The sequence below is a fragment of the Paenibacillus naphthalenovorans genome, from assembly GCF_900099895.1.
Classification (GTDB): Bacteria; Bacillota; Bacilli; order Paenibacillales; family NBRC-103111; genus Paenibacillus_G; species Paenibacillus_G naphthalenovorans.
The window spans coordinates 1-114,757 of the sequence record NZ_FNDY01000001.1 but is presented as its reverse complement, the minus strand read 5'-3'; the positions used below and the strand labels follow the sequence as shown (position 1 = coordinate 114,757).

Here is a 114,757-nt window from a genome sequence, read left to right as displayed (position 1 = left end):
ATAATATATTTTAGAATACCCGTGTCACGCGGCTCTACACGAAAAACGACCGCGTTCTCTTCCGGGGTTCTACCTGTAATGACTCCGGTTGTATCTACATGTCCTTGGACGATATGCCCGCCAAAGCGTCCGTTGGCCGGCATCGCGCGTTCCAGGTTGACCGGAGCGCCGGTTGACAGCCGGGACAGGTTGGTCCGACGGTACGTTTCGGGCATCACATCCACGGTAAAGGCAGACTCGTCGAACGAAACGACGGTAAGACATACCCCGTTCACCGAAATGCTGTCTCCGAGCTTAACGTCGTCGAGAATCCGTTTGGCCCCGATTGTCAGTACCATGGCCTGCCCCTGCTTGGCCATGTGACGCAGCGTACCGATTTCTTCTATGATGCCTGTAAACATCCGTTACCCCCCGCTTTCATTTTCGGTATCACTCTCTGCTTCATACCGGGGATACCCGGAGATGCAGATGTCGTTATCGAAGCGTTCAACCTCCAGACGCTCCAATGCTATAGCTTCCCGCATCCTCCCGAATCCGGGAAAATCGAAATTGCCCGGGGCTGCCGCTCCCCCGCCGATGATCTTTGGTGCGTAGAAGAGCACCAATTTGTCCACAAGGCGTGCTTCCAGCAGCGCGCCGCTCAGCTTGCCGCCGCCTTCGACAAGCAGCGAGCCGATCTCGCGCTCGCCCAGCCGCTCCATGGCGGCGCGTAGATCGACTGCCGGCCCCGGGCCGCAGTCGATGACCTCGACGCCGAGCGTTTCGAGCTCGCGGCGGCGCGCTTGGGGCGCCCGTTCGGTCGTCAGCACGACCGTGGGCGCCTCGCCGTCCCGCACGAGCCGTGCGTCGCGCGGGATGCGCAGCGTCGAGTCGACGACGACGCGGATGGGATTCAGACCCGGCACCGGGAGCCGGGTCGTCAAGGCCGGGTCATCGGCCAGCACCGTGCCGATGCCGACCATAATCGCCTGATGACGATGGCGCAGCGTGTGAACGTATGAGCGGGAACCGTCGCCCGTAATCCACTTGCTGTCGCCTGTTCTGGCGGCGATTTTGCCGTCCAGCGTGCTGGCGCTCTTGACGGTGACGAACGGCCGGCGGGTGACGATGAACTTGTTGAACGCTTCATTCAGCTTCACAGCCTCCCGCTCCAGCACGCCCGTCGTCACCTCAATGCCGCTCGCGCGAAGCTTCGCGATGCCGCTCCCCGCCACCAGCGGGTTCGGGTCCGTCGCCGCGATCACGACCCGTTTTACGCCTTCACGGATGAGCCGGTCACTGCACGGCGGCGTCTTGCCGTGATGACTGCAGGGCTCGAGCGTGACATAAACCGTGCTGCCCTGCGCTTGCCTTCCGGCCATCTGCAGCGCATGAATTTCGGCATGCGCCTCACCGCGTTTCAAATGCGCGCCCATACCGACCACTCGGCCTTCCTTGACAAGCACGCAGCCGACGACGGGATTAATGCCCGTTTGTCCCGAGGCGGAAGCGGCCAGCTGCAGGGCAAGCCGCATATAAAATTCATCGTTAATACCGCCCGCAGGCATCGTCATGATCCGCCCCCCATTCTCTTGATGATGCAGCTGGCCGAAACTTTGCGGCCAACGCAAAAAAGCCGCCTTTCGCAATACAAAAGGGGCATGGGATTGTTAACGTATGGGAATGCCGTGGAATTGCACAGGAACAGGACGCCGATACCGCCGTTTACCTCCGGTAAACCATTTCAGCTTGTCAGACATCGACAAGCCGGCGGACGCGGCAGCTTCCTTGTGAAATTACGCACATATGCAAATGACAAGATTTGCTCTTGCTTGGCCTTCCCCTTCTCCCATCCAGACTATACTGTCGGTCTCGGAATTTCACCGAGTCCACCGGCAACGGATGCCTGCCTAATACAAGGCGCATGGCCGCCGCACGGGTCACGGACTGAGTCAAGCAGCTAACGCCGCTTGTCATCACCGCCGGTTGGGAATTTCACCCTGCCCCGAAGGTTCCAGCTATGTTATTTTTAAAACCCAGTATAACGCTTGGAGTAAACTTTGTCTATACCGATTCCAATAATTTATACTTCAGTGACCTGAACGGACTCCATTTTGTCGCGGCCTTTGAAGGCATCGACGTGCTCCATGCCTTTTACGACTTTGCCAAACACCGTGTGCTGGCCGTCCAGATGAGGCTGCGGCTGGTAGCAAATATAGAATTGGCTTCCGCCGGTGTTGCGGCCTGCATGCGCCATAGCCAGCGTACCGCGCTCGTGCTTGTTCGGGTTGATTTCGCAGTTGATCGTGTATCCGGGGCCGCCGGTTCCCGATCCATGAGGGCATCCTCCTTGAGCTACAAATCCAGGAATGACGCGGTGGAATACAAGGCCGTTATAGAAACCGGAGTTTGCCAGCTTTTCGAAATTAGCTACGGTATTCGGAGCATCCTTGTCGAACAGTTCCAGTACAATTTCGTTTCCGTCAGCCATTTTGATGGTTGCTTGCTTTGCCATAGGTATATACATCTCCTTATTTTCGTCATATATGTAACCGGAAATGATGCTTCAGCAAATATCCCAGGTTGTCCTCAACTATTTTACTATGAAAATCAGCTCCGCACAAATGGTAGATCCGTGTGCCGTTTCAATATGACAACAAAACGCCCAGCCGTCAGCTGAGCGTCTCTTCCATTATGTTGTTTTCGTTACCTGCTTCATCCGCTCAGGCACGACGTCATTCCCCACAAGATACTCAAACGTCTCGCGTTTAACGACCACGTCGGCTTGCCCGTCTTTCACAAAAACGACCGCCGGACGGCGAATGCGGTTATAATTGCTGGCCATCGCGTAATTGTATGCGCCGGTGCAGGCTACGGCAAGCAAATCACCTGTCCGTACCTTCGGCAGATTCACATCCCAGATCAGCATATCTCCGCTTTCGCAGCATTTGCCTGCAATGGAGACGACTTCCTCATTCGGGTCATGCGCGCGGTTGGCAAGCATGGCTTCATACTGCGCTTCGTACAAAGCAGGACGCGGATTATCCGTCATGCCGCCGTCCACCGCTACATATTTGCGGACGCCCGGGATGTCCTTATACGTGCCGACGGTATACAAAGTCGTTCCCGCATCGCCTACAATGCTGCGCCCCGGCTCGATCCAAATTTCCGGAAGCGGATATGCGTGGTTCCCGAAATTGCCGCGGACCGCATCCGTGATCGCTTTGACATATTCCGCCACAGGCAAGGGCGTATCCCCCTCGACATAGCGAATGCCAAAACCGCCGCCCAGATTGATGACGCTAAACGTCACATCAAGCTCCTGACGCACCTTCAAGGCAAAGTCCGTCACTTTGTCCACCGCCAAACGGAATCCGCCCACCTCGAAAATTTGCGAACCGATATGGGAATGCACGCCGAGCAGAATCAAATGAGACAGGTCCGATGCTTCTTTGACCGCTTGCATAGCGGAGCCGTTCTCCAAATCGAATCCGAATTTGGAATCCGTTTGACCCGTTGAGATATATTCATGCGTATGCGCATCGACTCCCGGAGTAATGCGAAGCAGGATGTTCACCTTTTGTTTCTTCTCGGCTGCAATCGCATTAAGCATATGCAGCTCCACGAAGTTGTCGACGACAAAGCAGCCGATCTTCGCATCGACGGCCATCTCCAATTCGTATGGCGTCTTATTGTTGCCGTGGAAATGAATCCGCTCCGCCGGAAATCCTGCCTGCAGCGCAGTGTACAGCTCGCCGTCGGACACGACGTCCAGCGACATGCCTTCTTCCTCCACGATGCGGCACATCGCCATGACGCTGAACGCTTTGCTGGCGTAAGCTACCTGGAAGCGGAGGCCCGAATGGCGAAAAGCCTCTACAAATTCGCGGCACCGCCGGCGAATCAGCGCTTCATCCATGACATAAAGCGGGGTGCCGAATTTCTTTGCCAATTCTACTGTATCGCAGCCACCGATTTCAAGGTGCCCATTGTCATTGATTTTACTTGTGCCGTGTAAATACATCGTGTGTTATTCCCTCTTCCCTAACTAGACATTTCTTCTAAAGTAACACAGATGGACTCGGACTGACAATAAGCAAAACCTTTCCTTAAGCGCAAAGCCGTAAGGTTTGTTAAAGGCAGGTCTGTCAGCGCTGCGGCTGCCTCGTCCTGTCGGTCGGCTTGGTGATGCTTAACCGGGTTTTCATCGACATAAACGGGCGTCTGATGATAATGTCGGCCATCGCTTTGGCGTTAAACGGTATAAACGGCCATAAGTACGGCGTGTTATAAGATCTTTGGAGCGCCAGCATAAGGACAAGCAAGGTAGAGCCAATCACAAGACCGGGCACCTTGAAGACGGCTGTCGCCAACAGCAGACCCAACCGGGCCAACCGGTTCGCGAGGCTGAGCTCATAGCTCGGCGTGGCAAAGGTACCGACAGCCGCCACGGCAAGATACAAAATCACCTCATTGACGAATAATCCGCTTTTCACCGCCACGTCTCCGATCAAAATCGCCGCGACCAAGCCCATCGCCGTCGCCAGCGGAGTAGGCGTATGAATCGCTGCCATCCGCATTAAATCCAGTCCGAACTCGGCAATCAGGAACTGGCCGAGCAGCGGAATTTTCCCCGCCTTCTGCGGTCCGATGAAATCCAGTCCCGCTGGCTTGAGTTCCGGCGCGATCACCATCAGCATCCAGAGCGGCAGCAGGAAAAGTGAAGCGGCAATGCCGAAAAAACGGACCCAGCGCAGGTAGGTTCCGGTCAGCGGGGTTTGCCGGTACTCTTCCGCATGCTGGACATGATGAAAAAATGTCGTCGGCAGGATCATGACGGAAGGCGACGTATCAACGAACACAATCAAATGTCCCTCCAGCAAATGCGCCGAGACGACATCCGGACGCTCGGAGAACCGTACCATAGGATAAGGATTCCACCCTTTGCCAATGATGGCCTCTTCCAGCTGCTTCTCTGCCAACGGCATCCCGTCCACATCGACCTGTTGAATTTTGTCGCGAACCGCTTCCACCAAATTTTTATCGCAAATATCCTGAATATACCCAATGCAGATATCGGTCTGCGTCCGTTTACCGGCTTGGGTGATTTCCAGCTTCAAACGGGGGTCGCGAATTCTGCGGCGCACCAGGGTTACGTTCGTCAGCAGCGTTTCCACAAAACCGTCCCGCGACCCGCGCACTACCCGCTCCAGATCCGGTTCCTCCGTGGAGCGGACAGGGAAGCTTTTGGCATCCACCAGCACCGCTTCCTCGTAGCCTTCGAAGAAAAAAGCCGTTCCGCCTATCGCCGCATGATCAATGGCTTCTTTCAGCTTCTTTGTCTTCGTCACTTGAATATGGGGAATCAGCGCTTGCTCGAAAAGCGCGATCACATCCGACTGTTCCTTGCCCCGATCGCCTTGGCCTGCTGTGTGCCCGTCGTCCTGATGCCTTTGATCCGCATAGGATAGACGCACCAGAATATCGGTCAGCACCGTATCCTTAGCAAATCCGTTGTAATAAAATATGCCGGTATTTTGACCTCCAAACACCATTTCCCGGAACACCACATCGAAGCTTTTATTCAACCCCACCTGCTCTTCCAGCTGCCTTTTTAAACGCCCGAAATCCTTTGAAATGGATGTATCCTTCATCAGCTCGCGTTCTTCTTCAGTCAATGTCCATTCTTGATGAAAAGAGCCGGATTCTCCCTTAGGACTGCCGCCGGATGAAGCTTCTGATTCGATGTGAGGCTGCGGCATCTCCGATTCGGTTTCGGAGTTGTCAATAATGTTTCCCTCGCTGTCTATAGCCAGCTTCTCCTCCGATTTTCCGTTTTGCCTATCTTCCTTCTCAGGGTCCGAACCCGTTCGGACCCTCAAAAGCTTCGCTCTTTTGTACGGCTTCATCCCTTTATCCTCCTTGATACGAATAAGAATCACTTCAGCACACCCAGCCAATCGATTAGCGACCCGATGACTTTACCGAAAATCATCGCCATCAGCAGCCAAATCATAAATGGCTCCATACGGATCCGCTTGGCCAAAATCGGCAGCACATTAATCACTTCTGTCAGCGCGGCCGCGAGCATTCCGACAAAGATACCGGCAAACAGACCGAACCCTGCCGCAGCCATCGGAAAAAGAAAATACGTCCATTCAAAAAAATCGGTCAGCGTAAAAAACAGCGAGCCGAAAATAACGGCTATTTCATAAGACCGGATGTTTTTATATGATCTGGTAATTTGAGCCAATCGGGGGATGACATCCAGCACGACCAGAAACGCTACCATACCGCTGCCAACCACCAGTCCGCCGCCGATCCCGATAAACATCTGAAGCAGGACATCAAGAATCCCGATGAGAAGTCGCCTCCTCCCGAGAATGCTTTGCTTGCATTTTTCCATATTCATCTGTAATGATGTAATGATTCAGGTTTTCCTGATACATGAACATTTCCACTTCAAGCGGGCTCGGTTCTTCATTGAATTTTTTCTTGAACAAATGGTTGAAGAACGTCATCATCCCGATGCCGATCCCGATCGAATAAGGAATTTGCAGCAGCAGCGGATGCTCTGTCTCCTTGCCGGTAAGAAGTTTATAAATATGCCGGTGCACTTCGGCCATGCTGACATCCGCGTGAAAGTTCATGATGGCTAACCCCGATCCTACAAACAGCAGCAGCCATACGAGCACGATCAACACCAGGCTGGGGGGCTTCGAGCGCCCTTGGATTTCAATCAGCGCATGAGGTTCCCCAAAAAGCTCGATTTGCATGGAAGGATACAGCTCCTTCACCTTGCGGACAATCAGCATCATATCGATCAGCACCAGGCTTCCGTCCTGTTCGTCGGGACGGTACAGCTCCAGCATCTGCAGCTTTTGCTCATACTCCGGCTCCGCCAGCAATTGTGCAATTTGTCCCAGATATACCGGTTCACCGCGGCGCACTTGCATTTTTTTGCGCAAACGTATATACAGGGATGGAACAGAAGCAGACGGCATGTTGCAGTTCCTCCCTTTTGACGCAGTTTGTCTTGTTTGCCTTAGTATGAATAAAAATCCACTGTCATAAACACGCCTTTTTTTGGCATAATTTAACTTGCCGCGGGCAGCATAATGAGAGATTTTTTAACAAAAACTAAGCTTATTAACAATGAACTCACTCTCAACACAAGAAAGGTGTCATAGGACATGACAAAAACAGCTTTAACGCTCGTGGTTATCGGGGCACTGAACTGGCTGCTTGTGGGATTATTTGAATGGGATTTGGTTACGGCGCTGCTGGGAGGAGATGTTCACCGCGAATCTTCCGGCTTAAGCCGTATTGTCTATACCCTGGTCGGACTTGCCGGCCTTTACTGCATCGGGCTGTTGTTTCGCGACGACGTAAAAGCCGGATAACTTTTCCCGGATAAACAAAAAGAGGATGAGCTACGGCTCGTCCTCTTTAAACCTCACTGTGCAATTTGGTTTTTTATGGATTGCAGTATTTTTTTCTCCAGCCGGGATACCTGCACTTGAGAAATCCCAAGACGGGTTGCGACCTCCGACTGCGTCTGATCCCGAAAATACCGCAGATACACGATCAAACGCTCCCGCTCGCTTAATGATCCGATCGCCTCGTTCAACGCAAGCTTATCAAACCACTTGTCCTGCGCTTCGTCGGCAATCTGATCCATCAGCGTAATCGGGTCGCCATCGTTCTCAAAGACGGTTTCGTGAATGGAGGAAAGCGGCTTGTTCGCCTCCTGGGCAAAGACCACGTCTTCAGGAGAAATCTGGAGTTCTTCGGCTACTTCCTTCACCGTGGGAAGGCGGCCGTTTCGTTTGGAAAGCTCATCCTTGGTTTTGCGGATTTTGTTGGCCAGCTCCTTAAGTGAACGGCTGACTTTAAGTGTTCCGTCATCCCTGAGGAAACGCTGAATCTCCCCAATAATCATCGGTACGGCGTAAGTTGAAAACTTTACATCATACGACAGGTCAAACTTGTCAACCGACTTCAACAGGCCGATGCAGCCGATCTGAAACAAATCCTCGGCTTCATAACCGCGGTTTAAAAACCGCTGTACCACCGACCAAACGAGACGGATATTGCAGTTCACCAGCGTCTCCCTGGCAAGCGCATCCCCTGATTGGCTTAACGCGATCAAGCGCTTGACTTCGGCATCGTCCAAATAACTGTGAGAGGCGTTCTTCAAATCCACATCCATAAGATCAGACCCCTAATTGAATAAAGCTTTTTTCGATTCGATTCGCTTCTTCATCCTGACTGTGGTGCCTGTGCCAAGTGCGGTAGTGACTTCGATTTCATCCATGAAATTTTCCATGATCGTAAAGCCCATGCCTGAACGCTCCAATTCCGGTTTGGAAGTATACAGAGGCTGCTTAGCCAGATCCAGATCCTCGATCCCCGCTCCCTGATCTTCCACTGTGATAAAAACGGTATCCCCTTCGATTTGTGCGGTAATCGTCACTACGCCATCCGGACGATTATCGTAACCGTGGATAATGGAGTTGGTCACAGCCTCTGAAACCACGGTTTTGATATCCGTCAATTCATTCAAGGTCGGGTCGAGTTGAGATACAAAAGCGGCAACGGCCACACGTGCAAATGATTCGTTCTCAGAGCGGCTTGCAAACTGAAGCGTCATAAAGTTGCGTTCACTCATGATACGACCTCCAAACTTTGGATCGCTTTTCTTTCGTTATCCTGGATCGATAAAATTTTGAACAGGCCCGACATTTCAAGAAGACGGTACACGGACGGATTCACGTCGCAAACAACCATTTTCCCGCCTCTGGCCGTAATCAGTTTATAGCGTCCAAGTATGACTCCCAGGCCGGAGCTATCCATGAAGGTCAGATCCTTTAAGCTCAAAATGATATGGCTGCTGTTGCCCCTCAGAATCGCTTCTTCCATCTTCGTCTTTACGGTATCCGCCGTATGATGGTCAAGCTCGCCTTTAAGCCTTACAATCAGCATTTTACGATAATGTTCAAGTTCAATTTGCAAACTCAAACTGCTCACTCCTTCCCGTCTATGCCCACTCTTTTCTACACAGAGGAAACCATCTCCTGCACCTCCGACAAAACTAGAAGAAAAGCGCCAGAACTAGAAAAATTGCGACACCTTGCGCAAAGCGGATAAAACCAAATCCCCGCTAGCGGCGTTCATCTGCTGCGGGGACTCATGATGTCGATTCGTGTGAGCAGCGTATCTCTAACTTCAATCCAGGAAAAGCAGGCGTTTAGCCGTCCGTTTCGTCAGCGTCCACCAACCGGCTTTTTTTACATCTACCGGCGATTCCAGCGCAAACTCGGTGAGTACCTGATCATCTTTGTATACGACAAGCTTGCCAATCGGCTGTCCCGCAGCGATCGGCGCCTTCAAATTAGGCAGCAACTGCAGTTCATGGCGAATGCCGTTTACGCCATCGCCCTTCTTGAGCAGGACGCTGTAGGGATGCTTGGCCGTCAAAGGAACGATAGGGGTTTCACCCTTGCCTACCCTCATTTCACCCATTGTATCTCCGGTTTTGTAAATCGGAAGGCTCGTAAACTGGGAGAAGGCATAATCAAACAGCTTCGTTACCTCTGCATTGCGGGTCTTGGTGTCGGGTTCACCCATGACGACGGAAATCACACGGAGATTGTCCCTTTTGGCCGTGGCCGACAGACAAAATTTCGCTTCACTGGTATAACCGGTTTTTAGTCCGTCCGCACCGGTATAGAAACGAACCAATTTGTTCGTATTCACCAGCCAGAAAGGTCTGGGCGATTCTTTCCTCAAGTAGTCCTGATACAGGCCTGTGTATTTAGTAATTTCTTCGTGCTTCAGCAGTTCTTTGGACATCAGCGCAATATCGTAAGCCGAAGAATAGTGATTCTCCGCAGGAAGCCCGTTCGGGTTAACGAAACGGGTATTTTTCATGCCAAGCTGCTCGGCCCGCTCATTCATCATACGCACGAACGCTTCCTCCGAACCTGCTATTTTCTCAGCTACCGCCACAGAAGCATCATTACCCGAAGCCAATGCTATGCCCTTGAGCATATCTTCAACGGTCATTTCCTCTCCTGGCTCCAGGAAAATTTGCGATCCGCCCATCGAGGCTGCGTATTCGCTGGTACGCACCTTTTCGTCCATCTTGATTTTCCCTTGATCCAGTGCTTCCATAACCAGCAGCATCGTCATGATCTTCGTGATACTGGCCGGAGGCAGCTTGGCATCTTTATTTTTTTCAAAAATAATGGTTCCTGTATCTGCATCCATGACAACGGCAGACGTTGAATTCGGCGCCAGGTCAATCGGCTGGGCCGCCTTGCCTTCCTCTGCCATAGCGGTTGGAAGCATAAGAAGAAGCAAAAGCTGAACGGATAACCCTAGTTTCAATACTTTGCTGATCATAGCCTGTTCTACCCCTCCTGACTGAAGCTCAAGTTTAAATTGCTGGTAATCAGTGTTGACCATTACCCAACAAAATATTCCAATGGTGAAAAGAAATGGAGCAGGCTGCAAGCGCCTCGCTTAATATCCAGGGAGGACACCCCTGCAGCCGTACAAAAGCCAGAGCGATCCGACGGGCGGATTCTCTGGCTTCACTAGAAAAGCACCCTGATGGGTTTGCTGATTACCTTGCGTTCGGGAACACTCTTTGTACGATCTCGGAAAATTCCTGCACGAAGCCCGATATCGGTCTGCCTGCCTGCACATCGTCAACATATCGGTTTACCCGGCTCACAAAATCAGGGTTGACCGAAACGTAAACGTTCCGGATATTTGCGTCGGTGGCACGAACCTTCTCCGCAATCTGAGACTCGACGTCCTGGGACACTTGAGTTTGACCGCCCTTGAGTACAGCGGCGACATAAGCGTTGCGGCGGGTCACCAGAACGTTTGCCGATTGGACGCCCGGCACCTCGGAAACGATTTTTTCAGCGGCTTTATCGGCAACCTCAACTCTTTCTTCCGTTTCACTCAAGGGACGCGTTTCCTGGCTTGGCGCAGCTTGCTGCTGAACCTGCTGCCGGTCGTTTTGCGCCTGCGGCCGGTTCGCGCAGCCGGCGGCTAACATCGCCAGGCAGCAAAGAGCGATTCCGGATGTGCTTAACAGCCTATTACGAATTTTCATTCACATAACCCCTCCTTGTATTTGATTCGCTATGTAGTATGCTTTATCCAGCACAAAGAAATGCATAAAAAAGGCGATTCCATCATGAGCAATTTTGGCATGAAAAAACTCGAGCTTCGTTTCGCTCGAGTCATTGTTTTTTATAGATACCGCACTCCGTTTCGGGTCACAACGGCATAAATCAGCTTCGATCTTGGCGCCGGAGCCTCCGTAATCGTAAACGCGGCAGCAGTCCGCTCGCACATCCGGGCCGTATCAGCCGGTTCATTCCGGTTCATGTACAGCTCGGCCAGAGGCTCCCCTGCCTTTACGGCATCCCCGACGCGTTTGAACAGCTTGATACCGACGGCCAAATCGATAGGGTCCTCCTTCGTGGCGCGGCCTGCGCCGAGCAGCATGGCAGTAACTCCTAACGCCTCCGCATCGATCGCGGCAATACAGCCGTCGGCAGGGGAGGGCACAGGCACCCGGTATGCGGCCTCGGGCAGCCGATCGGGTTCATCGGCTACACGCGCATCTCCCCCTTGGGCCTTGATCAACTGCTTCAGCTTTTCCAGCGCCTCTCCGCTCTTTAGCAGCTGGGCGACCAGTTGCTTCGCTTCCGTTTCATCCTGCGCTTTGCCGCCCAGAAGGACCATATGCTTAGCAAGCTCCCGGCAAAGCTCCGTCAGTTCAGCCGGTCCTTGCCCCTTCAGCGTCTCTATGGCTTCGCGCACCTCCAGAGCGTTGCCGATGGACGGTCCGAGCGGTTCATCCATATTCGTAATCACCGCAACCGTCTCACGGCCAATCTCCGTGCCAATCTCCACCATCGCCTTCGCCAACCGGACGGAATCCTCCAGAGATTTCATGAACGCTCCCCGGCCGGTTTTGACGTCCAGCACGATGGCATCCGCGCCGGATGCAATTTTCTTGCTCATAATGGAGCTTGCAATCAGAGGTATGGATTCGACGGTTGCCGTTACATCGCGCAGCGCATACAGCTTTTTGTCCGCCGGAGTCAAATTGCCGGATTGGCCCACGACGGCCAGACCGATTTCCTTCACTTGATTCAGAAACTGCTCTTTGGTGCGTTCCACCTCAAAGCCTGGAATCGCCTCCAGCTTATCAATGGTTCCTCCCGTGTGTCCGAGCCCTCTTCCCGACATTTTGGCTACCGGGATTCCTGCAGCCGCCACCAATGGAGCCAGAATTAAGGTCGTCGTATCGCCGACGCCGCCGGTACTGTGCTTGTCGACTTTGACGCCGGGAATGGAGCTCAAATCCACTTGCTCGCCCGAACGGACCATCGCCATCGTAAGCTCAGCCGTTTCCCGTGCCGTCATTCCATTGAAAAACACCGCCATGGCCCACGCAGACAATTGGTAATCCGGAATGTCTCCGCGAGTGTAGCCTTCAATCAAGAAATCCAGTTCTTCCTTTGTCAGCTCGCCGCCATCCCTTTTCTTATGTATGATATCGACCGTCCTCACGTAATCCGCACCTCGCATTTTACCATATTACAAGTATTATATGCGCCGCAGGACCAAAAGAAAAGGAAGCCGAGGCCAAAACCCTCAAGCTTCCTTGTGCAGTCGTTATTGAATTATTGAACGATCAGCTTCGTTTTCATATCCGCATGGCCTGGACCGCATGGCAGCGAGCAATGCACTTCATACTCGCCCGGTTTGTCGAAAGTCACTTCCATGGACTTGGTATTGTTGTCAAGCTTTACGTTCGTGCCTACGATTTCAATCGCATGCAGACCTTCCTTGTTTTGCAAAGAAACGGTCACTTTTTCGCCGGCTTTCACGGTGTACTCCGCTTGATCGAACTTATAGTTCGTAGCAACGAACTTCAATGTCGGACCCGCAGCTTCTTCCTGCGCCATCTCCGCTTGACGCGCCGAGATATTCTGGAACAGCACTCCCGTACCGAGGAGACAAGCGATGATGAATAGTGAAAACATAGCCCATTTTTGCATAGGTAATTCCCCCCTTACTGTTAGCCGTTAAGACGTATAGTCTTATTGTACAAAATACGCATCAATTTACACATGCCCTTTGAGGTCGAACAGGTGAAAAATTTGTGACAAATTTAGCTAATCAGCATCTTCAGCTATTATGCCCCAAGCTATTTTAGCATAAAACTATTACGCAACAAAACATCGATACTAAAACTCCGCCGCATGGACAGAGTGCTCGGTTCGAATATTAAGAAGCGCTTCACGGATCTGGAATCCGCTGCCCCGTTCAAGACGCCTGGCCTCCTGTTCCTTTATCACTGGAGGCGTACTTGCGAATCGCATAAACGTGATCAGGAAAGCCATAATATGAAAGCTGAAGAATGCTTCTTGCAGGGGAGGTGTCCCGGATGTGCGCTAAACAACAAGGACATGCCAATCAAAATACAACGACAAGAACAAGCGATAAGGGCGCAAAAAAATCGAAGTAACCTTAAAAAAGGCGTCCCCATTGGCAGCTCTCGGAGAGCGCCTTTACTTGATTTTAGGCAAAATAACCTGGCCGGTGGCCAGGTTATTGCTTTACAGCAGTCTTCGATGGGAATGCATGCCTCCGCAGCGGCTCCCCAATTACACACTGACCTCCCGCACAAACCGGCAGACCAGTTCGATGAATACCGGCTTCGTCCGGTTCGCTACGGCGACCACCTGCTCGTGCGTAAGCGGCTCGAGCTCCTCTCCAATCGCCATGTCGGTGATGCAGGAGATGCCGAGCACCTTCAGGCCGGCATGACTGGCCGCGATGACCTCGCCGACGGTAGACATGCCAATGGCGTCTCCTCCGAGCCGGGCCAGCATTGTCAGCTCGGCGGGATGCAAATAATTCGGGCCGCTGATTCCGGCATAGACGCCTTCCTGCAACCGTACAGGTTCATTGCGCTCATGCCCTATTTGTTCTGAAATTTGTTTAGCCAATGCACGGTATTCCCTGTTGTAAGCTTCAGACATATCCGGAAACCGAGGCCCCAGTTCAGGATGATTGATGCCGATAAGCGGATTGTCACCGGTCATATTCAGATGATCGGTGATCAGCATTAAATCACCAGCTTGGAATGTTCGATTCATTCCCCCGGCCGCATTGGTGATAACCAAAGATCGGACCCCCAGCTGCTTCATGACATAGATCGGAAATACAACCTTTTTCATTGAATAACCTTCATAATAGTGAAAGCGCCCTTGCATGACGATGACGGATTTGCCCTCGAGCCTGCCGATGACGAACTGGCCTGCATGTCCTTCTACCGTAGAAACCGGAAAATGCGGTATGCGTTCATAAGGAATCGTGACAGCATCCTCTACCTGGGCGGCCATGTCGCCAAGACCGGAGCCGAGAACAAGACCGATATCGAGCGAACGGCGGTCAATCCGATCGCTGATCCATTGAGCAGACTCCTGGATGTGTTCTGCATAATAAGGTTCCATTGCTTTCACCTCTCCTTTCAATGTCAGACGCAGACCGGAACGCTAAATGCGCGGAATAATACCTACAATAAGCTTCAAGAACGTTTGCTTCACCCGCTCCGTCGTCTCCATCACTTCCTGGTGGGACAGCGGCTGATCCAGGATGCCTGCAGCCATATTGCTAATGCAGGAGAAACCCAGTACCTCAATGCCTGCATGGCGGGCGACCAGCACTTCAGCTACCGTCGACATGCCCACGGCGTCTGCGCCGAGCGTACGCATCATCCGGATTTCAGCCGGTGTTTCATACGATGGCCCCAACAGACCGATATAGACGCCTTCTTGAAGCTTCTGCCCTTGCTCGGAGGCTACCGTCTTGGCTATATCGCGCAACCGGCGGCTGTATGCCTCGGACATATCCGGAAAACGGACACCAAGCTCGCTGTGATTGGGGCCGATCAGCGGGTTGCGGAACGTAAAGTTGATATGGTCCTTAATCAGCATCAAATCGCCCACATTATAAGAAGTATTAATGCCCCCGGCCGCATTGGTGACAAGCAGTATTTTAACGCCTAGCGCCTTCATGACCCGGATGGGGAAGGAAACCGTCTCGACACTGTAACCTTCATACATGTGAAAGCGCCCTTTCATCAACAAGACATGGCGCCCGCTAACCGTGCCCAGCAGCAGCTCGCCTGCATGTCCTTCCACGGTAGACACCGGAAAATGAGGAATATCCTCATAAGGAATCACCACGCCATCTTGCACCATATCCGCGATCACGCCCAGTCCGGAGCCGAGCACCAGACCGATTTCAGGTTCAATCGGATATTTGCTGCGGATATATTCAGCGGCCTCTTTAATATTTTGCAGCAACGCGTTTTGTTCCATGAACAAACACGCTCCCTTCATCTTCGTCGTTTATTGTAAATCGTTTAAAAAGCTTGTTCCATTCTTCACGGCGGTCAGGTTAAAATTATCGGCAATCGTAGCTGCAATATCGGCGAACGTATGACGAACGCCCAGCGATCCCGCTGATTGAAAAGCCGGGTTGTATACCAGCAGCGGAACATATTCCCGGGTATGATCGGTTCCGTGATGAACCGGATCGTTCCCGTGGTCCGCGGTCAAAATCAGCAAATCCTCTTCGCCAATCCGCTCCATCAGCTTCGGCAGCCAATCGTCGAATTCGTTCAAGGCCTTCGCATATCCTTCGGGATCTCTCCGATGCCCGTACAAGGAATCGAAATCGACCAGGTTCGTAAACAGCAGCCCTTCGAAAGCCTGCGAAAGCTTGTCTATCGTCTTGTGGATACCGTCCAGATTGCTCTTGGTGGGATTCGATTCCGTGACCCCTTCCCCGGAAAAAATATCGTTAATTTTACCTACGGAGATCACGTCGTATCCCGCATCCTTGAGCAGATTCATAACGTTAGGCGCAGGAGGCTTAACGGCATAATCATGCCTGTTCGGCGTCCGCGTGAAAGCTCCGGGCTTTCCTATGTACGGACGAGCGATAACGCGGCCGACGGCATAGGGTTCATCCAGCGTCAAGCGCCGGGCAATTTCACAGCCGCGGTACAGTTCTTCCAGCGGTATAATTTCTTCATGGGCCGCCAGCTGCAGTACGCTATCGGCGGAAGTATAGAGGATCCATGCCCCCGTCTCCATCTGTTCGGCACCGAGTTCATTCAGAATCTCCGTGCCGGAAGCCGCTTTGTTGCCGATGACCTTGCGGCCGGTTTCTTTCTCAAAACGCTCGATCAGCTCTGCCGGAAATCCGTCAGGAAATACGTTGAAGGGGGTCTCTACCTTCAGCCCCATGATTTCCCAATGCCCGGTCATTGTATCTTTGCCGACCGATACCTCAGCCATTTTTCCGTAGTATCCCTGCGGCTTCTCTGCCGGTGGAATTCCTTGCAAGGGAGCAATATTCCCCAGCCCGAGCCGCTGCATGTGGGGCAATCTCAGCGAGGACACCCGCTCCGCAATATGCCCCAGGGTATGAGCTCCGGTATCTCCAAAACGCGCTGCATCAGGAAGCTCGCCGATGCCTACGCTGTCCAATACAATCACTGCCATGCGTTTATATTTCAAACCTGCCCCACCTCTCTTTTTAGATGACTAACTCATGAGCTTATTATCGCAAACCATAGTGGCTTTTGCAAAAGCCGCCGAATGGAAACAACCCGTCTTCCGTTCACACGAAAGGCGGGCGAATCAGCCGTTATTTAATTCCGGCTCTAGGGTGGGTGCGGTTGTAAACGTCTTTCATTTTGCCCCGTCCCACCTGGGTATAAATTTGCGTGGTGGAAATATCGGCATGGCCGAGCATTTCTTGAACAGAACGCAAGTCAGCCCCGTTCTCCAGCAGATGAGCGGCGAACGAATGACGAAGGGTATGCGGCGTGATTTCCATCTGGATATCCGATTCCACAGCATATCGTTTAATGATTTTCCAAAACCCCTGTCTTGTCATGCGCGTTCCCAAATGATTGATAAACAGCGCTTCCTCGTCCTTGGATTTTTTCAGCAATTTCGGACGCATCTTTTCGATATATTCCGCTACATATTGGGAAGCGATGCTTCCCAGCGGAACGATTCTTTCCTTGGCTTTACCTACGCAGCGAATAAACCCGACCGTCAGGTCCACGCTGTCCACATCAAGCGAGACCAGTTCCGATACCCGGATCCCGGTGGCGTAAAGCACCTCCAGCATCGCTTTATCTCGCATCCCGTTGGGCGTTGACGTCGGCGGCGATTCGAGCAGCCTCTCCATCTCGGAAACGGAAAGCACTTTGGGTACCCGCTTCTCCAGCTTCGGAGTCTCCATATGCATGGAAGGATCATTTTCCAGCATCCGTTCTTTCACCATGTACTGATAAAACGAACGGATGGATACCATATTACGGGAAAGCGTTGCCGTAGCCCGCCCCATCTGTTTTAACTTAAGCAGGTAAGACGAAATGCTCACCTTCCCGCTGTCCTTCAGCGAATGAACGCCTGATTGCTCCAAAAAATGGATGTATTGCTGCAAGTCGCGTTCATAAGAGTCCAGCGTATTTTGGGCTAAGCCTCGTTCTTCAGATAAAAATCGGATAAACGATTTCAAATCGTTTTTCATGAGAGCCTGATCCCCTTCTGTGTTGTCAAGCTGCAGTATTACATAAAAATTCAACAAAAAGGGGGGATTTCCTGCCTCGTCACAGCATTTTTATTCACCGATCCAATAAAAAAGTTTCAGCCGCTCTCCCATACTGACAGACGGGAATATTGCAGCATGCTCATTATGAAACACCTTCACCGCTCCGCCAGCCGGCGCTTTGTATTTGGGCATGGGCTCAATAAAACGGGTGACCATTAGCAGTATATGATACATCGCAAAGGTGAACGCCAGAAACAACAGCATGAATCGCATACGGCCCATCCACTTACGGATACGAATATGAAAGATCATAGCCTGTACTCTCCCCTTTCCTCTAAAAGACTATGATCTTTCGGACGCGATTATGTGCGGGTCGCCGCTTTCTTCAGCTAATAGGCAAAAGCGTATCAAGACCTGTGTACGGCAAGCCTGCGGCCTCCGCTACGGCGCTGTGAGTCACATGACCGCGATACGTGTTCACGCCGTGCTTTAATGGCCCGTTACCGTATAACGCCCGGGTGACTCCCTTACCGGCAAGCTCCAAAGCGTAAGCGATCGTCACATTGGTTAAAGCAAGGGTAGACGTCCGCGGCACGGCCCCGGGCATATTCGCAACGGCATAATGGATCACGCCGTGCTTCACATATGTCGGCTGGCTGTGCGTAGTCACCCGGTCCACGGTGGCAATCGAGCCTCCCTGATCGACGGCCACATCGACAATGACAGCCCCCGGCTTCATCTGTTTTACCATTTCTTCTGTGACCAGCTTCGGCGCTTTCGCACCGGGGATAAGAACGGCGCCGATCAAAAGATCCGCCTTCTGCACCGCATTGGCAATATTGTACGGATTGGACATGAGTGTTCGAATCCGTCCGTGAAACACGTCGTCCAGATAGCGAATCCGGTCGGCGTTTTTCTCAATCACAACGACATTGGCTCCAAGACCCAGCGCCATTTTGGCGGCGTTGGTGCCAACGATCCCGCCGCCCAGAATAATCACGTCCGCAGGAGGCACACCCGGTACGCCGCCAAGAAGGATGCCCCGTCCTCCGTAAAATTGCTCCAGGAATTGAGCCCCCACCTGAACCGACATCCGGCCGGCCACTTCGCTCATAGGCGTCAAAAGAGGTAGGCTGCCGTTGGGCATTTGAATCGTTTCGTAGGCGATGGCCGTCATCTTGGTGCGGACCAGGGCCTCGGTCAGCAGCTGTTCGTTCGCCAAGTGCAAGTAGGCAAAGAGTGTCAAATCTTCACGAAAATAGATGAATTCCTGAGGCAGCGGCTCCTTCACCTTCATGATCATTTCCGACTTCGCCCATACCTCGGCCGCCTCCGGGATCAGCACGGCGCCTTCTTTGGCATAATCCTCGTCAGAAAAGCCGCTGCCGGCACCCGCTCCCGTTTCAATGAGAACGATATGACCTGCCGCCTTCAGCATCGCTGCCCCTCCGGGTGTCAAGGCCACCCGATTCTCATTACTCTTGATTTCCTTCGGTATTCCTATGATCATGAGTCAATCTCCTCCCTCATCGACAAAACGTACTATATAGGATTTGTCATAATGGTGTGAATATGTAAAGTATGCAAAAAACCTTCAGCCTGAATCGATACTCAAGCCGAAGGTTTCGGGTTCATGTTTTGTTCTTATCCCGGCAGCGGTGACAAATGCCCTGGAAATCCAGCCGGTGATCGAGTACTTGAAACCGGAACTCCCGCTCCAGCCGTTCCTCGAGCATGCCAAGCCAATCTTCCATAATTTCGTCCACGGCTCCGCACTGCACACATATCAGATGGTGATGATGATGATGAGTACTGTCGTTTCGCAAATCGTACCGTGCCACGCCGTCGCCAAAATTCATCTTCTCGAGCACATGCAGCTCGCTTAGCAGTTCCAGTGTCCGGTATACGGTAGCAAGGCCAATCTCCGGCGCTTTATCCTTTACGAGCATGAAGACATCTTCCGCACTCAGATGGTCTTCCTCGTTCTCAAGCAGCACCCGGACGGTCGCTTCACGCTGCGGTGTCAGCTTATAGCCTTGAGACTGAAGCTGCTGCTTTATTTTTTCGATGCGAGATTCCATGCTTTTCCCCCTACGGGTTTTGTGAAAGCAAAACCTTACTCGTAAGCCCACGCTTCGGGTTTCGCACAGCAAAGCCTTACTTGTAAGCCGTGATTTTGGGTTTTGCACAACAAAACCTTACTCGTAAGCAATGCTTTCGGTTTTGCGCAGCAAAACCTTTCATAAGCATTAACTACAGGATTCTTATGCTTACATTATAGGAGGTGAAACGCAAGAAAGTCAAACCTTTTAGCCCTATCCTCAAGAGGGCGGCATTGTGATTAGCATCGGTGCAACCCATTTCATCATGACAGGTGAAACATGGGCTTCAAATACAGCGACTCCGATCAGCATGAAACCGGAAGCGAGAATGGTCCCGGAAAGCCGCATAAAAGGCTCGTAAAGAGTGCCTTTTCGGCTGATAAACCGGTTTTTCACCAGAAGAATGGAAAACGAAATCGCGGACACACTGCAAATAATCAGCAGCGGAATGACAATCAAATTTTGCGGAACGACCGAAACCAGCGCGAACAAAAGCCCTTTCCAGGAAAGCGTGCCCACCATATAACCGACCGAAAATCCAATCAGCACGCCTTTCAGAAAGTCAAGAATAAGAATAAGCGGCAGTCCGATAACGGATAGTCCGAGCAGCCAGATGATCAGGACCCATTTGATGTGCATGGTGAAAGACTCCTTGATGGAGGAAGCCGTCCCGCTTTCCAGACCGCCTTGAGTTACAATGGAAAAAAAATTGCCGAGATACCTTGTAATCTCCTGCTTTTGCTCCAGCGAGAGGGCGTTTACCATGACGGCGCCAAAGACGACTCCTGTTACGAAAATTACACCGACAAAAATATACAGCGACAAATGCTCCTTCATATATTGCTCTAGCGTTCGGTTGCGCAACATGCTGCCATGCCCCCCTTGTCCGATTACTAGAGCATATGAAAAAGCGCCTCCCATTATGACTTCAGGCTTCCACCTTCCCGTATTTGCCGCCTCCGCCCGTTGCGAGCCGCAGTTTTCCGGAGCGTGCATCCGTCAAATAGCGGGCGATGGTCTCGCCTGCGGCTTCCGCAAGCTCCTCATACGCAGCCCGGTGCAGCATATTCATTTCGGTGCCGAAACGGGCGAGCAGCCGATGAAGCGTCTTGGGACCGAGGCCGGGGATATACTCAAGCGGAACCTGGTAATGATATGGCGGACGGTCAGCGGGAATGACGGGTTCGTCCCGATCGGCGATATCCAGAATCCGGTCCATGACCCCGTTGACGAGCTTCGTACTGCCGCAGTATAGACAGCGCTCCGTCGCGATGGCATGCTGTTCGTCCAATATATGATTGCAGCTGCTGCAGTAAGTCCGATGGTATTTGCCCAGCCGCGGGTTCAAACCGTAGTTCGCCAGCACCCGACGTCCCTCTTCCCTATTCAGCGCTTTGCGCAGTTCATCGAAGGTCGGGCGCTCCAGCGCAAGCTTGTTATATTCACGCCCGATCTTGGGCAGAGAGTGCGCATCGGAGTTGGTCAGGAACGTATATCGGTCCAACTCGCTGATATACCCCGCCATCACCGAATCCGCGCTCAGGCCCAGCTCTACCGCCGTGATACCGTCCAGATCAAGCAGGTGCTCCATCCGGGTGGAGCAGCTGCCGTACACACTCTTGTGCGGTGTAAAAATGTGGGCGGGCACCATCAGCCCTCCACGATCGATGACCTCCCGCTGCAGTTCACGGGCTGTAGTATAGATGCGCTGAGAACTCAGATTCACGTTCTTCATATAGTTACCGAGCCAATCCGTAAACTGCAGCATGTCGGAAAGCTTGGGCAAATATGCGATCAGGTGAGCCGTGCCCAACCCCGGATCCCGCACCTCGATTTCACAGCCTAAGATGATGGTTGTATGGTGATACCGGATGCCTCCGCCATCGAGCTCCTCCATATCGCCCCGTTCCAAATAATGCACCATCTCCCGCTGCACTCCGGGCGAATGACAATCAATGATGCCAACGATATCGATACCTTTGCGCTCCGAGGCTTCCTGAGCAATGTTATAAAACGTCAGATTTTTCGCCGCGCTGATTTTGACCGCTTCTCCTTCTTCCGTCCGTCCGATATGGATATGAAGGTCGGCATAATAATCTTGCAGTGACATATCAGAACTTCCCTGTCAGTTTATACATTTGCCAGGCATATATCGCCATGATCGTCTTCGCGTCGCTGATCCGCCCTTCAGCCATATACTGCTGCGCTTGCTCGAGCGTAATGGCTTCGATCTCAAGGAACTCGTCCTCATCCGGTTGGGCCTCCCCTTTGGTCAGGCCCTGGGCTACATACAGATGAATGATCTCATCGGCAAAGCCGGGAGATGTATAGAATGAACTTAGAAGCTGAAGCGAAGCGCTGGTGTAGCCGGTTTCTTCCTCCAGTTCCCGACGGGCGCAGTTTTCCGGCTTCTCGCCAGGTTCTAATTTACCTGCGGGGATTTCAATCTGGCTTTTTTCGAGCGGCTTGCGGTACTGCTCTACGACAAGCATCCGATCATCGGGGGTGATGGCGAGTACGGCCACGGCTCCCGGATGCTTCACAATTTCGCGGGTCGCCTCCGACCCGTTCGGCAGCTTGACGGTATCCACCTGGAGAGAAATGATCCTTCCCTGGAATACAGATCGGGTAGAGATAGTGACCTCTTCAAATTTTTTATGGGAAATTGAAGTCATGACCGGATTCCTTTCTTACCATTTGGTTATTTTATTATAAGACATCGATTTATTATACCATGAATTCAAGTCATACTCGCTTTTTCTCTCGCATAAGGTGAACTATATCAACCTATCAAAGCTTGGGGGAAAACACTATGAAAACCTATGTTGGCAACGGTCAGCTGCGTCTTGTAGGCAAGGCATGGGAAGTAAGACAATATTTGAAAATGATGCTGGGAACCTTGTCGGCCGATCAGCCTTTAACCGCATTTTTGAACGCAAGAAGCGCCGCTGAGCTGAAGAACCGGCTTATTCGTCCTGTCTGTCCTGTCCATACAAGCATTGCCGATAGGCAACGGAAGCGGCACCGCAAACTCCTGCAAAAAACGAAGGGTCTTCACGTAATCCCCTTCCCATCGAAGTGACCGGCCTGCCGTAAAGCTCCAGCGCAGCATCCAATTCATCCACGGAGGGAGCTTCCGTCCAGCGAACGCGGTGCAGCCGGTCGAGCTCATACTGCTGCATCTGCCGTTTCAGCAGCATGATTTTCCCGGGATCCCGGAGCAGCGGCAGCGGCAGGCTGCATGGTGCCAGGGCAGCGACGGCTAGTGCCGTCAGCGTATGCCGGCTGATCCCCCGGTGCTGCTCCCTGGGATCGGCAAAGCTGATCCGCGGAATGGCGACGGGCGTTCCTCCGAGGGCATGGACAGCGTTGATCAGCTCTCCGACCTCCATCCCGCTGTACCCGTAAACGGTATCTGTCCCAACGATCCCCGGACCCATAATAACTATGGCGATATCGGCCTGCAGAATATGTCTTGCTGCAAGCAGCGCCGTATATTTATTGACGGCTTCGAGATCCCCGCCATAGGCGTGACCGTAGGTAATCGTACCGGCAAGCCAGCCCAGGCCGCATAATCTGGCGGCATGCAGGCTGATAGAAAGCGGCAAAGCACCGCCGTCCGTCATGATGTACGCAATCCTGAGTTCTTTGGTCCCGGGCTGCGCTTGATTGGCCAGATGACGCAGCCAGCATACCGCCACAGGCAGCATACTGTGCAGTTCCCCCAGAAGCACCGGCATCCCCTCCAGCGTCCTGCGGCCGGCCAGCGTCTCATGATGCGGACTATCAGGCTCTTCTGCCGCAAGCACCGCGCGCTGCAGCGACGTGTAGCGCAATTTCATAATATGGCCCGGTCCCGGTTCCGCTGCTTCCATAGATGGCTCAAGTACCGCATGAATAAAATGGTAGCCGCCCGTGCCTAATTGAAGCTCTTCTGCCGTCGTATTCATCAGCACGGTATCCCCTACGGCCAGCCTGGGAAAGACGGACAAATCGTGAATAGCCCGGGCCGTCACCCCATCGGGCTGCCTTACTTCAACGATTTGAATTTTAGCGTCCGGCAATGCCTCATGACCATCCGCATCCGTAACAACCCCCTTCTTCATCATCAAACCCATTGGAACACCTCCTACAATACAACTTACGTCGGAGAATCCATAAAAAAACCACCCGGCACGTTTCTTCATGCGAGTGGTTCTTCCCAAGACGGCTTTATGGTCCCTTAGCAACTTCCTGAATAATGTTTACTACCACTTCGGAAGTTTTTACCAGGTCTTTTATTGCGATGCGTTCTTTCGTGGTGTGAATGTCCAGATACCCGATCGCCAGATTAACGGTCGGAACTCCCATGCCGTTAAACATGTTGGCATCGCTGCCGCCGCCGGAATGGAAGGTGCGCGGAGTGCAGCCGGAGTTGGTGAGTGCCTTCATTGCCAGCTTGACGACCGGAGCCGATTCGTCATACATGTAGGCGGGGTAAATCACCTCGCTTTGGAAGTTGAGCTTCGCCCCCATCTCCGCAGCCGCATCTTCGCACGCTTTGCGCATTCTTTCCACCTGTGCAAGCATTTTCTCCTGTGTAATGCTGCGAGCTTCGGCTTCCAGTCGAACCCTCTCGACTACGATGTTGGTTGCTCCCTCCACACCGCCTTCAAAGCGGCCGATGTTGGCCGTTGTTTCTTTATCGATTCGGCCAAGCGGCATGCGGGAGATCGCTTTGCTGGCCACCGTAATCGCACTGACCCCGTCCTCCGGATTCACCCCCGCGTGTGCGGAACGTCCCCAGAAGGTGATGTTCACCTTGGCCTGGGTCGGAGCGGCAACGGCAATGGCCCCGATCTCACCGTTGGAGTCCAGCGCATAGCCGAAGTCCGCATCCACCCATTTGGCGTCCATGGCGCGGGAGCCAAGCAAGCCTGATTCTTCTCCGGCCGTAATGATAAATTGGATTTGACCGTGTTCGATCTGGTTATCCTTCAGCACACGGATCGCTTCCAGCATTGCAGCCAATCCCGCTTTATCATCGCTTCCGAGAATGGTCGTCCCGTCGCTGCGTATGTACCCGTCCTCGCCGATCTGGGGCTTAATGCCTTTGCCCGGAGTGACCGTATCCATATGCGAGGTGAAGAAAAGCTTGGCCGCCGCGGACTTGCCCGGCGATGCCGGCAGTGTACAAATCAGGTTGCCCGATCCGTGACCCGTTTGGGCCGCCGTATCGTCCTCTTCCACCTTAAGGCCGAGCGCTGCGAACTTCTCTTTCAGCACCCGGCTGATTTCCTGTTCATGACGCGTTTCGCTATCTACCTGGACAAGCTCGATAAATTCAGCCACTAATCGCTCTTGATTAATCATTCGCTTTCCTCCAATCTACGCATGAGTTACAATATCATTATAGTATTCCCATGAACAGGAGTTGAATCTTATGCAAAACAAACTTATTTTCAAGATTATCGTATATGTGATGATCATATCCATGCTGTTGTCCACGCTGCTCTTCACCGTGGGGATGCTGCTATAGAATGTTGTTGCCAAGCAAGTTCTAGTATAGCTTCGTATCCTGGTTATAAGCTTCCAGATTTTCCTTGACACGCTGCAGGAACCGGCCGCAGATCACCCCATCCAGAATACGGTGGTCAAGGGACAGGCATAGATTGACCATGGAACGAACGGCGATCATGTCCTGAATAACGACCGGCTTCTTTACGATCGACTCGAAGGTTAGAATCGCAGCTTGCGGATAGTTGATAATCGGATAGGAAAGAATCGATCCGAACGAACCGGTGTTGTTGACCGTGAACGTGCCGCCTTCCAAATCGTTAAGCGTCAGCTTGCCGGTTCTTCCCTTCCGGGTCAGCTCGTCGATTTCCCGGGCAAGGCCGGCAATATTTTTTTGATCAGCCTTCTTGATGACAGGCGTAACCACGAAATCCTCAGTGCCTACGGCAAGGGAAATATTGATATCCCGTTTGACGATGATTTTATCGACGGCCCAAACCGAGTTTATGATCGGATAATCCTTAATGGCGCTCACAACCGCTTTAAGCAGGAACGCGAGATAAGTCAAGTTGATGCCTTCCTGCTTCATAAATTCATCCTTGACCTTGTTGCGCAGCAGCACCAGGTTCGTGACATCCGCTTCGATCATCGTCCATGCATGAGGAATTTCCGTCACGCTTTGACGCATTCGGCTCGCGATGGTGTTGCGGATCGGCGTCACGTCGATCAAATATTCTCCGCGGCCTTCCAGAGAATGTCCTTCCACCTCGATCTTCGGTAATGGCGGATTCTCCGACAAATGAATGCCAGTCGAGCGGACAGGCACCTTCGGAGGCTCGGGAATAAATACCCCCTCGACTGCGGCTGCGGCAGCTGCGGCCTTATTCGCTTCGGCTGCCGGCATGACAGATCCCGGGACGGCTGCACGCCCGGAAGCAATGAATGCTTCAACGTCCTTGCGGGTAATACGGCCGCCCAACCCCGTTCCCTGCACATCGCCAAGAGAGATACCGTGCTCGACCGCCAGCTTCAGCACCGCCGGAGAGAAACGGCCGCCCAACCCCGGATTTTGGGCTTCCGCCGCCGGACGTGATAAAGTGCCCGGCTGTTCCGTTTGTGCCGCGCCGTTTGCTGCGGCGCCGTCCGCCGCCTGCTGTGGCTCCTCAATGATACAGATCGCTTCTCCCACCGCCGCCGTGGCCCCGTCTTCCACCAAAAGCCGAACGAGCCTGCCTTCAATGGGCGAAGGCATCTCTACCGTTACCTTGTCCGTAATCAGCTCGCAAAGCACATCATATTGCGCTATGTAATCCCCGGGCTGCCTAAGCCATTTGCCGATCGTCGCCGACACCAGACTCTCTGCCAAATGGGGAACGGTAACTTCAGTCCCCTTCATGTTCTCCTTCATGCTGCATAACCTCCTATGAAAACGCCGGCCTGGAGGACGGCTAAATACGTCAGCTTCAAAGGGCTCGCTGCCTGCCTTAGAACAATGCCAGCTTCCGCATGGCTTCCATGATTTTATCCGTATTCAAGAGGAAAAATTTCTCCATCGGAGGATTCATCCCTACAGCCGGCACATCGGGCGCGCACAGCCGCATGATCGGCGCATCGAGCTCGAACAGAAGCTCTTCCGCGATGATCGCGGAAACCTCCGCGCCGACTCCGCCGGTTTTGTTGTCTTCATGAATAATTAATACCTTGCCGGTTTTGCTTGCTGCTTTCAGAATCGCTTCTTTATCAAGCGGTTGAAGGGTGCGCAAATCCAGAATATGCGCACTGATGCCTTCCTTGTCCAGCTCTTCCGCCGCTCTCATCGCATATTGCACGGTCAGTCCGTAGGAAATCACCGTAATATCGGTGCCTTCCCGTTTCACGTCGGCCTTGCCGATCGGTACGATATAATCGTCTTCCGGCACCTCGCCCGTGATTCCCAGGTAGCATTTTTTATGCTCGAAATAGAGAACCGGATCAGTATCACGAATCGCCGCTTTGAGCAATCCTTTGGCATCATAAGGGGTAGACGGGGCAACGATCTTCAATCCGGGAATGCCGAAAAATACGGACTCCGGACACTGCGAATGGTAAAGGGCCCCACCCCCTGTCGCTCCGTAAGGCGCGCGTATGACGATCGGACAGTTCCAATCGTTGTTGGAGCGGTAGCGGATCAAAGCCGCCTCGCTGATGATCTGGTTCGTAGCAGGAAAAATAAAGTCCGCATACTGCATCTCGGCTACAGGCTTCATGCCGTACATCGCCGCGCCAATCGCCACTCCTGCAATGGCCGATTCCGCCAGCGGCGTGTCCATTACGCGTTCTTCCCCGAACTGGTCGCGCAGCCCTTTGGTCGCATTCATGACGCCGCCCTTGCCGACATCCTCGCCGAGAACGAACACATCTTCATCCCGTTCCATTTCTTCTTTCATTGCCGTACGAATGGCTTCCAAATAGGTTATGACGGCCACGATGATTATACCTCCCCTGAATCGGCATACACATGCCGCAGCGTATCTTCCGGTTTCGGAAACGGCGCTTGCTCGGCGTAATTCGTCGCCTCGGTCAGTTCCGCTTTGATTTGCTCCATCAGTTCGGCATCCCGTTCTTCGCTCCATACACCGCATTCGATCATATACCGCCTGAATCCAATGAGACCGTCTTTGGCACGATTCTCCTCGACTTCTTCCTTGGTCCGGTAAAGCAGATCGTTATCGGAAGTAGAATGCGGCGGGATGCGGTACATGACCGCTTCAATCAATGTCGGCCCTTCACCGCGAATGGCCCGCTCGCGTGCTTCCCTGACCACGCGGTACACCTCCAGCGGATCCCGGCCGTCTACCTTGATACCTGGAAATCCGTAGCCGACAGCCCGTTCCGCAATGCTTCCGGCCGTCTGTTTGTGAAGCGGGGTCGAAATCGCATATTGATTGTTTTCGCACATGAAAATAACCGGCAGCTTATGTACGCCTGCAAAATTGCAGCCTTCATGAAAATCGCCCTGGTTGCTGGAACCGTCTCCGAATGTCACGAACGATACGAAGTTTTGACGCTTCATCTTTGAAGCCAGCGCAAAGCCTACGGCATGCGGCACCTGCGTCGTTACCGGACTTGACCCCGTGACGATGTTCAGCTTCTTATGGCTGAAATGCCCCGGCATTTGCCGGCCGCCGCTGTTCGGATCTTCAGCCTTGGCGAAGACCGAAAGCATAAGCTCCCTGAGCGTCATTCCGATGGTTAGAACGAATCCGTAATCGCGATAGTAAGGGAGGAAATAATCTTTTCCCTTTTGCAGCGCGAATGCGGCAGCCACCTGCGCCGTTTCCTGTCCGATGCCGGATACGTGAAACGCAATTTTCCCGGAACGCTGCAAAACAAACCCTCTCTCGTCGAACATTCGGGCCTTCAGCATATATGTGTACATCTCAATGATTTGATCGTCGCTCAAACCAAGCTGCCGATGTTTGGTTATTTGTCCGATGGACATGGGGCAGACGCCTCCTTATCATCATCACCTAATATTATTACCAGGTGCTAGTACTTGACACTATATATATTATAAACCGTTTGGTTTATGAACACAATTTCAATATTTCAAGTACGATTAAACGACAATAGCCTTCCCGTCAACGGCCAGCATGGCGTCGCCCAATATTTCGGACAAGGTCGGATGCGGATGAATCGTTTGTCCGACTTCCCAAGGCGTCGCCTCAAGCAGTTGCGCCAGCGCCGCTTCCGAAATCAGATCGGTTACATGAGGACCGATCATGTGCACACCCAGTATATCATTTGTTGCAGAGTCGGCAATCACCTTCACAAAACCGTCGCTTTCTCCGTAAACGAGCGCCTTGCCAAGGGCCTTAAAGTGCACCTTGGAGGTCTTGATTTGATGACCGCGTTCTATCGCCTGCCGCTCGGTAAGTCCGACGCTCGCCGTTTCCGGACGCGAGTACACGCAGCGTGCAATCTGGTGGGAAGCGTAATGATGGACTGTATGCCCGCATATATGCTCAGCCGCGGCGATGCCTTCGTGGCCCGCCGCATGAGCCAGCTGCAAGCCGCCGACGCAGTCCCCCACCGCATAAATGTGCAGCTCCGCCGTCTGCATCACGTCGTTGACACGAATATAGCCGCCTTCAACTTTGACGTCGGTATTCTCCAGGCCGATCCCTTCGACGTTGGCCTGACGTCCCACGCACACGAGTGCGATCTCCGCTTCCAGCATATGCCGCGCTTCCTTGTGCTCAACGGCGAGCTGTACTCCGGAATCGCTCTTCTGCAGCGTATCGGCCAGTACCTTGGCGCCGGTCCTTACGGTTACTCCCCGTTTCTTAAGCAGACGTTCAAGCTCGCGCGATACCTCCTCGTCTTCTCCCGGAAGGAGCCTCGGCGCATATTCCACAACCGTAACCTGAACGCCGAAATCGCTGAGCATGGATGCCCATTCCACTCCGATCACGCCTCCGCCGATAATCACAGCCGACGCCGGAAGCTTCTCCAGACGAAGGGCATCGTCACTGTTCAGCACGCGAACCCCGTCCGTATCCAAACCCGGAAGACTCCGCGGGCGCGAACCTGTGGCAATAATCAGCTTCTCCGGCACCAGCGTCAGGATTTCCCCGTCCTCCTGCTCCACCGATACACTGCCGCTGCGCGGCGAGAAAATAGAAGGGCCGATGATTCTGCCTATTCCTGAATATACGGTAATTTTATTTTTTTTCATTAAATATTGAAGTCCGTTATGCAGCTGTTCAACGATCCCGTTTTTGCGGGAGATCACTTTTCCGAAATCGACCCGGACTCCGTCGGCCTCAATCCCGAATCGCTCACTTTCCTTCATCGCTGCATACACTTCCGCGCTCCTTAAAAGCGCCTTGCTCGGAATACAGCCGCGGTGAAGACAGGTTCCGCCCAGCTTGTCCCGTTCGACGATGGCCACATTCTTTCCAAGCTGAGCAGCGCGAATCGCTGCCGAATAACCACCGATGCCTCCGCCAAGGACTACGATATCAAAAGCATGCGTCGTCATTATATTCCCTCCGAAACTATGATTCTTCTATTTTAACCATATTCGTCTCAAGAAATATAGTCCAATTTGTGAAAAGGCATGAAATGTTCTTGAAGTTATGGTAACGTTAATGACATAGAACGTTTTATCGGAAAAAGAAGGAGCCGCACATGAAAGTCACCTTATACCGATTTATCGCCATGCTGCTGTTGGTCATTCCGGGCCTGATGGCGACCTACGGATTTCTGGCCATGAAGGATGCCTGGTTCGCCCAATTCGATCAAACGGCTGCCGATCCGGGAATTCTCTGGGGCAAGATGATTCTCGGGTTGATTTTATTCGGAGTGGGGGTCGCCTTTATCGGAGGATGGATTTTTTTTCGCGACCGCAAGCACAATTATGTCGCCCCCAGATTTCGGGAAAAACGTAAAAAGGGATAGCCGTACAAGGCTGTCCCTTCATTCGTTATACCCGTTCCCGTCCGGCGCCGTCCAGCCAGCGCAAAAACCGGTTTGTCTCAATCAAGCTGCTTAAAGAGCGGCGCCACGTTAACATATGCAAGGCGACGAACACAGCAAGGGCAGCCCCTTGAAAGAGCTCCGGCGTCAGTCTTACGATGCCGATGCCAAGCGCAAAGCCGAGCAGATTGGCGCCGGTATCGCCAAGCATGATCCGCCCCTTCAAGTCAAGCGGAGCAAGCAGCAGCGCGCCGACAAGGACCGGCGCCAGATTATGCCACAGCTGCGCCCCTCCCGGGGCTGCATCTGTTGCCATAAGAAAGCTGCTCCAGCCGATCATCCCCATGAAAAAGAAAAACATTTTCAACGCCCTGCCGGGACGGACATCAAACAAGTTAACGCCGTTCGTTGCGAGGAGCACGAGCAGGAGCTGGCGCGGCAGGTCCCACAAGCTGTCTTGGTCCGGCAGCAGAACAAGAAGACCGGCCAGGCCGGCCGCCGCGGCTTTCAGGATTCCGGTCGTGATGCTGCGTTCTCTCTTCCACGCCAGCCAGTGGCCGCGTATGCCTTTGGTTCGCTTATCGCCCTTCACATCGTCTAAAAAACCCGCAAAGCAAATGATGCTCAGGGAGAGCACCCATACCGCATCCGGATTCCAAATGCCGGTGAAATTGTCTATGACAAAACTGGCCAGAAGAAGAAGCCAGATGAGCAGCCCCCCGGCTGTAGGAATGGAGTCCCCGGTATAGTTGCGTTCGGTAATCCCGTGCTCCTGCAAAAACCGCAAGCTGCCGGGCATAAGCAGACGGCCGATAGCTAACAGTGCCGTTACGGGCAAAATCCACTCCAGGACAAAACCAGTCAACATACCGGTTTCCTCCAGCATTCCCATAACGCGAGACCGACGGCAACGAACTGTTTGCCGCGGTGCACAAAGCCGCCCCAATCCCTTCCTGTTTCCCTATGGCCAAAAGGCACAGCGAGCTCCATCACACGATAACCGAGCTTGACGGTATCGATCAGCATGCCTACTTCTACCCCAAATCCGGTGTAAACACGTCCACAGCGCTTCCATACTTCCGCCCTTACCGCGCGCTGACCCGATAACGGGGCTAACGATGAATAACCGCTTAAAGCTTTCACTCCGCGCGATGCGAGACCTTTTACCAGTCCGAAGCCTGCAGGCTTGTTGACCTGCGGAAGACGTGCAACCGTCAAGTCGGCCTGATTTTGGACTAACGGTTCCAACAATACGGGAAAGCAGGCTGCGGTTTCTCCCAAATCCGCATCCAGAAATACAAAAATTTCTCCCCCGGCAGCCCGGCAGCCCGCTGACATCGCAGCCGCCTTCCCTCTGTTAACCGGAAAACCGATAACCAGATCCGCCCACGGATAAGCAGCCGCTCTAGTGTCATCATCACTTCCGTCATCGACGACAATAAGCTGAAACTTAAGCGCGCGGGGCTTCGCCCCTTCTATTGTTGATATGACCCGGTCCACCGCCTTCAGCGTTGCGGGAAGACGTTCCGCTCCATTCCAAACGGGAATAATGACGGATACAAGTGTCGTCACATTCGCCCCTCCTTGTAAATCTAGAACCAGGATCGAACAAAAGATTGCCAAGCCCTGCCGATTCTGAGCGGTTTCATTGTCTCGCCGTTCGGGTACAGCCGGCTGATTCCCCTGGCGTCAATCAGCTTGCTGCCTACCTTCATGCGTACAAGCCAAGTGCTTCCCATGCCTTTACGGCCTTTCTCAAGAAAATCCTGCATATGGCTGTGCAGGCCGACGGCAACGATTTGTTCGCATCCCCCGTCATAAGCCAGCAACAGCGCAGCGTCCTCACTGGTCCCGCCGCTTGGCAAAAGCACTCCCGACAAATGCAGCCTGTGCAGCCGTTCCAAGCCTGGAGCTGTTCCGTCGATGTAGCTATGTACGATAAGCTCGGCACCGGAGCATAAAGCCCGATCCGTCACGCTATCCATATCCCCGATAATCAGCCGCGGAGCGTACCCGAGCTCAAGCAGCGCGTCAGCTCCGCCATCGACACCGATGAGCACCGGATCCTCTCGCTGTATGTAAGCATGTAAAGCCGCCAGGTCTTCCTTATATCCGTTTCCCCTAACGACGATAAGGGCGTGCTTCCCTTTCAGCTTCGTTCGGAGAGACAGGCAGGTGAGCGGGTCAATCAGCCAATCTTTCTCTTGATTGGCATACCGAAGCGTGTTGTCGATAAATTCCCGGAGCCGAACGGGCTCCGCTTTTCGTGCGGCACGATAAGCCTCCAGCCACATTTGTCTGGTGAATCTTTTGCAGGGAAGGAAGGCATGGCCCAGATCGATGCCGTTCTCGGTTATGACGAGTTCGGGGGTTCCGCTTAAAAGCTCGAAGAATTCCGGAGCCGTTTCCAGCAGCGGCAGCCCTGCATCAAGAAGCAATAAGCCCGCCCGGCTTGCGAAGGTGCCGGTAGTGGTTTTGCCTGTATTAATCACCGCCTTAACCTTGGCAGCGATTAATCCCCGTACCGCCAACTCGTCCAAATCGTCGTGCGCGATAACGGCTATGCTGCCTGGACGAATTCTCTGCAACAGCTGCTTCGTGCTGCGGTCCGCTTCCACTTTTCCTTTCATGGGCCAACGTTCCGGTGTGCCATTCCATTTCATGATCACAATCACCCGTTTTCCGACGAAATAAATTGACGGGTAGGCTTCCCCATAGTCGGCAGATTCTTCGCATGTGACCAGCACCTGTCTTCTAAGCATCCGCCTTGCCGAGGATGTCTGTTTGCTGCATAAGGGTGAAGCCTCCTTCAATATTTCTTTTAACGTTCCCCATGCATCTTTCAAGTATGCAGCAAAAAAACGGCATCCTCTTTCGATACCGTTAGATTTCCATAAACCAATCACCCGACAAATCATTTCGATTTATCGGGTGATGGATTGGATGTGAAGAATATAAACTTTTTAAATGGCAGTAACCAACTATTCCAGTTAATCCTTACCCTTTCAAGAAACCTTATGCTCGATCCGCAGCTTATCCGCCACCATTGCGATGAATTCGCTGTTGGTCGGCTTTGCTTTGGAGATATTGATCGTGTAGCCAAACAAATGGCTAATGCTCTCGATATTGCCGCGCGTCCATGCGACCTCAATCGCGTGGCGAATCGCGCGTTCGACGCGGCTCGGCGTGGTTTTGTATTTCTCGGCAATCGCAGGATACAGCGTTTTGGTGATGGCCCCGAGAATTTCAATATTGTTGTACACCATTGTAATGGCTTCACGCAAATATTGGTATCCTTTGATGTGGGCAGGAACACCGATTTCGTGAATAATCGAGGTAATGTTGGCATCCAGATTTTTCGCTTTTGGCAAATGAACGATATTGGCTTTCGCTTGCATTGAAGATGACATCATCGACATCGTTTGGTTAGGGCCCACCAATTGACGAATGCGGTTCGTCAGAATCTCCATGTCGAAAGGCTTCAAAATGTAATAAGAGGCGCCAAGCTGAACCGCTTTCTGCGTAATATTCTCTTGGCCAAAAGCAGTGAGCATAATAATTTTAGGCTGTGGATTTAAATCCCTTTCACGGAGTTTCTCAAGCACACCCAGACCATCCAAATGCGGCATGATAATATCCAGAATCAGCACATCCGGAACTTTGGGGCTTTGCTCGATTAAACGAATAACATCGTTTCCGTTATAGGCTACACCCGTTACCCTCATATCCTCCTGATCATCGATAAATTCAGATAATAAATTGGTGAATTCACGGTTATCATCCGCTAAAAGAACTTCAATAGTTTGCAACAGAAAGCTCTCCCTTCATTTGCGACAATTACGTTAGCATTATTTACCTAATAATATGATTTCGACACACACTTTAAAATTCCTTCTGTCGAATATTATTTTTGTGGATTTTTTATCAGTTTTATTTTATAATAAATAATTTAATTCATTATTATACATTTTTCGACAAACACTTTATTTTCTATATCTGAATTCGCACCAACTATCCTTTCTTCGTTCAGGTAAAAAAAATGAAGGCGATTTAGCTCGCCTTCATTGCTTTTGTTCCTTCCTGATTTCCCGTTGACCGGAGCATAATGCCTGCATCCTGCAGCATCCATTCGATAAAACAACCATAGCCGCTTGTCGGATCATTAACAAATACATGGGTGACCGCACCAATGACCTTGCCGTTTTGAACGATCGGACTGCCGCTCATGCCTTGAACAATTCCCCCCGTTTTTTCCAGAAGACGGCTGTCGGTAATTTTGATGACCATTCCTTTGGTTGCAGGGTACTCTTGTTTGGCCACATGGATGACTTCAATATCGAATTTCTCGACTTTTTGGCCTCCGATCACGGTATAAATTTGTGCAGGACCTTCTTTGACTTCCTCCGCAAAGGCTACCGGAAGCACCTTATCGCTCAGACTGTGGGAAGGAGCTTCGTACATCTTGCCGAAAATGCCGAATTGCGTGTTTTTCTCAATATTGCCAATTGCCTTGCTTTCTCTGGAAAACTGGGCTCTTTTTTCACCGGGTTCGCCATTTTGGCTTTTGGAGATGGAGGTCACATTGGAATGAACGATCTCTCCATTACCTACCACAATCGGCGTTTGTGTATCCATGTCAGTAATGATATGCCCCAGGGCACCATACACGCCTTGATCCGGGGCATAGAATGTCAGCGTACCGACCCCCGCTGCGGAATCACGAATATACAGTCCCAGCCGGTATGCATTATCCAGCAGATCATAGGCAGGAGTAATTGGAATTTCCAACGTCTGATCACCGCGTAAAATCGTTAAAGAAATGGGTTTTTTACTTTCACCCGCCGCCTTGACAAGCTCAGCTACCTTGCTCACATCGTTTACGGGTTTACCGTCCATTTTGACGATCAAATCTCCAAGCTGGACTTTCGCTTCTTCGCCCGGCGACGTCTTTTTATCCTCCGCAACGGCTACGAGGTGATGACCCACCACCATAATGCCCGCCGACTTCAGTTTTACGCCGATGGTTTGCCCGCCTGGTATGACTTTGAGATCGGGTACGACATTGACCTTTACCGTTTTGAGCGGGATTTTGCCAAACAATTTCAGCTTCATTTCCGCTTGTCCGGCTTTGTAGGATTGTAAAGAAATAGGATGATGAAGATCCACTTGAAATGAGTGCTCGGCGGTTCCGTTCACTTTTAATATTTCCGGATGATTAATGGTCAACTGTGCATTCACCGGCATGGATAGCTGTAAATGGGCTTGTTGTCCGGTAAAAAGTCGAAGCTCCTCGGGGAATGAGGCAAAGCTGCGGAATGGGGTGGTTAAGCTCCCCCAACAAACGAAGAGGACGAGCAGTAATCCAATCAATCTTTTTCTCTGGTTGGAACTCAATTCGCTCACGCTCCCTTGCTTCCTCTGCATAGCGGCATCTTATCCTGTACACCAACATGATTCAAATACCGCTGATGTGTACCTTTAAGGTAACCCCCGCCCATTTCTTTTATAACACCAAAATGGTGCCACCCCCGTTAGACCATCCTTGCCTTTTTATCATTTGCCAAGGCAAGCATTTCCTGTGCGTGCTGGAGCGTCTTCTCCGTGACCTCTACTCCGCCCAGCATCCGCGCCAGTTCATGAATCCTCTCGTCAGTACCCAGGTCGTCTACATTCGTATATGTCCGGTCGCCATCCGTTGTTTTGTGTATACGGTAATGCGCGTCCGCCATACAGGCCACCTGCGGCAAATGGGTGATCGAGAACACTTGACAGCTCTGCGACAGCTTGGACATTTTCTCAGCAATCGCCTGAGCCGCTCGTCCGCTTACCCCGGTATCCACCTCATCAAAGACGAGAACCGGTATCCGGTCCACCCGGGCAAATATCGATTTCAACGCCAGCATGACCCTCGATATTTCACCGCCGGAAGCGATTTTGCTTAAAGAGCGAAGCGGCTCTCCGGGATTCGCCGAAATCAGAAATTCGACTTGATCGGCACCGTCTCTTGTCAGCTTCCTCCCTTCCACCGGTGCGAAATGCACTTGAAACTGCGTCCTCTCCATATGAAGCTCACGCAGCTCCGCTACAATCTCCGCCGAAAGGCGATCAGCTACGCTTTTTCTTAGGCCGGTCAAATCGTCCGCCAACCGCTGAAGGGCCGCAAATGCCGCTTGTTCCTGCTTTTCCAGCTGCATTAGCTTCTCATCTTTATTCTCGATGAGATCCAGCTCATGCGCAATTTTATCCCCATAAGCCAAAATGTCGGATACGGTATCTCCATATTTTCTCCTAAGAGACGATATTGTATCCAGTCTTTGTTCGATAAAATCAAGACGAGACGGGTTGAATTCCACCTCGTCCCGGTAATCCCTGATTTGATAGGCCGCATCCTCAAGCTGATAATAGGAACTCTGTACCTGTTCGGCAATAGACTGAAGCTTAGCCGGGTCCAGCCCGGCAATATCCTGAAGCTTCTGCATGGCGCGGCGCACCGAGTCAAGCCCTTTGCCTCCGCCATAGAGAAGATCATAAGCGTCGGCCGCGTTCGAATACAGTTTCTCCGCGTTTCCCAGCTTTTGTTTTTCCTCTGCCAATGCCTCATCCTCACCCGGTTTTAATTGGGCGGCTCGGATTTCCTCAACCTGAAAACGGTACAAGTCCATCATCTGCAAATTTTGCTTGCTCGTATCCTGCAGCTCTCTCACTTGCTTGCGTATGGTTTGATAAGCATCATAAGCTTCTTGATAGGCCCGTCTGGCAGGGGCAATCTCCGCTTCTCCGAACAGATCGAGCCAGCGGAGATGCTCCTCCACCTTAAACAAGGACTGATGCTCATGCTGCCCGTGAATGTTCACGAGCCATTCGCCGACTTCCTTCAGCATGGCCAGATTGACGAGCTGTCCGTTAATGCGGCTTGTGCTTTTGCCTTGCGCCGTAATTTCTCTGCGTATGATAAGATGCTCTTCCGGGTCCGCTTCTATTCCCAACCGCTCCAGAACGGCCCACACCGGATGGCCGGGCTCTATTCCGAACATCGCCTCAATAGTAGCTTTGTCGCTCCCGTAGCGCACCAGATCGGAAGAGCTTCTGCCGCCTGCAATCAGGCTCAGCGCATCGATAATAATCGACTTCCCCGCTCCCGTCTCCCCTGTCAAAACATGAAAACCGTTTTTGCAGTGCAATTCAACATGTTCTATCACCGCCAGATGGCGGATGGACATTTCCAGCAGCATGGTTCACACCTCTTTTGGCTTCATCCGAGCATTCCAAGAATTTGATTTACCACATGCGCGCTTTGGTCTTTCGTACGGCATATAATCAGAATGGTATCGTCGCCGCAGATCGTTCCCATAATCTCGTTCCATTCCAGGCTGTCAATGAGAGCTCCAATGGCATTGGCTGTGCCCGGCAAGCTCTTTAGCACCACCAGATTTTCGGTATGATCGATATGTACAAAATGATCGTTGAGCGCCCTGCGAAGCCGCTGCATCGGATTATAACGCTGATCGGCAGGCACCGAATACTTGTATCTCCCGTCATCGAGAGGAACTTTCATTAAATGCAATTCCTTAATGTCCCGGGAAATCGTTGCTTGCGTTACGTGAAACCCGGCGGTTCGAAGCTGCTCCACCAGCTCATCCTGGGTTTCAATCTCGTTATTTGTAACGATTTCACGGATCTTGATATGTCGTTGGGCTTTCATGGTATCCTCCCTGCTGCGTATATTATTCATCGTACAGCTGCACAGCGAACACAAAGCAATGAACCTTCCGCTGTGGCAAGTCCACATATAATACACCGGCCGTGTTCGGATACACAAGCTGGTACACCAGCAGCCGTTCGCGTATCGAGCTTCCCGTCCACTCCACCGGCTTCCGGTCCTTAGCCAGCTTGACCGTATAGTACAGGCCATTCTTCGAAGCCATATAATCTATAAACAATCGGCTGTGCAGCATTTCCCCGTCGTTTACTGAGATTTCAATGGGAATGCGCTTTTTGCCGCTTATGACTTCATAACCGTTCTCTTCCAGCAAACGCGTCGCATCGTCATCAGGCAATTCCTCATCAATCAGAAAATCGAAAGGCGAAGCATTATCCACAGTCTCCCGCATTTTGCCCCGTATATAATAGAAAGCCCATATGGCGAGCACTGCTATGATCAGCACAACGACCGTTCCGTCACCCTTTTGCATGGAATCACCTCGAAATTACTATTCGAGAATCCGCCTTCATAATCCTCTAAAAAGGCAAAAAACTCATCCATTAAGATGAGCTCTGCATGCTTTGCGACTCTTCAACAACCTCGCGGATGCGCTGTTCCAATTCGGAACCGGACCATCCGGGCTCGTCCGTATGGGTTTGGGTCAAATACGCTAAAAACTCGATATTTCCTTCTCCTCCCTTAATCGGGGAGAAAGTAATACCCTTCACAGCAAATCCAATTTCCTGTGCAAACTGAAGAACCGTTTGCAGCACTTCCCGGTGTGTTTCCGGCTCCCTTACCACTCCGGATTTGCCTACCTTCTCTCTGCCTGCCTCAAACTGCGGCTTCACCAATGCAACCACTTGACCCGAAGGGGCAAGCAGTTTTTTTAGCGGTGGCAAAATAAGCTTTAGGGAAATGAACGACACATCGATGCTGGCAAAGGCGGGCACCGGTCCCTTTAAATCCTCCGGCTGTATGTAACGGAAATTCGTCCGTTCCATTACGCTGACGCGCGGGTCTTTGCGAAGCGACCAATCCAATTGATTGTAGCCCACATCGACGGCATATACGTGAGCTGCGCCATGCTGAAGCGCACAGTCCGTAAAGCCGCCGGTAGACGCGCCAATATCCAGCACAGTGATACCCTGAAGATTAATATTGAAAGTCTGAAGCGCTTTTTCCAGCTTCAATCCGCCGCGGCTTACGTAAGGATGCACCGCCCCTTTGACGACAATTCTGGATGAGCGCGGGATTTTCGTGCCGGCTTTATCCACCGGCTCATCCTCCACAAGCACCAGGCCGGCCATAATCGCCGCTTTCGCTTTTTCTCTTGTTTCAAACAAACCGCGCTCGACCAGCAGGAGGTCGAGCCGTTCTTTATCCGCTTTGTCTGCTGCCATGAATAGCTCCTTACATCTTACGCCCGCTGTTTTTTGCGCGGGACGAGCGATTGCAGCTCGGTTATCAGCCGTTCTGCCGTCAATCCCACTTCTTGACGCTGTTCCTTCACAGAGCCATGCTCCACGAAATAATCGGGAACGCCGATCAGCTTTATCCGCATGCCGTATATATTATTCAGAGAATAATACTCAAGCACGCCGCTTCCGAAACCGCCCATTTGGGCGCCTTCCTCGAGCGTGACGACCGGGATATCTTCCTTCGCGAGCTGCATCAGCACAGCTTCGTCCATCGGCTTGATAAACCGGGCATTGACGACCCGAACCTGAATACCTTCCTTGGCAAGCTGCTCTGCCGCTTCAAGCGCAAGCGGAATCATCGGTCCGACGGCCAAAATCGCTGCATCCTTTCCCTGCCGCAAAACTTCCCACGTGCCGATCGGAATCGGACTCACAGGCTCATCCGTGGATACGCCCAAGCCGTTAACCCGCGGGTAGCGTACGGCAATCGGCCCGTCATCATAATCAATCGCCGTTTTCATCATGTGCCGCAGCTCGTTCTCGTCCTTCGGCATCATCAGGACCATATTCGGAATGCTGCGCAGGTAGGCGATATCATAAACCCCCTGATGGGTTTCTCCATCCGGCCCAACGAAACCCGCGCGGTCAATCGCAAAGACGACATTCAGGTTTGCCCGGCAAATGTCGTGCACAACCTGGTCATAGGCCCGCTGCAGGAAGGTGGAGTAAACCGCAAATACCGGCTTCAAGCCAAGGCTGGCCAAGCCTGCCGAGAAGGTGGCTGCATGCTGCTCCGCAATGCCGACATCGTACATGCGGTCCGGAAATAATTTGGCAAACTCAAGCAGACCCGAGCCTCCCGGCATGGCCGGCGTAATCGCTACGATTCGCTTGTCTTGACTCGCAAGCTCGATCAAGGTTTTGCCGAACACTTCTGTATACATAGGCGGCCCGACGGATTTGAGCACTTGACCGGATTCAATCTTGTACGGAGTAATCCCGTGCCATTTGTGCGAATCCGCTTCGGCAGGAGAGTATCCCTTCCCCTTGAGCGTAATGACGTGAACGAGTACGGGGCCGTTTACTTTGTCCGCTTGCTTCAAGGCTTCCAAGAGCAGCGGCAGATTATGGCCGTCCACCGGTCCAAGGTACGTAAAGCCGAGCTCCTCAAACCATACCCCCGGAACGACTAAATATTTGAAGGAATCCTTTAAACGTTCCGCCGTTTTGGCCAGAGTCCCGCCAATCGCCGGAATTTTTTTGATCAAATGCTCGAATTCTTCCTTGGCTTTAACATAATGACGGTCTGAACGGATGCGCCCCAAATAGTTATGCAGCGCGCCGACATTCGGGGCGATGGACATTTCATTATCGTTCAGAATGACCATCAGCTTTCTTTTCTCGTGCCCGATATGGTTCAGCGCTTCTAACGCCATCCCTCCGGTAAGAGCGCCGTCGCCGATGATCGTAATGACGCGATTCGATTCCCCGTTAAGATCGCGGGCTACCGCCATCCCCATCGCAGCGGATAAGGACGTACTGCTGTGACCGGCTTCCCATACGTCATGCTCACTCTCGGAACGCTTCACAAAACCGCAAAGGCCCTTGTATTTACGCAGCGTATCGAATTTATCCTTGCGTCCAGTCAATATTTTGTGAACGTAGGATTGATGCCCCACATCGAAAATGAATTTATCTTTCGGACTATCAAACAAATAGTGCAGAGCAATCGTTAACTCGACAACACCAAGGTTGGGCGCGAGGTGACCGCCGGTAGCCGAAAGCTTTTCGATCAGAAACTTTCTTGTTTCCGCTGCCACTTGCTCCAGCTGTTCTACTGTAAGACCCTTCAGGTCCTCAGGCTGATGAATTTGATTGAGCAGCACGCTTGTTCCCCGCTTTCCATGGTAAAATAGTCAATCCAATGCCGAGACGTTGCCTTGATATCATGAAGTATAGCACAGGAGAAGTCCCGTGCTCAAATCAATCATGTTCAATTAATGATCCCGCTTCATCAAGAAATCGGCAAGCTGCAAAAGCCTCTCAGGCTTTGGAAACCCCGCTTGTACAATCGATTGCTTGGCTTTTCGGGTCAGTTCCTCCACCTTGGCTTCGGAGGCTTCGATCCCGATAAAATAAGGGTAGGTTACTTTCTGCTGTTTCACATCGCTCTGTACCGGTTTACCCAGCTTCTGTTCGTCCCCGATCAAATCCAGAATATCGTCCTGAATTTGAAAAGCGAGGCCGATGCAGGTGCCGAAATGCTCGAGCGCAGCCAGCTGTTTATCGCTTGCGCCGGCGATTCGACCGCCTGCTTTTAAGGAAAATACGATCAAATCGCTTGTTTTATGCAAATGGATATATTCCAGCTCTTCCAGCCGGGTGACCCCCTGCTCTCCCAGCATGTCCGCAGCTTGACCGCCCACCATGCCCGGAGCGCCAGCCAGACGTGAAAGATCTTCTACGATATCCGCAATCGTTTCTCCCGAAATTCCATGCTTTCTTGCCGATTGAACAATCATGTAAAAGGCATGGGTCAGCAGGGCGTCACCGGCAAGAATGGCCATCGCTTCGCCAAACACTTTATGATTCGTCAGTTTGCCGCGGCGGTAATCGTCATCATCCATTGCCGGCAAATCGTCGTGAATCAGAGAATACGTGTGAATCATCTCAACGGCCAAAGCCGCCGGCATGGCGGCAGTCGAATCGGCGTCAAGCGCTTCCGCTGCCGCGAGCACAAGAATTGGACGAAGCCGCTTGCCCCCGGCCATCAAGGAATACATCATCGCTTCGCGCAAAGGAGCAGGGATGCTCCACTGGGGAGGAATCGATGTCTTCAGCTCTTGCTCGATAAGCAGTACTTTTTCTTTAATATACGTGTCTATCCCGTTTAGCGGTTCAATCATCGGGTATCCCCTTTATCGCCTTCGTCCGCTTGAAACGGCTTTTTGACCATGCCGCCATCTTGCTCAAGCAGGACCTCGATTTTCCTTTCCACCTGTTCCAGCTTGCTGCTGCACAATTGCGACAGCTTCATCCCTTCCTGGAACAGCTCGATCGCTTGCTCCAGCGGAACGTCTCCGCTCTCCAGCTGTGCCACAATGCGCTCAAGCTGATCCATGGCTTGCTCAAAGCTAGGCATCGCTTCCTGATTTGTCATCGACTTTCTCCTCCATTGACCAAACATGACAATCGATACGGCCGTCCTTCAGCCTAAGCTTCAAAATATCACCGATTTGGACCTGGTCTATCGATTTAATCAAATGCTTTTCCTTCTCATCATACACTAAACTGTAGCCGCGCTGCATGATTTTCAAAGGGCTGAGCGCGTCGAGCTGACGAATGCCGGCCATCAGTTCCTGCTGCTTTCCCTTCAGCACACCCTGCATGGCCTGCCGCAGCTGCCGGGTTGAGGAATCCAGGCGCTTGCGCGTATAAACGATTTGCTCCTTCGGATTGAAAGATGCCAGCCGGCGTTCGGAACGCATCAGACGTTCCCCCGATTTCGTCACCCGGCTGCGGATCTTGTAGCCGAGCTGCTCCCGAACCCGGTCGAGCCTCTCTGCCGGCTGCTGCAGCAGCTGCCGTCTGGGGTTCGTCAAATAGGGCGAACGCTGCAGTCGCTTAAGCTTTTCTTTGCTGCGTTCGAGCTGTTTGGCCAGCCCCCCGTAAAGCTGCTGCTTATAAAAGCCGATCTGCTGCATGAGTTCCAAATGATGCGGCACGGCAAGCTCGGCAGCGGCCGTGGGTGTCGCCGCCCGCAGGTCGGCTGCAAAGTCGGCGATCGTGAAGTCGGTCTCATGCCCTACGGCAGAGATGACCGGCAGCACCGAGGCATGGATGGCCCGCGCAACGATTTCCTCATTAAATGCCCATAGCTCCTCCAGGGACCCCCCACCGCGGCCGACAATCAAAACATCCACTTCGTTCATTTCATTCATGTCCCGGATGGCTTTCACGATCGATGGGGCCGCCTGCTTTCCCTGGACCAATACAGGATATAAGAGAACAGGCACGGACGGATGGCGGCGCTGCAGCGTGGTGATAATGTCGCGAACCGCTGCTCCGGTTGGAGACGTGATGACACCGATCGCCTTCGGAAATCGGGGGATAGGCTTCTTTGCGGCCGGAGCGAACAACCCTTCGGCTTCCAGCTTTTTCTTCAGCTGCTCGAAAGCCATAAACAGGCTGCCGATCCCGTCCGGCTGCATTTGCGTAACGTAAAACTGATACTGCCCGTCCCGTTCGTAAACCGAGATGTTTCCGCAGGCAAGCACTTTGGCGCCTTCCCTCGGAATAAAAGCAAGCTTCTGATTATACGAAGCGAACATAATACATTTTAACCGGCTGTCTGCATCCTTTAGCGAAAAATACATATGCCCGCTGGTATGATGCGTAAAGTTGGAGATTTCTCCCCTGACCCATACGTTCTGCAGACGGTCATTCCCCTCAAGCAACATTTTGACAAGCCGGTTCAAATCCTTGATGGAATAAACTTGTTTATCCTTCATAACGGATCACAAAGCGGCATGCGCGCCTGCCGCCCGCTGTGCCGCTTCAAGCGTATTGCGAAGAAGAATGGTAATCGTCATCGGCCCGACGCATCCCGGAACAGGCGTCACGTAGCTTGCCGTATCCAGCACATCGTCAAAATCAACGTCTCCCGCCAGCTTTCCGTTGTCGAGCCGGTTAATGCCCACGTCGATCACGACAGCGCCCGGTTTGATATGGCTGCGGTTGATCATTTTGGCTTTGCCGACCGCCGCCACAAGGATATCCGCCTGACGTGTAATCTCCTCCAAATTCTTTGTGCGCGAATGGCAAAGGGTGACGGTTGCGTTCTCCCTGAGCAGAAGGATCGCCATCGGCTTGCCGACGATATTGCTCCGGCCTACAACGACAGCATGCTTGCCGGCGATATCTACGCCGATCTTCTTCAAAATCTCGATGACGCCTGCAGGCGTACAAGGAGCCGGTCCTTCTTTACCGATCATCAGGTTGCCGACATTGACCGGATGAAAGCAGTCGACGTCCTTCTCCACTGCGATCGCTTCCACTACACGTTCTTCCGAAATGTGCTTCGGCAAAGGCGATTGTACAAGGATACCGTGAATAGCGGAATCCTCGTTCAGTCTGGCAATCAAAGCGAGCACTTCCGCCTCAGGCGTTTGTTCGGCAAGCTTGTACATCTCGGAGTGCATTCCCGCTTCTTCGCAGGCTTTCGCTTTATTGCGGACGTACACGTGCGATGCCGGATCGTCTCCAACGATGACCACGGCCAGCCCCGGGCGAACGCCCTGCTGTACAAGCCGTTCAACCTGCTCTTTGATTTGCGCGCGATAAGCGCTCACGATCTCTTTACCATTAATTACTTGTGCGGACATGTAAGCCGTTCCCCTTTCCATTTTTCAGACCTTCGGCGTCTGTTCCCGAAGCTTCTCCAAATCCTTGATCATCTTACCGAGCACGCCATTGACGAATTTCCCCGATTCCTCCGTCCCGAAATTCTTGGCCATCTCGATTGCCTCGTTCACGACTACCTTCGGCGGCACGTCTTCCTTGTAAATCATTTCGTACGCGGCGAGCCTCAATATTTCACGATCAACCCTGGACAGCCTGTCCATTTGCCAGCCTTTTAAATAATCCGACAGCAAGCTGTCGATTTGCTGCTTATGCTGTGTGGTGCCTTCCACAAGCTCCTGCACTTCCGCCGGCGATATTTGATCGCGCTCCCGTGTCAGCTGCGCTTCATCTTCTCCTCTTGCCTCTTCAACGACATGAGCGATGGCGTCACCGGATGTGACTTCGTTCATCTCGATTTGATACAGACTTTGCAGCGCAAGCTCCCTTGCCAATCTTCGTCTCATTAACCAATAAAACCTCCTGTTGGTCACTTAAAGGATCATTAAAAAAATCCTCAGGCTATCCCAAGGATTTTAGCGGAACAATCTCCATTTGTCCATTAGCCAGCGCCAAGTGTCTTCTATGGGAAATACCGGCTCGTTCCGGTCCAGCTTTTTCCCTATATAATAACCAGTATATACGATCAAGACAAAGATTAACATACGCCACAAGCCAAAGAACAAATATATCATCCCCAAGACGCCTCCGGCAAGGACGCCAAAGGTTTTGCCCCTGTGCTTTTCCCGCAGCTGTTCCCATATTTGCATCCACATCCGGGAAGCTCACCTCTATTCCACTCGACTTTTGAAGGTGGGGGACGATTGCTGGATATTCGCTACAAACACAGTCACATGTGCAACCGGAATACCCGTAATGTCTTCAATGTGATTCTTGACATTGCCCTGAATCTCTTCCGTCAGCGCCGGAATGGAGCTTTCGCCGTCAACAATGACGCGGATCACAAACTCAAGCCCCGCTTGATTGACTTTGACACGCGAACGCAAATCCTTCACGCCCCGGGTGCGGCCCGCCGCTTTAAGCGCCAGATTCTCCACCGTATCGAGCGATATGCGGATATCCCCGAAATCGGTTCTCTGATCTATCGAAGGCACATCCGACTTCCCCCGCCGAACCGCCAGATAAAGAAAACGGATACTGATCAGAAAAACCGCTATGGTAACCGGGATGAATATGACCGCCGTGTCCATATCATAATATATGTCGTGGACAAAATTTTCCGCAGCGGTTAAAGGAATGAGTCCGAAGGCTAAGAACAATAGGACGACGGAGGCAATAAATATAATGCCGCTGAAAAGCAGCAGCAGCAGTCTGTCGAGCACTTTTACCACGTATTCCGACTCCTTCCGAAAATATGGCGGAAACCCCCAGACGATAGGTTTGGGGGTTCAACCGGGCTTCATGTTTATTTCACGCGTTGCGGAGATGTTTCGACCTCTTCGGCTTTGTCTGCGCCCTTGAAGATAACGTCATGAATATGAACGTTGACCTGCACTACGCTAAGTCCTGTCATCGACTCGATTGCCTGCTTCACATTCGCCTGCACGCCGCTTGCCACCTCGGGAATTTTCGATCCGAATTCGATGACAATGGACACGTCAATGGCCGCTTCACGCTGTCCCACTTCGACCTTTACGCCTTTGGATACGTTCTTCCGTCCGAGAAGCTCGGCGATCCCGCCGGCGAATCCCCCGCTCATTCCCGCAACACCGGGAACTTCTACAGCAGCCATACCGGCAATGATTTCAATCACCTCGGGAGCGATTTGAATCGTGCCCATCTCGGTCTTCTCATAATCCGCAGCCAGTGTACTCATTGGATAGGTCCTCCTCCAAGTTTTTGCTAAGCAAAAACGGCTTCAAAAAACATTCATGTTCATTCTGTTTTCCGGTAAAGCGACTATCTTATAGCCGCTCTAACCTTGTCTTATTGTATACTATACCATCCCGGCAAAAATATGACAATGAATTGTAAATCAGGAATTCGGGTCATTTACATCATGTTCTTCCAAAAATTTAATATCGAAGTCGCCGGCCAGAAACTTCTTATGCTCCAGCAGCTTCAAATGGAAAGGTATCGTCGAGTGGATTCCTTCGATCGCAAATTCCGATAACGCCCGTTTCATTCGCTGCACAGCCTCGTTCCGATCCGCTCCCCAGACGATCAGCTTGGCGATCATGGAATCGTAATGCGGGGAGATCGTATACCCCGGATAAGCGGCGCTGTCCACCCGAACCCCAAAGCCGCCCGGAGGCAAATAAAATTGAATTTGGCCTGCCGAAGGCATGAAATTCCGCTCGGGATCCTCCGCATTAATCCGGCATTCGATGGCCCAGCCGTTGATCTTCACGTCTTCCTGGGTGAAGGACAGCGGCACCCCTTCCGCTACACGGATCATTTCTTTAATAATATCGATGCCGGTAATCAGCTCCGTGACCGGATGCTCTACCTGAATGCGCGTATTCATTTCCATAAAATAAAACTGTCCGTCGGCGCCCAGCAAAAATTCAAGCGTACCTGCACCGGAGTAGTTCACGGCCTTGGCCGCGCGTACGGCCGCTTCTCCCATCCGTTCGCGGATTTCCGGCGTAAGAATCGGGCATGGCGCTTCCTCGACCAGCTTCTGGCGGCGGCGCTGCACGGAGCAGTCCCGCTCGCCCAGATGCACAACATTGCCGTGCTTGTCCGCCAGTATCTGTATCTCGACATGCTTCATGCCTGTCAAGTATTTCTCCAGATAGACGCCGGCATTGCCAAAAGCATTCTGAGCTTCCTGCTGTGCGGTGGTAATCTGTTGAATCAGCATTTCCTCGTTCTCTGCCAGACGAATCCCCTTGCCTCCGCCGCCTGCCGTTGCTTTAATGATGACAGGATAGCCGATTTCCCGGCAGATCCGGATTGCCTCGTCCATATCTTCCACAAGCCCGTCGGAGCCGGGAATAACCGGAACGCCCGCATCCTTCATCGTCTGCTTCGCCACAGACTTGTCGCCCATTCTGCTAATCGCATCGGGAGACGGTCCGATAAACGTGATGTTGCAGCTTTCGCAGATTTCCGCGAAGTCCGCATTCTCTGCCAAGAAGCCGTAGCCCGGGTGAATGGCATCCGTTTCCGTAAGCGTAGCCACGCTCATCAGATTCGTATAGTTCAGATAACTGTCTTTGGAAAGCGTCGGTCCGATGCAATAGGCTTCATCCGCCAAACGGACATGAAGCGATTCCCGGTCGGCTTCGGAATATACCGCGACCGTGGAAATGCCGAGCTCACGGCAGGCGCGAATAATCCGAACGGCGATTTCCCCACGGTTGGCAATCAAGATTTTTTGAAACTTCAATGGTGTTCTCCTCCTACTTACTCCGGTTTCACCAGGAATAAAGGCTGACCGTATTCGACCAACTGGCCGTTTTCTACCAGCACTTCGACAATTTCACCTTTAACCTCGGCTTCAATCTCGTTCATCAGCTTCATCGCTTCGAGGATGCAGACAACCGTCTTCTCCTTCACTTTGCTGCCTTTCGAAACAAACGGCGCCGCTCCCGGAGAAGGAGCTTCATAGAATGTGCCTACCATCGGGGAAACGATTGTATGTAAGCCGGCATCGGCTGCGGCAGGCTTCTCGGCTGCCGGTGCAGCGGGCGCAGGAGCGGTCTGCTGAACGGCTGCTGGCGCATAAGCTTGCACAGCAGGCGCGGCAGCAACGACGACCTGCTCGGTTTTATTCGGTTTCCGAATCAAAAGGCGGGAGCCTTCGTTTTCAATTTCCAGCTCTTGTAAAGAGGTTTGATCCACTAGCTTAATCAGTTCTTTGATTTCGCTTAACTTAAACAAATAGGTTCACTCCTTTGGCGTCTTGTTCCAACCGGCGTCAATATACTGCGGCAGCGGTCGGAACGAAAGGTGAAACAAACGACGTTGTTATTATATCACAATCTTCCGGCAAGGAAAGAGTTTCTTGGGACTTGCCCATGAAGCTGGGAACAACGCCGCCTGATTCACTTGTACCGCATGGATAACACGGTCGGGAAGAGCAGCCGGGCTTCGAAGGGTATAGATGAAACAAGAGTCCCTTCGCGGGGACTCTTGTTTCATCTGCTTGGCACATTTGGATTAAGGCTTGTATTGTATGGCGATGTGATCCGGGATGATGCCAAGCTCCTTCATTACCTGATCGGCAATACTGACGGCTTGGCTTCTTTCCAGCTTGTTCGCTTGCACCGTTACCTTCCATCTCTCGCCTTCCTGGGTAATCACCGCTTGCGGATACTCCTTCATAAGGTTCTCTTCCAAGGATGTGATCTTCGTTTCAATGTCCTGGAGCTTTTGCAGTTCCGTCTGCGCTTTTGCGGCGGCTTCCTGCGTCTGCTTGGTGTCAGCCAGAATGGTCATCAGCGACTCCACCTGTTTGGACAGCGCTTCGTCGCGCTTCATTTGCAGATTCACAAAATAATCGGAACCCGAGGTCGCTTGAGCCTGGATTTGTTCCAGCACTCTGGCGTTTTGGTCGCCGGCTGCCGCTTCATTCTTGGATACGGGCTGAGCAGTCGTCGGGTCAGCGCCGGATTCCGGCTTTTCTGTGGATGGCGTTTCGGTGCTCGTGCTGCTCGATTTCGGATCGGTCTCGGTCTTCGTCCCTTCTTCGGCTTCGGGCTGCTGATCGCTCTGCTTCGGCGCCGTTTGTCCATTGGCTGCGCCCTGCGGCAGGCCATCCAATTGGCCCGCGTTGATAATCACTTCTTTGGATTGCGTTGAGCTGGCCGTATTCAACTCCAGTTGGCTAACGTCTTCCGTGAACAAATAGTAGGCTGACAGGACTACCATCAAGCTGAGCATGGATACGAGCCAAATCGTTTGTCTTTTAGAGTTCATCAGTATTCCTCCTTAAGTGAGTTTATCGTTTTATCACTGCTTCCTGCGAACGCGAATTATTGTTTCCGCGGAAGAATGGATATCCGGTGCGGAGGGACGCCAAGGCCGCGTTCCACAGCCTCGGATATCATCTTTTTCACTGTTAAATTTTCCGCCCCTTTGGCCACGACCAGCACGCCGCGGATTTTAGGTTTGATCGTTTTGGTTACGAGGGGCTTTTTGCCGCCCGACACCTCGTAAAGAACGACTTCCCCTTTGCGTGAAATATCGGTAATATGCCTTTTGGCTCCCTGTTGATCCTGTTCATTGGTGATCTGCTGCGTTTCCTGGGTATTGCGTTCAACCGTGACCTCCTCGGTCGATTCAATCGTGACAAGAACCTCCACCTCGCCTACCCCGACGATTTTGGTTAAAATCTCCCTGAGCTGGGACTGATAGGCTTCCTCAAATTCGCGGAAGGGACTGGACTCCTTGCCGCTTGATCCGAAGACAGGCTGCGTTTGATCCGCTGGAGAAGCGCGACCCTCACCGATGGGATCCACCTCTTTTACCGTAATGAATGAGTTCAGTATCATGAAGGCGGCTCCGACCAGCCCCATCAGCAGCAGCCAGCGGAGGGTCTGGATTCGTTTGGGTCCGCCCGGTCCGCCGCTAAAAAGGCTGAACGGCCATCTGGGTTTCCCGTCGTTGTCTCCCATCGATTCACCTCCTTGAGGATAGTCCCATCCGGATCTGGATTTGCTCTCCGGACAGCTGCCAGTCCTGCTCCAGCATCAGCAAAATTTGCGTTTGTTTCTGCAGCGCCTCCGGCGGGAGACGATCCTCTTGCACTTCATCCGAGGCCCACGCCGGATTTGAATCCTTCCTGTCTTCCCCGATTTCAATCGGGGCGATGTCAACCGGTTCCACCGGCCTGACAGGCCCGCTGCTGCCGACCGCCTGGTATCGGCTTTGCTGTGATGTGTTCTCGGTTGAAGGTACAAAGTCCAGGGACAACGCCACGCTCCGAATGACCGCTTGACCATTCTCATCCTGCCTGGTATCGACCTGCACGCTTTGTACCTGTACTCCCGCCGTTTGTTCAATTTTGCGCTTGATCAAATCGGCAACCTGGTTTTGCACAATCCGTTGGGATTGCTCCTCCCGCCTTAACCGCAGCGTCTCCGCTCTCTGCTGTATGGCGGGGAGCGACTCCATACGGTCCGTACCGTTACCGCTCTGCCACTTCCAGGCGGCATCCTGTTTGAACAGGGCCGATCCAAGCTTTTGATCTATCTGGCTGCTGTTATCTATTAAGGATAAAATGGGATGAAGCAGCGTCATCAGAAGAAACAGGGAAATCACCGTTTTGACATACCTCTGCATCGATTGATTCGGCAGCAGCAAGTCGACGAAAGTCGCGAGCAGAATCACGAGTATGACCGATTTAAGCCAATCGCTCAGGAAGTCCATAGCGGGATCCCCCTTCCCGTTCGGAGGATTATCGCATCATCACGGATACGTTCCCCGCCGCAATCAGGATTGTAATCGCCAAGAAAAACATGAGCCCTACCGCTGCCAGAGCAGCAAATACGTAAATCAAACTTTTCCCGATGGTTGCCAGACATGCGGTCATCGGATGATCGCCTAACGGCTGCATGACCGCCGCGGAAAGATTATATATGAAGGCAAGCGCAATAATTTTCAGTGCAGGAAACGCACAAAGTACCAGAATAATCACGACCCCCGACAAGCCTACCGCATTTTTGACCAGGAGCGACGCGCCGATAACCGTTTCCGAAGCATCGGAGAACAGCCTGCCTACTACCGGCACAAAATTGCCCGCAATATATTTGGCCGTACGGATCGTCACTCCATCCACAATCGCTCCCGCGCCCCCTTGAACCGATACCACCCCGAGAAAAACGGTTACGAATATCCCCAAACAGCCCAAACTGATATTTCGTAATAAATTCGCAAGCTGCGTTACTTTATATTTGTCCGACAGCGCGCTTACGATATGAAGCACTGCCGAAAAAAACAACAGGGGAAAAACGAAAAAATAAATCACCGTCCCTATGGCATAAACCATGAATACAATCAGCGGATGCAGCACGGATACCGATACGACATTCCCCATGGAGGCCAGCAGCGTCAGAAGCAGCGGAACTACGGCAATCATAAAGTGGGTCATTTCCGAAATGGCGGATTTGGCGTAACCAATCGCCAGGTTAAAGCTGTTCACCGCCATAATCATCAAAACCAGAAATGATATGGCGTACGCGATTTTGCTTACGTTGTTTTTCTCAAAGGAGCTCTGGAGCGTTTCCAACAGCATGCTGAAAACCGATAGGATCACGATGGATGCAAGCAGTTTGCCGCCATAAATCAGCTCGTGAAAAAAGTACCGCAAAAGCCCGGAGAAAATCGAACCGGGGCTGATCTCTTTGGCCCCGAGCAGCAAATCCATAAACGAAGGCGCTGCGGCATCGGGAAAATACCCGCCGTACTGCCGCATCAAGCGGCCCCAGAACTGCTCCACCTGATCGAGCGGCAGCCGCTCCGCTTGCTCGCGAATCAACTCCTCTACCGGCGTCGCTGCGTATGCGGTCATTCCGCAGCCCCCCGGCTTCCAGCAGCTTAAAGCATTCCCTCCGTCAAGCAGCAGCGCCGTGATCACAGCGATCCAGAGGAGCAGGAGCTCCGGGCGCCGATCCCTGCTTTTTCCACCGCCGGGATAGCGGCCTGTCTCAAGCGACATACGTTTTTTTAGATGCAGCATAGCTTCATCTCCTGGTTCGCTTCGCCTCTCCAGTGTGCCGCAATGGTTTAAGCGGGAAGCAGCTTGACCACGGTTTCGATGATGACCGACACGATCGGGATGGCCATCACCATAATGAGGATTTTGCCGGAGAGTTCAATCTTGGAGGCAATCGCCTCCTGCCCCGCGTCTCTGACGACCTGCGCCCCGAACTCCGCGATATAGGCGATGCCGATGATTTTCAGAATGGTCTTGAGGAATATCAGGTTGATTTCGGCTTTGTTCGCCAGTTCCTCCAGCACCCCGATGACTGTCGATATTTTACCGATTAAAAATAAGAAGATCGTAATCCCCGTGAAGGCGGTGAGCAAAAAGGCAAACATTGGCTTCTGCTCTTTGATGACCAGCACAAGAACCGTCGTGATCAACCCGAGTCCCACCACTTGTATGATCTCCACAGGCATCCCCCCCTCTTATTGAAAGAGGAAAATTGTCTTGATTTCATTAAACAGGCTGTCTAACAACCGGACGACCATAAACAGCACCACGACAAAGCCGATGACGGTTACCCAATGGGCCATATCTTCTTTGCCCATTTGCTTGAGCACGGTATGAATCATGGCGATAATGATGCCGATGCCGGCAATCTGGAATATCGCGTTTACATCTACGTTCATTGGCGGCACCTCACCTAATACATCAAGATGACGACGAGCAGCCCCATCAGCAGTCCCAGGCTTTTCCACATCCGTTCATACCGCTGCTGTTCCTCGCGGGCGCAGTCCGCTTCACCTTGAAGTTGATTGACGGCCAATTTGAGATGCTTAACCTGGTCTTCTCTGTCGGTCAGCCCCAGGGTAGAGCCGAGCTGCAGCAGCACTTCCTTCTCATTTGGCTTCATGGAGGTATTTCTCCAGCCGGCAGTCAACGTCTGTTCCCAAATGGTTTGGACGGAACGCCCGTCCGGTTTCACCAGCTCAGCCGCCGTGTCCAGAAACAAGGATCCCACCGGATGGGTCCCCGCTCGCCCGGTTTGTCTGAGCGCTTCCGGCAGCGGAGTGAAGCCGTACACGATTTCCGTCTCCAGCCGCTGCAAAAGCCGAATCAGCTCGGAGATTTGCTTAGGCCTGCGCGATAATTGGGATGCCTGATAAAAACCCAGGAGAGTGCCTGCCAGCAGAATCAACATGGCGCCCAAGAGCTTCAGCATCCTGGACTCCTTCTTTCGCTCGCGCTCATAAGGTCATCCCCCCTCTCAAGGCAAGCCTGTCATCCATCCGTTTACCAATTTGATCAAACACCGCCGTATTCGGTCCCGGAGGAGCGGCAGCCCCCGTCCTGCGGTGCAAAACGACGAACCGGTCAAAGACTTCGGCTTCAAGCAGCTCCCGCAGGATCGGACGTCGCTTCGCATCTTCGATATCCCGTCCATGCGCAGTCGCTACAATGCTGATTCCCGCATGAAGCGCTTCATGAATGGCGGCTGCATCTTCAGCCCGTCCGATTTCATCGGCGATCAGCACTTCCGGAGACATGGAACGGATCATCATCATCATGCCCTCGGCCTTCGGACAGCCGTCGAGTACATCGGTTCGGGGACCGACGTCGAAGGTCGGCACGCCTTTCACGCAGGCTGCGATCTCGGAGCGTTCGTCCACGATGCCGACCTTGAAGCTCCTGTAAGACCTTCCCGATTCGTTGACCTTGCCGCCTGAGCTGAGAAGCCGGGCCAAATCGCGGATGAATGTGGTCTTTCCTTGCTGCGGCGGAGAAATGACCAGTGTTCGATAAACACTCCCGTCTCTTGGCTCCAGCAGGAACGGCAACGCCCCTGCCGCCGCCTTTTTCCATTCCCGGGCAAGCCGAATGTTAAACCCGCTGATGTCTTTTATATATTTCACTTTGCCCTGCTCGACCACCGTCCGGCCGGAGAGACCTATCCGATGCCCGCCGGCTACGGTAATGAATCCCCGCTTCAGCTCTTCCTCAAACGTATACATAGAATGCTGGGTCAAGAGCTCCAGCAGCGTTGCACAATCTTTGTGGGTCGCCCGGTATGCTTGCTCGGGATTCGGGCTCAAGCCGCCTTTTTCGGCAACAAAACCATGTCCCGTGCTCCATATGACTTCAAGCGGACGCGACTCGCGAATGCGGATTTCTTGCAATTCGGCTTGAATTCGCGTTGGTAGAGTTAATAGAATCTGCCGCACAGGGGCAGAAAAAAACGGTAGAACCGATCCGATCAAAGTACATTCCTCCCACATTCGACGGTTACGGCGGCGCTCTATTGCCCGTCATCAGCATTGCGACGGTTACCGCGCTTCTACCGGCGTCAGTCTGTCCAACTTCTACAATCATGTGTATGCCTTACCTAGTGAAATATGACAGATTACTTTTTTAAGATTCCGATAAAAATGCAGCTGACCCCCGCCATCACCCATAACATTTTGCCTGCCGAAAGCTTATCCGCCAGCCCGACCAGCCCAATCGTCGTTGTTGTCAGAAGTACGAATGGCCCTACGAGCGCCAGCCCCGAGTTCACGAGCAGCGCTTTCTCAATCTGGTTAAATCGAAGCATGAGCAGGGCCGCAGCAATTTCGATACCTCCTGAAACGATTCGGATCATGGCCATACTGAACACAATCTTGTTCAACATCGACGTTTCACCTCATCCCTTGGTCTCTATACCCATCCTATGCAGGCTCGTCTTATTTTAGGAATACTGGGCACACCCCCAACTGAAAATGCATATGATGACACAGTAATCCAAGACTAACCTACAGCGAGGCGATAACTAGATGGAGGTATCAATACCGCTGCAGTGGAATGCACTGCTCAGTGATCCGACCGGACGCCGGACGCCTAAACCGCGGCAATCGGGAAAAACCATGGTGATCGACAAAGGACTGGGGCTTTATGCCTTAGAAGATCTGTTGCAAACGGCAGGCGACTATATCGACATGCTGAAAATCGGCTTCGGCACCTCGCCGCTTTATATGGCGGATTTTCTCAAGAAAAAAATAGAGATGGCCAAAGCATATGACATTACCGTATATCCAGGCGGTACGTTCCTGGAAGTTGCGATACGACAGGACGAGACAGACCATTTTTTTCAGATGGCAAAATATTTGGGGTTTAACGGGTTGGAAATATCGGACGGAACGATCGAAATGTCGCGCAGCCTGCGCAGCGAACTGATTTGCCGCGGCCTGAACGAGGGCTTTATGGTCATTACCGAATACGGCAAAAAAGGCTGGGGTTCATCTATTGAGATCGAAGAGCTGATCCAAACGGTAACGATCGATTCGCAGCTGGGCGCCAGTCTGATTACGATTGAAGGAAGAGAATCGGGCAAAGGCGTAGGCATTTATGACGCAAACGGAGCATGTATAGATGAAGAAATAGAGCGGGTGTTAAACCGGGTTCCCAGCACCGACCTGCTGCTATGGGAAGCACCGCAAAAGGAGCAGCAGGTACATCTGCTGCAAATGCTGGGCACGGATATCCACCTCGGCAACATTGTTCCCGGAGATATCATTTCGTTAGAGGCTCTGCGGCGGGGGCTTAGGTCGGATACGCTGCTTTTGGCTGATGTTTCCAGACAGGAGTCCTATCAAAGCTTCAATTGGCAAATCTAGAGGGGAGGCTGGGCAAAGGAATGAATGTGCAGGTCATCGCCAGCGTGGGCGAAGCGCGAACGGATGAGCTTCAGAACAAAACAGTGATCGTCATCGATGTACTGCGGGCCACGTCCACGATGCTGACGGCGCTCACGAACGGCAGCAGGTCCGTCGTACCCACCGAAACGGTAGCGCAGGCCAAAAGCCTGCAGCGTCCGGGGGACTTGCTGGGAGGCGAACGCAGCTGCAAGAAAATACCCGGCTTTGACTTCGGCAATTCTCCGTTCGAATATGCTCCCGAAGCCGTCAAAGGGAAGAACATCATCATGACGACGACAAACGGAACCAGGGCAGTGCAAAAATCACATAAAGCGGCGCATATTTTGGCAGGCTCCTTACTGAATGCGTCCAGCTGCGCGGTCAAGGCGCTGCAGCTGCAGAAGGAGATTGCCCTGCTGTGCGCGGGGACTCACGACGTATTCAGTCTGGAGGACGGACTGTGCGCAGGATTGCTGGCCGACGAACTGGTCCGGCTCACCGGCGGCGGCTGCGAGGTGAACGACCTGGGTCTGGCCATGATGCATGCGTACCGCCAAACGCACGACCGGCTCCCGGAGACGATACTGTCATGCTCGAACGGCAAACGTCTGATCCGGCTCGGATATAAAGAAGATGTTCTTTACTGCAGTCAGGTCAACCGGATTCAAGCCGTCCCGCAATTCCATGACGGAGCTATGGTGATTTGAAAGCTGCAGGAGAGTTCTGCGCAATGGCAGTGAGAAAATGGGGAGAAGCAGTGAGCAATCATGTCCTAAGCGGCAGCGGGAAGCCGCCGTTCTGCATATCGGCGGCCTCACCGTATGGAATCCCGCGACCGGTTTTGTATGGTTAATAAACAGAAAAATGCTTCGTTCTAATTCGGTTGACCCCTCATACATATAAAGTGATACCAAATGGACAAGGGGCTTAACCATGAACGGAGAGATACTGCTTGTTGCACTGATTATCATCGGGCTGATTGGCCGTTCCCATATTATTACGACAGCCGCCTGTGTGCTCTTGATCGTGAAGCTGATCAGCCTTGAGCGGTATTTGCCCACCATCGAACGAAGAGGGCTCGAACTGGGGCTGCTCTTTTTGACGATGGGAGTTCTGGTCCCTTTTGCCAGTGAGAAAATTTCCATCAAGGACGTCTCTTCCATGTTTACCACTTGGCCCGGAATACTGGCCTTACTGGGTGGAGCCATCGCCACGTATATGAACGGCAAGGGGCTTGAGCTATTAAAATTAGACCCACAAATGATTGTGGGTCTGGTCATTGGTTCGATATTTGGAATTATTTTCCTCAGGGGCATACCCGTCGGTCCATTGATGGCCGCCGGCATTACTGCTTTTTTGCTTAGAGCGTTTACTTTCTTATTTGATAAAATCCGCTAGCTTATCTTCTTTCCGACGGTCCGCCGACAAATACGGTTTGATCCGTATCCAGGCCATATGCCGTGTGCAGAGCTTGAACCACTTCGTTCAAACGGCCATTCTCGATAACGCAGGAAGTCTTGATTTCGGACGTGCTGACCAGCAGGATGCTGATACCGAGCTCCGAGATTACTTCGAACATCTTGGCGGCGACGCCCGGCGTACTGACCATGCCTGCCCCCACGATGGACACTTTCACCAAATTCGTCTCGGAGGTCACTTCACGGAAGCCCACGGAAGAGCGAATGCCTGCAATAACCTGCAGCGCTTTTTCCAAGTCGGACGAGGATACGGTAAAGGAGAAATCCGCGAGTCCGTTAATCACACCGCTTTGCACGATAATGTCCACATCGATCTGTTCCTTGGCCAAAGCCGTGAACACCTGGGCCAACTGTCCTGGTTTTTCTTCCACACCCAGAATGCTGATTCTCGCTACATTTTTATCGTATGCAATGCCGCGTACCACGATGCCTTGTTCCATCGCCGCTTCCTCCTTCACTTGCGTACCTTCGTTATGGTTGAAGCTGGATCTGACAACCAGCTTTACATTATAGTTCTTTGCGTATTCAACCGCTCTGGGATGCAGTACCGCCGCTCCGAGATTGGCGAGCTCCAGCATCTCATCGTACGAAATTTCGTTTAACTTGCGCGCACATTTGACGATGCGCGGGTCCGTCGAATAAACGCCGTCCACGTCGGTGAAAATTTCACACACATCCGCCTGAATCGCTGCGGCAAGCGCAACGGCCGTCGTATCCGACCCGCCTCGCCCAAGCGTCGTGATCTCCCCTTCTGCGCTCATACCCTGAAAGCCCGCAACAATGACGATCTTGCCTTCTTCCAGCGCTTTAAGCACACGCTGCGGCTGAATATCGGTAATCCGGGCTTTGCCGTGGAGCGCATCCGTGTACATCCCCGCCTGCCATCCGGTGAAGGAAACAGCCGATGCTCCCAGACTATGTATCGCCATGGACAATAAAGCAATCGAAACCTGCTCCCCGGTCGTCAGCAGCATATCCATCTCACGCGCAGGAGGGGTTCCTGTGTAAATTTGTTTGGACAAGTCAATTAAATCATCGGTGGTATCTCCCATCGCCGAAACGACAACCACGCACTGATGGCCCTCGCGCTGTCTCTCTACTACGCGGTTGGCCACACGTTTCATTCTTTCCGCATCGCCAACGGAGCTGCCGCCGAACTTCATAACTATCAGAGACAAAACTGCTCACTCCCTACACAAACATTTGCATAACTAATGAGACATTATATCACAAGCCCTGTGTCTCTTGAAACAGAAAAATGAGGAAGCTTCAGACGGACCATCGTCTATTGTCTGTTTCTTCGCTGCTTCCAGTGGTGGAGTGCCGGCTTGATGAGAAAAGCATAGAGCAGTACACAACCGATAAAGGTAATCATATAAGCCCACCCCGGAACCTTCACGGCTGTACCGAACGATACGGTCCGATGATGCACCTCTACGGATTCATAGGTACTGATGATATCGGGAACATAGAGCATCGTCATCACATAACCGGAAATGATCTGAACGGTAAATAACAAAAAATGAACCGCCGCGGCAAATATCAATCCGTTTCTTATCGTTTTTACCATCTCGCTCCTCCATTCTACAGGCGACTCATCGCCTCCCGTCTACCGGCTTCTTCCCACCGGTTTCTCCAGGGAGTACAGCTCGTCTTCCAGCGCCGACATCCTCTCCAGCAACGTTCGTCTGGCATCCCCAATGGCATGGTTGTATACCGGGGGTCCTACCAGTCCGATCATAAAATCAATCAACTGCTCGGCCTCCAGATTTCCGATCGATTCGGTTCTTTCTTTTTCAAAATATTGCTGAACGCGCCACACCATTTGTTCTTTTTGCTCTTTGGAAATCTTTAGAGGGATCATTCGGCCCGCCCCTTTCCTTTGGCATCTCCCGGCAAAATGACTCAAAAAAAAAGAATGCCAGAATGCGGTCGCAGCTCTTTTTCTTCTCTTTTCCGAGTTCCAAACCAGCTTGCCTCCGAAATAAATGACCGGATTTCACTTGTTATATATATACATTTTTAGAAAAGACCCAATCCCCCGATCAATGTAATTCATAAGATGACAATATGTTATAGCGAAAGGAGGCTGTCATCAATGAGCTTCGCAAGAGGTTTTACTTCTATTGGCGTGATTCTCGTCCTTTTCATTCTTCTCGTTATCGTTTCGACTGCATGGTTCATCTAATATGATCCATCGACCTGCGCTCGGGCTTACAGCTCGGGCGTTTGGTTTGCGAATGATCAGGCCTGATCATTCGCAGAACGGGTATCCCCTAACGGAAGACCGCGCTGCATTAACAACGCATGGGACAGCAGTGCCGTTGCACATCCTAAAGCGCCGATCATAATAAAACCCTGCCGCAAGGTCAATAAATCTCCGGCTACCCCCATGACCAGCGGACCTGCAAACATCCCCAAGCCATAGATGGCCTGATAAAACCCCATCGCTGTAGCCCTTCTTCCCGCATCCATATGCTTTATGCTGAGAGCCATCAATACGGGCGCTGTGAGTCCACGGCCAATCCCCGCAAGACATTGGGTAACCATCAGCATCCACAAGGTTGAAGAAAACGGTATAAGAATTGTAAAGATTCCGGAAAAGATGAAGCCGATGATGATGATATGGTTTTCACCCAGTTTCCGGGCTACATATCTGCCCCCTACCAGGGACGCTATCGCCATAGGAAACGTGGAAAAGAACGTCAGCAGTCCCATATCGAGCTTCGTCGCTCCGATCGACTGGGCATATACGGGAGTAAATCCAAAAACCGTAGCGAATGTCAGCAATTGAAAAAGGACAGCCAGAAAAGAGACGGTCAACAGCCTCTTGTCGCTGCCTACCTCCAGCATGCCTTTGAAGGTCATGGGCTGTGTGCTTTTCTTAGGGGTTTCTACAAGAAAGAAAGCACCCGCAAGCCCCAGAGCGCCTGCGGCGGCACCGATAAGAAAAGAAGATTCCCAGCCATACCTATCCGCGAACCACCCGCCGCAGAGAATGCCGAACATTTGACCGAGCGAGTTGTAAAATGAAATCGTTCCGATCGCTTGCGTCGTCTCTTCCTGACGGTAGTAGCTGGCAAACAAAACCGTAAAGTCTACCCACGTCGCCGCAGCCGCGCCTGCCGCGGCCCTGAGCAGGAGAATCCACGTCAGTTCCTGCGTAACCAGAATCCCGACACCGGATAAAACCGAAAAAAACAAGCCAAATACAATAAACCATTTGTGCTTGTGATAACGGTCCGAGACCACGCCCACCGGTATCCGCAGAAGCATTTGACTCAATCCGTACATGCCGACAATCAGTCCGGCCATTTTATAAGAGGCGCCCAGATATTCAACGTATGCGGTCAAGATCGGCACACAAGTATACATCGAAAACCAGAACATCAACGTGACCGTACAAAACAGCGGTATCCTATAGTTTCGCACTTCAGGCGTATCATTCATCCCCGGTCTCTCCCCGTTTTCACTTCATTCATCCACCCCGCTTTAATGCACACGTTCACTGTTTATCATAACCGATTTCAGGAAGATTCTGAAGCACTAAATTCTGCAATGCTCCGCACCGGAATCATCATTCCAACAGGGTGCCGTGATATAAAAACAGGTTGATTTTTCAAGATCTTATGGTTATTATTGGTATGACAGTTGAATAACAACGGGAGCTTGGGAGTTGCCAGGCTGAGAGGACAGCCGATTGCTGTCGACCGTAAAACCTGATCTGGGTAATGCCAGCGGAGGAAAAGTCCTAGCCTTTGTGTATTCAAAGACCGCTTCTTTCCCGTTGCGGTCTTTTTGGTTTGCATCGAAGGGTTTCTCCGCTTGATCACATTCATTCTGAGGAGGAATTGAAATGGCAAGCGAAATCAAAGAAAAAGAAGCAGCCCCTCATCTTTCGTCTTTTCCGGGGAGCAAGAAGGTGTATGTGCAGGGTTCGCGGGAGGATATTAAAGTACCTATGCGGGAAATTAGCCTAACCCCGACAACCATCGGCGGCAATGTACAAGAGAACCCGCCTGTCAGGGTATATGATTGCAGCGGTCCATACACAGACGGCAGCATCCAAACCGATATTCGCTCGGGACTTCCGCTTAACCGCCGGAATTGGATATTGGAGCGCGGCGATGTTGAAGAATATGCGGGAAGAGCGGTCAAGCCGGAGGACAACGGATATTCAAAAGAAGAATCCGTCAAGCGGGAAGAACGATTTCCGGGATTGCAGCGCAAACCGTTACGAGCCAAAAGCGGAGCGAATGTAACGCAGATGCATTATGCCAGAAAAGGAATCATTACGCCCGAAATGGAATATATCGCCATACGCGAGAACGTCTCCCCGGAATTTGTCCGCAGCGAAGTCGCACGAGGCCGGGCGATAATTCCGTGCAACATCAATCACCCGGAAAGCGAGCCGATGATTATCGGCAGTAAATTTTTAGTCAAAATCAATGCCAATATCGGCAATTCGGCTGTCGCTTCGTCGATTGAAGAAGAAGTCGAAAAAATGAGATGGGCGACCCGCTGGGGCGCAGATACCATCATGGACCTGTCCACAGGCAAACATATTCATACCACCCGTGAATGGATCATTCGCAACTCCCCCGTGCCCATCGGTACCGTCCCTCTTTATCAGGCCTTGGAAAAAGTCGGCGGTAAAGCGGAGGATCTGACTTGGGAAATTTATCGGGATACCCTGATCGAACAAGCCGAACAAGGCGTCGACTACTTTACCATTCATGCCGGTGTGCTGTTACGCTATGTTCCTTTGACGGCGAAGCGGGTTACGGGAATCGTATCCCGCGGCGGTTCCATCATGGCGGCGTGGTGTTTGGCGCATCATCAGGAAAATTTCCTTTATACTCATTTTGAAGAAATTTGTGAAATCATGAAAACCTATGACGTCGCTTTCTCCCTTGGTGATGGATTGCGCCCGGGATGCATTGCGGATGCCAATGATGAAGCTCAATTTGCCGAATTGGAGACGCTTGGCGAGCTGACCCGAATCGCATGGAAGCATGATGTTCAGGTCATGATTGAAGGACCCGGCCATGTTCCTATGCACATGATTAAAGAAAATGTGGATCGTCAGGTTGAAGTATGCCAGGAAGCCCCGTTCTATACCTTAGGCCCTCTTACGACAGACATAGCCCCGGGGTACGACCATATCACTTCAGCTATCGGCGCAGCCATGATCGGCTGGTTCGGTACCGCCATGCTTTGTTATGTAACTCCGAAAGAGCATCTGGGTCTTCCGAACAAGAATGATGTTCGCGAAGGCGTCATCGCGTACAAAATCGCAGCCCACGCGGCGGATTTGGCCAAAGGCCATCCCGGAGCCCAGGAAAGGGATAACGCCTTATCCAAGGCGCGTTTTGAGTTCCGTTGGAGAGATCAATTTCATTTGTCGCTGGACCCCGAAAGAGCTATGGAATACCATGACGAGACGCTTCCAGCGGAAGGCGCCAAGACGGCTCATTTCTGCTCGATGTGCGGCCCCAAGTTCTGCAGCATGAGAATTACACAGGACATTCGCGAGTATGCCAAACAGCAGGGGCTCGAGGAACAGCGGGCCATCGAAAAAGGCATGGAGGAAAAATCCAGAGAGTTTAAAGAAGCCGGCAGCGTCATTTATAAATAATAAAGCCATGGGGAACGGCAGCTTTACAGCTCCTTCTTTTTCCAATGAAAAGACCAACGAAATCAACGTTGGTCTTTTCATCATGATTTACATTTGCTTTGCAGGCTGTGCCGCTCTCAGCTCTTCGATCGTTCTGGCTGCCGACACTTGCTGCGGATCGATGCGAACCTCGATCAGCGCAGGCTTTGAAGAAGCCAGCGCCCGCTGCAGCGCAGGTACAAAATCTTCATTCTTTTCTACAAGCTCTCCGTGTCCGCCCATATTCGTCATGATTTGCGCAAAGTTCGGATTCGATAATTCCGTTGCAATCACACGCTTTGGAAAATGCTTCTCTTGATGCATACGGATCGTACCGTACATGTTATTATTAGCGACGATCGCCAGGACAGGGATTTTGCAGCGTACAGCCGTCTCCAGCTCCTGCACCGTCATCATAAACCCGCCATCTCCGGCATAAGCCACAACGGTTTTCTCCGGTTGGGCCACCTTGGCTCCAATGGCTGCCGGAAGGGCATACCCCATCGCACCGGAAGTCGGCCCCACAAAAGTCCCTTCCTCCTGAAACCGGTAATGTTTGGCCATCCATCCGTAGAAATTACCTGCATCCGAAGTGAATATGGTGTCGGAAGGAAGGTGATTCATCAGATCGCCCATGATCCCTTCCAAATTCACATAATGCTGACCAGAAGTGACGCGAACCTCGGAATATTGTTCATATTTCTTCCGCTGTTCCTGTATATAAGCCTTACGCTCTTTGCTTTGCCCTGATTCGCCCAGCTCCGCAAGCAAGTCAAGCATAAAATTTTTCGTGTCAGCTACAATCCCGAGTGCCGGCCGGTATACTTTGTTCAATTCATCCGGTGAAATATCGACATGTATCAGCTTGGTCCCGGAGGTCAACAGCGTATAGTTCTGTGTCGTTATTTGGGAGAAACGGGTCCCCAGGGCAAGAACGACATCCGCTTCCCTTATGCACTCCACCAGATACGGCGCGGCACCCACTCCCAATTGCCCGATGTAGTACGGATGCTGATTTGGAAACGCGTCAAAGCGGCGAAATGCCGTTGCCACCGGAACTTGCAATTTTTCGGCCAGTTCCACTAATTCTTTCGCAGATTTGGTGCTCGTTACTCCGCCCCCGGCGATAATCACCGGACGCTTGGCATGCCGCAGGATTTCTTTGGCTTTGGCCACGGCTTGGCGATCCGGACGCGGATGGGATAACATCTCGGATTCTTGAAAAACCATTTCAGCCGTTTCATCCAGGACGTCCTGAGGCAAGGAGATCAGAACCGGGCCCGGTCTGCCGGATCTGGCCATATGAAAAGCCCTGTGGACCAATTCCGGGACCCGGCGGGCATCGTTGAGCTCCACTGTCCATTTGACCAAATGCCTGAAATAATCCGCCAGATCGATCTCCTGGAATCCTTCCCGTCCTCTAAACGAGCTTTCCACCTGTCCGATGAACGCGACCATGGGCGTGGAGTCTTGATGAGCGGTGTGCAAGCCGATGGATAAATTAGTTGCACCCGGCCCGCGTGTAGCGAAGCATACCCCTACCTTGCCGCTGGCCTTCGCATAGCCCTCAGCCATGAATGAAACCCCGCCTTCATGACGGCCGGAAATCAATTCAATCCGAGGTGTTTCGTACAAAACGTTTAATACGCTCAAATAGCTCTCGCCGGGTACGCAAAACGCCTTCTCGACGCCCTCCCTCAATAGAACCTCTACGATAGCTTTGGCAGCGGTCATGTGTGTCATAACTTTACTCCTCTCTGGTTTGATGTTGCTTGATCAAGTACTCAATGGCATTTTTTCTGGATGAAACAATATGTTCTTTCATTCTCATTTCGACCTTATCCGGATCTCTTTCCAGAAAAGCCTCAATAATGGCTACATGCTCAGGGATCGAGACATTATGCTTCTCATTAACGGATGAGGTGATAGCAAATATTCTATGATTATGGTCGTAAATGTTGCCCATGATATTATGGATAAAGGTGTTAGGGTACGAATAGATGATTTGATTGTGCAGCTCTTTATCCAAATCAATATAATAGGCTTTGCGTTCTTCGGGTGTCATCCCTTCGGGCGGTTCAACCAAGCGTTGCTTCATGTTTAACAGCCAATCCTCCGGAAGCTTGCGGCACACGCTTTTAGCTACGAAGGGTTCGATCAATTCCCGCATTTCATATACTTCATTGAGTAATTCTACGGTAACGCCGGAAACGATGATCCCTTTGCGGGGATAAATATATACCAGCTTCTCTTGCTCCAATTTTTGCAGCGCTTCTCTGATCGGAGTGCGGCTGATGTTAAGCTCTTCCTGCAGCCGATCCTCGGAAATGTCGGATAGCGCTTTCAATTCGCCGCTTAAAATTTTGCCCTTGATGATCCGGTAGGCCAAATCGGTTTTTCCTTGTTTCATTCCATCACCCTTTTTATACTCTATAGATGTATTTATAATATTTAATTGATATATCAGAATTATATTTATCATAATCCCAATAACTTACAGTGTCAATAGGAAATCAGACAAAAAAAAACACGCATACACGTGGGCCGATTTATGATTCATCGTTAACACTGAAACTGCCTTTATCTATTAAAAATGAACATGCTCACTATGACTACTATTAATATGATTGCCAGCACAATAAAAAATGATTTAAAAAATCCCGCTATAAATTCCATGATTTCAGAGCCCGATTTCCATTCCAGTTTAACCCATAGCGCAATTAATGTAATGAACATGACCGTGACAGCAAAACGCAGTACTGTGAAAATATACTCTCTTAAAGGGATAACCCGATACTCAAAAAATCCCTTGCCATTATTTATCGTTTCCGTATCAGGGTAGATCAGTATGCCTAGTAACAGGCCTATAATCAGACTATATACTGCTCCTTTGACCAGTGTTCTCTCCATCGTTATCCTCCATTTGCGGTTTGCGGCAGCGGACCGGCTAGCTTGGGCCGCGGTTCTATTGAAATATCGATCTGAAATAACGCTCCTAAGATGACCTGATAAAGCTCAGGATTTCGATGATGTTGTTCACCTGGCCTATGGGCTTTACTCCCCTTTTGATCATCTCTTCCATCGTTGTGCCGTAGCTGATGAAAGCAATCCCCGCATCATTCGACGCTTTACCGTCAATCCATGAATCTCCAACCGCAACCCATTCATCGGACAAGATATGCTCAAATTGTTTTTTGGCATAATGAAATCCGGATGGGGAAGGCTTAAGCGAAGTCATGTGCTCTCTTCCTATGATCAGATCAAAATACGCTATGATTTGGGTGATTTCCAGAGCCTTTCGAGCCGCTGTTACTGAATTATTCGTTACGATGACTAGAACATAGTTCTTGCACAAAGCTTCCAGCAATTCCCTGACCCCTGGTTCAAGCCCTGCGCCTTCCATCCCTTTTAATTCATGTTTTTCCGTTATCTTGATTATGGTTTCATACATCTCATCGGTCATGCCTGTATTTTTGGCGTGTTCGATCAAGGTGGATGTCGTGTGCTCCTGTACGGGAAATTCGGCAGGAATCACTTTATGGCGGACCAGAAAACGATACACATCGTGCTTCATGGCCGGGAAATCAATGTTGGATTGCAATAATGTGTTGTCCATATCGAATAGAATTCCCTTGATTGTACCGGTTCGCAGCATAAACTCCCTCCGAAGCTTTCCGTTTAAGACCGCAATGTCGCTGCTTTCTTATAACGTTCCAGCGTTTCACTGTGTCACAACCTCTTTATTTTACATGGAATTCACGAACAAATATAGCTGTTCCGGAAAAATGTTTCGCGGGTAACCGGCTCCGCTTGCCGCGCTGTTCCGGACCGGTGGTCAAAATCTCGAATTCACTGTCATTTTCTATCGCAGGACAGTCCTGCCGTCGCAATCCTCTTGCAGGCTTCGAATCCTTTTAAATAGCGGGCTTAGGGACCAAACCATCCAAGGAGTATAGTCATGAAAAAAATATGTACAACCCGATTCGACTGGAATAAAATTACAGAAAAATTGGACGATTTTTGGGAAGAAAAGAGTTTCACATGGAAAAAATGCTTAAATCCAATAACGAACAGAATCGGCTTCGGTATTTACTTTTATAAAAATATAACCATAAACCTGAATCGGATCAATAAAGAGATACTCCGATTCGCCGAGGACAGTGTCGCACTTTCCCAATTTAACAAAACGGCGTTTCCCCGTTTTATATCGGTTGCCGATGGAATTCATGCCAAGATGTTCACCCAATTGCCTAACCATGTCATTGAACAGATCACTTCTTTGATTCAAGCGCTCCCGGGTTATCAACTGCTGCAATCCGCCACGCGTCCATACGGGTATCAATGCGAGCTTTATTACAATCAAGGAAAAGTATTTTTCGGCTCACTGCAGATTCATTTCAAAAAAATCAACCATCAAGAATAGCCTGAACATACGCTCACTGACGATCAAGGGATCGGTGAGCGATTTTTTTACTTCGATTTCATCCTATTCCCACAAAATATATATTGACTTTTTATTATTTTTGTGGTATAATAAATATTTTTATTATTTACTATCTCGATATGATTTGATACGATAGGCTATACAAGCAAGAGATCGCATATCCATTGGGGAGGGATCATCATGTTCATTACCAACGGTGTATAAGGATTGGAAGTTTCATCCAATATCATGGGGCGAATGGATACTATTTATCCTACCCTGCTCTGGGACACAGACCATACGATTTTGGTGGATACCGGATATCCCGGCCAATGGCCGCTCATTCGCCAAGAAGCAGAGAAGTCCGGGATCGCATGGGATACGCTGAATAAAGTCATTATAACACACCAAGACCTGGACCATATCGGCAGTTTACCGACAATTCTCAATGTATTGCCTCAACCTATCGAGGTATTGGCCAATGACGTTGAAAAACCATATATTCAAGGAGAAAAAAGACTGCTTAAAATAAATCCGGAGTCCGTAGCCCAAGCTATGGACTCTTTGCCGGAAAATGTGCCGGAGGAGTGGCGCAAAGCCTTCAGACAAGTGCTTGAAAACCCGCCCAAATCAAAAGTGGATAAAACCGTAGCCGACGGAGAAGAATTGCCCTATTGCGGAGGGATCGTAGTGATTCATACGCCGGGACATACTCCCGGGCATATCAGCCTGTATCATATACAAAGCAAAACACTTATCGCCGGGGACTCTATGATCGTGGCAAACGGAGAGCTGCTTGGGCCCGATCCGCAGTACTGTATCGATGCGGACTTGGCCGTAAACTCTCTGAAAAAATTTGTACAGTACGACATTGAAACTGTCATCTGCTATCATGGCGGCCTGTATAAGGATAACGTCAACCGGCGCATAGCGGAATTAGCAAACGGACAGTGACCGGAAACAACAAATCGAGCTCTTCTATCTTGTCTGAAGAGCTCTTGGATTAATTACGATGTTATAGGCGGGGATTCCAATTGCCGGCCATGTTCGTACTCTTGTCTTCGCAGTGCCTCTTTGCGCTGTTTCTCCAAGGCCGCATAACCAATCTCTTCGGCGTCTTCCGGGTTCACGGCGAACAGGCCGTCATCATCGCCTACAATTAAATCGCCGGGACGTATGCTTACCCCGCCTATGCTTATGGTGGTGTTCACCTCGCCCTGAAGTTTAAGGGAACGTGTGGTCAGCGCGCTGATTCCTTTCGAATAGACGGGAAAACCAAGTCCGGTTATCGCGCGAACATCGGTGACGCACCCGGATACAATGACGCCGGAAACTTTTTTGTCCAGCGCAGCGTAAGTCCTGAATTCTCCCCAGCATGCTCTTTGGCCATCGCCGGACATATCCACGACAAGAACATCGCCAGGCTGAACAAGCTCCATGGCATGGGAAATGGCGGCAGAGTCAAGATGCGGAATGCGAACCGTAACCGCGTTTCCTATCAGTTGGATCGGCCGAAAAAGGGGCTGCAGCCCGTTAAGAAAACCAAAATCCGTAAGATGGCCAATGGTGGAAGTACTGATACTCCGGTACAGCTCCAAAAGCTCTGGCGTAACCCCCTGTACTCTGGCCTGAATGCGAAACACGCGTCCCTCTCTCCTTTCCTGAATTCGTTAACCTGCCCTGCCTCATACCGAAGTTTCTATCGCCCCGGCACATACTTTAAAGGGATTCGGCGCTTCTCCGAGCCCAAAGGGCATGCTTCCCGGGACCCTGGAATTGGGCTTCAGAAGCGGCCGGATGATTTGCTTCCAGGGCCATCGTTCCCTGGCGAATAAACATTCCTCGAGTACGCACCTCACCTCATCCGGTACATTAGCCTCAATCATTGCCAGATTCAAACATTCCTGCAGTTCGATCCATAACCGTTCTTCTTTAATGCCGTAATACCGTGACAGGCTGTCAAGGATTGCGTAACTGTTGACCTGGATGCCAAGCATTTGGAAAAAGGAGAACAGCTGATGCGGCGTGTCATGATACAGAGAGTTCGGATGACCCGGCCGCAATCGATACTCGGGATCTTCCAGCCCGTTGGCATTTAACCAGGGCACATGCAAACGCAGCGCATCATGATCGCGAAGCAGCAGACCTTCTATTTTCCCCCGGTTCAAGATTAGAATGGAGTTTTGTCCATGAACTTCAGGCATCATCCCCAGTCGGAACAAACGGAAACATATTTCAAAATAAGGCAGCAAAGCCTCTTTGAATAAACGCAAAACGGAGGATTCATTGACTTCCAGTCCTGTCATGCGCAGCCATTCGTCAAACAAATGCCCCTTCCTGTCCCTATCGAAAACTGTCAGAGACGACATGGGCACTAAACGTACATGTTCATGATCTGTGATTTCCGGAGGGTATTGTCTTATCATGGCGGATAAATGTCTGGGAGGATCGGCAAACAAGTCTCTGTTATCAGGCAGATAAGCCCACCAAACGGTTTCATCGCATAGAAGCAGCCGTTTTTTCAAGACGGGGTCCCGTTCCAGCGCTTGTCTCATCAGTCGTTCCGCGCGCTGTCCATTCATAAGCTTAATGGCCGAAAGATAGCGAAGTCCGCCCAGGGAATGCATGCCCAGCGGAAGCTTGACGTGTAACTGGCCTCCATTGGCGGGCATCAATGACCGTAAGGAAGAAGTGGCGTAAAAGGTGCCCGCTTCAACGTTTAACGGTATGCAAATCCCTTTGCCGATTTCCTCTTGCAGTTGTCCAGGCAATACGGTAGACATTTGCCACGGGTGGACGGGAACAGGTACAAACTCCTCCGTACTCAGCCCTCGCCTGTCCATTTCCTTACGGATCCCGGCTTTCTGGTCTTCGGCAAGCAGCAGATCCGCCGGAGCTAACCCCCCTGTTTCTGCCTGCTTATATTGGTCTTCAATGGAATGTTCATCCAAGCCGCTAACGAGATACCGGCGTTTCACCGCCATCCAGTTCAGTTGAATCGGCCGGGCAAATTCGGCTGTATAGTTGCGGTAATCTTCCTGCGTCCAACCCAGCTTGACTTTGGAGACAGGGTGGAAAGGCCGGTCGCGAAAAGCCGCCTTTCTCTCCAGCTCCAATAATGAAGCTGCCGAAGGCAAACCCAGTATTCCTGCCGACGGTTGTTTGTTTTCAAGAGACCAGGACATTTGCAGCAATGTTTGATCGAGCATATTCATAAAGCGGTCCGCTCCGCCGGCATCTATGGCGGCCGGATCTTTCCCGTAAAGATGAACGATATGCCGCATCAGCCCCAACGGATCGAGCTTTTTCAGATAGACCGTATGGTTCTCCTCTATACGCACTTCGTACATGCCTGCGGATGCCTCAAAGCGGTATGGCTGCAAGATTGCAGGATGTACAGGAAAAACAATCATGGCCTCATGATAATCATCCAGCCGCCAGCAATAGACGCTTGCCTTAGGATGTAAAGAACCGAATTGCCGGTCTGCTGCGGCTAGTCCCATGTGACCGCGAACCATGAACTTCCATTCGGTTTGGGATAGAAGGTTCACCTCGTCGTGTTCGTCAAAAAATGTTTCCGCAAGCAATGCATTGACCAAGTCTTCCATGACCCGGCAATCGGCTTCATCAGCCGCTTCCTTCGAATGTGCGCGGGAATCGGGACCCTTATGTTCCGTCGTCATACTCTCCCTCCTCTGATTGTCCGGTATGGATATAGGGGATTCGGTACGGACTTTGGATCGACCTCCGCGTCTTTCCACAGCCGCCTTCTTGCCAATTGTTCGATTTGAATCGTTTCCGAGAACAGATCATAGTGCTCGAAATTTTGGCTGTATTGCGGATGCTCATCCTGATAGAGATAAATCACCCGGGCAACCATTTCCCAAAAATCCGTTTCCTGAAGCCCGTACTGTTCGTTTAAAAACATGCACAGCTCGCTTATGCACACAAAGAAAAACGCGCTGTGCACAAAGTCTTTGACCGCCGGGAGATCATCGGTTTGTATGAAGGAATGACGATTTAAAGCGCGATGATGAGCGGGCTCCGGATGAAGATCGGGACAAACTTCCGGTTGTCCCAGATGCTGTTTGGAAAACCGAACTCCATCGTGAAAATCTTTCAACGCCAGACGGCAAGGACGTCCCTCTTTATGAATGAGAATTATATTTTGAGCGTGGGACTCCATAGCTATTCCGTGTGCGTACAACATATGAATGATAGGGGTTATCGCAACCTCCAGCAGCCGGCGCGTCCAGTTTTCCAACCCGTACCTGCGAACCCACGGTTCAATCCATGGCTGCTCTCCGGCCATGTGGCAGAGCGCACTGAACGGAACCGCTTCTTCATCGTCTCTTAAATAGCAGTATAGACTCTTCCTCCAAATCACACCCAAGTTCCCATAGGTTTGCAGTTGTACAGTGGACGGAAGCTTCTCGTAATCAAAGGAAATTCCCGCAAATTCAGCTAAAAAAACAAAATCGAGTCTTCGAGCGGTTTCGTCATCCCTGGTTAGAGACAGCAGCCAATCCGAAACGAGGGGCGCGTTCATCACGGTATGCTTCGCCAATATTCGTTTCGTTGATGTATTGGTGATATTCAGCGCCAGCTTCATGTACGCTTTCTCTTTGTGGGAATGATTGGCCCAACTGCGTATAGACTGCTGCGGACGGTACTCGTCGGAACCGTTGCCAAGCCGGACGATTTTCTTTTCGGATAGCTGACGATGAAAGTACGGTAGAATCATGTGCTCCCACTGCCAGGGATGAACGGGCATAAACCAGTAATCGCCGGCATCCAGCCCCTTTTCATTAAGCAAAGAAACAAAGGCTTCATACGCAGGTTTCCCGAGTTCATGCTGTATAAATGAGTTGTAGTCTGTTCCTTCCGATAAAGAAATCAGGCTCTGCGATTTGGAGACCGCCAACCATACCGGCTTTAGTTTTGTTTTAAATTCCGGTCCGTATAAGGCATTGTCCCCCAAGCTATAGCCGATCCGCGATTTGTAGCACGGATGATACGGATGGCCGTCCAAATCGCTTTCCAAATCATCGTAATCCCATGGCGTTTCCGGCATTGGAGCGACGGACTTATGGTATTGGGCCTGCAAATCTTTTACCAGCGTATGTTCCAGTTCTTGCAGCAGCATCGCCAAACGTTCATTTTTTTGAACCTGACCGAGCACTTCTTCCACAAATCCGGACAACGTTGCCGCAGTCGGGTCTTCCTTTGCTTCCTTGCGTCTTACCGTTCCTTTCTTTATGCGAAAACGGCCGAAACTGAATTGGCGTTTGCCCTCAAACATATATTCAACGGGTTCCCCTTCGTTTGTTTTTCCCGGGAGAACAAGGCGATCCTCGAAATCTCCGGACACGGGAAGCCCATGAAGGGGAACGGCAATTTCTTCATAAAGCACCGCCTCGATCAGCTGACAAAGGACTCGTTGTTCCACTTTAGCATAAATTTCGGACGAATAAGCACGAATCCAATCCTTCTCTTCTCCGCGCTGTAATGGTTCTAACACACTCATCAGTTCACGGCTCCCATCGTTCGAAAGTAATATGGCATCATCCATTTCATCTCCATGAAGCGTTTCGCTTTGATTCCATTCGTTCCCGGATTATTTCACCTCCCCGCTGCGGTTATTATCCTGCACACCGGTCATGCCGACCGGCTTGCTGTAACGGTTGGCGTCAGGGAGAGTGAATTTCATCAAGCCATTGTTGAGCAGCAAAAGAAAAGCGGAGCAAATAAAGATCGACGGTAATCCGAACCGGGAAGCGACGGCTCCCATGCCGAGCGCCCCTGCCATCCCGCCAAGAAATATGGCACAATTGACATAACTGTAGGTCCGGCTTTCCATCCCTTTCGGCGCAAAATGACGAACGAGAACATGGATTGAAGGCATCATCCCGCCAAGGCACGCCCCCGTACAGAAACGCAGCACGATGAGCTGCCACAGTTCCTGGACAAATGCCTGCGGAACAGAGAACAGGATCGCTCCGAATGCGGCGCAGATTAACACTTTATGCGAGCCGTACTTGTCCCCTAATTTCCCCAGCTGCGGGGCGGTAATCATGTTAGCCATCCCCATCGACGCCGCCGTAATCCCGGCCAAAAAGAACAGATTATCCTGACTCGGCGCCAAGGACTGGACATACAGCGGGATGAAAGGCAAGGTGCCCACCATGGCCGATCGAATGATGGATGCGGAGACAAACAGGGATGCAATTGGTTTTCGGGATACGATTTTCCTGAAATCTTGCACAAAGTTTGTCTTTTCTTTCCGGTCTTGTTTCTCAAAGTTTTCTTTGACCAAAAAGATGACGATCAATGCCGCTATGAAAATACTTACACCGGTATAGAAAAAGACGGCGGCGAACCCGAACCAGTCGGCCATCAATCCGCCCAATAAAGGGCCGCACATGGTTCCGGCCACAGATCCGGAATGCAAAATCCCCAATGCATACCCGCTCCGCTCCTTGGGCGTGTTCGTGGCTGTCAAGGCGATGGCGGCCGGACCGAATCCGGCCATCATCCCGTTTAATAAACGCAGGATCAGCAAGTGAATATGGCTGGTGGCCAACCCCATCAGCGTAATGGTGACGGCCATGCCAATTCCGGAACGGACAAGCATGAGCTTGCGTCCGTAGCGGTCTGCAATCTTTCCCCAAATCGGTGAAAAAATAAAGGCCGTCAGCAGGTTGGCGGCATAAATTATGCCCGTCCACCAGCGAACTTCTTCCGGATCGGTAAGCCCTAATTCCTGCAAATAAAGCGGTAAAAACGGGGTGACGCAGCTCATTGAAGCCATCGCCAGAAATTGCCCTACGTACAAAATGAACAAATTTCGTTTCCACTTTTCCACGGTGACGACACATTCCTTTCTCATTTTAAAAGGCCGTTAAACCTTATGGGAAAGCGGGCATTGGATGTCTGTCCCATAAAATAGGAATGTTAACGACTTTGGAAACGGAACGCCCTATTTTTACAAGCTTCCCGATTTTTGGGTTCGGCCGGGACCGCGTATTCATTTAGGCTTGTCCCTTGATGGGATTGGGAATATTGACAAACAATGGCATCTCTCCTTTGGACAGAAAGCAGCTTGTAAAATTCGCTTTGGCCGGCAAAACATCGCTGTACAATAAATCGTCGATGTAGGCAAGCAGCCGTTCGTCAGCTCCCGATTTTTCCTGTTCGAGCAAATGGTTGACGATGCCCCAGTAGCGTTCCTCGTCCTCCCTGCAGTAAGCCGCAATCGTATGGATCAGCGAACCCAGGTGATTCACAAAGAAATAATACTTGGTCCTCATCCAAGCTTTGGCTTCTTCATAGAGGACAGGGCTGTGATCTTCAATCAGCGTAGGGATCCAGCCTGCTTCGGCTGCTTTATGACGGTCGATGCTGACCCCTTCGAGATCCCGCACATAATAGCAATCGGGCAGTCCGTTCTTCAGGGTCAGCAGGGAATTTTGCAAATGCGCTTCAAAGCTGATCCCTTTCCCGGCTAAAATGCGAAGAAGCGGCAGCATGGAGATGTGCAAATAGCATTCCAGCCAATAAGTTAAATCAGGCAGCCGTCCTTGATCGTTTTGCCTGATCGCTTGAATCAGCTTGGGCTCCTCTTCTCCCGGAAAGCTTTCCAATAAGGAGGCCATGACAAATGTAGCGGCATGCGGCACGGCCAAGGGCCGGTAGATGACCGTAAAGCTCGATGACCAATCTTCTGAAACCGAATCGAATCCGACTCTGCTGTAGCCGGTTTCCGAAATAATTTTGAAATGCTCCGTGTTCAGCTCGTTTTGTAACCGGTGAATCACGTTGGCGGCATCCATGGTCCGTTTCGTTTGTTCCCGCGTATTTTCGCGTATCAAGTTGGTGATCCGAACATTCAGCGGCAGTTTATATCCGTATCCCCCCTCCGGATCCCACACTGTTCTTACCGAAGAAGTCGGATATACCACGGGACCGGATGGACCCAGACGAATAATGGCGGACAGATTCATCAATTCCTGAACCTCCGGCAGCCGCACAACATAGTTTGCCTGCCAGGGATGCATGGGCACCAGCACATACTCGCTTACTTTATCGCCCAATTGTTGCTGGGCATGTGCCATCACAGCCGGCGGCAGCGCTTGAGCTTCTCCATCAAGCCATTCTTCATAAACCAATTCCTTTCGGACGGCAAAGTAACTCAATTGAAAAGAAGCGCCCATTTCAGGACTGTACTGCGCAAGCTCCTCATCGGCGAACCCTTCCGAGCATTTCGGATAGGGATGAAAGGGATGACCGAAATAAAGCGATTGCTCGGAACGGACGCAATCCGGCTTCTTGTCCGCTATGGAATGCCGTTGGTTCCATTCGTACTCGATATACATGCTCATCTTGCGGAGACTGTTTTCGATGCGCGCCTTCATGTGATTCAGATGAGCCCCGCGTTTGTCCAAAGCTTCGAGATGGCTCAGCTCTTCAAGCAGCAGTGAAATCAACCGATGAATATCCAGCTTCCGAAGCGTTCCGTCTGAACTCACTTCGTTAAATGCAGATCCGTAAGCATGCTGTCCGATCACAGAGTAATAAGTCAAAGTCCCCGTGATGGTCTTCCCGGTCGAGGGAAGCTTGATGACGACCGCTTCTCCTGGCTCAGGAAGGGGATTCCTTTGACCAAGCTTTAAGGCCCGTGGATCGATTACTCCGATCTCCCTGAGATAACTATTCAGCAAGGCGCGCATGGTCGCCTTTGCCGCCAGCTCCACACTTCTCACGGAGGTGGTTGCATCCGTTTGCTGCTGCAGCATTCGTATTCGTTCTCTCCTTTCTCATCCAACCGTCATCCGAATTACTCTCTTTAGGTTTCGCCAGTTTCGCTTCCGGATCAAACATACTCTCCCGCATGCAGGGCAGCGCAAGACGCATGGCAGGCTTCACTGAAAATCCGTGCAATTTCATCGATTTGCTGTTCCGTTACGATTAATGGCGGCAAAAAACGCATAACGGCGGAATGCCTGCCTCCAATCTCCAGGATCAATCCCCTGTGGAGACATTCCTGCTGAATGCGGCTTGCCAGCTTGGGATAAGCCGGAAAATGCCCCAGCTTGTCAGGCTCCTCATTGGCATTCACGATCTCTACGCCGATCATTAAACCGCGACCGCGGACATCTCCGATAAATTCCACTTTCGATTTCAGCTCGTTTAAACGATCCCTCAACCGATTTCCCAATTGCTCTGCTTTGGTTGCGATATCGTTTTCTTTTATATATTTCAATGTTGCCAGTCCGGCCGCCATAGCCATTTGATTGCCCCGAAACGTCCCGATATGCGCTCCCGGTTTCCAGGTATCCAGCTTTTTATGATAAATCACAACCGATAGCGGCAGACTTCCGCCGATGGCCTTCGAAAGGACCAGCACATCAGGGAGAATGCCAGCATGTTCGAAAGCGAACATTTTTCCGGTTCTCCCAAGTCCCGTCTGCACTTCGTCAATAATCAGAGGGATGTTTTTTTCCTGCGTAATCCGGCGCATCTCCCGGATCCATTCGACCGGCGCGGGAATAGAACCGCCTTCCCCCTGCACCGCTTCAAATATCATTCCGCAAGGAGAGACAACGCCGCTTTCAGGATCGTTTAGCAAATTCTCGATATAACGGCTGCTAATCCGATGAGTCTGCTCCCCGCCGACACCAAACGGGCAGCGATAGGCGTAAGGATACGGCAGGAAGTGTACATCCGGGATTAATCCGTGGACCCTTTCTTTTTGTCCAAGCGTCCCGCTTAGACTCATCGTTCCGTGCGTCGAGCCATGGTATCCTCCTTGAAACGAGAGAATGCTGCGATGGCCTGTTGCCGTTTTTACCAGCTTAATCGCCGCTTCAATCGCATCGCCTCCTGTCGGCCCGCAAAACTGGATGCGCGCATCTTTGGCAAATGCCTCAGGCAAGCTTGAAAATAATTCATCCACAAATTGCTCCTTCAGCGGGGTTGTCAAATCAAGGGTGTGCAGCGGCCGTTTGCTGTCCAGCATCGTTTTAATCGCGTCGATGACGACAGGATGATTATGGCCTAATGCAAGCGTTCCGGCTCCGGCAAGACAATCGTAATAAACTTTGCCGTCCATATCTTTTACATAAATGCCTTCCGCCTCAAGAATCGCGATCGGGATTCGCCTGGGGTAAGATCTAGCATTGGATTCCCGAGCTGCCTGACTCTGAAGATAGGGGTCATTTTTTGATTTTTCAGCAACATAAGCGTTCACGATATCCGTCCTCCTCCGGAAAAGTACAGAATCGATAATAATGATAATCATTATCATCGATGTCTGTTTTTAGAATAGCAGTAAGTCCAGATAGAGTAAATTCTCCAATCGAATAATCTAGATGATCTAAATGAAGTATGTTTTTCCTCCGTCCTTGCTCTCCCTATCCATCATCTGCTTCAATGTGTAAAGAAAATCCGCACCCGCCGAATCGATATCCAACGCTTTCTTCATGTTCTGAATATGTTTTTTTACCGTATTGACGCTGATATAAAGTTCATCGGCAATTCTCTTAATCGAGTAATGATTGCACAGCATTTCCGCGATTTGCTGTTGTCTCTGGCTCAACGCGGTCATATCCAACGATTCGACGCTTTCCTCATCGTTGGGTCTCTCCGCCGATTGCATGATACGCCCGGCGCCTACATATTCCAATGTTACTTTCACGTATTCTTTCATTTCCAATCGTATCACCTGATCAACAACGATTTGATGCAGCTCGCTGAGCTTGGCGCGATCCTGGTCATCTTTTGAACTGGAATCGATCGTCAGTCTTATTGTGCTTTTGGACATGCTCTCCCCTCACCATTCAGCAATAAAAATTCGCAAGGATAAAAAAAAGGAAGCGACTCAGGTTGCTCCCCTTCCCATTATGTCTTACTTAGTTTAAAGCTTTACATTGGCGGGCTGTGATACCTCCATAGACAATCAGCGGCCTATCGTTCACCAATAGATGGCAATATCTCTGTATTATCTACAACAGCGCTTCTGCAATTTCATCCACGACCAGATTAATGGCAATAGGACCGTAATAGCCGATCCACATCGTCGTGTTGACCGTATAGACCTGATTGGCTTGTACCGCATTCAGGCCTTTCCAGACGGATGTCTTTTGAAATTCATCCGTTAACTCCGTATTGGAATCATCTTTTAAGACAAAGAGGTGATCCGCGTTCAATTCCGGCATGACCTCTAACGAAATGGGCAAGCTGGTCTGCTCGTTATTCACTGCCATTTTCGGCGCTGAAAGACCGAGATCACGATACAGAATCTCTGCAGTACGATGTCCCGTCGTATGCAGCCGGATCATGTTATCGCGCGGACGGATCAAAGCAACGGTCTGCCCGTTCAGCTTGTCTGCCAACGCTGCCTTTAGATCGGCAATTTTTTGATCGTATCCTTCGAGCACCTTCTGCGCTTCCTGTTCCTTGGCGACAATTTGACCGAACTTGAGGAGCATCGTGCGCCAGTCTTCATTTCTGTCAAACATCAGTGTCGGCGCGATCTTGATTAATTTCTCGTAAACTTTCTCCTGAAACTCCGTACAAATAATGAGATCCGGAGCCGCCTCGATAATCGCCTCCAAATTAGGCTCCTCCTTCGTTCCTAACACCTTAACATCATCCAGCTTATCCGTCAGATATTCCGGGAATACCGAGCTGTCGCTCGTAGCGATGACACTTCCGATCGGCTGCTCTCCCAACGCGAGCAGTTGATCGATATACTGGTAGTCCAGCACCACAATTTTTTCAGGCTTTTGTTCGAGAACCAGTTCGCCTTTAAGGTGCTGAATGCTGCGCTGCGTGCTTTCCGCCGTTTTCCCCGCTGTATTGGCATTATCCGCTTCGCCGCGAGTGACGGCCGGCTGCACATTAACGCTGTTGGTCGGGGAGGTCCCTCCTCCACCAGATGTGCCCGAGCATGCGCCTAGCAGCAAAACAAGACTGAGCATCAAACTGATGGCCAATGACGCTTTTGAACTTCTATACATGTGTATAGCCCCTTCGTTTTTGTATTGATAATGATTTTCATCATCACCAATATCACTATATCTTCGCAATCTTCTGGCAACAATAGGGAATTGCGACAGACGAGATGGATTATGGCGACGATCGTTCCGCTGCCATGCCCGTTCCTTGAATAGACTGGGAGAAACCCCCATGTATTTTTTAAACATCCGGCTAAAATAGTAACTGTCCGTATAACCGACGGCCTCGGCAATTTGTTTTAACGGGACATTCGTCTGCTGCAGCAATGCCTTGGCTTTGTCCAGACGCACCTGAATCAAATACTCGATCGGACCCACATGCAGCCTCGCTTTGAATAACCGCTGCAATTGTCGCGCGTTGCAATCCAGCACAGCTGCCAATGAATTCAGCGTAATCGGCTCGGCGTAACGTCCCTCAATATATCGCATCGCTTGGGCAACCAGGTTCGGTTGAGTCGTCTCGCCTCCCTGCTCCTGCAGCTGATGCAGCAATTCATAAACAAATTGATGGAACAAGGCTTTGACATGGAACTGCTCCAGCGTGCCGATTTGCTGCCATTGTCGGTTCATTTGCTCTATTCCCAAAAAGAGCGGTGTCGGAAACTGGGGCGCAAAACCGTATTGTACCTGAAAAGGATTGCTTGTTTGATGCCGATGCACCAATTTTTGGCAGTATGGCGTGGTCAAGACCGCTGTATAAAATACCAGGTAATATTCGAATGCCTCCACTACCTGTGCAATATCCAGAAAAGCACCTTTGCCGGCATGACAAACATAGCACCGATCCACGGCATACTCATTCTCATCAATCAACACATGTGCCTTACCGCGAACAGTATACAGAAATACGCTGGCTGGAAGCTGATATGCGCGCAGGCTTTCGCCCGGCTGCAGGATGGCATGACGTACGTCCTGCACCCTGAGAGCCGCATGATTCCAAAGTAAGGTATGATACTGAAATAGCAACTCTCCCACCACCTGTTATTTTTTTGAATTCATTACCTTTTTCGGATAAGTTTATTATATTAATAACGATTCTCATTATCAATTATAATTTACCTGCGGCATCGGTCGTTAAAGGAATGGAAACAACAAAAGACCCTGGCAATAGGCCAGAGCCGATGCGGAAAAGCCATTTAGCATCCTCCTCGTTTGTATACGAGAAAGCCGCTCTCCTCAACGAGCGGATCCGAAACGCATTCGTAATTTTTGGAGCAAATAGAGATACACGGCACAAATGGCATAAATCAAAATATAACCCGCATGAAGTCCATAGATGGGAACAACGAACAAATAAGCGATATAGAATATAAATAACGCTGTTATACTATACGAATATCCATAAATGACGTATGGAAAAAGCCGATGATCGTCTTCGTAATGCAGTACGACAATGAGCGGAAAAAGGGTAGAGGGAAATGAACTTAAAATATTGGCCCATTTGCTGCCGACCATAGAGGCCGTTCCGGTGATCAGGATTAAAATCACTCCAACCGTTATACCTCTGATGAAATACTGCATTCCCGTGCTTTTGGTTCCCGAACCCTTCCCCTGCTGGCGGACCAGTTTCTTCATCAGGATCAGATTTAACATGAATACCGCTAAAAATATAAAAGAAGCCGATGCCACGTTTACTTCCAATGAATAAATAAAATAACCTGACAATAAAAAGGCAAAAATACCACCCGTGGATGATAAGAAAATAACGGTTCCTTTCCAATTCAATGCAAGACTTCCGGATATGACAAGATAAACGAAACAAAACACAAGAGCGGCAGCTAACCCGGCAATCCCCCAAGGTATCCCGCGAATCGTAAAATCAATCCCCTGCTCCAAAGAAATAAAATATATGGAGAGTCCCGTACCCAATGGAATCCCAGAGATCATCCCGGCCAGATGAGGATTTGCTCTTTTGGAAATCTCCGCCAATCCAAATACGATGAGAACGGAAATCACGATTTTCATGATCGTTAAGCTGAACAGTTCGTTCACCTACTTTATAGAATGCAGCAGCCGGTTGGACAGGCAGGCCTTTTACGAATGCGACCTATGTAAAATATCTTCAAGCGCCTTATCCAATGTATCGAATTTGAACGTAAATCCTTCTCTCTCCAGCCTCTCGGGAATAACCCAACGGCTTTTCAAAACCAATTCGGTTTCCGTTTTTATGACATAGGCACCTATTTCAAGCAGCCATTGGGGGGATGGCAGTCCTATTCTCATATTCATCGCTTTACGGAATTGATGCATGAGCTCACGATTGGTGACAGGATGAGGCGATGAACAATTGAACACCCCGCTCAGTTCTTCTTTATCTCTAAGAAAGAGAATAATACGATATAAATCCTCGATATGAATCCAACTAAACATTTGATTTCCCGAACCCTGGGCACCTCCAAGTCCGAATCGGACCAGGTTTCGGATCGGATGGATAACTCCCCCGCTCTCCCCTAATACAATGGCTATTCTTAAGGCCGCTTGTCTGGTTTGGGGTAATTGAAAAGAAAAGAATGCGTTCTCCCATGCTTTGGCTACATCAACGGAGAACCCTGATCCGATTTCACCATGATCCTCGGTCATCGGCCGGTCTTCCGCATGTCGATAAATCGTAGCCGTACTGGAATTGATCCATAACGAAGGAGGGTTTTTGCATTCCAAGATGGCATTTCCAAGTATGCGGGTAGTCTCTGTTCTCGATTGCAGGATCTCTTCCTTATTTCTAGAGTTGTAGCGGCAGTTGACGGACTTCCCCGCAAGATTAATCAGCATCCCGGAAGCTTCCAAAGCATCTGCTATTCCTGCATGATCGTTCCATGAGATATGATGGTCTTGTCTGGAAATGATCTTCACTTCATATCCCAGTTCCAAAAATTTTCTCTCCAAATATTTTCCGATAAACCCCGTCCCGCCAGCTAACACCACTTTTTGGTTCATGTGATCCACTCATTTCTATTGTTCGACTGGATTATTCAAAACTGAACGATTTCCTGCTCTTCCTTTTTTTATCGTCTATCTTCACAATAAAATTAAAATGCTATATTGTAAAGCAAATTCTGACCATACCGGATGAGCGCAAGATTCAACAAAAGAAAAAGAACCGAGTGTAAAAGCTCTCGATTCTCTTACGGATCACGAGGTTATGAGATTTCATTCTCCGCTCAAATAGTTTGCCGACAAACGAATCATCGAACATGTCATGGAGCTCATCCATCAATTCCGTGGCAAGTACATCGTATTGATTCGGAAACAACGGTTCGGCAAAAACCGAAAGACCATCTACGAACAACGGTCTTCCGGTACGATGACGTACGTTGGAGGTCCGGATATACTTCTCCTTTTGCAAAGCATTGAGATGCCGGCGAATGGCCATTCCCGTTAACCCCAGATAGTCCGACATTTCCTGGACACTTACTGAACCGTGCTTCTTGAGCAGCATCAAAATTTCCCACCTTGTCGATGGTTCCCGTAAAGGAGGAGCCGCGCGTTCGTTCATGGATATCCTCCCTTCCATAGCAAGATCAAACGTTTAAAGCTAAAAAACTTTGCAAAAAGCAGCTTGCCGCTTTTGCAAAGTTTAGGTTATGACGATTAACGGATCGCTTCGTTATAGCGGCGATTGACTTCCTCCCAGTTGACTACATTCCACCATGATGATAAAAAATCCGGCCTTTTGTTCTGATATTGCAAATAATAGGCATGCTCCCATACATCGACGACCAGAATCGGCATTTCACCTGTTCAAAGCTGCCGTAATGCTTTTCAATCCCCTTCGCAATATTGCCGTAAGGCTTCCCGCCGCCGGTCGGACTCATGACCGACCAATACAAGCTATGACCGTAAATGATTGGCACCTGTTTCCAAGTCTGGTGGAAGCGATCAGCCTTCGCCTTCGAACGGCCCATCAATGGCTATCATCGACGAACCGTTCAAAGGCAACCGTTTTGTTTACTGCGCACAGTCAGCCTGGTTCACCGCAAGCAAATATCGAATTTATTCAAGCATTCTCTGAACTGGCTAAGGCCGTAGCAGATCAAGCAACCTGCCAACATTGGATGCTTGCCTATCGAAGCGCAGGTCCTGCACCCCAGACATGGCTGAAACCGGATGTGTTTGACAGGATGGAGGAAGTGGCACAGGAAGGCGGCAAAGCTATTGTCGTCTGCGACTTGTTATCTTTAACGGAAAATGTCGAGGCGATATTCGATTGCAGCATCAATAGCCGGCTTAAAGCGGAAGCTTGCGGATTGGAGTTTGTTTCCACCGAATTTCTGAACGATTCCGCTGATTATATTGATGCGCTTGCAGCAATGATACATGAAAGAATGATTCAATCGAGCACGGTTTATTGAACGTTAATCCCCTCCCTCGTACCACAATTCGAGAGGCAATCCTACCAGAGCTTTTCCAATCCATTCGCGAGCAATATTATTCGATGGTCCCATGGCAATCCCCGCCCTGGCATCGCGGTAAAGTCTTTCAAATATGCCTCGTTTGTAACCATAGCCGCCGGTTACGTCCAACGCCGCTTTCGCCGCTTTGTTCGCAACCTCGGCCGCATGAATTTTAAATTCGACCAGCGGCAGAAGCAGTTCAACCTGCTGCCGCCCTTGTGCTTGAAGTGCGTCTAATTGTTTAGCCAGGGAAAGCTGCCACGGCTTCAAACTTTCAATTAATACCTTGACCTCGGCAAGTTGCTGGCGAATGACTTGGTAATCCGCCAGTCTTTTATTAAAATCACGATGCACCATTGCTTTCACATAGTCAACAGCCGATTCCAACGCAGCCTCAGCTACCCCCAACCACGTCGAACCGAGGCCTATGAGGTAAACGGGTGAAACGCCGCTTTCCAAAATTTCGCGACCTTGTCCCTCCAAGCCCAGTTTATCTTCCGGGCGAATCCGGACGCCGTCGTATTTTATCGGACCGCTGTGGTTTCCTCTAACCCCCAATGCGTCCCAAACGCCGGCGTTGATTCCCGGAAGCTTGCCGTCCACGATAAAAAAGCTGACGTCCGTCGGCGTTTGCGCGCCGGGGGATTTGGTTTGGAAGATGTAGAAATCGGCTTGACCCGCGCTTGTTGTGAACGATTTTTCAGCGTTTATAATGTAGTCCTCTCCATCACGGGCGGCTTCGCTGAAATTATACCACCAGTGGCCCCCGGAAGCTTTTTCGCTTGTCGAATACGTTCCGATCCTTCCCTGGCGAACGGGCTTCAACCATCTTTCCTTTTGGTCGTCGTTCCCGTATAAAACGATCGTCTGCACCGCGCCTACATGCATTACATATACAAGTGACGTTGACGCACACCCTTTTGCGATTTCTTCCGTAGCAATGGCGAAGGCCACGTGATCAAGTCCCTGACCACCCCATTGCTCAGGGATTAACACACTGTTCCAACCCGCTTCCGCAAGCGCCAGAAGGTTCTCTCTGGGAAAAGCCCCTTCCCGATCGATCGTTTCCGCTCTCGGTTTGATGTCCGTCTCGACGAATTCACGGATTTGTCTACGAATCGTATCATAATCGAATCTCTGATCCAAGGTATTGGCTTGAATACTCAACTCCATTCACTCCTCTCCTTGATTGTATTATTGAGCAGCAGCGCTCAGAAGTGCGGCTTCCTTTGCTCTGACAAGCGGAATGACCTTCTCTCCAAAAATACGAATATCTTCATCGTAATGCAAGAACCCGGTAAGGATGAGGTTGACACCAATTTTTTTCAGCTCAATGATGCGGTCTGCAACCTGTTCGGCCGTTCCGATCAAGCCTGTCTTAAAACCGTCGTTATATTGTACCAAATCGTCAAAATTAGAGTTTGCCCACATTCCCTCCCTTTCAGGAGAAGCCTTGCCGGCGAATTGGACCTGACTCCGAAATCCTTCTACCGCTTCTTCATCCGCGTAACGGATAATATCCCGCAGCACTCGCTGCGCTTCTTCCTCCGTATCCCTTACAATGACAAAGGCATTGACTCCGAATTTCAGCCTCCGCTGATGTTCGGCGGCCAGCTGATTCACTTCAGCGATTTGTTTCCGGAAGCCGTCTGCCGTATTGCCGTTCATGAAATACCAGTCCGAAACACGGGCTGCCATTTGGCGCGCGGCGAACGAATTACCGCCCTGGAACACCGGCGGGAGGACCTCGGGCTTCGGTTTGAGAGGAGCCCCGTTGATTCTGTAAAAATCGCCCCGAAAGCTCGTTTCCTCTTCCGTCCATAATTGCTTCAGCACCCTGATAAACTCCTCGGATCGGCGGTAACGCTCGTCATGATCCAGCCATGGTTCCCCGTAGCCGTAAAATTCTCCCTTAAACCACCCGCTGACGACATTAACCGCCGCACGACCTTTACTGATTTCATCTAGCGTGGAGATGGCCTTAGCGATCGGACCTGGATGCCATAGCCCCGGAAGAACGGCGGCAATCAGCTTCAGTTTCGTGGTGACGGCTGCCAAAGCCGATGCGAGAGTAATGGCTTCCAATTGATTTTCGGCTCCATAACTGGCGATAAACCGGGTCTGAAGCAATGCGTATTCGAAGCCCGCTTCTTCCGCCTGTTTGGCATATCTCGCATTGTCCTCAAACGTCCAGCCCGTTTTTTGAGGAATCTTGGAAATGACCAATCCTCCGCTTACATTGGGTACCCAATAGGCGAATTTTAATGACATGCTAATCCCTCTTTCCGCAAATGTTTTATAAAGACAGGGGACCTGCCCGTGGCTGATGGCTTTATCACGAAAACGGCATATTTGTTGTGTCCCCGACCTTTCGTCAAATCATAATGCTTCCCAAATTCTGCAAATGGAACAATCTCTATTGTCGGCTAAATAAAAAGGAGGCTCTCCACTTCCTGTGGTTCGCCTCCGGTTTTCCGGTCGTATTCGGGTTGTATACAGCAGCATTAAGCTTTTACTTCCTTATGATGGCCCTACTTTGTTCGATACGCTTTGCATAAACGCCTCCAGGCATTCCGTCAACCCTCCGCTGCCAAATCGGATAAACTTCTTATTACTATCCTTCTGAACGCGGCTGACGGCAAAAGTAAAGAAACGAAGCAGTATGGTTCTTCTTGCCCGAATATCCGTAAAGCCTCTGCGGTACAACCAGATCTCCGCCGTATTATAGATCCCCCGATTGATTTGGAAAGACTCGCAGCAGTACCCCATAAACATCAGATCCGGCCAGTTAACCGGGGATTCCTCCATTACCTGCATGGTTAACTTTTCATTCGAGATACGTACTACGGTTTGCTGCGGGTACTCATCCACTTCCCCTTCTTTCAAAAGGACCATTTGCAATCATTTTCTCCTTTTCCAGTATTCCCAACATCTCTCACACCGGCTTCGTGCTTTTCACCTTATTGGTTCCAATTAGAGAAATGCCGCAGCCCGAATCGGATCTCCCCGATGCTGCCGTTGAGCTGAATCCTCTCACATCTCCTCGAATTTATCTTTATTTAAATAGAATACGAGACCTTCAACTGCGTTTCTTGCTCCAAACTCGTATCACGCTCCATAACGCGGTCCAAAATCAGCTTTTCAAAATAGGCGAAGCCGCTATCCCGCTCCCTCGGCCGAGGAAGCGTAATGGCGACATCGAGCGCGATGGCTCCGTCTTTCATCAATACAACACGATCGGCAAGCGCCACCGCCTCGCTCACGTCGTGGGTTACAAGAATGGCAGAGAACCGCTGTTTTTGCCACAGCTTCTCAATCAAATCCTGCATGTCGATGCGTGTCAACGCGTCCAATGCCCCTAACGGTTCGTCAAGAAGGAGCAGCCGCGGGTTTCCCGCCAACGCTCTCGCAAGCGCTACTCTCTGGCGCTGCCCGCCTGACAGCACACCCGGCCATTCGTTCGCTTTATCCTCCAGCCCTACCATCCGGAGGGCCTCCAAAGCGCGCTCCTTATTTCCGTCTCGTACACCGATCCGAACGTTCTCCAGCACTTTCTTCCAAGGCAGCAGCCTTGCGTCCTGAAACAGAACCCTCGTATCCGGATCAATACCCGTGATTTCCTTCTTATCCAGCAGCAGCGTTCCTTCCGTCGGCTCATCCAAACCTGCCACCAGACGAAGCAGAGTACTCTTGCCGCAGCCGCTCCGTCCCACAATCGCGATAAATTCGCCGGACTTGATGTTCAGGTTCAGCTTCTCCAGCACCCTCACGTCGCCAAACCGCTTGCTCACGTCGTTGATGGCCAAGTGAGAGCCCAGCACTCCAGTTTTCATGATCATTCTCCTTCCTTTCCAATCCTTGCTTATCCCTTCCGATAGTTCGGATGCCACTGAAGGAATAATCCTTCGAAATACTTCGCGATCGAATCGGACAGCTTGCCAAGCAGTGCGTACAGGATAATGCTAAGCACGACGATATCCATTTGCATAAATTCGCGGGCGTTCATCGCCATATAGCCGATTCCCGAATCGGCGGAAATCGTCTCCGCCACAATGAGAGAGATCCACATGATGCCCAACGAGAAACGAACACCAACAAGAATCGATGGAAGCGCCCCCGGGAGAATGACTTTCCAGAAGAGCGGCAGCCCCCGTAAACCATACACCCTCCCCATCTCAATCAGCCCCGGATCCACCGTACGGATCCCGTGGAACGTATTCAAGTAGATCGGGAATGCAACGCCAAGTGCAACCAGAAACAGCTTCGCCGCTTCACCGATGCCGAACCAGAGGATGACGAGCGGAATAAGCGCCAGATGCGGAATGTTGCGGATCATCTGGACCGATGTGTCAATCAGCTTCTCGGCCAGAGGAACAATGCCGTTCAACAGGCCGAGTATTAACCCTATACCGCCGCCGATGGCGAAACCGATCAACGCACGGGTTGTGCTTGTTCCAATATAATCAAAGAGCATTCCGTTACCGATCAAAGTAAACAACGATTTCACCACAGCAACCGGAGTCGGCAGTATGCGTGTAGAAATGATTCCTAATTGCCCTAGAATTTGCCATAGAATGACAAGCGCAGCCGGAACGATCCAGACAAACCACGATTTATTTTGCCACTTTCGCAGGAGGCTGACTGTTCTTTTTCCCTGCATATTCCGCCACCTCTTTCGCACGGTTTTCCGCGACCTCGCCCGGAAGCTCGTTATTGGCGATCAATTCGCCGAACGGACTGACATATCCTTGTCTTTCCGACGTGCCCTGAGGCCGGTCAAGAGGCAGCAGCGGGAACAACAGCTCCGCCGTCCTGTACGCCTCCTCAAGATGCGGATATCCGGACAGGATGAACGTTTCGATGCCTAGCTCCGCGTATTCTTTCATCCGTTCGGCAACCGTTTCAGGGTCGCCGACGAGGGCCGTCCCGGCGCCTCCCCTGACAAGACCGATTCCTGCCCACAGGTTCGGGCTGATTTCCAGAGATGCACGGCTGCCGCTATGAAGCTGCGCCATGCGCTTCTGCCCTTCGGAATCAAAGCGCTCGAATATTTTTTGCGCCGCTTCAATCGTCGCGTCATCGACATATTGGATAAGCTCGTTCGCCGCTTTCCAGGCCTCCTCGTTCGTTTCGCGTACAATCACGTGCAGCCGGATGCCGAAGCGGATCGTTCTGCCCTGTTTGGCGGCAAGCTCCCGAACGTGTTCAATCTTCTCCTTTACCTGTTGCGGAGGCTCGCCCCAGCTCAAATATACATCGACATGCTCGGCCGCCACCTTATGGCCGGCTGGCGAGGAGCCGCCAAAGTAGAGCGGAGGATACGGCTTCTGGATCGTCGGGTAAACCACCTTGGCTCCGTTGACACGCAGGTGGGTACCCTCAAAGTCGACTTCCTCGCCCAAAAGCTCCTTCCGCCAAATATGCAGAAATTCATCGGTCAAGTCGTAACGGCCATCATGATCGAGGAACAATCCATCTCCGGCAAGCTCTACCGGGTCTCCTCCCGCCACTATATTAATAAGAAGCCTGCCGCCGGAGATGCGGTCGAAGGTGGACGCCATGCGCGCCGCCAAAGTCGGAGACATCAGCCCCGGACGGACCGCTACAAGAAACTTCAGCTTCTCGGTCGAAGAGATCAGGGAAGATGCCGTTACCCAAGCATCCTCGCAAGACTTGCCTGTCGGCAGAAGAACACCTCCGAAACCAAGACGGTCCGCCGCTTCCGCAATCTGCTTCATATACTGAAAATCGACTGCACGTGCGCCCTTGGTCGTCCCCAGATACCGGCTGTCCCCATGCGTCGGAATAAACCAAAACACTTCCATTGAAATCCCTCCATACCGCTTTTTTATTTATTCTTTAAAACCGCATCTTTGACTTGAATGGGCTTCGGAATAAGTCCGAGCTTCTCGAACGTATCCGCAATCCGCTGCTGCTCGGCGATGACCTCCTCACTGATTTGCTGCACGCCATATTCGCGTCGTCCGGAAGCAAGCTCCAGCGACGGAACGTCGATGCCAAGCTGAGCGGACAACAGCTCCGTAAGCTCCTTCAAGTTCGTCTTCGCCCATTCATCTACCTTGTCCAGTTCTTCAAGCAGTATAGCAGTAAGATCAGGGTTTTTCTCGACAAAGCTACGGGAGGCCAAATAAAATTCATGATTGCTTACAACACCCGTACCGTCAGCCAAAATGGTTCCTTTCGTAGCCGTTTGAGCCGCTGCCAGGAACGGATCCCAGATGACCCATGCATCCACGCTTCCTCTCTCGAACGCTACTCTGGCATCCGCCGGCGGAAGGAATACCGTCTCCACATCTTTATATTGAAGGCCGGCCTTCTCCAGCAGCACCACCAGCAAATAGTGGACATTAGAGCCTTTATTGAGCGCTACCTTTTTCCCTTTGAGATCGGCAACCGATTTGATCGGAGAGCCTTGCGGCACCAGAATCGCTTCGCCTTGCGGACTCGGCGGCTCATGCGCCAAATAGACGAGAGGCGCGCCGGCTGCCTGGGCGAAAATCGGCGGGGCTTCGCCGGTATGTCCGATATCGATGCTGCCGACATTCAGCGCCTCAAGAAGCTGCGGGCCTCCGGGAAACTCGGTCCATTCGACCTTCACGCCTTCTTTTCCAAGCCTCTCTTCCAGAACCCCTTTCGCCCTCAAAAAATTCATCGTGCCGTATTTCTGATAGCCAATCCTGATAACCTTCGCCTGGTCGCCGCTATTACCACCATTATCGTTTGTAGAAACCGCAGGTTTCTCCACGCTGCCGCAAGCGGGAAGCGCTAATGCAAACGCGATTAAAGCCACAGCTATTACAATTTTCCGTATCATGATATGATTTTCACACTCCCAATGCAGTGGCGATATTTAGGCCTTAACCGCGTTCTCAGACTCCCGTTTTCTCTCAATTCTCCATGCAGTCTCCCGAATCAGCTCTGCAACCGAGTTTTCAAGACGAGACTTTAATTCCTCTTCCAATTCGTAACCGCCTTGCTCGGTTTTCGCGACCCAGCTATCGACTGCAAATACGCCGCCAAGCACATGTCTTGCGCCCAAAGCGGCCAAAACCGGCTTCAACGCATAATCGATCGATAGCAGATGGGAAATTGTACCGCCGATAAACAAAGGGAGCACAATCTTGCCCTCAAGCGCACCCTGCGGCAGCAAGTCCAGGTACGTCTTTAAAACTCCCGTGTACGAAGCTTTATATACCGGGCTCGCTACAATCACCGCATCGGCTTCTTGAACCTTCCCGTTCGCGAGACGCACATCCTGGCTGTCGAATCTTGCGTAAATCAAGTCATCGGGGGGCAGCTCGGTCACCTGAACCCAGTTCAATTGAACGTTCCCTGAGGCCTGCAACTTCTCCTCAACAAACCGGGTAAGTCCATTCAACCTCGATACCTTGTTCGGGCTCCCGACAATGATTGCGATCTTCAAATTCTGTTTAGCCATCCAATACCCCTCCATTATGTTTTTTCAGCGAACGCAAAAAAGGAGACGCACCCCTCCATACGTTCAAGGAATGTCATCTCCGGCTGTCCGGTGGATAAATCCTATATGAATACTTGGATTTCTTAATAAGAATAATTTTACCACTGGAACACTTCATCTGTCAATGATTTTTTCTTTTCTGCATTTTTTCCGAATGAATATGCGCTTTTTTTGCTTGTTCAGTTCAATCGCACCCGCTTCCGGGAACGATTTTCGCCAAAACTCCCCGTTTGCCCAAAACTCTTCCCGTCAACCAAAAGGCATGGCCGGCAACGGAGCCGGGAAGGGCATTGGGGCAAGCTGGATTCATATCGGTTTGGACCCTTACATGCCGGGGTTGAATTTATACCGTCCCGTATTGGTCAATTCGACAATAACGCGGACGCTGCGCAAAGAATCTTCGCGCAACAAAAATTGATCCTCGTCCGCAAGCCGGTGCCATTCCGATGGATTGCGCCGAAACAACGGCTCGCTCAGATTGTATACATCCACCTTCCGCTCAAACCCTTGCCGGTAGGTATGACGGATTTGTTCCTCGATCTTCTGTTCTGCCAAGCTGATCAGTTCCCGCTTGGTCATTTCCTGATGCATTTCATTGACCCCTGCCTGCAGTATTACCGTAACGTCAAAATATCCGCCGGGTTGAACTGAAGGCGTGATCTGCACCTCCGGTTTCTCCATGACCAACACAGCGGCCAATGAGTTCTCGCGAAAGAGATAAAGCGGCGCCCGAACCGTTTTTTCGTTCATCCAGGGCAATCCCTGCAAATCATTCAAATCCATATGTCCCCGGTACCGATCTTTCTGAAAGACGTGCATGCCTTCATACTCTAACAGCGGATGTGCTTTCCTGCTTTCTTTCCATTGGTCCTCCACAATCCGAAGAGAAGCCAGGTAGCTAATTCGCGCATCCTCTTTCAGAGACGTGATAAATTGATACAGCCTGACCGGCTTAATGATCGAGCTTTGCCGGTATTGTTCTTCCGGACTGTGCAAAATGGACATTTTCGGGGACTCTTTAAAAAATGGAGTATTGTTAAAAATGTCTTCAATCGATTCCCTGGTGCTGAACGCCCATACCAAATAACGGATTTCCCTATATCGGTCGAGCAATTCCAATACATCCCGGTATTTGTTTTGCTTCAAAATTCGTTCGCTGAATACAATCGCTGAAACATGGCCCCAAAGCAATTTTTTTTGCGACGTTGAATATAAACTGTTAGCTGCTTCCGTAAACGATTTCCCTGTTCCTTTCCCGACCCATACAGGCCCTTCCGACAGTTTTTGCTGACCTTCCAACTTGGCTACACTGGAAAAATCCAGCATCTGCACATACATGATGCATTTTCCGCCGCTGTAATCAAACCCAATGGCCGTTGCATAGTTGATGTCCTGGACTTCCCGGATGTTCCAACAGCCGGTGGTGATGGTCAGCAGTACCATCACCACAGTAAATAGCTTCAATCCCTTCACTTCTTATCTTCTCCTTGACTACTCGTATCATCGATAATATTGAGCATCTTTGGACGCCGCTTCTTCCACACCCAAGGCAATCGGAACAGCGCATTCGGCAGGTCCTTGAAAAAGGGAGGAGACAATGGAGCCAAATAAGGAACACCGAAAGAGTAAAGTGTCGACAAGTGAACCAGCAAGATAAAAATACCGAGAAAAAAACCATATAACCCGAACAATGCGGCAAAACAGAAAAACATGAATCTTAATATGCTTACCGTCCCGCTCAATGCCTGATTGGTCAACGTTGCGCCGAATACATGAGTCAGCGCGCCGATCACTACAATCCCCGGAGACAAAATGCCGGCTCGAATGGCGGCATCTCCGAGGATAAGCCCTCCGACGACGGTAAGCGTCGAACCGACAGTGGACGGAAGACGAACACCCGCCTCACGCAATATTTCAAGAAAAAGCAGAGCAAGGAACATTTCTATGGTTACCGATAGCGGAATACCGAGCCGGTTGGTCGTAAGAGTGGCCAGCAGGTAGAACGGAATATGATCGTGATGATAAGCGAGCAATGAAACCCAGAACCCCGGCAGCATAAGAGACACAACCAATCCCAATAATCGGAGCGATTGTCCGAATGTCGAGGATAATGCTGTATAATGGATGTCCTCCGGCGTCTTGACCAGAAGCGTTAGATCAGCAGGAGCAACCAAAGCCGCCGGAGTTCCGTCCACCAGCAGGACAAATCGTCCATTCAGCAAACAATTGACTGCAAAATCCGGCCTGCCGGTATACGCCATTAAGGGAAACCATGCCTTGGCCGGCGCTATGAGCTCCTCCAATTGCGTCGCGCTGAAAATGCCGTCGATGGTAATTTTTTGAATCCGTTGTTTCACGTTCTGTATGATTTTCGGATCGGCTATATCATACACGTACATCAATCCGACTCTCGTCTGCGTGCGTTCACCGACGACTAACGAATCATAGGCCAACGAAGGAGATTTAATCCGCTTGCGGATCAGCGCGACATTGGTGACCAAATCTTCCACAAAACCGTCCCTCGGTCCCCTGATGGAAACCTCCAAATTCGATTCTTCCGGCTTTCTCGTCGGCAAGTCGGCAATATTAACCGTACCAGTGACCCCAAGTGCGGGGATATGCATGAGCAGATTGCCTTCAAACACATTTTGGGCCGCTTTCCGCTGCCAATCATGATCCGGTAAAAGCTCCAGATGAAGTTGACTCGCCGATATCAGCCACTCGACTTCCGTAAAGCCGTATATTTCATAAAAACGCTGCAAACGAGGCAGCACCAACTCATGAATCATTTGCTGGCTATCGCTCAAACCTTCACAGTAGACGAATAAAACGGATGAACGGTCATCATTTGCATTCAAAGTGTATATATGATGCTTGACATCGGCGCAACGTTGGAAAAAAGCTAAAATCGTATCGGTATCGGCGGGTTCAAACGTTAGGTTTGAGGATGGTTTGGAAGCTGGATTGTGTTCTTGGTTCGGGGACTGTGTCGAACCGTGCGATCCTCTTAGAAGCCGTTTCATAAACCACTCTTTAAACACCGTCATTTCACCTTCTTATTCTGTTGGATATCCAAATTTTTGTTACAAACAACGCCGTTAATCCCAAAACGACATAGACCGACAACGGAAAATACACTTTACCAAGAAATTCCAGAAACTCAGCATCACTGAAAGGCAGAAGGACAGCCCCGATCATCAGTATGGCGGTGAGTATCAGCCATGGCAATGGCTTATTCGGTTTCCATATGTCGACCAGAACAAAAAGGGCCAGTGTGACACGAATAAATGTTCCGGAGAGCCACTGGTAGATGGAGAAAAAATCAAGATGCGCAATATACTGTCCCAATTGGACCATACGCCACTGTTCAAAAGCGGGATAACGCTGTTCTGCCGCCTCATTGGGTCCAAAAATGGCGATGGAACCCGTCAACGGACCCAGAATCAGACCTGTTAGCAATACGAGGACCAGCATGAGATTGCCGAATCGCGGGCGCTTGGTTAAGTGCTCCTGAAAAAAAAGAATGCCCATCATTTCTAAAAGCCCCCCCGCAGCATAAAAGAGGCCTTTCCATATGGGTGCCGTCCCAAACTCCATAACCGGAAACAGCAGGCTGTAATCCTTGTACTTGAAATTGGCTGACATGACAAAATCACCGAGTATGATCACAAAAGGGAGCAAAATGCCGGTTACGATCGCAATCGAGCGCAATCCGGCTTTCGCAGCAAATAAATTGCAGATCACTCCCGCTAATACTAATGCCAAAACCGGTGTTTGCGGCAAATAAGAGGCAATGGTCCATGTTATGGTGTCTTTGAGGCAAAGTGTGCCCATGGCGAACACATAGACACTGATCAAAATTAACAAGAAGCATGATAATAGCCTTCCAAAGTGCCGGTACAGCCAAGATTTGAGCGGTACCCCGTTCATGTCCTTGATAATGTAGGACAAACACGCGACCCAAACCGGGGATATAGCCAAGACAACCAAAACACTAACCCATGAATCTCTATGGGAGACCGTTAGCAATAGTGGGATAATGATCACGTGATTCAGAATACCGATGGCTATCAGGATCAGCATATATCCTTGAAGCAGCGATATCTTGTTGTTAGCCGATGCGATAGTGATCACCACTTTTCTATATTTTCCTTATTATTGTTTCCCATTTCACCCTGAATAAACAAAAAATTCCTGATGGCGGATCTCGCGGCGCCAAAAAATAAAAAAAATGCCAGACCCCAAAACCGGTCTGACAATTTTCTTCATCATATGGACCTATGACCTGAATGGCGCAAGGCGTTGTGCCAGGAACTGTGCTCCCTTTTTTGCTCCAACCATCAGCCCCGAGGCCCGGAGCCTTAAAATCTCCCTGACTTAAAAATCGAATATAACAGCCACAAAAACATGATCATCGCCAATCCCAAACCCATTTCAATCGCCGGAAATTGCCAGAGCAAGGTGGATTGTCTGCCCAGAGAAGAACCGATAATCACACCTACCATAATAATACTGAAGGATAACAAAACAATACTAAAAGACAACCGGTTGCTGATCCGATCCAATTTCTTTAAGAAAAGATCCAGTTCAGGGACAGCGATCTCAAGCCGAAGTCTCCCCTGTTTGATCAAAGAGGTTACTTCTTTCATGTGTTTGGGAAGATCCAGCAGCAGTTCCCCGTAATCGGAAACACGATTCCATACCGTTACCGATACACTTTTGGGATGCAATCGTTCCTTTAACAATTGACGCCCAATGGGCTCCGCAATGTCGAAGATGCGAAACGCGGGATCCAGTTTTTCAACAACGCCTTCAACCGTCAGCAATGTCTTCCCCAATAACGTCAAGTCTGGGGGGATCCGGATGGAGTGCCGAAACGCTGTGCGAAACAGGTCGTTGACGGCCTCTCCGAGACTGATTTGACTTAACGGGACACCGTAATACTTCTCCCTCAATTGTTCTACATCTCCGCGCAGCTGCGCCATATTCACATCATCCGGCACCAATCCCATGCGAAGGATGGCTTTTATGACCCCGTCTGTACTTTGACGCATCAAAGCAATGACCAAAGAAGAAAAATGGTATTTCATCTCGGGACTAAGCCGTCCTACCATGCCAAAATCGATAAACGCGATCACTTCACCCGGTAATACGAGCACATTTCCGGGATGAGGATCCCCATGGAAAAAACCGTTATTAAAAATTTGGTGAAAAATCGCCTTGGCAAGACGTTCCGCCAGATTTTTCGGGTTGTAGCCGTACTGTTTCAGTTTATCCGGCTCATTGAGCTTTACTCCGTCAACGTATTCCATGGTCAATACTTTCTTGGTGGAATATTCCAAAAATACTTTGGGAACATAAATGGCAGGGTCATTGCCGAATTGTTTTGCGATTTTCTCCGCATTGCGGCTTTCCATCGTATAATCGAGTTCTGCCCGAAGGGACTTGGAGAATTCATCCACCATAATCCGAATTTGATATCTGGCCGCCCATTCCAGACGATGTTCAGCAAGAGCCGCCAAATCCTGAAGAATTTCCAAATCCGTTTCAATCACACTGGCGATATTCGGACGCTGGACTTTGACCGCTACTTTTTCGCCGGATCGCAAAACAGCCTGGTGGACTTGTCCTATAGACGCAGCAGCCAACGGAGTATCTTCAAAATGTTGAAAAATGTTATCCGGTTCGTCCGCCAATTCCTCCTGAATAATGCCGCGCACTTCCTGAAATGAAAAAGGAGGGACCCGGTCCTGTAATTTTTCCAATTCACGGATGATCTCTTCAGGAAGCAAGTCGGGACGCGTACTTGCGATTTGCCCCAATTTCACGAAAGTGGGTCCCAATTCCTGCAGAACGAGCCTGATCCGTTCGCCAACGGATTTTGGATCCTTTTTCTTCGGTTCGAAGAACATTCTCTGGGGAAGAGAGAGAAACTGAGCAAAACCGATTTCCTCTACCACGATTCCAAATCCATGACGAATCAAAGCAATGGCAATATCCCGATATCGACTGATATGGCGCATCCTTTTTCCAATCATCCATACGTCCCCTTTAACAGCCGGGGGGCCTTGAATGGGCCCCCTTATTTACTCGCCTCGTTTTTCCAGGTTCTGAATTCGCTGTTCCAGCCGCTGGATATCATCCTTTGTGGCTAAATTCAATTCGTCCGTCATTTGTTTAAGCTGCTCACGCACCAAACGTTTTAATCCGTCTTTTTCTTCTTCGCCTCGTTGAATCAGTTGATGGATCATATCCTTCGACTCTTCCTTGGATAATTCCCCTTTTTTCACCATTTCATTAACCAGCTTTTCCACCTGTTCTTTGCTTATAACGGCCAAACCCAGTCCAAACGCTAATCCTTTTTTGACAAAATCCATCATCACCGCGACCTCCGTTTCTGATTTATTTCAGCAGGGATATCACTTCATGAATCTTGTTTTGGGCTTCTCGTTCCCCCGCTAGAATACACTCCCGGATTCTGCCGATGTCGAAGGCGAAAATATGCCCGACTTCCGGCCGAAACACCACATCCGCAAATTTTAGATTGCCCCGGCGCTGTACCGTAGTCATAATCGTAAAAGAACGGTAAACCACTTCCAATAGATTGCGCGGCTCCTGTTCTTCATGCTCTCTTTCGACATCCACCGCAAGGACTGCATCCATTCCCGCCGTACGCAGAAGATCAGCGGGGAGGTTATTCAACACTCCCCCGTCCACCAACACTTTGCCCTGATAATGAACGGGAGAAAAGATACCGGGAACCGATGTGGTGGCCCGGATGGCCAAAACGAGACTTCCTTCTTCAAAAACAAAAACGTCTCCTTTTATCAGATCGACCGACACCGTCCGGAACGGAATCTTCAGATCCTCGATTCGGATGTCGCCAAGCCCTTTATGTTCCAGAAATTGAATCAGCATGGCGTATATTTTATTTCCGGCCAAAATCCCGCGCTTGAGAATTCCGATATCCACGAACCGGTAGGAGGGGGTGTTCAGAATAAACTCTTCAATCTCCTCGATGTCAATACCGGCGGCAACCAACCCCCCGATGGCACCGCCCATGCTGGTACCCGCAATAAAATCAATCGGGATTTGATGCTTTTTAAAAACTTTGATCACGCCAATATGCGCTAACCCGCGTATTGCCCCTCCTCCCAAAACCAATCCCACTTTCATGCTCATTCTGTCCTTCTCACCCCTTGAGGTTTGCCGAGAAATATATCGTATGGTTCCACGTCCGTCGGATTGATTCAAAACAGCTTCTCCATTACAGTTTATCCATGCCGGATACCAATTCATTCCTCCTTTCATTTTTTCTTGTTATGTGCGACCTGACCCGTCAGGCCAGAGATTCATAAAGAAAATCGGAAAGCATTCCCCTTTCACGGTCGGAAAGGTCTGTAATTGACTTTAGATACCGTCCGATCAAATCGGTTACCTCGATGCCCATCTCGTGATTCATCGTTTGAATGATCGTGCCAAGGACGGTCCCTACAAACATCGTCATCCGCATTTCGTTTGTCGGCGCGTGTTGAACAAGACTTTTGATCAAAGACTCGGTTCGCCCGCCCAGCTTGCGAAGGTAAACAAGAAGAAGCCCGATGATGTACGCGCAGAAGGCAACCCGAACCTGTACCTTCGGAATCTCCTCCATCACCTTTTGAACGGCGTCGCTGAGGCTGCTGCTTTTTAAGCTGTTTAGAAGCGCAAGCACCTTCGTTTTTATTTGATGCCACTCTTCCGGATCGATGACTTCAGAACGAGGTTGTTCGAACAAACTCGAAGCTTTGGCTGTCGGCTGAAAAACAATTTGGGAACGTCCTGTTTCGCCGGGATTTACTGCGTAATCACGGGTGAGACAGCCAAGCTTTTCAAGTTCCTTCAGCATGTCGTAGGCCGTCCATTTGCTGACGCCAATCGCTCTTGCTAATGTTTCATAATGAACAGGCATGTTGGTTTTATTGTACAAGTCGATCAATTTCTGAAGAAATTGCTTTCGGCGTCCGGTCAAAATCACGCCACGGCCACCCCCCAAAAAACCAAAAATATATGCTGTCTAAAATATAAATCCAATTCAAAACGGTTGTCAATAAACAATCCCCAAAAAAGCAAAAAAACAGGTGCGACTCCCTCTATTTATCCGGCTTTTCTAATCGTGACGCTTAAAGCAAGGGAATCGGATTTTGCATATTTGCTTCTCTGGCATTATATGATATATTTTAGTTTGTCTTTTGTGTCTTTTTTGTTTTTTGTGTATTTATGTTGTGGAGGGAATTTTATGCGTTCCAATCGTGATCATAATGGGGTCGGCATTACAGGTACAGGATTTTACGTTCCGCCATTCGTTTTAACCAATTTTGACTTGCCGGAAGCTCTGGAAACTTCCGATGAATGGATTCGACAAAGAACAGGCATCCGTCAACGGTATATAGCCGATGAGTCGACGAACACATCCGAACTGGCTGCCATCGCTGCAACTAAAGCTTTAAAGCAAGCCCGGTTATCCCCGAAAGAGGTTGATCTTATCATTGTGGCGACCTCAACTCCGGATAACGCTTTTCCGTCAACTGCCGCACTTGTTCAGCAAAAGCTCGCTTGCCATGCGGCCGCATTCGATCTGTCGGCGGCATGCTCGGGTTTTGTCTATGCCTTGTCCGTTGGCAGCCAATTGATTCGGTCCGGTGCCTACAAGACCGTTCTGGTTATAGGAGCCGACGTGTTTTCAAAAATTTTGAATTGGAACGACCGAAACACGGCAGTGCTGTTTGGAGATGGGGCAGGCGCAGTTGTTCTTCAATCCCTCCCCGGCTCCTTCCCGTGTTACTCTCTATTGGGTGCGGACGGTTCCGGATCAGAGCTGCTCAAGTCCCCGGTTACGGGACCGGTGACGATGAACGGACGAGAAGTATTCAAGTTTGGAGTCCGAATTTTTGAGGCCTTGCTTCGGAAAGTCCTGGACGATTTGAGTCTGAGCATAGATGACATCGCCTTGATCATTCCGCATCAAGCTAACATCCGAATGATCGAGAAAGCCGCAGAGTCAGCCAACATCTCTCTCGATAAAGTATTTGTAAACGTTGAGAAATACGGGAATACGTCAGCAGCTTCCATTCCCATCGCTCTTGCAGAAGCCATTAAACAAAACCGTGCACGTTCCGGTGACATTGTTGTATTGATCGGTTTTGGCGCCGGACTAACCTGGGGCGTTCAGGTCATTCAAGTGGCTTGAAAAAATAAAATATTACTGTATAAGGTCGGGACTATCGATTCATTTTGCATATCAAGGAAGGAATTTAATTCCATTCACCGAAAATTTATGTAATCATTTTTCTTTTTATTGAAATAGTAATGAATCATACAGAACGCTAGGAGGACCTCAATGAAGAAATTCATCCGTGTAATCGTCAAGGTACTGCTTGCCGGATCTTTGGTCGTGTCTGTCAGCCCGACGATCAACGTATCCCAGGTTTACGCAGCAAGTTATGACAACTCGTTCGTTCAGGCTGTCGAATCCCGGTACAACCAGCTGGAGGCGAAATACAGCGACCTGTATGCATCGGACAAGAAGAAAGCGACGGCAGCATACGACGCCTTTTATGAGCAGATTCACAACGAGCAGCGCATCTTGAACGACCTTGTCGAAAAGGATCTCGACGAGCTGGCCAAGCTGTTGGACAGGGACTACACTGAACTGTCGGATAAATATGGCGGCAGCGGTTATCGAGATGCATTGAATGCCTACCAACGGGAGATCAACCCGAATTACACCTCCGGAGCGTTATGGAAATATGCGACGGCGATCAACGAGAACTATTTGTCGAGCACGCATTGGCATTTCGCAAATCAGATCAATGAGAACTACAGGTCTTCCCTGATGTGGAATTACCACAACGAGAACAACCCCAACTACTCCGGCAGCACAATGTGGGACTACAGCAACGAAATGAATCCGAACTACACCAGCAGCACAATGCGGAAACTGCGCAACGAATCCAATATCAATTATTCGGGCGGGACGATGCGGGAATACCGGGTCGGGCGGATCTCGCGGGCAGAGGCGGAAAAACGGATCGACAAGGTGCTGACGGATGGGGAGAAGGAGCTGCAGGAGATCCGCGATGCCGCCGTAGCCTCCCTGGACAAGACACAGAAGGATACCGTCCTAAAGCTGACGGCGCTGCGCGATACGACGGTAGAGAAGCTGCTGCTTCAGCGAACGAGCTCGTTGGAAGAAATCATGAGCTTGCGGAAGCGGCATTTTGGCGGAGAGCTGGAAGTGAAGCCGCTCATCATCAGCTTCGATAAAATCAAAGTGATTATCGACGGCGAGCTGCAGAAGTTCGAGCAGCCCCCGGTCAACAAAGACGGGAGCGTTCTGGTTCCGATGCGCGCGATTTTCGAGAGGTTGGGGGCCGTGATCTCCTGGAACGATACGGAGCGTTCGGTGACGGCAACCAAGGGCAGCGTGACGGTCTATCTCCGGATCGGCAGCACCCAGCCTACCGTCAACGGGATTGCCAAACCGCTTGAGGTGCCGGCCCAACTGGTAAACTCATACACGATGGTGCCGGTACGCTTCATCAGCGAATCGCTGGGCGCCGAGGTGAGCTGGGATCAGGCATCCCAGACCGTCTACATCAAAACGCAATAAGCCGTTAGAAAACGGATTGGTCATTCAAGCCGGGGTTCTTCTACCCCGGTTTTTTGCTATGCGCATCCTGGATCCGGTAAACAAACGGACCTTGCAGCGGATGACATTGAGGATCGGATGAGCTAAACCATCCCATAATGACAGGCTCAGCCGAAAGCGATTCCATGACCAATGGACCGAAGTATTACAATTCACCTTCCAGTGATGTAAAATGTAATTAAAAGGAGGGTTTCTCGATGGAGTTAAGGCATTTGCGCTACTTTGTTACTGTTGCTGAAGAACTTCATTTCGGACGGGCTGCTTCACGTTTAAATATTGCACAACCTCCACTCAGTCAACAAATAAGGCAGTTGGAAGATGAACTAGGGTTTCCCCTGTTATTCCGTACCAAACAACGAGTAGAACTTACAGAGGCGGGAAAAGTATTTCTCGAAGAATGCCGCTTATGCCTGGCACATATAGACAGGGCTATAGATGCCGCCGGGCGGGCAAATAAAGGCGAGATTGGCCGGCTTGACATCGGGTTTGTCGGGTCGGCAACTTATAGTATTGTGCCTTTTCTGCAAAGATACCGCTTACAATATCCTTCAGTGAACCTCATGCTCCATCAAATGAAGACAACGAATCAAATACAAGCCTTACATGACGGACGCATTCATCTTGCTATCGTTCGCACGCCAATTCAAAGTCCATTTTTGACATCGAAGATCATTCTTAAAGAGCGGTTCATTGCCGCACTTCCACAGAAGCATCCCTTAACAAGAAAAAGAAAACTGCATATGCAGGATCTTGCCGGCGAACACTTTATTATCTCATCACGCAATAACGGATCCATTTACCATGACGCCGTGATTCAACTCTGTTATAAGTCGGGATATCGTCCGAACGTTTCTTTGGAGGCGCCGGAAATATTGACCATTGTTGCTTTTGTATCGGAAGGCATGGGCGTTGCATTGGTCCCGGACTCCTTTCGAAATCAAAAAAATAAAGGCGTCATCTATCGGGATTTAGAGGATGTTGAACCGTGTCTGGAGATGTCCCTCGTCTGGAGAAATGACGAAAAATCGCAAGTTCTGAATGAATTCCTGAAATGCATCAAATAAACCGTAGCGGAAATCAAAAAAAACAATCCCTCGAAGCGTTCGATAACATCATTCGAGGGATTTAGCAGAATACTCCGGCTTCCATTATTTATCAGGCTCAGGCAATACCGTCTTCGCAATTTTCGCATCCAGCTCTTCGTAATCGTAATACCGGATCGTCTCGTACAGTTCTTTGCGGGTTTGCATGCGATCCAGGGAGTCGACCTGTGTTCCCTTATTTTGAATCTCGGCAAAAACGCGTTCGTACGCCTTGGCGGCAACCCGAAGAGACGTGACCGGGAAGATGACCATGTTATATCCCCACGCTTCATATTGTTCCGCCGTATAATAAGGGGTTCTCCCGAATTCGGTCATATTGGCCAGCAAAGGACATTCCAGCTTGCTTCTGAAGTGCTTGAATTCTTCCTCGCTCTCCAACGCCTCCGGGAAGATGCCGTCCGCTCCGGCGGCTGCATATTGTCTCGCTCTATCGATCGCGGCATCGATTCCTTCCACGCTTTTCGCATCCGTACGCGCAAGAACAAACAGTGTAGGACAAATCTCTTTAATCGTGCGGATTTTTTGTACCATTTCCTCGACGGTAACAAGCTTCTTCCCGTTCAGATGACCGCATTTTTTCGGCAGCTCCTGGTCTTCGATCTGAACGGCGGCGACTTTAGATTCCGCCATTTCCTTGGCGGTCCGGGCCACATTGAGCACCCCTCCAAAACCGGTATCGATATCGACCAGCAGCGGTAGACCGGACGCGCGAATAAGATCGCGCGCCCTCTCAGCCACCTCGTTGGAATAGACAATACCCAGATCCGGCAATCCCCGGCTGGCCGTATAAGCGGCTCCCGAAAGATAGATCGCTTTAAAGTCATGCTGCTTCGCTATTCTTGCCGACATTCCATCATGTGTGCCAGGAATTTTGAGAATCGGTCCGCCGCTTACAAGCCTTCGGAATTCGTCGGCCAGCCTGCTTTGTTCCGGTTCCTTTTCAATTAACCACGCCATAATAACCTCCACGTTAACATGTCTTGAACGTTATCTGTCAAATCACATACAGACTCAAATATTCTTGTACCGGCAACTCGGTCAATCGGTTATAATCCGAGGACAGCTGCAAAATATCGGCAGCCTTTTTCCGGGGAAAACGAGTTAACAGATTGGCTTCAAACTTTTCGAGAACTTTGGGCAATCCTTCCGCGCGGCGTTTGCGATGACCGATCGGATATTCGCAAATAACCTTCTCTGAATGCGTGCCGTCCTTGAAATGAATTTGTACCGCGTTGGCAATCGACCGTTTCTCCGGATCAAGGTAGTCTTTGCTGTACTGCTCATCCTCAATGACAACCATTTTTTTTCTAAGCTCGTCGATTCTGGGATCGGATGCCGTTTCGTCCTCATAATGTTCGGCGGTCAACGTACCGTACAACAACCCGATGGCCACCATATACTGCAAGCAATGATCACGGTCAGCCGGATTATGAAGCGGGCCCTTCTTGTCAATAATCCGAATGGCGGATTGATGCGTCGTTAAAGTAATTTGATCGATTTCCTCGAAGCGGTCCTTCACCGATTCGTGCAATTGGAACGCGCATTCGACCGCTGTCTGCGCATGAAATTCGGCCGGGAACGAGATTTTAAACAACACATTTTCCATCACGTACGATCCCAAGGGCCGTCCCAACACCAATGCCTTGCCATTGAACAGTACATCCTGAAATCCCCAATGTTTGGCCGACAACGCAGTAGAGTATCCCATTTCTCCGTTTAACGCCATAAGAGCCAAGCGTACGGCCCTGCTCGTAGCATCGCCGGCAGCCCAGGATTTGCGCGAGCCGGTATTGGGGGCGTGGCGATATGTTCTCAAGCTGCCTCCATCAAGCCATGCGTTGGAGAGCGCATTGACGACCTGTTCCCTGCCGCCGCCGAGCATGGCCGTAACCACTGCCGTTGAAGCCACTTTGACGAACAGCACATGATCCAGTCCGACCCGGTTCAAGCTGTTTTCAAGCGCCAATATCCCCTGGATTTCATGCGCTTTAATCGCAGCCGTCAGCACATCCTTGATCGTGAATGGCGATTTCCCCTCTACTACCCGACCGCGGCTCAGATAGTCCGCGACGGCGAGTATGGCGCCCAGATTATCCGACGGGTGCCCCCATTCGGCGGCGAGCCATGTATCGTTATAATCCAGCCAGCGGATCATGCAGCCGATATTAAATGCCGCATGAACGGGCTCAAGCTCGTATCTCGTTCCCGGAACCCGGGCCCCGCCCGGCAAATTGGCACCCGGTACAACAGGACCCAGATGCTTGGCGCATTCCGGGAAACGGAGCGATAATATAGCTGTTCCGAGTGAATCAAGCAGTACATGCTGGGCGATGCGATACGCTTCCTCACTCTCTACAGTATAATCCAATACGTAGTCGGCAAGATCATTCAATAATTGATCCACTTGTGAGTCATTCTTTTGAATATAGTCTGTTGTACTCATTTGCAATTCACTCTCCGTCTCCATTTATCGTGATCATCTCAATTTTGTGGATGTAATCCGCGCGGACCGTTATAAAACACGCGAGGCCGGAACAACCGGTTGTTTTCATGCTGCTCCATCACGTGCGCACATATGCCGATCGTGCGTGCCGCAAGAAAAACCGGCGTGAACAAATCGATCGGAATACCCAGCAAATAATACACGGGAGCTGCATAATAATCGAGATTCGGATAAAGCCCTTTTTCACGTTTCATCACATTTTCTCCGATGACACAAATATTGAAAAGTTCATGCTTATCTTTCTCCTGCACCAATTCAGCCAGCGCTTCTTTCATCAGCATGGCGCGCGGATCAACTTTTTTCATGTACACGCGATGACCGAAGCCCATGATGCGTTCCTTGCGGGACAACTGGTTCAGCAAGAGCGGTTCGATTTGGCTTTCCGTTCCCGCCTCAAGCAGCATCTTCATCACTGCTTCGTTCGCACCGCCATGAAGCGTACCTTTCAGCGATGCGACGGCGCCAGTCAAAGCTCCGTATATATCGGATTGCGTAGAGGCAATCACGCGCGCGGCAAACGTGGAATTCGGCATCTCATGCTCGCTGTACACGATCAAGGATTGGTCAAAGACCCTCTCCTCCAACTTCGTGGGAACGGTTCCTGTGATCATGTACAAGAAATTGGCTGAATAGGAAAGATCCTTGCGCGGTTCCAACAAGGGTTGCTTTGTAACGGCCCTGTATCCGTTTGCAACGATTTGCGGTACTTTGGCCAGCAGGCGAATCGATTTGCGGTAATTCGCATCCCGCGAACGATCCTCCAGTTCCTCATCATAGCCGGAAATAGCGGAGATCCCCGTTCTCAATACATCCATTAAATTCGTCTTTTGCGGAAGCAGCTTCAATATCGAAAGGACGTCTTCGGGGAAGGAATACTCGGATTTCAATTTTTCCTCCAACGCATTTCGTTGAACCGGGGTAGGAAGCTGGCGGTTCAACAATAACCCGACGACATCCAGATAGGTTACTTTGCGGGCAAGTTCAATCAAGTCATAGCCACGCAATACAATTTCTTCATTCTCAACATCCAGATAAGAAATGGAAGTTTCGCTAGCAATCACGTTTTCAAGACCGGGCTGATATTGGACAGTCATTCTTTCTTCACTCCTTTATAAGGATGGATTGCTTTAACAAGTGTATTAAACAAGCGCCCAACCGTCTAATATACATATCATCTTTGGTAATATATCAAACATATCAACTCATTTAATTGTATGCGCTTTCAAAATATCTATTCCAGCGACCATTCCCCATAAAAACGGGCGTTTGCCTTGACCCGGCTGCAAACCGTCATCAGATTTACGGCGAACAAATGGTTAAGCTTCTATCTTTCATCCCGAATTCTCATCACCATGGTTTTAGCGGCCATGTCATGCACCCCTTTTTCTCCTTTGCCTGCAAATAGTATGAGAATGTACAGAAGCAGCATCAGATTAGGGATGTAAATGAGATGCATATGGGCCGGCGGCCCTTCCATACCCCACCATGGTTCGGGAACTAGGATAATGATATGCGTTAATTCCCAGGGCAAGAGCCTGATAAAGGTTCTTAGGAACGCTTGCCTGAAGGTTATTTTTGATCGTTCACGATTCGTTACTTTTAATTTTAGCATCCGTTTCCCAAGGGTTTGCTGTTGATTAAGCTCAAACCAAATAAAATATAACCAAACCGGCAGCGACATGGATAGAAGCACCCAAATTTCAATATGATAGCCTTCCTTCAAGAAATGAAAGGGAAATCCGGATGTTGTGATATAAACCAGCCCTTGCAAATCGACTAAAATGATTGCCAGCAATACGAAATCCAGCCAATAGGCCAGCAGTCTTCTCAGAGCTAATGTCATTTGATCACCTTTCATTTCACGGTATTCGCTTCCCGCGATAAAACCATATTGCACAAATAGGCTTTGAATCGCGCACTTGCTGCGGCGGTTTTTCTTCCCACGAAAGGAACACGTCATGGACAATGTCTTCCGCTTCGATGATGCTCCCCAAAGTATGATATGCTAACGACAAAAGCAGTGGTTTCATCTCATTATATACCTTTTCCCGCTCCAATGCGCAGTTCTCCCCCTTTCGAAACGCGATAGTCGGTCAACCACCGATCACCAAGCCACGCAGTTTCAATCTGAATAGCATACAGACCGGATGGCGACACGAAATCAGCTTTTGCATGTACTGTTTGAGGAGATAATATGGCTCCGTTCGCGGCTTCACGATACGGGTGGTCGTACAGGGGGTGGCTACTTTTACGTTGAGGTCGGCGTTCATTGGACGGATTACGCCAATTTTTGTGTTTTCTACTTTGATCCACATATTACCAAGCCGAGTTGTATGTATTTGAATCCATGTATTATCGTTTGGATAAGCATAACCATTATTATCGAACTGAGTTGAAACCACATTTACCTCTTGTGGACTGAGCGAAGCCCAAGGTTGGCTGGGAATGACATTTCGCTGCTATTCGTCTGTCGCTGATTGAATTAATGGAAGGGAACACCCAGCCTGGGTGGGGTGGGATATCGCTTGATGGAAGGATATGGGGGTGCATTTATTGAATGCGCTGCTTTAAGGGGAAGTCGATTTAGGGGTTTAGGAGCCCCGCTTAGAAGGGAAGCAACTATCGTTATTGTCGCATACGGTGCGGAAGGTGGACAGCGGAGGCCGCTTCGCCGCTTTAGGGAATACGGATGTCCCACGATCCGGCTCCTGCAGAAGAAGAGAGCGGAACAGTATAGCTTTCATTCGTCTTCTCTGCTCGGATTCGCCTGCCCCCGCCCTATCCCCTATCGACTAAACGAAAATATCCTTTTGCCGCCGGTTACGGAAGATTGATTTGCCACGAAACCCCGAACTTGTCCACAAGCCAGCCAAACTTCTTGCTGAAGGAATAGTCGCCCAATGGCATCAGAACTTGTCCGCCTTCGGATAAATGCGCAAAAAGCCGGATGCTTTCTCGGGTGAGGAGCATCCGGCCTTCAGTCTTTGACTTGCAGCAATCGCAAACTGTTGAGGGTAACCATTAAGGTTGCCCCCATGTCGGCGAAAATCGCCAACCACAGCGTAAGCCATCCGGGAACAATGAACAGCAGCGCCAAGACTTTAATTCCAAGCGAGAACGCGATGTTCTGCTTAATGATCGCCAGTGTTTTTCGGCTTAGGCTTATGGTGTACGGCAGCTTGCTTAAATCATCGCCCATCAAGGCAATATTCGCTGTTTCCAGAGCTGTATCCGTACCGGCGCCTCCCATTGCAATTCCGACAGTGGAAGCAGCAAGGGCAGGAGCATCGTTTACCCCGTCGCCAATCATGGCGACATTGCCGTACTGGCTGCGAAGCGTTTTAATATACTCCAATTTATCCTGCGGCAGCAGTTCCGCTTTGACTTCTGCTATACCTAATCGCTTGCCGATCGCATCGGCAGTCGCTTGGTTGTCGCCTGTAAGCATGACGGTTTTCTTCATGCCAAGCTCATGCAGCTTATAAATGACATGCTGGCTGGAATCCCTCACTTCATCGGCAACCGCGATCAGAGCCAAGATGTTTTCTTCCGTCCCCAGCAACATGACCGTTTTCCCTTGGTTTTGCAGCTCACCGATTTGTGTCAGAATTTCTTTATCGATGGATGTCTGCAGCTCAGAGAAAAGTTTGGGGCTGCCCATGTAATAAAGCTGTCCGTCAACCTTCCCTTTTACCCCTTTACCGGTGAGGGAGCTGAATTCTTCCGCATCGGCTTTAAAATCGACTTGCACCGCTTCTGCTTTTCTTACAATCGCAGACGCGATAGGATGCTGCGAGCCTTTTTCCAGAATGGCTGCAATTCTTAAGATTTCATTATTTTTCCCAAAAAGATTCTTACCAATCGTGATAAAATCAGTGACTTGAGGCACGCCCTTTGTCAGCGTTCCTGTTTTATCAAAAGCAACCGCCGAGATTCGCCCCGCTTCCTCCAAGTGAATGCCGCCTTTAATGAGCACGCCGCGTTTCGCCGCGTTGCCGATCGCCGTCACGATCGATACCGGAGTGGAGATCACAAGAGCACAAGGGCAGCCTACAACAAGAAGCGCTAAACCTCTATAAATCCATTCTCCCCAGCTGCTGCCAACGAATAATGGCGGAATGACAGCAACAAGTACGGCCGCGATCATAATCGCCGGCGTATAATATTTCGCGAACTGGTCAACGAACGCCTGAGAAGGAGCCCGCTCGGCTTGCGCTTCTTCCACCAGATGAATGATTTTTGCAATCGTCGTATCCTCGACCGTCTTGGTTACTTGTACTTCCAGCAACCCTTCTTCATTAAGCGTACCTGCATAGACTTCATCATCGACGGTTTTTGCGACAGGAATCGATTCGCCGGTAATGGCTGCTTGATTGACGTTAGACTCTCCTTTAATGACGACTCCATCCATCGCCAGCTTTTGACCGGGCTTTACGATCATAATGTCCCCGACCCGGATATCATCTACGTTTACGGTGAGCTCGGTGCTGCCGCGGCGAATCAACGCTTCTTTCGGTGCAATGTCCATCAGCGAGTGAATCGATTGGCGAGCTTTTTCCATGGAGTACCGCTCTAATCCTTCGCTGATTGCAAACAAAATCACAACCGTGGCCCCTTCGCCCCATTCGCCAATGGCAGCAGCCCCTATAATGGCTACGGTCATTAGCGTATTCATATCAAACTGAAGGCGAAAAAGGTTCTTCAAGCCTTTTTTAAATAATTCATAGCCGCCGATCAGCATAGATGCGCCATAGGTTAGAGAGGAAAGCAAACCTTCCCCGTACTGCTCTCCCAAAAAGTAACCGGCGATCAGAAGCAAGGCAGAAACAATGACATTCCAGTTTTCTTTCCAAAGTGGTTCTTTCTTTTCCACGGCACGCTCTTTGTCAGGCGTCACTTTCAGGTTTTCAAATGCTCCCGCCTTTTCTAATTCCTCTATCGATGTATTCCCAAAAACCGTTATTTTGGATGCTCCGAAGTTTACTTGCGCATCCTGAACGCCTGGGAGATTTTTTACGTTCTTCTCAAAGATGGCTGCACAATGGGTACAGGTAAAACCTTGAACCCGGTACACATTTTTCTCTTCTTTAGGATTTTGCGTTTTAATGTTCAACGGTCAACATCTCCTGACGATGCGCGGAAGCGAGTTTAATGAGTTGGCGCACATGGTCATCATCCATAGAATAAAATACCAGCTTTCCTTCTTTTCGGTACTTGACAAGATTCATTTTTTTTAACGTTCGCAGATGATGTGAAGCCGTTGCAAGCGTGGAGCCGATAATGTTGGCCACATCGCAGACACAAAGTTCATCTTCTTGGCATAGAGCAAAGGCCACTTTCATCCTCGTTTCATCGGCGAGCGCTTTAAACATATTCGCCATGCCTGAAATATCCTGCCGCATTAGCGAGTTTTGAACGCGCTGCACTTTTACTTCGTCAAAACAATACAGTTCACATGTATCTTTTGGCGTCATTCAAACACCCCATCAATCAACTAATCGTTTGAGTATAGGATCATCATACTCCCTATTTTCTATTCAGTCAAATATTCGTTTGAATGTTCTCATCAGAAAAACAAAAACAGCATGCAAATTAGACGATCCAATTCACATGCCGCTATCCTCACTAATGAACTTATTAAGGCTAACTCAGCCTCCGTTTCATTTTTTTGTATTATTGTCGTATTTTTCATTTCATGGTAATTTATTAGGTGATTAGATCTATGATAGGAGGATAATACCAATGAAACTCAAGAAAACCATTATGATTATTGTCCTGCTCTGCTTTCCTTTTGCTTCAATCGCTAACGCTCATCCCGGTAGAACAGATCAGAACGGCGGTCATACTTGTCGAACCAATTGTGAGAAATGGGGTTTGAAATATGGGGAGTATCACTATCATAACGGCGGTAACAACAGCAGCCGTTCGTCAAGCAGTTCCGGTTCTTCAGCAAACGCTGCCTCTTCAAGCATATCGCCAAAAGAAAACGTTCCTGAGGGGGCAGTTAAAGTAAGTCTGCCTGGCTTCAACATTTTTGTGAATGGTCAACAGATTTCAAACTCAACATCTAAGTATCCTGTTGTTGTTTATAAAGACATTACTTACTTTCCAATGACATGGAATTATACTCAGGCACTCGCCTTGGAGACAAAGTGGGATGCTGAGGTTGGCTTCGTGATCAGAAAGACAAATAATAAACCGGCAAATCTTAATACTGATCCCGGCGTCCCGGCTTCAAAGCTTTACGCCACAATGCCTGAATTTAACGTGTACGTTAATGATGTTTGGATTGATAACTCCTCAGAAGAGTATCCCTTACTGGTTCTAAATGACATAACCTACTTTCCTATGACTTGGAAATTCGCTGTTGAAGAACTTGGTTTGACAACAAAGTTTGAAAATAATTCATTTTATATTTCTAAATAAACTAGTGAGAGCCGACTTTTCTGTGCTGAAAATCAAGTTACGACGGATCCGCCGTTTACGAACAACACTTGGCCTGATATGTAGGTCGAATCATCGGAAGCCAGCAGCACGTAAGTCGGCGCCAATTCAAATGGCTGCCCCGGCCGTTTCAAAGGCACTTCTGTACCAAAAGTTCTAACCTCTGCCGCGGCAAATGCAGACGGAATTAGGGGCGTCCAAGTAGGTCCGGGCGCTACCGCGTTTACCCGAATCCCGTGTTTGGCCAACGACAGAGACAATGAACGGGTAAAGGATACAATGGCCCCTTTCGTGGCCGTATAATCGATCATATTCCCCATCCCGGAAAAAGCGGTATCCGAGGTCGTGTTGATGATGGAGCCCCCGGCGGGCAAATGAGGCAGCGCAGCTTTGGTCATATCAAAAAAAGAAATAATATTGGTTTGAAACGTGTTCATCAGCTGTTCTTTTGTAATATCCAAAATACTGTCCTGATGAAACTGTACGCCGTGATTATTCACCAAGACGTCGAGCCGTCCAAAGGTTTTGATCGTTGTCTCCACAATATAGCGGCAGGCGTCTTCCTCCCTCAAATTTGCAGCTATAGGCAGACAATTTCGGCCAAGCTTGCCGATGATTTGCTTCGTTTCAATCGCATCCTGGTGTTCGTCGAGATAAGGGATCACCAGATCGGCTCCTTCCTTGGCAAAAGCTATGGCCACGGCCCGCCCGATTCCACTATCCCCGCCCGTCACAATCGCTACTTTATTTTTCAACTTTCCGCTTCCCGTATAACCCGGATTATCGAAAATCGGCCGGGGATTCATCACATATTCAAATCCCGGATGCCTGTTCTGATGCTGCGCAGGAAAAACGACCGGAACATTCGTGCATTGCTGCTCCCAACCTATATAAGGATATATAGGATACGCCATTGTCATTCTCCTCTCGAACTGTATTTCATAACCTATTGTATTTTCGGCCGAAATCAAACATGCCGATATCCCGGCGCGGCCGGCATGAGATGGACAAGGCGCGTTGAGGCAACTGTAGAAAATCCGCAATCAGCGACAAGCAATTTCAACGTTAAGAATCCTTATAGGACACGGGCTTAAGGCCTTCGATAAGCATAACTACAAATCGTCGCATTTGGATATGATTAATTTCAAATTCAATTTATTGTTTCCTTCATCGGTATGATCGGTAAAAGTACTCGTGATTAAATGCTCGGGCAAAACTTCATGCTTGCATTCAGGACAAATATCATTTACTAACTGCACCTGATTATTACACCATGGACATTCAATCATACTTCTCTCCCTTTCTATATAGTCCTATTTCAGATAACGTTCTTGTGAACCCTCATTGGCTTAAAGCGCGTAGCGCCGGGTCCGACGGACTTAGCCAGTGCATGGTTGTCTATATTGCTCCCATAGGCTAAGACACGGGAGCGTGAAAAATAAGTTATAATGAGATCATGGAAAAACGGAACCGATATACCTCAGAATTCAAGACGAAGGTTGTGCTGGAGGTGCTCCGCGAGGAGCAGACCGTCAACGAGATTGCTTCGAAATACGAACTTAGCCCGGTGATGATCAGCCGGTGGAAAGCAGAGTTCCTGGAGCGCGCTTCGACCGTATTCGAGAAGAAGACGAGCGAAACAGAAAAAATGAAAAAGGAATACGAAGCCAAGCAGGAGCGCTTGGAGAAGCTGGTCGGTCAACTTACGGTTGAGGTCGACTGGCTCAAAAAAAAATCTGGCCTCAAATGAATCTCTCGAATCGCGTAAAACGATGGTGGAGCCGGACAACACAACGACGATCACGCTCAAGCGCCAAGCTGAGCTGCTGTCTGTGAATCGTACCAGCATCTACCGACCGGCATGCGGATCATGGGGCTTGAGGCCGTTTATCCCAAGCCGAATCTGAGCAAGCGCCTGCATGCGACCTACACGCGTCCCTACTTGCTCCGCGGCTTGACGATCGACCGGCCAAACCAAGTCTGGGGAATCGACATCACCTATTTACGGATGGGCAAAGGCTTTATGTAC

The 114,757-nt window shown here is 50.5% G+C and carries 119 protein-coding genes, 2 pseudogenes and 2 riboswitches (1 of these 123 cut by a window edge); of the genes and pseudogenes, 17 read left to right on the top strand and 104 right to left on the bottom strand.

Annotated features, from left to right (window positions below):
• From ribE to BLT35_RS00575, 7 genes are all read right to left on the bottom strand, one after another.
• Nucleotides 1–401: the 5' portion of a riboflavin synthase gene (gene ribE, locus BLT35_RS00605; protein ID WP_054819897.1), read on the bottom strand. Its footprint begins 265 nt before the window's first position; the window shows 401 of its 666 coding nt (coding positions 1–401); it begins with the start codon at nt 399–401; the stop codon falls past the left edge of the window.
• 3 nt (nt 402–404) lie between these two features.
• Nucleotides 405–1,547, bottom strand: coding sequence for a bifunctional diaminohydroxyphosphoribosylaminopyrimidine deaminase/5-amino-6-(5-phosphoribosylamino)uracil reductase RibD (gene ribD / locus BLT35_RS00600; protein WP_139170757.1), 1,143 nt, complete (start codon nt 1,545–1,547; stop codon nt 405–407).
• A 269-nt stretch (nt 1,548–1,816) separates the two neighbouring features.
• Nucleotides 1,817–1,996: riboswitch (FMN riboswitch) on the bottom strand.
• A gap of 66 nt (nt 1,997–2,062) precedes the next feature.
• Complete coding sequence (locus tag BLT35_RS00595) at nt 2,063–2,494, bottom strand: peptidylprolyl isomerase (RefSeq protein WP_074726793.1); 432 nt, start codon at nt 2,492–2,494, stop codon at nt 2,063–2,065.
• 177 nt (nt 2,495–2,671) lie between these two features.
• Nucleotides 2,672–4,003 carry a diaminopimelate decarboxylase gene (gene lysA, locus BLT35_RS00590; RefSeq protein ID WP_062408907.1) on the bottom strand — a complete coding sequence of 444 codons (1,332 nt, stop codon included), beginning with the start codon at nt 4,001–4,003 and terminating at the stop codon, nt 2,672–2,674.
• Between the two features lie 124 nt (nt 4,004–4,127).
• Nucleotides 4,128–5,888: a spore germination protein gene (locus BLT35_RS00585; protein WP_074726792.1), complete on the bottom strand. Its 1,761-nt coding sequence runs from the start codon at nt 5,886–5,888 to the stop codon at nt 4,128–4,130.
• Nucleotides 5,889–5,917: 29 nt separating this feature from the next.
• On the bottom strand, nt 5,918–6,313 hold the full coding sequence (locus BLT35_RS00580) for a stage V sporulation protein AB (protein ID WP_062408908.1): 396 nt from the start codon (nt 6,311–6,313) through the stop codon (nt 5,918–5,920).
• A gap of 13 nt (nt 6,314–6,326) precedes the next feature.
• On the bottom strand, nt 6,327–6,983 hold the full coding sequence (locus BLT35_RS00575; protein WP_074726791.1) for a stage V sporulation protein AA: 657 nt from the start codon (nt 6,981–6,983) through the stop codon (nt 6,327–6,329).
• Between the two features lie 189 nt (nt 6,984–7,172).
• On the opposite strand from BLT35_RS00575, the gene BLT35_RS00570 reads away from it, so the two are divergent.
• The gene (locus BLT35_RS00570; RefSeq protein WP_054817778.1) at nt 7,173–7,382 is read left to right on the top strand and encodes a DUF378 domain-containing protein; all 210 of its coding nucleotides are present in this window, start codon (nt 7,173–7,175) and stop codon (nt 7,380–7,382) included.
• A 53-nt stretch (nt 7,383–7,435) separates the two neighbouring features.
• Here the strand turns inward: BLT35_RS00570 and sigF are convergent, their stop codons facing one another.
• The 18 genes from sigF to BLT35_RS00485 form a co-directional block, all read right to left on the bottom strand.
• Nucleotides 7,436–8,191, bottom strand: a complete 756-nt coding sequence (gene sigF, locus BLT35_RS00565) for an RNA polymerase sporulation sigma factor SigF (protein ID WP_054817777.1) — start codon at nt 8,189–8,191, stop codon at nt 7,436–7,438.
• A gap of 12 nt (nt 8,192–8,203) precedes the next feature.
• A complete protein-coding gene (spoIIAB, locus tag BLT35_RS00560; RefSeq protein WP_054817776.1) occupies nt 8,204–8,650 on the bottom strand; it encodes an anti-sigma F factor in 447 nt (148 codons plus the stop codon).
• Entirely contained in the window at nt 8,647–9,000 is a 354-nt protein-coding gene (spoIIAA, locus tag BLT35_RS00555) for an anti-sigma F factor antagonist (RefSeq protein ID WP_054817775.1), read from the bottom strand. The genes spoIIAB and spoIIAA overlap by 4 nt, the downstream gene beginning before the upstream one ends.
• Before the next feature lie 207 nt (nt 9,001–9,207).
• On the bottom strand, nt 9,208–10,386 hold the full coding sequence (locus tag BLT35_RS00550) for a D-alanyl-D-alanine carboxypeptidase family protein (protein ID WP_062408910.1): 1,179 nt from the start codon (nt 10,384–10,386) through the stop codon (nt 9,208–9,210).
• 223 nt (nt 10,387–10,609) lie between these two features.
• Complete coding sequence (locus BLT35_RS00545) at nt 10,610–11,110, bottom strand: YhcN/YlaJ family sporulation lipoprotein (protein WP_054817774.1); 501 nt, start codon at nt 11,108–11,110, stop codon at nt 10,610–10,612.
• 140 nt (nt 11,111–11,250) lie between these two features.
• Complete coding sequence (locus BLT35_RS00540; protein ID WP_062408911.1) at nt 11,251–12,582, bottom strand: pyrimidine-nucleoside phosphorylase; 1,332 nt, start codon at nt 12,580–12,582, stop codon at nt 11,251–11,253.
• 113 nt (nt 12,583–12,695) lie between these two features.
• On the bottom strand, nt 12,696–13,073 hold the full coding sequence (locus tag BLT35_RS00535; RefSeq protein ID WP_062408912.1) for a cupredoxin domain-containing protein: 378 nt from the start codon (nt 13,071–13,073) through the stop codon (nt 12,696–12,698).
• A 189-nt stretch (nt 13,074–13,262) separates the two neighbouring features.
• Entirely contained in the window at nt 13,263–13,418 is a 156-nt protein-coding gene (locus tag BLT35_RS27300; protein WP_217634689.1) for a hypothetical protein, read from the bottom strand.
• A gap of 264 nt (nt 13,419–13,682) precedes the next feature.
• Entirely contained in the window at nt 13,683–14,534 is an 852-nt protein-coding gene (locus tag BLT35_RS00530) for a purine-nucleoside phosphorylase (protein ID WP_062408913.1), read from the bottom strand.
• Nucleotides 14,535–14,576: 42 nt separating this feature from the next.
• Nucleotides 14,577–15,404, bottom strand: a complete 828-nt coding sequence (locus BLT35_RS00525) for a purine-nucleoside phosphorylase (RefSeq protein WP_054817789.1) — start codon at nt 15,402–15,404, stop codon at nt 14,577–14,579.
• A gap of 30 nt (nt 15,405–15,434) precedes the next feature.
• Complete coding sequence (gene deoB, locus BLT35_RS00520) at nt 15,435–16,610, bottom strand: phosphopentomutase (protein WP_074726790.1); 1,176 nt, start codon at nt 16,608–16,610, stop codon at nt 15,435–15,437.
• A 130-nt stretch (nt 16,611–16,740) separates the two neighbouring features.
• Entirely contained in the window at nt 16,741–17,637 is an 897-nt protein-coding gene (gene xerD / locus BLT35_RS00515) for a site-specific tyrosine recombinase XerD (RefSeq protein WP_062410960.1), read from the bottom strand.
• 90 nt (nt 17,638–17,727) lie between these two features.
• Nucleotides 17,728–17,970 (bottom strand): DUF4227 family protein, encoded by a 243-nt coding sequence (locus BLT35_RS00510; RefSeq protein ID WP_062408914.1) that lies wholly within the window; start codon nt 17,968–17,970, stop codon nt 17,728–17,730.
• A gap of 73 nt (nt 17,971–18,043) precedes the next feature.
• Nucleotides 18,044–19,168, bottom strand: coding sequence for an alanine dehydrogenase (ald, locus tag BLT35_RS00505; protein ID WP_074726789.1), 1,125 nt, complete (start codon nt 19,166–19,168; stop codon nt 18,044–18,046).
• A gap of 121 nt (nt 19,169–19,289) precedes the next feature.
• Nucleotides 19,290–19,739 (bottom strand): ferric iron uptake transcriptional regulator, encoded by a 450-nt coding sequence (gene fur, locus BLT35_RS00500; RefSeq protein ID WP_054817769.1) that lies wholly within the window; start codon nt 19,737–19,739, stop codon nt 19,290–19,292.
• 240 nt (nt 19,740–19,979) lie between these two features.
• Nucleotides 19,980–20,627 (bottom strand): stage II sporulation protein M, encoded by a 648-nt coding sequence (gene spoIIM, locus BLT35_RS00495; RefSeq protein WP_062408916.1) that lies wholly within the window; start codon nt 20,625–20,627, stop codon nt 19,980–19,982.
• Nucleotides 20,628–20,688: 61 nt separating this feature from the next.
• Nucleotides 20,689–21,870 carry an endonuclease Q family protein gene (locus BLT35_RS00490; RefSeq protein ID WP_074726788.1) on the bottom strand — a complete coding sequence of 394 codons (1,182 nt, stop codon included), beginning with the start codon at nt 21,868–21,870 and terminating at the stop codon, nt 20,689–20,691.
• A 1-nt stretch (nt 21,871) separates the two neighbouring features.
• Nucleotides 21,872–22,435: an NUDIX hydrolase gene (locus BLT35_RS00485; RefSeq protein ID WP_062408918.1), complete on the bottom strand. Its 564-nt coding sequence runs from the start codon at nt 22,433–22,435 to the stop codon at nt 21,872–21,874.
• A gap of 137 nt (nt 22,436–22,572) precedes the next feature.
• On the opposite strand from BLT35_RS00485, the gene mciZ reads away from it, so the two are divergent.
• Nucleotides 22,573–22,842 (top strand): Z-ring formation inhibitor MciZ, encoded by a 270-nt coding sequence (mciZ, locus tag BLT35_RS27865; RefSeq protein WP_074726787.1) that lies wholly within the window; start codon nt 22,573–22,575, stop codon nt 22,840–22,842.
• Here the strand turns inward: mciZ and BLT35_RS00475 are convergent.
• Nucleotides 22,727–23,878 (bottom strand): DUF3866 family protein, encoded by a 1,152-nt coding sequence (locus BLT35_RS00475; RefSeq protein WP_074726786.1) that lies wholly within the window; start codon nt 23,876–23,878, stop codon nt 22,727–22,729. The two genes, mciZ and BLT35_RS00475, sit on opposite strands and share 116 nt — an antisense overlap.
• 94 nt (nt 23,879–23,972) lie before the next feature.
• Nucleotides 23,973–25,112 carry a M20/M25/M40 family metallo-hydrolase gene (locus BLT35_RS00470; RefSeq protein ID WP_062408920.1) on the bottom strand — a complete coding sequence of 380 codons (1,140 nt, stop codon included), beginning with the start codon at nt 25,110–25,112 and terminating at the stop codon, nt 23,973–23,975.
• Nucleotides 25,113–25,182: 70 nt separating this feature from the next.
• Between BLT35_RS00470 and prli42 the strand changes: the two genes are divergently transcribed.
• Nucleotides 25,183–25,278, top strand: coding sequence for a stressosome-associated protein Prli42 (gene prli42, locus BLT35_RS26690; protein WP_149917076.1), 96 nt, complete (start codon nt 25,183–25,185; stop codon nt 25,276–25,278).
• Between the two features lie 21 nt (nt 25,279–25,299).
• On the opposite strand, the gene BLT35_RS00465 is transcribed toward prli42, so the two are convergent.
• The 4 genes from BLT35_RS00465 to lpdA form a co-directional block, all read right to left on the bottom strand.
• Complete coding sequence (locus tag BLT35_RS00465) at nt 25,300–26,664, bottom strand: dihydrolipoamide acetyltransferase family protein (protein ID WP_062408921.1); 1,365 nt, start codon at nt 26,662–26,664, stop codon at nt 25,300–25,302.
• 76 nt (nt 26,665–26,740) lie between these two features.
• Nucleotides 26,741–27,721, bottom strand: a complete 981-nt coding sequence (locus tag BLT35_RS00460; protein ID WP_062408922.1) for an alpha-ketoacid dehydrogenase subunit beta — start codon at nt 27,719–27,721, stop codon at nt 26,741–26,743.
• Between the two features lie 5 nt (nt 27,722–27,726).
• Nucleotides 27,727–28,737 (bottom strand): thiamine pyrophosphate-dependent dehydrogenase E1 component subunit alpha, encoded by a 1,011-nt coding sequence (locus tag BLT35_RS00455; RefSeq protein ID WP_054817765.1) that lies wholly within the window; start codon nt 28,735–28,737, stop codon nt 27,727–27,729.
• Nucleotides 28,738–28,854: 117 nt separating this feature from the next.
• Nucleotides 28,855–30,279: a dihydrolipoyl dehydrogenase gene (lpdA, locus tag BLT35_RS00450; RefSeq protein ID WP_062408923.1), complete on the bottom strand. Its 1,425-nt coding sequence runs from the start codon at nt 30,277–30,279 to the stop codon at nt 28,855–28,857.
• Between the two features lie 149 nt (nt 30,280–30,428).
• Here lpdA and BLT35_RS00445 point away from each other — a divergent pair, with 149 nt between their 5' ends.
• A complete protein-coding gene (locus tag BLT35_RS00445; RefSeq protein WP_062408924.1) occupies nt 30,429–30,698 on the top strand; it encodes a DUF2627 domain-containing protein in 270 nt (89 codons plus the stop codon).
• A gap of 25 nt (nt 30,699–30,723) precedes the next feature.
• Here the strand turns inward: BLT35_RS00445 and BLT35_RS00440 are convergent, their stop codons facing one another.
• The 29 genes from BLT35_RS00440 to BLT35_RS00300 all read right to left on the bottom strand — a co-directional run bounded on the left by BLT35_RS00440 (nt 30,724) and on the right by BLT35_RS00300 (nt 55,522).
• Nucleotides 30,724–31,584, bottom strand: coding sequence for a hypothetical protein (locus BLT35_RS00440; protein WP_062408925.1), 861 nt, complete (start codon nt 31,582–31,584; stop codon nt 30,724–30,726).
• Nucleotides 31,578–32,288: a glycosyltransferase family 2 protein gene (locus tag BLT35_RS00435; protein ID WP_054817762.1), complete on the bottom strand. Its 711-nt coding sequence runs from the start codon at nt 32,286–32,288 to the stop codon at nt 31,578–31,580. The genes BLT35_RS00440 and BLT35_RS00435 overlap by 7 nt, the downstream gene beginning before the upstream one ends.
• A 20-nt stretch (nt 32,289–32,308) precedes the next feature.
• Complete coding sequence (gene steA, locus BLT35_RS00430) at nt 32,309–33,562, bottom strand: putative cytokinetic ring protein SteA (RefSeq protein ID WP_254777482.1); 1,254 nt, start codon at nt 33,560–33,562, stop codon at nt 32,309–32,311.
• A 159-nt stretch (nt 33,563–33,721) separates the two neighbouring features.
• Nucleotides 33,722–34,525 (bottom strand): sporulation transcription factor Spo0A, encoded by an 804-nt coding sequence (gene spo0A / locus BLT35_RS00425; protein WP_054817761.1) that lies wholly within the window; start codon nt 34,523–34,525, stop codon nt 33,722–33,724.
• A 241-nt stretch (nt 34,526–34,766) separates the two neighbouring features.
• Nucleotides 34,767–36,110, bottom strand: a complete 1,344-nt coding sequence (spoIVB, locus tag BLT35_RS00420) for a SpoIVB peptidase (protein ID WP_171005830.1) — start codon at nt 36,108–36,110, stop codon at nt 34,767–34,769.
• 137 nt (nt 36,111–36,247) lie between these two features.
• Nucleotides 36,248–37,948 (bottom strand): DNA repair protein RecN, encoded by a 1,701-nt coding sequence (gene recN / locus BLT35_RS00415; RefSeq protein ID WP_074726784.1) that lies wholly within the window; start codon nt 37,946–37,948, stop codon nt 36,248–36,250.
• A gap of 20 nt (nt 37,949–37,968) precedes the next feature.
• Entirely contained in the window at nt 37,969–38,418 is a 450-nt protein-coding gene (ahrC, locus tag BLT35_RS00410; RefSeq protein ID WP_054817786.1) for a transcriptional regulator AhrC/ArgR, read from the bottom strand.
• 22 nt (nt 38,419–38,440) lie between these two features.
• The gene (locus tag BLT35_RS00405) at nt 38,441–38,908 is read right to left on the bottom strand and encodes a hypothetical protein (protein ID WP_054817760.1); all 468 of its coding nucleotides are present in this window, start codon (nt 38,906–38,908) and stop codon (nt 38,441–38,443) included.
• 70 nt (nt 38,909–38,978) lie between these two features.
• Nucleotides 38,979–39,821, bottom strand: coding sequence for a TlyA family RNA methyltransferase (locus BLT35_RS00400; RefSeq protein ID WP_074726783.1), 843 nt, complete (start codon nt 39,819–39,821; stop codon nt 38,979–38,981).
• Nucleotides 39,822–39,838: 17 nt separating this feature from the next.
• On the bottom strand, nt 39,839–41,725 hold the full coding sequence (gene dxs / locus BLT35_RS00395) for a 1-deoxy-D-xylulose-5-phosphate synthase (RefSeq protein WP_074726782.1): 1,887 nt from the start codon (nt 41,723–41,725) through the stop codon (nt 39,839–39,841).
• A gap of 111 nt (nt 41,726–41,836) precedes the next feature.
• Nucleotides 41,837–42,742, bottom strand: coding sequence for a polyprenyl synthetase family protein (locus BLT35_RS00390; RefSeq protein WP_437438522.1), 906 nt, complete (start codon nt 42,740–42,742; stop codon nt 41,837–41,839).
• The gene (gene xseB / locus BLT35_RS00385; protein ID WP_054817759.1) at nt 42,742–42,999 is read right to left on the bottom strand and encodes an exodeoxyribonuclease VII small subunit; all 258 of its coding nucleotides are present in this window, start codon (nt 42,997–42,999) and stop codon (nt 42,742–42,744) included. The genes BLT35_RS00390 and xseB overlap by 1 nt, the downstream gene beginning before the upstream one ends.
• A complete protein-coding gene (gene xseA / locus BLT35_RS00380) occupies nt 42,974–44,350 on the bottom strand; it encodes an exodeoxyribonuclease VII large subunit (protein ID WP_062408933.1) in 1,377 nt (458 codons plus the stop codon). The genes xseB and xseA overlap by 26 nt, the downstream gene beginning before the upstream one ends.
• 6 nt (nt 44,351–44,356) lie before the next feature.
• Nucleotides 44,357–45,223, bottom strand: coding sequence for a bifunctional methylenetetrahydrofolate dehydrogenase/methenyltetrahydrofolate cyclohydrolase FolD (folD, locus tag BLT35_RS00375; RefSeq protein ID WP_074726780.1), 867 nt, complete (start codon nt 45,221–45,223; stop codon nt 44,357–44,359).
• A 24-nt stretch (nt 45,224–45,247) separates the two neighbouring features.
• Nucleotides 45,248–45,706 (bottom strand): transcription antitermination factor NusB, encoded by a 459-nt coding sequence (gene nusB, locus BLT35_RS00370; RefSeq protein ID WP_054817758.1) that lies wholly within the window; start codon nt 45,704–45,706, stop codon nt 45,248–45,250.
• Nucleotides 45,707–45,775: 69 nt separating this feature from the next.
• Nucleotides 45,776–46,015 carry a DUF2273 domain-containing protein gene (locus tag BLT35_RS00365; RefSeq protein WP_074726779.1) on the bottom strand — a complete coding sequence of 80 codons (240 nt, stop codon included), beginning with the start codon at nt 46,013–46,015 and terminating at the stop codon, nt 45,776–45,778.
• Between the two features lie 15 nt (nt 46,016–46,030).
• On the bottom strand, nt 46,031–46,591 hold the full coding sequence (gene amaP, locus BLT35_RS00360; protein ID WP_054817756.1) for an alkaline shock response membrane anchor protein AmaP: 561 nt from the start codon (nt 46,589–46,591) through the stop codon (nt 46,031–46,033).
• Nucleotides 46,592–46,665: 74 nt separating this feature from the next.
• The gene (locus BLT35_RS00355) at nt 46,666–47,076 is read right to left on the bottom strand and encodes an Asp23/Gls24 family envelope stress response protein (protein ID WP_054817755.1); all 411 of its coding nucleotides are present in this window, start codon (nt 47,074–47,076) and stop codon (nt 46,666–46,668) included.
• Between the two features lie 159 nt (nt 47,077–47,235).
• On the bottom strand, nt 47,236–48,594 hold the full coding sequence (gene accC / locus BLT35_RS00350; RefSeq protein ID WP_062408935.1) for an acetyl-CoA carboxylase biotin carboxylase subunit: 1,359 nt from the start codon (nt 48,592–48,594) through the stop codon (nt 47,236–47,238).
• A 17-nt stretch (nt 48,595–48,611) separates the two neighbouring features.
• Nucleotides 48,612–49,088: an acetyl-CoA carboxylase biotin carboxyl carrier protein gene (accB, locus tag BLT35_RS00345; RefSeq protein WP_054817754.1), complete on the bottom strand. Its 477-nt coding sequence runs from the start codon at nt 49,086–49,088 to the stop codon at nt 48,612–48,614.
• A 279-nt stretch (nt 49,089–49,367) separates the two neighbouring features.
• Nucleotides 49,368–50,126 (bottom strand): SpoIIIAH-like family protein, encoded by a 759-nt coding sequence (locus BLT35_RS00340; protein WP_074726778.1) that lies wholly within the window; start codon nt 50,124–50,126, stop codon nt 49,368–49,370.
• 56 nt (nt 50,127–50,182) lie between these two features.
• Entirely contained in the window at nt 50,183–50,824 is a 642-nt protein-coding gene (spoIIIAG, locus tag BLT35_RS00335) for a stage III sporulation protein AG (RefSeq protein WP_062408937.1), read from the bottom strand.
• 4 nt (nt 50,825–50,828) lie between these two features.
• Nucleotides 50,829–51,578: a stage III sporulation protein AF gene (spoIIIAF, locus tag BLT35_RS00330; RefSeq protein WP_074726777.1), complete on the bottom strand. Its 750-nt coding sequence runs from the start codon at nt 51,576–51,578 to the stop codon at nt 50,829–50,831.
• A 28-nt stretch (nt 51,579–51,606) separates the two neighbouring features.
• A complete protein-coding gene (gene spoIIIAE / locus BLT35_RS00325) occupies nt 51,607–52,887 on the bottom strand; it encodes a stage III sporulation protein AE (protein WP_062408939.1) in 1,281 nt (426 codons plus the stop codon).
• 47 nt (nt 52,888–52,934) lie between these two features.
• Nucleotides 52,935–53,324 (bottom strand): stage III sporulation protein AD, encoded by a 390-nt coding sequence (spoIIIAD, locus tag BLT35_RS00320; protein ID WP_062410962.1) that lies wholly within the window; start codon nt 53,322–53,324, stop codon nt 52,935–52,937.
• A gap of 15 nt (nt 53,325–53,339) precedes the next feature.
• Nucleotides 53,340–53,543, bottom strand: coding sequence for a stage III sporulation protein AC (spoIIIAC, locus tag BLT35_RS00315; protein WP_054817751.1), 204 nt, complete (start codon nt 53,541–53,543; stop codon nt 53,340–53,342).
• Between the two features lie 14 nt (nt 53,544–53,557).
• On the bottom strand, nt 53,558–54,076 hold the full coding sequence (gene spoIIIAB, locus BLT35_RS00310) for a stage III sporulation protein SpoIIIAB (RefSeq protein WP_062408940.1): 519 nt from the start codon (nt 54,074–54,076) through the stop codon (nt 53,558–53,560).
• Nucleotides 54,077–54,101: 25 nt separating this feature from the next.
• Nucleotides 54,102–55,112 (bottom strand): stage III sporulation protein AA, encoded by a 1,011-nt coding sequence (gene spoIIIAA / locus BLT35_RS00305; protein WP_074726776.1) that lies wholly within the window; start codon nt 55,110–55,112, stop codon nt 54,102–54,104.
• Nucleotides 55,113–55,255: 143 nt separating this feature from the next.
• A complete protein-coding gene (locus BLT35_RS00300) occupies nt 55,256–55,522 on the bottom strand; it encodes a YqhV family protein (protein WP_062408942.1) in 267 nt (88 codons plus the stop codon).
• Nucleotides 55,523–55,664: 142 nt separating this feature from the next.
• Between BLT35_RS00300 and comA the strand changes: the two genes are divergently transcribed.
• The 3 genes from comA to BLT35_RS00285 all read left to right on the top strand — a co-directional run bounded on the left by comA (nt 55,665) and on the right by BLT35_RS00285 (nt 57,923).
• A complete protein-coding gene (gene comA, locus BLT35_RS00295) occupies nt 55,665–56,504 on the top strand; it encodes a phosphosulfolactate synthase (protein WP_074726775.1) in 840 nt (279 codons plus the stop codon).
• A gap of 20 nt (nt 56,505–56,524) precedes the next feature.
• The gene (locus tag BLT35_RS00290; RefSeq protein WP_054817749.1) at nt 56,525–57,232 is read left to right on the top strand and encodes a 2-phosphosulfolactate phosphatase; all 708 of its coding nucleotides are present in this window, start codon (nt 56,525–56,527) and stop codon (nt 57,230–57,232) included.
• A 226-nt stretch (nt 57,233–57,458) separates the two neighbouring features.
• Nucleotides 57,459–57,923: a DUF441 domain-containing protein gene (locus BLT35_RS00285; protein ID WP_054817748.1), complete on the top strand. Its 465-nt coding sequence runs from the start codon at nt 57,459–57,461 to the stop codon at nt 57,921–57,923.
• 1 nt (nt 57,924) lies between these two features.
• On the opposite strand, the gene BLT35_RS00280 is transcribed toward BLT35_RS00285, so the two are convergent.
• The 3 genes from BLT35_RS00280 to BLT35_RS00270 form a co-directional block, all read right to left on the bottom strand.
• The gene (locus tag BLT35_RS00280; RefSeq protein WP_062408944.1) at nt 57,925–59,181 is read right to left on the bottom strand and encodes an aspartate kinase; all 1,257 of its coding nucleotides are present in this window, start codon (nt 59,179–59,181) and stop codon (nt 57,925–57,927) included.
• Between the two features lie 107 nt (nt 59,182–59,288).
• The gene (locus BLT35_RS00275; RefSeq protein WP_074726774.1) at nt 59,289–59,573 is read right to left on the bottom strand and encodes a hypothetical protein; all 285 of its coding nucleotides are present in this window, start codon (nt 59,571–59,573) and stop codon (nt 59,289–59,291) included.
• Nucleotides 59,574–59,612: 39 nt separating this feature from the next.
• A complete protein-coding gene (locus BLT35_RS00270; protein ID WP_217437285.1) occupies nt 59,613–59,867 on the bottom strand; it encodes a DUF2164 domain-containing protein in 255 nt (84 codons plus the stop codon).
• Between the two features lie 234 nt (nt 59,868–60,101).
• Here BLT35_RS00270 and BLT35_RS00265 point away from each other — a divergent pair, with 234 nt between their 5' ends.
• Entirely contained in the window at nt 60,102–60,191 is a 90-nt protein-coding gene (locus tag BLT35_RS00265) for a sporulation protein YjcZ (RefSeq protein WP_074726773.1), read from the top strand.
• 56 nt (nt 60,192–60,247) lie between these two features.
• Here the strand turns inward: BLT35_RS00265 and BLT35_RS00260 are convergent, their stop codons facing one another.
• Nucleotides 60,248–61,453, bottom strand: coding sequence for an MFS transporter (locus BLT35_RS00260; protein WP_074726772.1), 1,206 nt, complete (start codon nt 61,451–61,453; stop codon nt 60,248–60,250).
• Between the two features lie 201 nt (nt 61,454–61,654).
• A riboswitch (TPP riboswitch) is annotated at nt 61,655–61,767 on the top strand.
• A 92-nt stretch (nt 61,768–61,859) separates the two neighbouring features.
• Here BLT35_RS00260 and thiC point away from each other — a divergent pair.
• A complete protein-coding gene (gene thiC, locus BLT35_RS00255; protein ID WP_074726771.1) occupies nt 61,860–63,641 on the top strand; it encodes a phosphomethylpyrimidine synthase ThiC in 1,782 nt (593 codons plus the stop codon).
• 87 nt (nt 63,642–63,728) lie between these two features.
• On the opposite strand, the gene BLT35_RS00250 is transcribed toward thiC, so the two are convergent.
• The 4 genes from BLT35_RS00250 to BLT35_RS00235 all read right to left on the bottom strand — a co-directional run bounded on the left by BLT35_RS00250 (nt 63,729) and on the right by BLT35_RS00235 (nt 67,314).
• Complete coding sequence (locus BLT35_RS00250; RefSeq protein ID WP_074726770.1) at nt 63,729–65,402, bottom strand: thiamine pyrophosphate-dependent enzyme; 1,674 nt, start codon at nt 65,400–65,402, stop codon at nt 63,729–63,731.
• 4 nt (nt 65,403–65,406) lie between these two features.
• Complete coding sequence (locus BLT35_RS00245) at nt 65,407–66,069, bottom strand: GntR family transcriptional regulator (RefSeq protein ID WP_062408949.1); 663 nt, start codon at nt 66,067–66,069, stop codon at nt 65,407–65,409.
• Nucleotides 66,070–66,239: 170 nt separating this feature from the next.
• Nucleotides 66,240–66,569: a hypothetical protein gene (locus BLT35_RS00240; RefSeq protein ID WP_062408950.1), complete on the bottom strand. Its 330-nt coding sequence runs from the start codon at nt 66,567–66,569 to the stop codon at nt 66,240–66,242.
• An 85-nt stretch (nt 66,570–66,654) separates the two neighbouring features.
• Entirely contained in the window at nt 66,655–67,314 is a 660-nt protein-coding gene (locus BLT35_RS00235; protein WP_074726769.1) for an HAD family hydrolase, read from the bottom strand.
• A gap of 303 nt (nt 67,315–67,617) precedes the next feature.
• On the opposite strand from BLT35_RS00235, the gene BLT35_RS00230 reads away from it, so the two are divergent.
• Together BLT35_RS00230 and BLT35_RS00225 are read left to right on the top strand one after the other, a co-directional pair.
• Entirely contained in the window at nt 67,618–68,082 is a 465-nt protein-coding gene (locus BLT35_RS00230; RefSeq protein ID WP_074726768.1) for a hypothetical protein, read from the top strand.
• 258 nt (nt 68,083–68,340) lie between these two features.
• Nucleotides 68,341–69,036 (top strand): MBL fold metallo-hydrolase, encoded by a 696-nt coding sequence (locus tag BLT35_RS00225; protein WP_367888770.1) that lies wholly within the window; start codon nt 68,341–68,343, stop codon nt 69,034–69,036.
• 53 nt (nt 69,037–69,089) lie between these two features.
• Here BLT35_RS00225 and BLT35_RS00220 read toward each other — a convergent pair whose 3' ends face one another.
• The 12 genes and pseudogenes from BLT35_RS00220 to BLT35_RS27295 all read right to left on the bottom strand — a co-directional run.
• Entirely contained in the window at nt 69,090–69,725 is a 636-nt protein-coding gene (locus BLT35_RS00220; RefSeq protein WP_062408954.1) for an RraA family protein, read from the bottom strand.
• Nucleotides 69,726–69,767: 42 nt separating this feature from the next.
• Nucleotides 69,768–71,765: an IucA/IucC family protein gene (locus tag BLT35_RS00215; RefSeq protein ID WP_074726767.1), complete on the bottom strand. Its 1,998-nt coding sequence runs from the start codon at nt 71,763–71,765 to the stop codon at nt 69,768–69,770.
• Nucleotides 71,762–73,609 carry an IucA/IucC family protein gene (locus BLT35_RS00210; RefSeq protein ID WP_074726927.1) on the bottom strand — a complete coding sequence of 616 codons (1,848 nt, stop codon included), beginning with the start codon at nt 73,607–73,609 and terminating at the stop codon, nt 71,762–71,764. Before BLT35_RS00210 ends, BLT35_RS00215 begins: the two co-directional genes overlap by 4 nt.
• A gap of 90 nt (nt 73,610–73,699) precedes the next feature.
• Nucleotides 73,700–74,971, bottom strand: coding sequence for an MFS transporter (locus BLT35_RS00205; protein ID WP_074726766.1), 1,272 nt, complete (start codon nt 74,969–74,971; stop codon nt 73,700–73,702).
• A gap of 142 nt (nt 74,972–75,113) precedes the next feature.
• A complete protein-coding gene (locus BLT35_RS00200) occupies nt 75,114–76,877 on the bottom strand; it encodes an IucA/IucC family protein (RefSeq protein ID WP_074726765.1) in 1,764 nt (587 codons plus the stop codon).
• Between the two features lie 77 nt (nt 76,878–76,954).
• The gene (locus tag BLT35_RS00195; protein ID WP_249929469.1) at nt 76,955–78,331 is read right to left on the bottom strand and encodes an aspartate aminotransferase family protein; all 1,377 of its coding nucleotides are present in this window, start codon (nt 78,329–78,331) and stop codon (nt 76,955–76,957) included.
• Between the two features lie 126 nt (nt 78,332–78,457).
• Nucleotides 78,458–78,904: a helix-turn-helix transcriptional regulator gene (locus BLT35_RS00190; RefSeq protein WP_054817729.1), complete on the bottom strand. Its 447-nt coding sequence runs from the start codon at nt 78,902–78,904 to the stop codon at nt 78,458–78,460.
• A gap of 181 nt (nt 78,905–79,085) precedes the next feature.
• Nucleotides 79,086–81,065 carry an AraC family transcriptional regulator gene (locus BLT35_RS00185; protein WP_074726764.1) on the bottom strand — a complete coding sequence of 660 codons (1,980 nt, stop codon included), beginning with the start codon at nt 81,063–81,065 and terminating at the stop codon, nt 79,086–79,088.
• A 210-nt stretch (nt 81,066–81,275) separates the two neighbouring features.
• The gene (locus BLT35_RS00180) at nt 81,276–82,064 is read right to left on the bottom strand and encodes a hypothetical protein (RefSeq protein ID WP_074726763.1); all 789 of its coding nucleotides are present in this window, start codon (nt 82,062–82,064) and stop codon (nt 81,276–81,278) included.
• A gap of 69 nt (nt 82,065–82,133) precedes the next feature.
• Nucleotides 82,134–83,033, bottom strand: coding sequence for a TIGR01777 family oxidoreductase (locus BLT35_RS00175; RefSeq protein WP_054817727.1), 900 nt, complete (start codon nt 83,031–83,033; stop codon nt 82,134–82,136).
• 145 nt (nt 83,034–83,178) lie between these two features.
• On the bottom strand, nt 83,179–83,592 hold the full coding sequence (locus BLT35_RS00170) for a helix-turn-helix transcriptional regulator (protein ID WP_074726762.1): 414 nt from the start codon (nt 83,590–83,592) through the stop codon (nt 83,179–83,181).
• 95 nt (nt 83,593–83,687) lie between these two features.
• Nucleotides 83,688–83,825: pseudogene (locus BLT35_RS27295) on the bottom strand (Fe-Mn family superoxide dismutase); the annotation flags it as partial.
• Between the two features lie 104 nt (nt 83,826–83,929).
• Here BLT35_RS27295 and BLT35_RS00160 point away from each other — a divergent pair.
• Nucleotides 83,930–84,448 carry a ferrochelatase gene (locus tag BLT35_RS00160; RefSeq protein WP_083351155.1) on the top strand — a complete coding sequence of 173 codons (519 nt, stop codon included), beginning with the start codon at nt 83,930–83,932 and terminating at the stop codon, nt 84,446–84,448.
• Nucleotides 84,449–84,451: 3 nt separating this feature from the next.
• On the opposite strand, the gene BLT35_RS00155 is transcribed toward BLT35_RS00160, so the two are convergent.
• From BLT35_RS00155 to BLT35_RS00085, 15 genes are all read right to left on the bottom strand, one after another.
• Entirely contained in the window at nt 84,452–85,663 is a 1,212-nt protein-coding gene (locus BLT35_RS00155; RefSeq protein WP_074726761.1) for an acyl-CoA dehydrogenase family protein, read from the bottom strand.
• Nucleotides 85,664–85,684: 21 nt separating this feature from the next.
• Nucleotides 85,685–86,761 carry a dimethylsulfone monooxygenase SfnG gene (gene sfnG / locus BLT35_RS00150; RefSeq protein WP_054817724.1) on the bottom strand — a complete coding sequence of 359 codons (1,077 nt, stop codon included), beginning with the start codon at nt 86,759–86,761 and terminating at the stop codon, nt 85,685–85,687.
• A gap of 249 nt (nt 86,762–87,010) precedes the next feature.
• Complete coding sequence (locus BLT35_RS00145; RefSeq protein ID WP_139170749.1) at nt 87,011–87,391, bottom strand: hypothetical protein; 381 nt, start codon at nt 87,389–87,391, stop codon at nt 87,011–87,013.
• A 158-nt stretch (nt 87,392–87,549) separates the two neighbouring features.
• Complete coding sequence (locus tag BLT35_RS00140; protein ID WP_074726760.1) at nt 87,550–88,323, bottom strand: ATP-binding cassette domain-containing protein; 774 nt, start codon at nt 88,321–88,323, stop codon at nt 87,550–87,552.
• Nucleotides 88,324–88,352: 29 nt separating this feature from the next.
• Nucleotides 88,353–89,150, bottom strand: a complete 798-nt coding sequence (gene ssuC, locus BLT35_RS00135; RefSeq protein ID WP_054817722.1) for an aliphatic sulfonate ABC transporter permease SsuC — start codon at nt 89,148–89,150, stop codon at nt 88,353–88,355.
• The gene (gene ssuD / locus BLT35_RS00130) at nt 89,104–90,315 is read right to left on the bottom strand and encodes an FMNH2-dependent alkanesulfonate monooxygenase (protein ID WP_074726759.1); all 1,212 of its coding nucleotides are present in this window, start codon (nt 90,313–90,315) and stop codon (nt 89,104–89,106) included. The genes ssuC and ssuD overlap by 47 nt, the downstream gene beginning before the upstream one ends.
• A 23-nt stretch (nt 90,316–90,338) precedes the next feature.
• A complete protein-coding gene (locus BLT35_RS00125) occupies nt 90,339–91,325 on the bottom strand; it encodes a sulfonate ABC transporter substrate-binding protein (protein WP_074726758.1) in 987 nt (328 codons plus the stop codon).
• A gap of 36 nt (nt 91,326–91,361) precedes the next feature.
• Nucleotides 91,362–91,949 (bottom strand): NADPH-dependent FMN reductase, encoded by a 588-nt coding sequence (gene ssuE, locus BLT35_RS00120; RefSeq protein WP_054817721.1) that lies wholly within the window; start codon nt 91,947–91,949, stop codon nt 91,362–91,364.
• Nucleotides 91,950–92,312: 363 nt separating this feature from the next.
• Nucleotides 92,313–93,461, bottom strand: coding sequence for a Ger(x)C family spore germination protein (locus tag BLT35_RS00115; protein ID WP_083351128.1), 1,149 nt, complete (start codon nt 93,459–93,461; stop codon nt 92,313–92,315).
• Nucleotides 93,458–95,011 (bottom strand): spore germination protein, encoded by a 1,554-nt coding sequence (locus tag BLT35_RS00110; RefSeq protein WP_083351153.1) that lies wholly within the window; start codon nt 95,009–95,011, stop codon nt 93,458–93,460. The genes BLT35_RS00115 and BLT35_RS00110 overlap by 4 nt, the downstream gene beginning before the upstream one ends.
• A gap of 25 nt (nt 95,012–95,036) precedes the next feature.
• A complete protein-coding gene (locus BLT35_RS00105; RefSeq protein ID WP_074726757.1) occupies nt 95,037–96,125 on the bottom strand; it encodes an endospore germination permease in 1,089 nt (362 codons plus the stop codon).
• Between the two features lie 224 nt (nt 96,126–96,349).
• Nucleotides 96,350–98,026: a 2-polyprenylphenol 6-hydroxylase gene (gene ubiB, locus BLT35_RS00100; protein ID WP_074726756.1), complete on the bottom strand. Its 1,677-nt coding sequence runs from the start codon at nt 98,024–98,026 to the stop codon at nt 96,350–96,352.
• 48 nt (nt 98,027–98,074) lie between these two features.
• Nucleotides 98,075–98,365, bottom strand: a complete 291-nt coding sequence (locus BLT35_RS00095; RefSeq protein ID WP_062410965.1) for a phasin family protein — start codon at nt 98,363–98,365, stop codon at nt 98,075–98,077.
• 25 nt (nt 98,366–98,390) lie between these two features.
• Nucleotides 98,391–99,164: a patatin-like phospholipase family protein gene (locus tag BLT35_RS00090; protein ID WP_074726922.1), complete on the bottom strand. Its 774-nt coding sequence runs from the start codon at nt 99,162–99,164 to the stop codon at nt 98,391–98,393.
• A 163-nt stretch (nt 99,165–99,327) separates the two neighbouring features.
• Nucleotides 99,328–100,005, bottom strand: coding sequence for a LexA family transcriptional regulator (locus BLT35_RS00085; RefSeq protein ID WP_054817718.1), 678 nt, complete (start codon nt 100,003–100,005; stop codon nt 99,328–99,330).
• Nucleotides 100,006–100,266: 261 nt separating this feature from the next.
• On the opposite strand from BLT35_RS00085, the gene BLT35_RS00080 reads away from it, so the two are divergent.
• The 3 genes from BLT35_RS00080 (at nt 100,267) to BLT35_RS00070 (ending at nt 103,742) form a co-directional block, all read left to right on the top strand.
• Entirely contained in the window at nt 100,267–101,217 is a 951-nt protein-coding gene (locus BLT35_RS00080; protein WP_074726755.1) for a beta-ketoacyl-ACP synthase III, read from the top strand.
• Nucleotides 101,218–101,367: 150 nt separating this feature from the next.
• Nucleotides 101,368–102,639 carry a copper amine oxidase N-terminal domain-containing protein gene (locus BLT35_RS00075; protein WP_074726754.1) on the top strand — a complete coding sequence of 424 codons (1,272 nt, stop codon included), beginning with the start codon at nt 101,368–101,370 and terminating at the stop codon, nt 102,637–102,639.
• A gap of 236 nt (nt 102,640–102,875) precedes the next feature.
• Nucleotides 102,876–103,742: a LysR family transcriptional regulator gene (locus BLT35_RS00070; RefSeq protein WP_074726753.1), complete on the top strand. Its 867-nt coding sequence runs from the start codon at nt 102,876–102,878 to the stop codon at nt 103,740–103,742.
• An 84-nt stretch (nt 103,743–103,826) separates the two neighbouring features.
• Here the strand turns inward: BLT35_RS00070 and prpB are convergent, their stop codons facing one another.
• From prpB to BLT35_RS00025, 8 genes and pseudogenes are all read right to left on the bottom strand, one after another.
• Nucleotides 103,827–104,738 carry a methylisocitrate lyase gene (prpB, locus tag BLT35_RS00065; protein WP_074726752.1) on the bottom strand — a complete coding sequence of 304 codons (912 nt, stop codon included), beginning with the start codon at nt 104,736–104,738 and terminating at the stop codon, nt 103,827–103,829.
• Between the two features lie 37 nt (nt 104,739–104,775).
• A complete protein-coding gene (locus BLT35_RS00060) occupies nt 104,776–106,224 on the bottom strand; it encodes a bifunctional 2-methylcitrate dehydratase/aconitate hydratase (protein ID WP_074726751.1) in 1,449 nt (482 codons plus the stop codon).
• A 38-nt stretch (nt 106,225–106,262) separates the two neighbouring features.
• Nucleotides 106,263–107,378, bottom strand: coding sequence for a citrate synthase (mmgD, locus tag BLT35_RS00055; protein WP_062408977.1), 1,116 nt, complete (start codon nt 107,376–107,378; stop codon nt 106,263–106,265).
• A 230-nt stretch (nt 107,379–107,608) separates the two neighbouring features.
• Complete coding sequence (locus tag BLT35_RS00050) at nt 107,609–108,127, bottom strand: RDD family protein (protein ID WP_054817782.1); 519 nt, start codon at nt 108,125–108,127, stop codon at nt 107,609–107,611.
• A 16-nt stretch (nt 108,128–108,143) separates the two neighbouring features.
• Complete coding sequence (locus BLT35_RS27860; RefSeq protein ID WP_137669802.1) at nt 108,144–108,314, bottom strand: sigma factor; 171 nt, start codon at nt 108,312–108,314, stop codon at nt 108,144–108,146.
• Between the two features lie 790 nt (nt 108,315–109,104).
• A pseudogene (locus BLT35_RS00035) lies at nt 109,105–109,227 on the bottom strand (VOC family protein); the annotation flags it as partial.
• A 34-nt stretch (nt 109,228–109,261) separates the two neighbouring features.
• Nucleotides 109,262–111,397, bottom strand: coding sequence for a heavy metal translocating P-type ATPase (locus BLT35_RS00030; RefSeq protein ID WP_074726749.1), 2,136 nt, complete (start codon nt 111,395–111,397; stop codon nt 109,262–109,264).
• The gene (locus BLT35_RS00025) at nt 111,387–111,758 is read right to left on the bottom strand and encodes an ArsR/SmtB family transcription factor (RefSeq protein WP_054817715.1); all 372 of its coding nucleotides are present in this window, start codon (nt 111,756–111,758) and stop codon (nt 111,387–111,389) included. Before BLT35_RS00025 ends, BLT35_RS00030 begins: the two co-directional genes overlap by 11 nt.
• A 268-nt stretch (nt 111,759–112,026) precedes the next feature.
• On the opposite strand from BLT35_RS00025, the gene BLT35_RS00020 reads away from it, so the two are divergent.
• Nucleotides 112,027–112,710, top strand: a complete 684-nt coding sequence (locus BLT35_RS00020) for a YHYH domain-containing protein (RefSeq protein ID WP_062408981.1) — start codon at nt 112,027–112,029, stop codon at nt 112,708–112,710.
• Nucleotides 112,711–112,742: 32 nt separating this feature from the next.
• Here the strand turns inward: BLT35_RS00020 and BLT35_RS00015 are convergent, their stop codons facing one another.
• Nucleotides 112,743–113,642, bottom strand: coding sequence for an SDR family oxidoreductase (locus BLT35_RS00015; protein ID WP_139170748.1), 900 nt, complete (start codon nt 113,640–113,642; stop codon nt 112,743–112,745).
• Between the two features lie 542 nt (nt 113,643–114,184).
• Here BLT35_RS00015 and BLT35_RS27855 point away from each other — a divergent pair.
• A complete protein-coding gene (locus tag BLT35_RS27855; protein ID WP_062410518.1) occupies nt 114,185–114,478 on the top strand; it encodes a transposase in 294 nt (97 codons plus the stop codon).
• Nucleotides 114,479–114,757 lie beyond the last annotated feature (279 nt).

Bases quoted from the DNA above. Each gene is read 5' to 3' on its own strand.
- ribD (WP_139170757.1), bottom strand. From the start codon at position 1,547: ATGCCTGCGGGCGGTATTAACGATGAATTTTATATGCGGCTTGCCCTG.
- BLT35_RS00595 (WP_074726793.1), bottom strand. From the start codon at position 2,494: ATGGCAAAGCAAGCAACCATCAAAATGGCTGACGGAAACGAAATTGTA.
- lysA (WP_062408907.1), bottom strand. From the start codon at position 4,003: ATGTATTTACACGGCACAAGTAAAATCAATGACAATGGGCACCTTGAA.
- BLT35_RS00585 (WP_074726792.1), bottom strand. From the start codon at position 5,888: ATGAAGCCGTACAAAAGAGCGAAGCTTTTGAGGGTCCGAACGGGTTCG.
- BLT35_RS00580 (WP_062408908.1), bottom strand. From the start codon at position 6,313: ATGTTTATCGGGATCGGCGGCGGACTGGTGGTTGGCAGCGGTATGGTA.
- BLT35_RS00575 (WP_074726791.1), bottom strand. From the start codon at position 6,983: ATGCCGTCTGCTTCTGTTCCATCCCTGTATATACGTTTGCGCAAAAAA.
- BLT35_RS00570 (WP_054817778.1), top strand. From the start codon at position 7,173: ATGACAAAAACAGCTTTAACGCTCGTGGTTATCGGGGCACTGAACTGG.
- sigF (WP_054817777.1), bottom strand. From the start codon at position 8,191: ATGGATGTGGATTTGAAGAACGCCTCTCACAGTTATTTGGACGATGCC.
- spoIIAB (WP_054817776.1), bottom strand. From the start codon at position 8,650: ATGAGTGAACGCAACTTTATGACGCTTCAGTTTGCAAGCCGCTCTGAG.
- BLT35_RS00550 (WP_062408910.1), bottom strand. From the start codon at position 10,386: ATGATCAGCAAAGTATTGAAACTAGGGTTATCCGTTCAGCTTTTGCTT.
- BLT35_RS00545 (WP_054817774.1), bottom strand. From the start codon at position 11,110: ATGAAAATTCGTAATAGGCTGTTAAGCACATCCGGAATCGCTCTTTGC.
- BLT35_RS00535 (WP_062408912.1), bottom strand. From the start codon at position 13,073: ATGCAAAAATGGGCTATGTTTTCACTATTCATCATCGCTTGTCTCCTC.
- BLT35_RS27300 (WP_217634689.1), bottom strand. From the start codon at position 13,418: ATGGCTTTCCTGATCACGTTTATGCGATTCGCAAGTACGCCTCCAGTG.
- BLT35_RS00530 (WP_062408913.1), bottom strand. From the start codon at position 14,534: ATGGAACCTTATTATGCAGAACACATCCAGGAGTCTGCTCAATGGATC.
- BLT35_RS00525 (WP_054817789.1), bottom strand. From the start codon at position 15,404: ATGGAACAAAACGCGTTGCTGCAAAATATTAAAGAGGCCGCTGAATAT.
- xerD (WP_062410960.1), bottom strand. From the start codon at position 17,637: ATGAAAAACGATTTGAAATCGTTTATCCGATTTTTATCTGAAGAACGA.
- BLT35_RS00510 (WP_062408914.1), bottom strand. From the start codon at position 17,970: ATGATCTTTCATATTCGTATCCGTAAGTGGATGGGCCGTATGCGATTC.
- ald (WP_074726789.1), bottom strand. From the start codon at position 19,168: ATGATCATAGGAATACCGAAGGAAATCAAGAGTAATGAGAATCGGGTG.
- fur (WP_054817769.1), bottom strand. From the start codon at position 19,739: ATGGAATCTCGCATCGAAAAAATAAAGCAGCAGCTTCAGTCTCAAGGC.
- spoIIM (WP_062408916.1), bottom strand. From the start codon at position 20,627: ATGTTGCGCAACCGAACGCTAGAGCAATATATGAAGGAGCATTTGTCG.
- BLT35_RS00490 (WP_074726788.1), bottom strand. From the start codon at position 21,870: ATGTCACTGCAAGATTATTATGCCGACCTTCATATCCATATCGGACGG.
- BLT35_RS00485 (WP_062408918.1), bottom strand. From the start codon at position 22,435: ATGACTTCAATTTCCCATAAAAAATTTGAAGAGGTCACTATCTCTACC.
- mciZ (WP_074726787.1), top strand. From the start codon at position 22,573: ATGAAAACCTATGTTGGCAACGGTCAGCTGCGTCTTGTAGGCAAGGCA.
- BLT35_RS00475 (WP_074726786.1), bottom strand. From the start codon at position 23,878: ATGGGTTTGATGATGAAGAAGGGGGTTGTTACGGATGCGGATGGTCAT.
- BLT35_RS00470 (WP_062408920.1), bottom strand. From the start codon at position 25,112: ATGATTAATCAAGAGCGATTAGTGGCTGAATTTATCGAGCTTGTCCAG.
- prli42 (WP_149917076.1), top strand. From the start codon at position 25,183: ATGCAAAACAAACTTATTTTCAAGATTATCGTATATGTGATGATCATA.
- BLT35_RS00465 (WP_062408921.1), bottom strand. From the start codon at position 26,664: ATGAAGGAGAACATGAAGGGGACTGAAGTTACCGTTCCCCATTTGGCA.
- BLT35_RS00455 (WP_054817765.1), bottom strand. From the start codon at position 28,737: ATGTCCATCGGACAAATAACCAAACATCGGCAGCTTGGTTTGAGCGAC.
- lpdA (WP_062408923.1), bottom strand. From the start codon at position 30,279: ATGACGACGCATGCTTTTGATATCGTAGTCCTTGGCGGAGGCATCGGT.
- BLT35_RS00445 (WP_062408924.1), top strand. From the start codon at position 30,429: ATGAAAGTCACCTTATACCGATTTATCGCCATGCTGCTGTTGGTCATT.
- BLT35_RS00440 (WP_062408925.1), bottom strand. From the start codon at position 31,584: ATGTTGACTGGTTTTGTCCTGGAGTGGATTTTGCCCGTAACGGCACTG.
- recN (WP_074726784.1), bottom strand. From the start codon at position 37,948: ATGCTGCTGGAAATGTCCATCCGCCATCTGGCGGTGATAGAACATGTT.
- ahrC (WP_054817786.1), bottom strand. From the start codon at position 38,418: ATGAAAGCCCAACGACATATCAAGATCCGTGAAATCGTTACAAATAAC.
- BLT35_RS00405 (WP_054817760.1), bottom strand. From the start codon at position 38,908: ATGCAAAAGGGTGACGGAACGGTCGTTGTGCTGATCATAGCAGTGCTC.
- BLT35_RS00400 (WP_074726783.1), bottom strand. From the start codon at position 39,821: ATGGCAGCAGACAAAGCGGATAAAGAACGGCTCGACCTCCTGCTGGTC.
- xseB (WP_054817759.1), bottom strand. From the start codon at position 42,999: ATGACAAATCAGGAAGCGATGCCTAGCTTTGAGCAAGCCATGGATCAG.
- xseA (WP_062408933.1), bottom strand. From the start codon at position 44,350: ATGAAGGATAAACAAGTTTATTCCATCAAGGATTTGAACCGGCTTGTC.
- folD (WP_074726780.1), bottom strand. From the start codon at position 45,223: ATGTCCGCACAAGTAATTAATGGTAAAGAGATCGTGAGCGCTTATCGC.
- nusB (WP_054817758.1), bottom strand. From the start codon at position 45,706: ATGAGACGAAGATTGGCAAGGGAGCTTGCGCTGCAAAGTCTGTATCAA.
- BLT35_RS00365 (WP_074726779.1), bottom strand. From the start codon at position 46,015: ATGTGGATGCAAATATGGGAACAGCTGCGGGAAAAGCACAGGGGCAAA.
- BLT35_RS00355 (WP_054817755.1), bottom strand. From the start codon at position 47,076: ATGAGTACACTGGCTGCGGATTATGAGAAGACCGAGATGGGCACGATT.
- BLT35_RS00340 (WP_074726778.1), bottom strand. From the start codon at position 50,126: ATGAACTCTAAAAGACAAACGATTTGGCTCGTATCCATGCTCAGCTTG.
- spoIIIAG (WP_062408937.1), bottom strand. From the start codon at position 50,824: ATGGGAGACAACGACGGGAAACCCAGATGGCCGTTCAGCCTTTTTAGC.
- spoIIIAF (WP_074726777.1), bottom strand. From the start codon at position 51,578: ATGGACTTCCTGAGCGATTGGCTTAAATCGGTCATACTCGTGATTCTG.
- spoIIIAE (WP_062408939.1), bottom strand. From the start codon at position 52,887: ATGCTGCATCTAAAAAAACGTATGTCGCTTGAGACAGGCCGCTATCCC.
- spoIIIAC (WP_054817751.1), bottom strand. From the start codon at position 53,543: ATGAACGTAGATGTAAACGCGATATTCCAGATTGCCGGCATCGGCATC.
- spoIIIAB (WP_062408940.1), bottom strand. From the start codon at position 54,076: ATGCTGAAGCTCTTGGGCGCCATGTTGATTCTGCTGGCAGGCACTCTC.
- BLT35_RS00300 (WP_062408942.1), bottom strand. From the start codon at position 55,522: ATGTTGAACAAGATTGTGTTCAGTATGGCCATGATCCGAATCGTTTCA.
- comA (WP_074726775.1), top strand. From the start codon at position 55,665: ATGGAGGTATCAATACCGCTGCAGTGGAATGCACTGCTCAGTGATCCG.
- BLT35_RS00290 (WP_054817749.1), top strand. From the start codon at position 56,525: ATGAATGTGCAGGTCATCGCCAGCGTGGGCGAAGCGCGAACGGATGAG.
- BLT35_RS00285 (WP_054817748.1), top strand. From the start codon at position 57,459: ATGAACGGAGAGATACTGCTTGTTGCACTGATTATCATCGGGCTGATT.
- BLT35_RS00275 (WP_074726774.1), bottom strand. From the start codon at position 59,573: ATGGTAAAAACGATAAGAAACGGATTGATATTTGCCGCGGCGGTTCAT.
- BLT35_RS00270 (WP_217437285.1), bottom strand. From the start codon at position 59,867: ATGATCCCTCTAAAGATTTCCAAAGAGCAAAAAGAACAAATGGTGTGG.
- BLT35_RS00265 (WP_074726773.1), top strand. From the start codon at position 60,102: ATGAGCTTCGCAAGAGGTTTTACTTCTATTGGCGTGATTCTCGTCCTT.
- BLT35_RS00260 (WP_074726772.1), bottom strand. From the start codon at position 61,453: ATGAATGATACGCCTGAAGTGCGAAACTATAGGATACCGCTGTTTTGT.
- thiC (WP_074726771.1), top strand. From the start codon at position 61,860: ATGGCAAGCGAAATCAAAGAAAAAGAAGCAGCCCCTCATCTTTCGTCT.
- BLT35_RS00250 (WP_074726770.1), bottom strand. From the start codon at position 65,402: ATGACACACATGACCGCTGCCAAAGCTATCGTAGAGGTTCTATTGAGG.
- BLT35_RS00245 (WP_062408949.1), bottom strand. From the start codon at position 66,069: ATGAAACAAGGAAAAACCGATTTGGCCTACCGGATCATCAAGGGCAAA.
- BLT35_RS00240 (WP_062408950.1), bottom strand. From the start codon at position 66,569: ATGGAGAGAACACTGGTCAAAGGAGCAGTATATAGTCTGATTATAGGC.
- BLT35_RS00235 (WP_074726769.1), bottom strand. From the start codon at position 67,314: ATGCTGCGAACCGGTACAATCAAGGGAATTCTATTCGATATGGACAAC.
- BLT35_RS00230 (WP_074726768.1), top strand. From the start codon at position 67,618: ATGAAAAAAATATGTACAACCCGATTCGACTGGAATAAAATTACAGAA.
- BLT35_RS00225 (WP_367888770.1), top strand. From the start codon at position 68,341: ATGGATACTATTTATCCTACCCTGCTCTGGGACACAGACCATACGATT.
- BLT35_RS00215 (WP_074726767.1), bottom strand. From the start codon at position 71,765: ATGACGACGGAACATAAGGGTCCCGATTCCCGCGCACATTCGAAGGAA.
- BLT35_RS00210 (WP_074726927.1), bottom strand. From the start codon at position 73,609: ATGAGTGTGTTAGAACCATTACAGCGCGGAGAAGAGAAGGATTGGATT.
- BLT35_RS00205 (WP_074726766.1), bottom strand. From the start codon at position 74,971: ATGAGAAAGGAATGTGTCGTCACCGTGGAAAAGTGGAAACGAAATTTG.
- BLT35_RS00200 (WP_074726765.1), bottom strand. From the start codon at position 76,877: ATGCTGCAGCAGCAAACGGATGCAACCACCTCCGTGAGAAGTGTGGAG.
- BLT35_RS00190 (WP_054817729.1), bottom strand. From the start codon at position 78,904: ATGTCCAAAAGCACAATAAGACTGACGATCGATTCCAGTTCAAAAGAT.
- BLT35_RS00180 (WP_074726763.1), bottom strand. From the start codon at position 82,064: ATGAAAATCGTGATTTCCGTTCTCATCGTATTTGGATTGGCGGAGATT.
- BLT35_RS00175 (WP_054817727.1), bottom strand. From the start codon at position 83,033: ATGAACCAAAAAGTGGTGTTAGCTGGCGGGACGGGGTTTATCGGAAAA.
- BLT35_RS00170 (WP_074726762.1), bottom strand. From the start codon at position 83,592: ATGAACGAACGCGCGGCTCCTCCTTTACGGGAACCATCGACAAGGTGG.
- BLT35_RS00160 (WP_083351155.1), top strand. From the start codon at position 83,930: ATGACCGTAAATGATTGGCACCTGTTTCCAAGTCTGGTGGAAGCGATC.
- BLT35_RS00155 (WP_074726761.1), bottom strand. From the start codon at position 85,663: ATGGAGTTGAGTATTCAAGCCAATACCTTGGATCAGAGATTCGATTAT.
- sfnG (WP_054817724.1), bottom strand. From the start codon at position 86,761: ATGTCATTAAAATTCGCCTATTGGGTACCCAATGTAAGCGGAGGATTG.
- BLT35_RS00140 (WP_074726760.1), bottom strand. From the start codon at position 88,323: ATGAAAACTGGAGTGCTGGGCTCTCACTTGGCCATCAACGACGTGAGC.
- ssuC (WP_054817722.1), bottom strand. From the start codon at position 89,150: ATGCAGGGAAAAAGAACAGTCAGCCTCCTGCGAAAGTGGCAAAATAAA.
- ssuD (WP_074726759.1), bottom strand. From the start codon at position 90,315: ATGGAAGTGTTTTGGTTTATTCCGACGCATGGGGACAGCCGGTATCTG.
- BLT35_RS00125 (WP_074726758.1), bottom strand. From the start codon at position 91,325: ATGATACGGAAAATTGTAATAGCTGTGGCTTTAATCGCGTTTGCATTA.
- ssuE (WP_054817721.1), bottom strand. From the start codon at position 91,949: ATGGCTAAACAGAATTTGAAGATCGCAATCATTGTCGGGAGCCCGAAC.
- BLT35_RS00110 (WP_083351153.1), bottom strand. From the start codon at position 95,011: ATGAAACGGCTTCTAAGAGGATCGCACGGTTCGACACAGTCCCCGAAC.
- ubiB (WP_074726756.1), bottom strand. From the start codon at position 98,026: ATGATTGGAAAAAGGATGCGCCATATCAGTCGATATCGGGATATTGCC.
- BLT35_RS00095 (WP_062410965.1), bottom strand. From the start codon at position 98,365: ATGGATTTTGTCAAAAAAGGATTAGCGTTTGGACTGGGTTTGGCCGTT.
- BLT35_RS00090 (WP_074726922.1), bottom strand. From the start codon at position 99,164: ATGAAAGTGGGATTGGTTTTGGGAGGAGGGGCAATACGCGGGTTAGCG.
- BLT35_RS00080 (WP_074726755.1), top strand. From the start codon at position 100,267: ATGCGTTCCAATCGTGATCATAATGGGGTCGGCATTACAGGTACAGGA.
- BLT35_RS00075 (WP_074726754.1), top strand. From the start codon at position 101,368: ATGAAGAAATTCATCCGTGTAATCGTCAAGGTACTGCTTGCCGGATCT.
- BLT35_RS00070 (WP_074726753.1), top strand. From the start codon at position 102,876: ATGGAGTTAAGGCATTTGCGCTACTTTGTTACTGTTGCTGAAGAACTT.
- prpB (WP_074726752.1), bottom strand. From the start codon at position 104,738: ATGGCGTGGTTAATTGAAAAGGAACCGGAACAAAGCAGGCTGGCCGAC.
- BLT35_RS00060 (WP_074726751.1), bottom strand. From the start codon at position 106,224: ATGAGTACAACAGACTATATTCAAAAGAATGACTCACAAGTGGATCAA.
- mmgD (WP_062408977.1), bottom strand. From the start codon at position 107,378: ATGACTGTCCAATATCAGCCCGGTCTTGAAAACGTGATTGCTAGCGAA.
- BLT35_RS00050 (WP_054817782.1), bottom strand. From the start codon at position 108,127: ATGACATTAGCTCTGAGAAGACTGCTGGCCTATTGGCTGGATTTCGTA.
- BLT35_RS27860 (WP_137669802.1), bottom strand. From the start codon at position 108,314: ATGAAACCACTGCTTTTGTCGTTAGCATATCATACTTTGGGGAGCATC.
- BLT35_RS00025 (WP_054817715.1), bottom strand. From the start codon at position 111,758: ATGACGCCAAAAGATACATGTGAACTGTATTGTTTTGACGAAGTAAAA.
- BLT35_RS00020 (WP_062408981.1), top strand. From the start codon at position 112,027: ATGAAACTCAAGAAAACCATTATGATTATTGTCCTGCTCTGCTTTCCT.
- BLT35_RS00015 (WP_139170748.1), bottom strand. From the start codon at position 113,642: ATGGCGTATCCTATATATCCTTATATAGGTTGGGAGCAGCAATGCACG.
- BLT35_RS27855 (WP_062410518.1), top strand. From the start codon at position 114,185: ATGGAAAAACGGAACCGATATACCTCAGAATTCAAGACGAAGGTTGTG.